125 protein-coding genes, 3 tRNA genes, 4 rRNA genes and 1 pseudogene (2 of these 133 only partly in view) are annotated in these 111,328 nt (G+C 52.3%); 88 read left to right on the plus strand and 45 right to left on the minus strand.

Annotated features, from left to right (window positions below):
- From cysG to tsgA, 5 genes are all read right to left on the minus strand, one after another.
- On the minus strand, nt 1-266 hold the 5' portion of the coding sequence (gene cysG, locus IB214_RS01615; RefSeq protein ID WP_096759290.1) for a siroheme synthase CysG. The gene continues 1,108 nt to the left of window position 1, outside the view; the window shows 266 of its 1,374 coding nt (coding positions 1-266); the start codon lies at nt 264-266; its stop codon lies beyond the left edge, outside the window.
- A gap of 11 nt (nt 267-277) precedes the next feature.
- Entirely contained in the window at nt 278-1,087 is an 810-nt protein-coding gene (gene nirC / locus IB214_RS01620; RefSeq protein ID WP_115257313.1) for a nitrite transporter NirC, read from the minus strand.
- A gap of 173 nt (nt 1,088-1,260) precedes the next feature.
- Nucleotides 1,261-1,587, minus strand: a complete 327-nt coding sequence (nirD, locus tag IB214_RS01625) for a nitrite reductase small subunit NirD (RefSeq protein WP_115257314.1) — start codon at nt 1,585-1,587, stop codon at nt 1,261-1,263.
- Nucleotides 1,584-4,127, minus strand: a complete 2,544-nt coding sequence (gene nirB / locus IB214_RS01630) for an NADPH-nitrite reductase large subunit (protein ID WP_096759293.1) — start codon at nt 4,125-4,127, stop codon at nt 1,584-1,586. The genes nirD and nirB overlap by 4 nt, the downstream gene beginning before the upstream one ends.
- Nucleotides 4,128-4,398: 271 nt before the next feature.
- Nucleotides 4,399-5,580, minus strand: coding sequence for an MFS transporter TsgA (tsgA, locus tag IB214_RS01635; protein WP_115257316.1), 1,182 nt, complete (start codon nt 5,578-5,580; stop codon nt 4,399-4,401).
- A 264-nt stretch (nt 5,581-5,844) separates the two neighbouring features.
- Between tsgA and ppiA the strand changes: the two genes are divergently transcribed.
- From ppiA to IB214_RS01660, 5 genes are all read left to right on the plus strand, one after another.
- Nucleotides 5,845-6,417: a peptidylprolyl isomerase A gene (ppiA, locus tag IB214_RS01640; RefSeq protein WP_096759295.1), complete on the plus strand. Its 573-nt coding sequence runs from the start codon at nt 5,845-5,847 to the stop codon at nt 6,415-6,417.
- 107 nt (nt 6,418-6,524) lie between these two features.
- The gene (locus tag IB214_RS01645) at nt 6,525-6,692 is read left to right on the plus strand and encodes a YhfG family protein (RefSeq protein ID WP_115257317.1); all 168 of its coding nucleotides are present in this window, start codon (nt 6,525-6,527) and stop codon (nt 6,690-6,692) included.
- Entirely contained in the window at nt 6,682-7,284 is a 603-nt protein-coding gene (locus IB214_RS01650; protein ID WP_117342456.1) for a putative adenosine monophosphate-protein transferase Fic, read from the plus strand. Before IB214_RS01645 ends, IB214_RS01650 begins: the two co-directional genes overlap by 11 nt.
- Nucleotides 7,285-7,315: 31 nt before the next feature.
- A complete protein-coding gene (gene pabA / locus IB214_RS01655; RefSeq protein WP_117342455.1) occupies nt 7,316-7,879 on the plus strand; it encodes an aminodeoxychorismate synthase component 2 in 564 nt (187 codons plus the stop codon).
- Nucleotides 7,880-7,964: 85 nt separating this feature from the next.
- Nucleotides 7,965-9,182 (plus strand): aspartate aminotransferase family protein, encoded by a 1,218-nt coding sequence (locus tag IB214_RS01660; RefSeq protein WP_117342454.1) that lies wholly within the window; start codon nt 7,965-7,967, stop codon nt 9,180-9,182.
- A gap of 99 nt (nt 9,183-9,281) precedes the next feature.
- Here the strand turns inward: IB214_RS01660 and IB214_RS01665 are convergent, their stop codons facing one another.
- Both IB214_RS01665 and crp read right to left on the minus strand, forming a co-directional pair.
- Nucleotides 9,282-11,369: a YccS/YhfK family putative transporter gene (locus IB214_RS01665; RefSeq protein ID WP_115257320.1), complete on the minus strand. Its 2,088-nt coding sequence runs from the start codon at nt 11,367-11,369 to the stop codon at nt 9,282-9,284.
- Nucleotides 11,370-11,420: 51 nt separating this feature from the next.
- Entirely contained in the window at nt 11,421-12,053 is a 633-nt protein-coding gene (crp, locus tag IB214_RS01670; protein ID WP_000242758.1) for a cAMP-activated global transcriptional regulator CRP, read from the minus strand.
- A gap of 309 nt (nt 12,054-12,362) precedes the next feature.
- Between crp and IB214_RS01675 the strand changes: the two genes are divergently transcribed.
- On the plus strand, nt 12,363-12,767 hold the full coding sequence (locus IB214_RS01675; RefSeq protein WP_096759301.1) for an OsmC family protein: 405 nt from the start codon (nt 12,363-12,365) through the stop codon (nt 12,765-12,767).
- 72 nt (nt 12,768-12,839) lie between these two features.
- On the opposite strand, the gene IB214_RS01680 is transcribed toward IB214_RS01675, so the two are convergent.
- The 4 genes from IB214_RS01680 to IB214_RS01695 form a co-directional block, all read right to left on the minus strand.
- Nucleotides 12,840-13,709 carry a phosphoribulokinase gene (locus tag IB214_RS01680; RefSeq protein WP_096759302.1) on the minus strand — a complete coding sequence of 290 codons (870 nt, stop codon included), beginning with the start codon at nt 13,707-13,709 and terminating at the stop codon, nt 12,840-12,842.
- Between the two features lie 52 nt (nt 13,710-13,761).
- On the minus strand, nt 13,762-13,980 hold the full coding sequence (locus IB214_RS01685; protein WP_096759303.1) for a YheU family protein: 219 nt from the start codon (nt 13,978-13,980) through the stop codon (nt 13,762-13,764).
- A gap of 2 nt (nt 13,981-13,982) precedes the next feature.
- The gene (locus tag IB214_RS01690; RefSeq protein ID WP_117342453.1) at nt 13,983-14,999 is read right to left on the minus strand and encodes a hydrolase; all 1,017 of its coding nucleotides are present in this window, start codon (nt 14,997-14,999) and stop codon (nt 13,983-13,985) included.
- A gap of 81 nt (nt 15,000-15,080) precedes the next feature.
- Nucleotides 15,081-15,800 carry an NUDIX domain-containing protein gene (locus tag IB214_RS01695; RefSeq protein ID WP_117342452.1) on the minus strand — a complete coding sequence of 240 codons (720 nt, stop codon included), beginning with the start codon at nt 15,798-15,800 and terminating at the stop codon, nt 15,081-15,083.
- 192 nt (nt 15,801-15,992) lie between these two features.
- Between IB214_RS01695 and prs the strand changes: the two genes are divergently transcribed.
- The 10 genes from prs (at nt 15,993) to mdcH (ending at nt 25,601) form a co-directional block, all read left to right on the plus strand.
- Nucleotides 15,993-16,853 carry a ribose-phosphate diphosphokinase gene (prs, locus tag IB214_RS01700; protein ID WP_117342451.1) on the plus strand — a complete coding sequence of 287 codons (861 nt, stop codon included), beginning with the start codon at nt 15,993-15,995 and terminating at the stop codon, nt 16,851-16,853.
- Between the two features lie 14 nt (nt 16,854-16,867).
- Nucleotides 16,868-18,358 (plus strand): nicotinate phosphoribosyltransferase, encoded by a 1,491-nt coding sequence (locus tag IB214_RS01705; RefSeq protein ID WP_117342450.1) that lies wholly within the window; start codon nt 16,868-16,870, stop codon nt 18,356-18,358.
- Between the two features lie 194 nt (nt 18,359-18,552).
- Nucleotides 18,553-20,208 carry a malonate decarboxylase subunit alpha gene (gene mdcA / locus IB214_RS01710; protein WP_062775702.1) on the plus strand — a complete coding sequence of 552 codons (1,656 nt, stop codon included), beginning with the start codon at nt 18,553-18,555 and terminating at the stop codon, nt 20,206-20,208.
- Nucleotides 20,208-21,095 carry a triphosphoribosyl-dephospho-CoA synthase gene (locus IB214_RS01715; RefSeq protein WP_117342449.1) on the plus strand — a complete coding sequence of 296 codons (888 nt, stop codon included), beginning with the start codon at nt 20,208-20,210 and terminating at the stop codon, nt 21,093-21,095. The genes mdcA and IB214_RS01715 overlap by 1 nt, the downstream gene beginning before the upstream one ends.
- Nucleotides 21,077-21,376, plus strand: a complete 300-nt coding sequence (gene mdcC / locus IB214_RS01720) for a malonate decarboxylase acyl carrier protein (RefSeq protein WP_062775705.1) — start codon at nt 21,077-21,079, stop codon at nt 21,374-21,376. Before IB214_RS01715 ends, mdcC begins: the two co-directional genes overlap by 19 nt.
- Entirely contained in the window at nt 21,369-22,202 is an 834-nt protein-coding gene (locus IB214_RS01725; protein WP_115257326.1) for a biotin-independent malonate decarboxylase subunit beta, read from the plus strand. Before mdcC ends, IB214_RS01725 begins: the two co-directional genes overlap by 8 nt.
- Complete coding sequence (gene mdcE / locus IB214_RS01730; RefSeq protein WP_117342448.1) at nt 22,202-23,002, plus strand: biotin-independent malonate decarboxylase subunit gamma; 801 nt, start codon at nt 22,202-22,204, stop codon at nt 23,000-23,002. The genes IB214_RS01725 and mdcE overlap by 1 nt, the downstream gene beginning before the upstream one ends.
- A gap of 121 nt (nt 23,003-23,123) precedes the next feature.
- The gene (locus tag IB214_RS01735) at nt 23,124-24,083 is read left to right on the plus strand and encodes an AEC family transporter (RefSeq protein ID WP_115257328.1); all 960 of its coding nucleotides are present in this window, start codon (nt 23,124-23,126) and stop codon (nt 24,081-24,083) included.
- Nucleotides 24,084-24,086: 3 nt separating this feature from the next.
- On the plus strand, nt 24,087-24,704 hold the full coding sequence (locus IB214_RS01740; RefSeq protein ID WP_117342447.1) for a malonate decarboxylase holo-ACP synthase: 618 nt from the start codon (nt 24,087-24,089) through the stop codon (nt 24,702-24,704).
- Nucleotides 24,705-25,601: a malonate decarboxylase subunit epsilon gene (gene mdcH / locus IB214_RS01745; protein ID WP_115257330.1), complete on the plus strand. Its 897-nt coding sequence runs from the start codon at nt 24,705-24,707 to the stop codon at nt 25,599-25,601.
- Nucleotides 25,602-25,684: 83 nt separating this feature from the next.
- On the opposite strand, the gene IB214_RS01750 is transcribed toward mdcH, so the two are convergent.
- The gene (locus IB214_RS01750) at nt 25,685-26,617 is read right to left on the minus strand and encodes a LysR family transcriptional regulator (protein ID WP_117342446.1); all 933 of its coding nucleotides are present in this window, start codon (nt 26,615-26,617) and stop codon (nt 25,685-25,687) included.
- A 16-nt stretch (nt 26,618-26,633) separates the two neighbouring features.
- A complete protein-coding gene (locus IB214_RS01755) occupies nt 26,634-28,538 on the minus strand; it encodes an ABC transporter ATP-binding protein (protein ID WP_115257332.1) in 1,905 nt (634 codons plus the stop codon).
- Between the two features lie 131 nt (nt 28,539-28,669).
- On the opposite strand from IB214_RS01755, the gene kefG reads away from it, so the two are divergent.
- The 4 genes from kefG to slyD all read left to right on the plus strand — a co-directional run bounded on the left by kefG (nt 28,670) and on the right by slyD (nt 31,948).
- Nucleotides 28,670-29,221 carry a glutathione-regulated potassium-efflux system ancillary protein KefG gene (gene kefG, locus IB214_RS01760; RefSeq protein WP_135912833.1) on the plus strand — a complete coding sequence of 184 codons (552 nt, stop codon included), beginning with the start codon at nt 28,670-28,672 and terminating at the stop codon, nt 29,219-29,221.
- On the plus strand, nt 29,221-31,026 hold the full coding sequence (kefB, locus tag IB214_RS01765; protein ID WP_117342445.1) for a glutathione-regulated potassium-efflux system protein KefB: 1,806 nt from the start codon (nt 29,221-29,223) through the stop codon (nt 31,024-31,026). The genes kefG and kefB overlap by 1 nt, the downstream gene beginning before the upstream one ends.
- 9 nt (nt 31,027-31,035) lie before the next feature.
- Nucleotides 31,036-31,236 (plus strand): YheV family putative zinc ribbon protein, encoded by a 201-nt coding sequence (locus IB214_RS01770; RefSeq protein WP_005121675.1) that lies wholly within the window; start codon nt 31,036-31,038, stop codon nt 31,234-31,236.
- A 94-nt stretch (nt 31,237-31,330) separates the two neighbouring features.
- Nucleotides 31,331-31,948, plus strand: a complete 618-nt coding sequence (gene slyD, locus IB214_RS01775; RefSeq protein ID WP_115257335.1) for a peptidylprolyl isomerase — start codon at nt 31,331-31,333, stop codon at nt 31,946-31,948.
- Nucleotides 31,949-32,061: 113 nt separating this feature from the next.
- On the opposite strand, the gene IB214_RS01780 is transcribed toward slyD, so the two are convergent.
- The gene (locus tag IB214_RS01780; protein ID WP_003023639.1) at nt 32,062-32,280 is read right to left on the minus strand and encodes a protein SlyX; all 219 of its coding nucleotides are present in this window, start codon (nt 32,278-32,280) and stop codon (nt 32,062-32,064) included.
- Nucleotides 32,281-32,511: 231 nt separating this feature from the next.
- Here IB214_RS01780 and fkpA point away from each other — a divergent pair, with 231 nt between their 5' ends.
- From fkpA to bfr, 11 genes are all read left to right on the plus strand, one after another.
- Nucleotides 32,512-33,330 carry an FKBP-type peptidyl-prolyl cis-trans isomerase gene (fkpA, locus tag IB214_RS01785; RefSeq protein ID WP_115257336.1) on the plus strand — a complete coding sequence of 273 codons (819 nt, stop codon included), beginning with the start codon at nt 32,512-32,514 and terminating at the stop codon, nt 33,328-33,330.
- Nucleotides 33,331-33,495: 165 nt separating this feature from the next.
- The gene (locus tag IB214_RS01790) at nt 33,496-34,218 is read left to right on the plus strand and encodes a transcriptional regulator (RefSeq protein ID WP_003023643.1); all 723 of its coding nucleotides are present in this window, start codon (nt 33,496-33,498) and stop codon (nt 34,216-34,218) included.
- The gene (gene tusD / locus IB214_RS01795; RefSeq protein ID WP_115257337.1) at nt 34,218-34,604 is read left to right on the plus strand and encodes a sulfurtransferase complex subunit TusD; all 387 of its coding nucleotides are present in this window, start codon (nt 34,218-34,220) and stop codon (nt 34,602-34,604) included. The genes IB214_RS01790 and tusD overlap by 1 nt, the downstream gene beginning before the upstream one ends.
- Nucleotides 34,604-34,963, plus strand: a complete 360-nt coding sequence (tusC, locus tag IB214_RS01800; RefSeq protein WP_096759313.1) for a sulfurtransferase complex subunit TusC — start codon at nt 34,604-34,606, stop codon at nt 34,961-34,963. The genes tusD and tusC overlap by 1 nt, the downstream gene beginning before the upstream one ends.
- A 6-nt stretch (nt 34,964-34,969) precedes the next feature.
- A complete protein-coding gene (gene tusB, locus IB214_RS01805; protein ID WP_117342444.1) occupies nt 34,970-35,257 on the plus strand; it encodes a sulfurtransferase complex subunit TusB in 288 nt (95 codons plus the stop codon).
- 125 nt (nt 35,258-35,382) lie between these two features.
- Nucleotides 35,383-35,757, plus strand: a complete 375-nt coding sequence (rpsL, locus tag IB214_RS01810) for a 30S ribosomal protein S12 (RefSeq protein ID WP_003023654.1) — start codon at nt 35,383-35,385, stop codon at nt 35,755-35,757.
- A 95-nt stretch (nt 35,758-35,852) separates the two neighbouring features.
- Nucleotides 35,853-36,323: a 30S ribosomal protein S7 gene (gene rpsG, locus IB214_RS01815; RefSeq protein ID WP_016154763.1), complete on the plus strand. Its 471-nt coding sequence runs from the start codon at nt 35,853-35,855 to the stop codon at nt 36,321-36,323.
- Between the two features lie 96 nt (nt 36,324-36,419).
- Nucleotides 36,420-38,534: an elongation factor G gene (gene fusA, locus IB214_RS01820; protein ID WP_096759315.1), complete on the plus strand. Its 2,115-nt coding sequence runs from the start codon at nt 36,420-36,422 to the stop codon at nt 38,532-38,534.
- A gap of 70 nt (nt 38,535-38,604) precedes the next feature.
- Nucleotides 38,605-39,789: an elongation factor Tu gene (gene tuf, locus IB214_RS01825; RefSeq protein WP_096759316.1), complete on the plus strand. Its 1,185-nt coding sequence runs from the start codon at nt 38,605-38,607 to the stop codon at nt 39,787-39,789.
- Between the two features lie 184 nt (nt 39,790-39,973).
- A complete protein-coding gene (gene bfd / locus IB214_RS01830) occupies nt 39,974-40,168 on the plus strand; it encodes a bacterioferritin-associated ferredoxin (protein ID WP_003031111.1) in 195 nt (64 codons plus the stop codon).
- 71 nt (nt 40,169-40,239) lie between these two features.
- Nucleotides 40,240-40,716: a bacterioferritin gene (bfr, locus tag IB214_RS01835; RefSeq protein ID WP_115257340.1), complete on the plus strand. Its 477-nt coding sequence runs from the start codon at nt 40,240-40,242 to the stop codon at nt 40,714-40,716.
- Here bfr and IB214_RS01840 read toward each other — a convergent pair.
- Nucleotides 40,713-41,180, minus strand: a complete 468-nt coding sequence (locus IB214_RS01840; protein ID WP_117344031.1) for an A24 family peptidase — start codon at nt 41,178-41,180, stop codon at nt 40,713-40,715. The two genes, bfr and IB214_RS01840, sit on opposite strands and share 4 nt — an antisense overlap.
- Before the next feature lie 380 nt (nt 41,181-41,560).
- Here IB214_RS01840 and rpsJ point away from each other — a divergent pair, with 380 nt between their 5' ends.
- The 31 genes from rpsJ (at nt 41,561) to arfA (ending at nt 56,396) form a co-directional block, all read left to right on the plus strand.
- Nucleotides 41,561-41,872, plus strand: coding sequence for a 30S ribosomal protein S10 (gene rpsJ, locus IB214_RS01845; protein ID WP_001181005.1), 312 nt, complete (start codon nt 41,561-41,563; stop codon nt 41,870-41,872).
- A 32-nt stretch (nt 41,873-41,904) separates the two neighbouring features.
- On the plus strand, nt 41,905-42,534 hold the full coding sequence (gene rplC, locus IB214_RS01850; RefSeq protein WP_096759318.1) for a 50S ribosomal protein L3: 630 nt from the start codon (nt 41,905-41,907) through the stop codon (nt 42,532-42,534).
- Between the two features lie 10 nt (nt 42,535-42,544).
- On the plus strand, nt 42,545-43,150 hold the full coding sequence (gene rplD, locus IB214_RS01855; RefSeq protein ID WP_003031119.1) for a 50S ribosomal protein L4: 606 nt from the start codon (nt 42,545-42,547) through the stop codon (nt 43,148-43,150).
- Entirely contained in the window at nt 43,147-43,449 is a 303-nt protein-coding gene (rplW, locus tag IB214_RS01860; RefSeq protein ID WP_004868363.1) for a 50S ribosomal protein L23, read from the plus strand. Before rplD ends, rplW begins: the two co-directional genes overlap by 4 nt.
- Nucleotides 43,450-43,466: 17 nt before the next feature.
- Nucleotides 43,467-44,288: a 50S ribosomal protein L2 gene (rplB, locus tag IB214_RS01865; protein WP_038634702.1), complete on the plus strand. Its 822-nt coding sequence runs from the start codon at nt 43,467-43,469 to the stop codon at nt 44,286-44,288.
- Nucleotides 44,289-44,304: 16 nt separating this feature from the next.
- Nucleotides 44,305-44,583, plus strand: a complete 279-nt coding sequence (rpsS, locus tag IB214_RS01870; protein WP_001138115.1) for a 30S ribosomal protein S19 — start codon at nt 44,305-44,307, stop codon at nt 44,581-44,583.
- A gap of 14 nt (nt 44,584-44,597) precedes the next feature.
- Complete coding sequence (gene rplV / locus IB214_RS01875) at nt 44,598-44,930, plus strand: 50S ribosomal protein L22 (protein WP_000448832.1); 333 nt, start codon at nt 44,598-44,600, stop codon at nt 44,928-44,930.
- A gap of 17 nt (nt 44,931-44,947) precedes the next feature.
- Entirely contained in the window at nt 44,948-45,646 is a 699-nt protein-coding gene (rpsC, locus tag IB214_RS01880; RefSeq protein ID WP_006817277.1) for a 30S ribosomal protein S3, read from the plus strand.
- Between the two features lie 12 nt (nt 45,647-45,658).
- On the plus strand, nt 45,659-46,069 hold the full coding sequence (gene rplP / locus IB214_RS01885; protein ID WP_000941212.1) for a 50S ribosomal protein L16: 411 nt from the start codon (nt 45,659-45,661) through the stop codon (nt 46,067-46,069).
- Entirely contained in the window at nt 46,069-46,260 is a 192-nt protein-coding gene (gene rpmC / locus IB214_RS01890; protein WP_000644742.1) for a 50S ribosomal protein L29, read from the plus strand. The genes rplP and rpmC overlap by 1 nt, the downstream gene beginning before the upstream one ends.
- Nucleotides 46,260-46,514, plus strand: a complete 255-nt coding sequence (gene rpsQ, locus IB214_RS01895) for a 30S ribosomal protein S17 (protein WP_017460070.1) — start codon at nt 46,260-46,262, stop codon at nt 46,512-46,514. The genes rpmC and rpsQ overlap by 1 nt, the downstream gene beginning before the upstream one ends.
- A 162-nt stretch (nt 46,515-46,676) precedes the next feature.
- Nucleotides 46,677-47,048 (plus strand): 50S ribosomal protein L14, encoded by a 372-nt coding sequence (gene rplN / locus IB214_RS01900; protein WP_000613954.1) that lies wholly within the window; start codon nt 46,677-46,679, stop codon nt 47,046-47,048.
- 10 nt (nt 47,049-47,058) lie between these two features.
- Complete coding sequence (rplX, locus tag IB214_RS01905) at nt 47,059-47,373, plus strand: 50S ribosomal protein L24 (RefSeq protein WP_003031122.1); 315 nt, start codon at nt 47,059-47,061, stop codon at nt 47,371-47,373.
- Between the two features lie 14 nt (nt 47,374-47,387).
- Nucleotides 47,388-47,927, plus strand: coding sequence for a 50S ribosomal protein L5 (gene rplE / locus IB214_RS01910; protein WP_003031123.1), 540 nt, complete (start codon nt 47,388-47,390; stop codon nt 47,925-47,927).
- Between the two features lie 14 nt (nt 47,928-47,941).
- Complete coding sequence (rpsN, locus tag IB214_RS01915; RefSeq protein WP_003031125.1) at nt 47,942-48,247, plus strand: 30S ribosomal protein S14; 306 nt, start codon at nt 47,942-47,944, stop codon at nt 48,245-48,247.
- A gap of 30 nt (nt 48,248-48,277) precedes the next feature.
- Nucleotides 48,278-48,670 (plus strand): 30S ribosomal protein S8, encoded by a 393-nt coding sequence (rpsH, locus tag IB214_RS01920; protein ID WP_003031127.1) that lies wholly within the window; start codon nt 48,278-48,280, stop codon nt 48,668-48,670.
- 12 nt (nt 48,671-48,682) lie between these two features.
- Nucleotides 48,683-49,216, plus strand: a complete 534-nt coding sequence (gene rplF / locus IB214_RS01925) for a 50S ribosomal protein L6 (protein WP_096759319.1) — start codon at nt 48,683-48,685, stop codon at nt 49,214-49,216.
- Between the two features lie 9 nt (nt 49,217-49,225).
- Nucleotides 49,226-49,579 (plus strand): 50S ribosomal protein L18, encoded by a 354-nt coding sequence (rplR, locus tag IB214_RS01930; RefSeq protein WP_000358960.1) that lies wholly within the window; start codon nt 49,226-49,228, stop codon nt 49,577-49,579.
- Between the two features lie 14 nt (nt 49,580-49,593).
- Entirely contained in the window at nt 49,594-50,097 is a 504-nt protein-coding gene (rpsE, locus tag IB214_RS01935) for a 30S ribosomal protein S5 (RefSeq protein WP_003031131.1), read from the plus strand.
- A 3-nt stretch (nt 50,098-50,100) separates the two neighbouring features.
- Nucleotides 50,101-50,280, plus strand: coding sequence for a 50S ribosomal protein L30 (rpmD, locus tag IB214_RS01940; RefSeq protein ID WP_001140434.1), 180 nt, complete (start codon nt 50,101-50,103; stop codon nt 50,278-50,280).
- A gap of 3 nt (nt 50,281-50,283) precedes the next feature.
- Nucleotides 50,284-50,718 (plus strand): 50S ribosomal protein L15, encoded by a 435-nt coding sequence (gene rplO / locus IB214_RS01945; RefSeq protein ID WP_096759320.1) that lies wholly within the window; start codon nt 50,284-50,286, stop codon nt 50,716-50,718.
- Between the two features lie 7 nt (nt 50,719-50,725).
- A complete protein-coding gene (gene secY, locus IB214_RS01950) occupies nt 50,726-52,057 on the plus strand; it encodes a preprotein translocase subunit SecY (protein WP_001118864.1) in 1,332 nt (443 codons plus the stop codon).
- Between the two features lie 30 nt (nt 52,058-52,087).
- The gene (gene rpmJ / locus IB214_RS01955) at nt 52,088-52,204 is read left to right on the plus strand and encodes a 50S ribosomal protein L36 (RefSeq protein ID WP_000868187.1); all 117 of its coding nucleotides are present in this window, start codon (nt 52,088-52,090) and stop codon (nt 52,202-52,204) included.
- Between the two features lie 146 nt (nt 52,205-52,350).
- Nucleotides 52,351-52,707, plus strand: coding sequence for a 30S ribosomal protein S13 (gene rpsM / locus IB214_RS01960; protein ID WP_003031135.1), 357 nt, complete (start codon nt 52,351-52,353; stop codon nt 52,705-52,707).
- 16 nt (nt 52,708-52,723) lie between these two features.
- Entirely contained in the window at nt 52,724-53,113 is a 390-nt protein-coding gene (gene rpsK / locus IB214_RS01965; RefSeq protein ID WP_003031137.1) for a 30S ribosomal protein S11, read from the plus strand.
- Between the two features lie 32 nt (nt 53,114-53,145).
- Nucleotides 53,146-53,766: a 30S ribosomal protein S4 gene (rpsD, locus tag IB214_RS01970; protein ID WP_003031138.1), complete on the plus strand. Its 621-nt coding sequence runs from the start codon at nt 53,146-53,148 to the stop codon at nt 53,764-53,766.
- A gap of 25 nt (nt 53,767-53,791) precedes the next feature.
- Entirely contained in the window at nt 53,792-54,781 is a 990-nt protein-coding gene (gene rpoA, locus IB214_RS01975) for a DNA-directed RNA polymerase subunit alpha (protein WP_096755434.1), read from the plus strand.
- 40 nt (nt 54,782-54,821) lie between these two features.
- On the plus strand, nt 54,822-55,208 hold the full coding sequence (rplQ, locus tag IB214_RS01980) for a 50S ribosomal protein L17 (RefSeq protein ID WP_042395993.1): 387 nt from the start codon (nt 54,822-54,824) through the stop codon (nt 55,206-55,208).
- 107 nt (nt 55,209-55,315) lie between these two features.
- Nucleotides 55,316-55,684 (plus strand): DUF1992 domain-containing protein, encoded by a 369-nt coding sequence (locus IB214_RS01985; RefSeq protein WP_117344029.1) that lies wholly within the window; start codon nt 55,316-55,318, stop codon nt 55,682-55,684.
- A 10-nt stretch (nt 55,685-55,694) separates the two neighbouring features.
- Complete coding sequence (zntR, locus tag IB214_RS01990; RefSeq protein ID WP_045448272.1) at nt 55,695-56,120, plus strand: Zn(2+)-responsive transcriptional regulator; 426 nt, start codon at nt 55,695-55,697, stop codon at nt 56,118-56,120.
- 57 nt (nt 56,121-56,177) lie between these two features.
- Entirely contained in the window at nt 56,178-56,396 is a 219-nt protein-coding gene (gene arfA, locus IB214_RS01995) for an alternative ribosome-rescue factor ArfA (protein WP_117344028.1), read from the plus strand.
- Here arfA and mscL read toward each other — a convergent pair.
- The 5 genes from mscL to def all read right to left on the minus strand — a co-directional run bounded on the left by mscL (nt 56,393) and on the right by def (nt 61,158).
- Nucleotides 56,393-56,806, minus strand: coding sequence for a large-conductance mechanosensitive channel protein MscL (gene mscL, locus IB214_RS02000; RefSeq protein WP_096755437.1), 414 nt, complete (start codon nt 56,804-56,806; stop codon nt 56,393-56,395). The genes arfA and mscL overlap by 4 nt on opposite strands.
- Before the next feature lie 141 nt (nt 56,807-56,947).
- On the minus strand, nt 56,948-58,324 hold the full coding sequence (trkA, locus tag IB214_RS02005; RefSeq protein ID WP_096755438.1) for a Trk system potassium transporter TrkA: 1,377 nt from the start codon (nt 58,322-58,324) through the stop codon (nt 56,948-56,950).
- 21 nt (nt 58,325-58,345) lie between these two features.
- Nucleotides 58,346-59,635, minus strand: a complete 1,290-nt coding sequence (rsmB, locus tag IB214_RS02010; RefSeq protein WP_096755439.1) for a 16S rRNA (cytosine(967)-C(5))-methyltransferase RsmB — start codon at nt 59,633-59,635, stop codon at nt 58,346-58,348.
- Between the two features lie 51 nt (nt 59,636-59,686).
- Nucleotides 59,687-60,634: a methionyl-tRNA formyltransferase gene (gene fmt / locus IB214_RS02015; protein WP_117344026.1), complete on the minus strand. Its 948-nt coding sequence runs from the start codon at nt 60,632-60,634 to the stop codon at nt 59,687-59,689.
- A 14-nt stretch (nt 60,635-60,648) separates the two neighbouring features.
- Nucleotides 60,649-61,158: a peptide deformylase gene (gene def / locus IB214_RS02020; RefSeq protein ID WP_096755441.1), complete on the minus strand. Its 510-nt coding sequence runs from the start codon at nt 61,156-61,158 to the stop codon at nt 60,649-60,651.
- 130 nt (nt 61,159-61,288) lie between these two features.
- On the opposite strand from def, the gene dprA reads away from it, so the two are divergent.
- The 6 genes from dprA to IB214_RS02050 are packed head-to-tail and all read left to right on the plus strand — an operon-like array spanning nt 61,289 to nt 65,081.
- Nucleotides 61,289-62,413, plus strand: coding sequence for a DNA-protecting protein DprA (dprA, locus tag IB214_RS02025; RefSeq protein ID WP_117344025.1), 1,125 nt, complete (start codon nt 61,289-61,291; stop codon nt 62,411-62,413).
- Complete coding sequence (gene smg, locus IB214_RS02030) at nt 62,385-62,858, plus strand: DUF494 family protein Smg (RefSeq protein ID WP_003031162.1); 474 nt, start codon at nt 62,385-62,387, stop codon at nt 62,856-62,858. Before dprA ends, smg begins: the two co-directional genes overlap by 29 nt.
- A 26-nt stretch (nt 62,859-62,884) precedes the next feature.
- On the plus strand, nt 62,885-63,427 hold the full coding sequence (locus IB214_RS02035) for a type I DNA topoisomerase (protein WP_096755443.1): 543 nt from the start codon (nt 62,885-62,887) through the stop codon (nt 63,425-63,427).
- Between the two features lie 4 nt (nt 63,428-63,431).
- A complete protein-coding gene (gene tsaC, locus IB214_RS02040; RefSeq protein ID WP_096755444.1) occupies nt 63,432-64,004 on the plus strand; it encodes an L-threonylcarbamoyladenylate synthase type 1 TsaC in 573 nt (190 codons plus the stop codon).
- Between the two features lies 1 nt (nt 64,005).
- On the plus strand, nt 64,006-64,827 hold the full coding sequence (gene aroE / locus IB214_RS02045; protein WP_117344023.1) for a shikimate dehydrogenase: 822 nt from the start codon (nt 64,006-64,008) through the stop codon (nt 64,825-64,827).
- Nucleotides 64,824-65,081 carry a DUF1488 domain-containing protein gene (locus IB214_RS02050; protein WP_117344022.1) on the plus strand — a complete coding sequence of 86 codons (258 nt, stop codon included), beginning with the start codon at nt 64,824-64,826 and terminating at the stop codon, nt 65,079-65,081. The genes aroE and IB214_RS02050 overlap by 4 nt, the downstream gene beginning before the upstream one ends.
- Here IB214_RS02050 and IB214_RS02055 read toward each other — a convergent pair.
- Nucleotides 65,057-65,611 carry a gamma carbonic anhydrase family protein gene (locus tag IB214_RS02055; protein ID WP_115257345.1) on the minus strand — a complete coding sequence of 185 codons (555 nt, stop codon included), beginning with the start codon at nt 65,609-65,611 and terminating at the stop codon, nt 65,057-65,059. The genes IB214_RS02050 and IB214_RS02055 overlap by 25 nt on opposite strands.
- A 471-nt stretch (nt 65,612-66,082) precedes the next feature.
- On the opposite strand from IB214_RS02055, the gene IB214_RS02060 reads away from it, so the two are divergent.
- The 7 genes from IB214_RS02060 (at nt 66,083) to rrf (IB214_RS02090) (ending at nt 71,526) form a co-directional block, all read left to right on the plus strand.
- Nucleotides 66,083-67,624: ribosomal RNA gene (locus IB214_RS02060) — 16S ribosomal RNA — on the plus strand.
- A gap of 70 nt (nt 67,625-67,694) precedes the next feature.
- A tRNA-Ile gene (locus IB214_RS02065) sits at nt 67,695-67,771 on the plus strand.
- Nucleotides 67,772-67,880: 109 nt separating this feature from the next.
- Nucleotides 67,881-67,956, plus strand: a tRNA-Ala gene (locus IB214_RS02070).
- A 206-nt stretch (nt 67,957-68,162) separates the two neighbouring features.
- Nucleotides 68,163-71,072: ribosomal RNA gene (locus tag IB214_RS02075) — 23S ribosomal RNA — on the plus strand.
- 94 nt (nt 71,073-71,166) lie between these two features.
- A 5S ribosomal RNA gene (gene rrf / locus IB214_RS02080) occupies nt 71,167-71,282 on the plus strand.
- Nucleotides 71,283-71,296: 14 nt separating this feature from the next.
- Nucleotides 71,297-71,372: transfer RNA gene (locus IB214_RS02085), tRNA-Thr, on the plus strand.
- Nucleotides 71,373-71,410: 38 nt separating this feature from the next.
- A 5S ribosomal RNA gene (gene rrf / locus IB214_RS02090) occupies nt 71,411-71,526 on the plus strand.
- The 16S, 23S and 5S rRNA genes sit together here with 3 tRNA genes alongside, the layout of an rRNA operon.
- A 160-nt stretch (nt 71,527-71,686) precedes the next feature.
- On the opposite strand, the gene IB214_RS02095 is transcribed toward rrf (IB214_RS02090), so the two are convergent.
- The 7 genes from IB214_RS02095 to IB214_RS02125 form a co-directional block, all read right to left on the minus strand.
- Nucleotides 71,687-72,445 carry an amino acid ABC transporter ATP-binding protein gene (locus IB214_RS02095; protein WP_096755448.1) on the minus strand — a complete coding sequence of 253 codons (759 nt, stop codon included), beginning with the start codon at nt 72,443-72,445 and terminating at the stop codon, nt 71,687-71,689.
- A 7-nt stretch (nt 72,446-72,452) separates the two neighbouring features.
- Nucleotides 72,453-73,556 carry an amino acid ABC transporter permease gene (locus tag IB214_RS02100; protein WP_117342761.1) on the minus strand — a complete coding sequence of 368 codons (1,104 nt, stop codon included), beginning with the start codon at nt 73,554-73,556 and terminating at the stop codon, nt 72,453-72,455.
- A 9-nt stretch (nt 73,557-73,565) separates the two neighbouring features.
- The gene (locus tag IB214_RS02105; protein ID WP_115257346.1) at nt 73,566-74,747 is read right to left on the minus strand and encodes an amino acid ABC transporter permease; all 1,182 of its coding nucleotides are present in this window, start codon (nt 74,745-74,747) and stop codon (nt 73,566-73,568) included.
- A gap of 69 nt (nt 74,748-74,816) precedes the next feature.
- On the minus strand, nt 74,817-75,842 hold the full coding sequence (locus IB214_RS02110; RefSeq protein WP_096755451.1) for an amino acid ABC transporter substrate-binding protein: 1,026 nt from the start codon (nt 75,840-75,842) through the stop codon (nt 74,817-74,819).
- A gap of 458 nt (nt 75,843-76,300) precedes the next feature.
- A complete protein-coding gene (locus tag IB214_RS02115; RefSeq protein ID WP_096755452.1) occupies nt 76,301-76,522 on the minus strand; it encodes a lipoprotein in 222 nt (73 codons plus the stop codon).
- A gap of 269 nt (nt 76,523-76,791) precedes the next feature.
- Nucleotides 76,792-79,905 (minus strand): efflux RND transporter permease subunit, encoded by a 3,114-nt coding sequence (locus IB214_RS02120; RefSeq protein WP_117342760.1) that lies wholly within the window; start codon nt 79,903-79,905, stop codon nt 76,792-76,794.
- Nucleotides 79,906-79,916: 11 nt separating this feature from the next.
- Nucleotides 79,917-81,074: an efflux RND transporter periplasmic adaptor subunit gene (locus tag IB214_RS02125; RefSeq protein ID WP_115257348.1), complete on the minus strand. Its 1,158-nt coding sequence runs from the start codon at nt 81,072-81,074 to the stop codon at nt 79,917-79,919.
- 413 nt (nt 81,075-81,487) lie between these two features.
- Here IB214_RS02125 and envR point away from each other — a divergent pair, with 413 nt between their 5' ends.
- A complete protein-coding gene (envR, locus tag IB214_RS02130) occupies nt 81,488-82,144 on the plus strand; it encodes an acrEF/envCD operon transcriptional regulator (protein ID WP_117342759.1) in 657 nt (218 codons plus the stop codon).
- A gap of 62 nt (nt 82,145-82,206) precedes the next feature.
- Here the strand turns inward: envR and IB214_RS02135 are convergent, their stop codons facing one another.
- The 14 genes and pseudogenes from IB214_RS02135 to IB214_RS02200 form a co-directional block, all read right to left on the minus strand.
- Nucleotides 82,207-82,371 (minus strand): DUF2556 family protein, encoded by a 165-nt coding sequence (locus tag IB214_RS02135; protein WP_003025279.1) that lies wholly within the window; start codon nt 82,369-82,371, stop codon nt 82,207-82,209.
- Nucleotides 82,372-82,453: 82 nt separating this feature from the next.
- Nucleotides 82,454-83,338 (minus strand): adenine-specific DNA-methyltransferase, encoded by an 885-nt coding sequence (gene yhdJ, locus IB214_RS02140; RefSeq protein WP_117342758.1) that lies wholly within the window; start codon nt 83,336-83,338, stop codon nt 82,454-82,456.
- Nucleotides 83,339-83,425: 87 nt separating this feature from the next.
- Entirely contained in the window at nt 83,426-83,722 is a 297-nt protein-coding gene (gene fis / locus IB214_RS02145) for a DNA-binding transcriptional regulator Fis (RefSeq protein ID WP_000462905.1), read from the minus strand.
- A 25-nt stretch (nt 83,723-83,747) separates the two neighbouring features.
- Nucleotides 83,748-84,713: a tRNA dihydrouridine synthase DusB gene (gene dusB / locus IB214_RS02150; protein WP_096755457.1), complete on the minus strand. Its 966-nt coding sequence runs from the start codon at nt 84,711-84,713 to the stop codon at nt 83,748-83,750.
- 298 nt (nt 84,714-85,011) lie between these two features.
- Nucleotides 85,012-85,791, minus strand: a complete 780-nt coding sequence (locus IB214_RS02155) for a carbonic anhydrase family protein (protein ID WP_117342757.1) — start codon at nt 85,789-85,791, stop codon at nt 85,012-85,014.
- 138 nt (nt 85,792-85,929) lie between these two features.
- Nucleotides 85,930-86,037: pseudogene (gene prmA, locus IB214_RS02160) on the minus strand (50S ribosomal protein L11 methyltransferase); the annotation flags it as partial.
- 200 nt (nt 86,038-86,237) lie between these two features.
- On the minus strand, nt 86,238-87,119 hold the full coding sequence (gene prmA / locus IB214_RS02165; RefSeq protein ID WP_096755458.1) for a 50S ribosomal protein L11 methyltransferase: 882 nt from the start codon (nt 87,117-87,119) through the stop codon (nt 86,238-86,240).
- An 11-nt stretch (nt 87,120-87,130) separates the two neighbouring features.
- Nucleotides 87,131-88,582 carry a sodium/pantothenate symporter gene (gene panF / locus IB214_RS02170; RefSeq protein WP_096755459.1) on the minus strand — a complete coding sequence of 484 codons (1,452 nt, stop codon included), beginning with the start codon at nt 88,580-88,582 and terminating at the stop codon, nt 87,131-87,133.
- Nucleotides 88,572-88,814 carry a YhdT family protein gene (locus IB214_RS02175; protein ID WP_096755460.1) on the minus strand — a complete coding sequence of 81 codons (243 nt, stop codon included), beginning with the start codon at nt 88,812-88,814 and terminating at the stop codon, nt 88,572-88,574. The genes panF and IB214_RS02175 overlap by 11 nt, the downstream gene beginning before the upstream one ends.
- A 107-nt stretch (nt 88,815-88,921) precedes the next feature.
- On the minus strand, nt 88,922-90,271 hold the full coding sequence (accC, locus tag IB214_RS02180) for an acetyl-CoA carboxylase biotin carboxylase subunit (RefSeq protein WP_096755461.1): 1,350 nt from the start codon (nt 90,269-90,271) through the stop codon (nt 88,922-88,924).
- Between the two features lie 10 nt (nt 90,272-90,281).
- Nucleotides 90,282-90,752 carry an acetyl-CoA carboxylase biotin carboxyl carrier protein gene (accB, locus tag IB214_RS02185; RefSeq protein ID WP_096755462.1) on the minus strand — a complete coding sequence of 157 codons (471 nt, stop codon included), beginning with the start codon at nt 90,750-90,752 and terminating at the stop codon, nt 90,282-90,284.
- 392 nt (nt 90,753-91,144) lie between these two features.
- Nucleotides 91,145-91,744 (minus strand): protein-methionine-sulfoxide reductase heme-binding subunit MsrQ, encoded by a 600-nt coding sequence (gene msrQ / locus IB214_RS02190; RefSeq protein WP_117342756.1) that lies wholly within the window; start codon nt 91,742-91,744, stop codon nt 91,145-91,147.
- Nucleotides 91,745-92,746, minus strand: coding sequence for a protein-methionine-sulfoxide reductase catalytic subunit MsrP (gene msrP / locus IB214_RS02195; protein ID WP_117342755.1), 1,002 nt, complete (start codon nt 92,744-92,746; stop codon nt 91,745-91,747).
- A gap of 77 nt (nt 92,747-92,823) precedes the next feature.
- The gene (locus IB214_RS02200) at nt 92,824-93,798 is read right to left on the minus strand and encodes an MDR family oxidoreductase (RefSeq protein ID WP_117342754.1); all 975 of its coding nucleotides are present in this window, start codon (nt 93,796-93,798) and stop codon (nt 92,824-92,826) included.
- Nucleotides 93,799-94,023: 225 nt separating this feature from the next.
- Between IB214_RS02200 and csrD the strand changes: the two genes are divergently transcribed.
- Nucleotides 94,024-95,964, plus strand: coding sequence for an RNase E specificity factor CsrD (csrD, locus tag IB214_RS02205; protein WP_117342753.1), 1,941 nt, complete (start codon nt 94,024-94,026; stop codon nt 95,962-95,964).
- Nucleotides 95,965-95,972: 8 nt separating this feature from the next.
- Here csrD and IB214_RS02210 read toward each other — a convergent pair whose 3' ends face one another.
- Complete coding sequence (locus IB214_RS02210; RefSeq protein ID WP_153880057.1) at nt 95,973-96,293, minus strand: hypothetical protein; 321 nt, start codon at nt 96,291-96,293, stop codon at nt 95,973-95,975.
- Here IB214_RS02210 and mreB point away from each other — a divergent pair.
- The 7 genes from mreB (at nt 96,271) to tldD (ending at nt 106,390) form a co-directional block, all read left to right on the plus strand.
- Complete coding sequence (gene mreB, locus IB214_RS02215; protein ID WP_034498906.1) at nt 96,271-97,314, plus strand: rod shape-determining protein MreB; 1,044 nt, start codon at nt 96,271-96,273, stop codon at nt 97,312-97,314. The genes IB214_RS02210 and mreB overlap by 23 nt on opposite strands.
- Before the next feature lie 64 nt (nt 97,315-97,378).
- Nucleotides 97,379-98,401, plus strand: coding sequence for a rod shape-determining protein MreC (mreC, locus tag IB214_RS02220; RefSeq protein WP_096755467.1), 1,023 nt, complete (start codon nt 97,379-97,381; stop codon nt 98,399-98,401).
- Entirely contained in the window at nt 98,402-98,890 is a 489-nt protein-coding gene (gene mreD, locus IB214_RS02225; RefSeq protein ID WP_103928680.1) for a rod shape-determining protein MreD, read from the plus strand. It abuts the gene before it with no gap.
- A 7-nt stretch (nt 98,891-98,897) separates the two neighbouring features.
- Nucleotides 98,898-99,491 carry a nucleoside triphosphate pyrophosphatase gene (locus IB214_RS02230; RefSeq protein WP_115257357.1) on the plus strand — a complete coding sequence of 198 codons (594 nt, stop codon included), beginning with the start codon at nt 98,898-98,900 and terminating at the stop codon, nt 99,489-99,491.
- Nucleotides 99,481-100,950 (plus strand): ribonuclease G, encoded by a 1,470-nt coding sequence (gene rng, locus IB214_RS02235; protein WP_096755470.1) that lies wholly within the window; start codon nt 99,481-99,483, stop codon nt 100,948-100,950. Before IB214_RS02230 ends, rng begins: the two co-directional genes overlap by 11 nt.
- A gap of 105 nt (nt 100,951-101,055) precedes the next feature.
- Nucleotides 101,056-104,856, plus strand: a complete 3,801-nt coding sequence (gene yhdP, locus IB214_RS02240; protein WP_117342752.1) for an AsmA2 domain-containing protein YhdP — start codon at nt 101,056-101,058, stop codon at nt 104,854-104,856.
- Between the two features lie 88 nt (nt 104,857-104,944).
- The gene (tldD, locus tag IB214_RS02245; RefSeq protein WP_096759323.1) at nt 104,945-106,390 is read left to right on the plus strand and encodes a metalloprotease TldD; all 1,446 of its coding nucleotides are present in this window, start codon (nt 104,945-104,947) and stop codon (nt 106,388-106,390) included.
- A 93-nt stretch (nt 106,391-106,483) separates the two neighbouring features.
- On the opposite strand, the gene aaeR is transcribed toward tldD, so the two are convergent.
- Nucleotides 106,484-107,413 carry an HTH-type transcriptional activator AaeR gene (gene aaeR / locus IB214_RS02250; RefSeq protein ID WP_117342751.1) on the minus strand — a complete coding sequence of 310 codons (930 nt, stop codon included), beginning with the start codon at nt 107,411-107,413 and terminating at the stop codon, nt 106,484-106,486.
- A 184-nt stretch (nt 107,414-107,597) separates the two neighbouring features.
- Here aaeR and aaeX point away from each other — a divergent pair, with 184 nt between their 5' ends.
- The 4 genes from aaeX to IB214_RS02270 all read left to right on the plus strand — a co-directional run bounded on the left by aaeX (nt 107,598) and on the right by IB214_RS02270 (nt 111,110).
- Nucleotides 107,598-107,801, plus strand: coding sequence for a p-hydroxybenzoic acid efflux pump operon protein AaeX (gene aaeX, locus IB214_RS02255; protein WP_003025177.1), 204 nt, complete (start codon nt 107,598-107,600; stop codon nt 107,799-107,801).
- A 7-nt stretch (nt 107,802-107,808) separates the two neighbouring features.
- Nucleotides 107,809-108,741 (plus strand): p-hydroxybenzoic acid efflux pump subunit AaeA, encoded by a 933-nt coding sequence (aaeA, locus tag IB214_RS02260; RefSeq protein WP_096755473.1) that lies wholly within the window; start codon nt 107,809-107,811, stop codon nt 108,739-108,741.
- A gap of 5 nt (nt 108,742-108,746) precedes the next feature.
- Nucleotides 108,747-110,714: a p-hydroxybenzoic acid efflux pump subunit AaeB gene (aaeB, locus tag IB214_RS02265; RefSeq protein ID WP_117342750.1), complete on the plus strand. Its 1,968-nt coding sequence runs from the start codon at nt 108,747-108,749 to the stop codon at nt 110,712-110,714.
- Between the two features lie 117 nt (nt 110,715-110,831).
- Nucleotides 110,832-111,110, plus strand: a complete 279-nt coding sequence (locus tag IB214_RS02270) for a hypothetical protein (protein ID WP_096755475.1) — start codon at nt 110,832-110,834, stop codon at nt 111,108-111,110.
- 58 nt (nt 111,111-111,168) lie between these two features.
- On the opposite strand, the gene yhcN-B is transcribed toward IB214_RS02270, so the two are convergent.
- Nucleotides 111,169-111,328 carry the 3' portion of a DUF1471 family stress response protein YhcN-B gene (gene yhcN-B, locus IB214_RS02275; RefSeq protein WP_096755476.1) on the minus strand. Its footprint extends 107 nt past the window's final position, so 160 of the gene's 267 nt are visible here — the last part of the coding sequence; the start codon falls outside the window, past its right edge; the stop codon is at nt 111,169-111,171.

Raw genomic sequence — 111,328 nt, forward strand, 5'->3', positions numbered from 1 at the left:
ACGCGAAGGTTGACGGCATCGTCATCGGTGGCGGCGATCGCCAGCCAGCAGGAGTCGAGCAGGGCTTCGTCAAACGGCCCCTCAACCAGCGTCAGCATGCCTTCATTTGCCCATACGGTGAACTGTGGAATAAACGCTAGCGCATTAACCGTTAAACGGGCGCCTGCTTCCAGCAGTAACCGCGCTTTGCGTTCTGCGACATCACCACCGCCGACGATCAAGCAGTCGCGGTCACGTAGTTGACAAAATATAGGCAAATGATCCACGACATTACCCCTTAATTATTGGCAGCAGCCTCAGTTTGGTTGATTTTTGCCGGAACGGGACGCTCCGATTTTGGCGTAGCATACCAATAACCCAACCCCATGAATACGACACCGGACAAAGTATTACCGAGTGTCACCCACAGCAGGTTATGGCCAATTCCGGACAAGGTATAGGCATCGCTGTGATGACCGAACCAGGAGAGCGCAAATAGCGTCATGTTGGCAACGGAGTGTTCATAGCCGGAAGCGATAAACGCCAGCAGGCACCACCAGATGGCGAGGAACTTCGCCGCACCTTCAGTACGGATCGCCATCCAGATTGCCAGGCAAACCAACCAGTTACACAACGCACCTTTAAAGAACAGTACGCTGGCAGGGGCTGTAGTTTTCGCCAGGGCAACGCTATGTACGATGCTGGTATCGACCGGCAGCAGGCTACCGCCACCCCAGCTGTACAGCAGGGCGACGAACACGGAACCGAGCAGATTTCCCAGCCAGGTTTGCGGCAGAATGGCCCACATCTGACCGTGGCTGATGGTGCCCGCTTTGACGCCAAGCGTCAGGAACATGGTGTGCCCGGTAAACAGCTCTGAACCGGCAATAATCACCAGCGTTAAGGCAATACCAAAGGTTGCACCCATCACCAGAGGGCGTACGGATGGATCAAGCAGATTGCCGAGAGTGAAAATAAGAATGATGCCGAGACCGACATAAGCGCCCGCCATGGCGGAACTGACCCAGAAACCGATTGGGTTGTTGGCCGACAGGCGTGCAATGCGCGCAGCGTTAGCCGCACACTTATTGATAGTGTCTGTAAACATGTGTTTGATTATCCTTGAAGAACAAAAAGTAAAATAAAATCGTAACCGTAGGCCGGATAAGGCAGTTATGCCGCCATCCGGCAATGTGCCTGATGGCGCTACGCTTATCAGGCCTACTAAAAAGGCCTACCAATACGTCTAAAAAGGGAGGCATTGCGCCTCCCAATAATTTACTAACCGCGCAACTGCACCATGCCGTCTTTCACCCGGGCTTCGTAGTGCGCCACGGAATGACTTTCGTCCTCCATGCACAGACCGTCGCTGAGGCGGAAGCGCTGTTTTTTCAGCGGGCTGGCAACCCATAGCTCGCCCTGGTGCTCAGCAATAATCCCGCGTGAAAGTACGCTGGACTGGAAGAACGGGTCGATGTTGCTGATCGCAAACACCTGGTCGCTGTGATAAGGACGGAAAATCGCGACTTGCTCTTTACCTAACAGGGCGCAGACGCCTGTTGCAGGCAGAATGTCATCGATTTTGCAGATGTTTTTCCACTGGCTCATGCGTTTTCCTCCACCAGAGTGACCGGGATACGCTCATACGGCGTGGCCGGGCGATGTTGTTCACGTTCAGGCACAACCTGGACATTCGGATCGCGTTTATCGCTGTTAATAAAGTGCTTGAAGCGAACCTGCGCGGACGGCGTGTTGACGGTTTCTGTCCACTCGCATACGACGGCTTCACGCAGACGCGCCATCTCTTCTTCCAGATGCTCGTTCAGGCCCAGTTTGTCGTCAATGATGACAGACTTCAGATACTCGATGCCGCCTTCCAGGTTATCTAACCACGGTGCAGTACGGGTCAGTTTGTCCGCAGTACGGATGTAGAACATCATGAAGCGGTCAAGGTATTTCATCAGCGTTTCACGGTCGAGATCCGCTGCCAGTAGATCCGCATGACGTGGTTTCATCCCGCCGTTACCACAGACGTACAGGTTCCAGCCTTTTTCAGTGGCGATGATACCCACGTCTTTACCTTGGGCTTCTGCGCACTCACGGGTACAGCCAGAGACGCCAAACTTCATTTTGTGCGGGGTACGAATGCCCTTGTAGCGGTTTTCAAGCTCAACGCCGAAGCCTACGCTATCGCCGACACCATAACGGCACCAGGTGCTACCCACGCAGGTTTTCGCCATACGCAGCGCTTTAGCATACGCATGACCGGTTTCGAAGCCCGCTTCAATCAACTGACGCCAGATTTCCGGCAGGTCATCTTTTTGCGCGCCGAACAGACCAATACGCTGAGAACCGGTGATCTTGGTGTACAGATTGAACTCACGAGCGATACGGCCCACGGCAACCAGACCTTCCGGGGTAATTTCGCCACCGGCAGAGCGTGGGATAACGGAGTAGGTACCGTCTTTCTGGATGTTGGCCAGGAAGTTGTCGTTGGTATCCTGCAGCGGCGTGTGCTGCGGCTTGAGGATGTATTCATTCCAGCAGGAGGCCAGCAGGGAACCGACGGTTGGTTTACATACTTCGCAGCCGTAACCTTTACCGTGTTTCGCCAGCAATTCCTCGAAGGTTTTAATGCCTTCCACGCGGATGAGATGGAACAGTTCCTGACGTGAGTACGGGAAGTGATCGCACAGGTTGTTGTTGACTTCGATGCCCTGTTTCGCCAGTTCGGCATTCAGCACCTGGGTAACCAGCGGAATACAACCACCGCAGCCAGTACCGGCTTTAGTTTCGGCTTTCAGCGCTGCAACGGTGTGGCAGCCTTTGTTAATGGCGGCAACCAGCATGCCTTTGGTGACGTCGAAGCAGGAACAAATCTGCGCGCTGTCCGGCAGTTTATCCACGCCGATGGACGGCTTACCGCTGCCTGAGTGTGCTGGCAGGATCAGTGAGTCCGGGTTTTCCGGCAGTTCGATGGCGTTCAGCACCAGCTGCAGCAGGTTGCCGTAATCGCTGGTGTCACCCACCAGAACCGCGCCCAGCAGCGTTTTGTTATCTTCGCTGACGATCAGGCGTTTGTAGACTTCTTTACTTTCGTCGAGGTAAACGTAGCTACGGGCGCCCGGTGTACGCGCATGTGCGTCGCCGATACCGCCGACATCTACGCCCAGCAGTTTCAGCTTGGCGCTCAGGTCTGCGCCTTCGAACGCGTTTTTGCTACCGAGAATATGGTCAACGGCGACCTGCGCCATTTTGTACCCCGGTGCGACCAGGCCATAAACGCGGTCGTTCCAGCTGGCGCATTCGCCGATAGCGTAGATATCCGGGTCAGAGGTCTGGCAGGCGTCGTTGATCACGATACCACCACGCTGTGCGACATCAAGGCCGCACTGGGTTGCCAGTTTGTCGCGCGGGCGAATACCGGTGGAGAAGACAATGAAGTCGACTTCCAGTTCGCTGCCGTCGGCAAAGCGCATAGTTTTACGCGCTTCAGTGCCTTGCTGGACGATCTCTTTGGTATTTTTGCTGGTGTGCACACGCACGCCCATGCTTTCAATTTTGCGACGTAACTGCTCGCCACCCATCTGATCCAGCTGTTCAGCCATCAGCATCGGGGCAAATTCAATCACGTGGGTTTCAACGCCTAAGCTTTTCAGGGCACCTGCGGCTTCCAGACCCAGCAGGCCACCACCGACAACGGCGCCGCGTTTACTGCGACGAGCGCAAGACTCAATGGCGTTGAGGTCTTCAATGGTACGGTAAACGAAACAGTCCTGCGTTTCCGAACCTTTAATTGGCGGGATCCACGGGTAGGAGCCGGTTGCCATGATCAGTTTATCGTAATAAACCGTACGACCAGCGCTGGAGTGGATCACCTTCTCCTGGCGGTTGATGGTAATCGCGCGTTCGCCGACTAATACCTTCACGCCGTGCTTCTCGTAGAAGCCTTCACGCACCAGAGACAGCTCTTCAGCAGTGTGGTGAGAGAAGTAAGAAGACAGGTGTACGCGGTCGTATGCTTTGCGGGGTTCTTCACAGAAGACGGTAATATCAAACTTGTCCGCATCGGATTTATCAAGAAGATCCTCAATAAAGCGATGGCCGACCATACCATTACCGATAATAGCGAGTCTGACTTTGCTCATTTTTGCCTCGATTTCTTTTCTATTACTGCCTACCTTAACGATTCAGCAACCCCGCTTATTGATACAAATCAATTTCGCCCTTATATACTCCTTAAGAGGTATATAACTGATTTGTCAGCGTTTTTATAAGTCACGGAATTGACAGGCTTTTCATGTTTGTATGATTAGCGTACAAATTAAGGGGTTTTAGTGTGAATAGGTCAGGATCCTAAGGGTTAGAAAGGGGAGTGATAAATGCCGGATAATCAGAGCCGCTATCCGGCATTCAGGTTTACTGCACAGCCGGTGCGTTATGCTGGCGATGACGCGTGACAAACCCAAGGATAAAGCACATCACGAATACCACAGCATACAGGCCATTCGCGGTTTGTAGTGCGGCCAGAGGACCGCTGTGGGCAACGATCGGACCGGTCACCACGAAGGTTAACATGGTCCCAATGGTGCCGCAGGTCAGGACGAAGTTAACCAGCTTCGGTGAGGCCACTTTAGTCTGCTGGGAGCCGAGGGTGATAATGGTGGTATAAATGGCGCTGGAGAAGAAGCCCAGCGTCAGGATGAACCACGGCATGTGCTCTGGCGTACCGGTGATGAAGAGATACATCAATACGGTTGCCAGTCCTGCCAGCACGGTCAGGATACGCTGCAAATCAAAGAAGCGCAGGATAAAGCTAAACGCCCACATACCCACCATGTAGGACATCCAGAAATCGCTGACCAGTTTACCTGCATCGTTCAGGCTCATGCCGAGGCTTTTGGCGTATTCCGGTACCCAGGAGATAAAACCTAACTGACCGAGGATGTAGCACAGCGCGGCGATGGACAAAAACAGCACACCAATGCCCCACTTCTCTTTCGCCACCGGTGTTTCCGGTTGCTGCGCATGTTTACCCAGCGCCGGGAACTCACAGCCAAAGGTCAGCAGGAAAATGGCGACGTACACCAGGCCGATACAGGCGTAGACCCAGTACCATTCGATGCTACGCGCCAGCAGGTACGCGGCAACCATCGGGAAAATCATGCCCGCCATGCTGAAGAAGGAATCTGTAAACAGCAGGCGAGATCCACGCTGGCGACCTTCATACATCTGGGTGACCAGGAAAGTACCAATCGACATGGTGATCCCGCTGACGACCCCCAGCACAAACATGGCGGCGGAGAACAGCGCCAGGCTATGCGTGAGCATCAGTCCGGCGACAGCCAGCAGCATCAGAATAAAGCCAAAACGTAGCTGCGTTTTCAACGGGACAATTTCCATCAGCCACGCATTCAGAAAAATAGAGATCAGAATACCGGCATTCAGAAAGGTGAAGGTGTTACTCATACTGGAAACGGGCAAATGGAAATAGTCTGCGATGTTTCCCATCACCATCCCGGTGACAATAACCAACGCGCCTGTCAGGGCGTAGGAGAGAAAGCTGATCCATGTGAGCTTGATACGATTGCTGTTAGTCATGACTGGCCTGTATAGAAGTGTAAGGCGCATTGAAGGCGCCGTGAGCGGGCGGATTTTAGGCGTTTTGTTGATGTATTTAAATATTTTTTAGCAACAGCTGTTTCTATTACATATTTCAATGTGATCATGATCACATTGATGCGCGTTGCAAAGCATTTACATTTGTTTCAGATTCGTAAAATTAAGTAAAGGGATGGCCTTGTCATGGAAGGCTCTTTAGAATCAATTCACTTGCTTCATTTCTGCTCTTGTAAAGGAATTCTCATGCTCAAATCGACTCTGGCGGCTGTTGCAGCTGTTCTCGCTCTTTCTGCCCTCTCTCCCGCAGCACTGGCAGCGAAAGGTGACCCACGTGTACTGCTGACGACCTCTGCTGGTAACATTGAGCTGGAGCTGAACAGTCAAAAGGCCCCGGTTTCAGTGCAAAACTTTGTCGATTATGTAAATAGTGGTTTCTATAACAACACCACGTTTCACCGGGTGATCCCTGGGTTTATGGTACAGGGCGGCGGTTTTACCGAGCAGATGCAGCAGAAGAAACCTAACCCGCCAATCAAAAATGAAGCCGATAACGGGCTGCGCAATACCCGTGGCACCATTGCCATGGCGCGGACCGCAGACAAAGACAGCGCGACCAGCCAGTTCTTTATCAACATTGCGGACAACGCTTTCCTCGATCACGGCCAGCGTGACTTCGGCTATGCCGTTTTTGGTAAAGTGGTGAAGGGGATGGATGTCGCGGATAAGATAGCTCAAGTGCCGACTCACGATGTCGGCCCTTACCAGAACGTTCCGTCCAAACCGATTGTTATCCTGTCTGCGAAAGTTCTGCCGTAATTGTATTTTTGCGCGGGCGGTTCCTGCCCGCGTTCTCTCCCTTCTCTGCGTAACCCGAAATTGCTGCTTATACTTGTGGCAAGTGCCGGCACATTCAGGGAGGTCACGTGAAAAAACTCACCGATAAACAAAAGTCCTGTCTTTGGGAGCAGCTGCGAAACGGCAATTTCCAGGCTAGTCGACGTCTGGAAGGCGTGGAGATTCCACGGGTTACGCTGAGCGCTGAAGATGCCCTGGCGCGCCTTGAAGAATTGAGGAGGCACTATGAGCGATAAATTCGGTGATGGGCGCGATCCCTATTTGTATCCGGGCCTGAACGTGATGCGTAATCGTCTCGGAGTCCATCAGGCCCAGCGTCTGGCGCAGGCGGCCTACGAATTGACGGCGCTACGGGCGGCGACGATTGGGCTGGGCCCGCTAAAACGCGGTCTGCCGCATCTGTGCGCTATTCATCGCCAGCTCTATCAGGATATTTTTGACTGGGCGGGCCATCTGCGCGAGGTCGATATTTACCAGGGCGATACCCGCTTCTGCCACTTTGCTTATATCGAGAAAGAGGGCAACGCGCTGATGCAGGACCTGGAAGACGAGTCCTGGCTGGTGGGGCTGTCGGCGGATAAGTTTATCGACCGACTTGCGCATTATTATTGCGAAATTAATGTGCTACACCCATTTCGTATTGGCAGCGGTCTGGCCCAGCGTATTTTCTTCGAACAGTTAGCGGTTCATGCCGGGTATATGCTCAGTTGGGAGGGTATCCCGGTCGAAGAGTGGAATCAGGCCAACCAGAGTGGTGCGATGGGCGACCTGTCGGCGCTGCGGGCGATATTTCGTAAAGTGGTAAGCGAAGCCCGAGAAACTGGGTAGAATAGCGCGGTTTTTCTGTACCGGAGCCGCCATGATCCTGCTTATCGATAACTACGATTCTTTTACCTGGAACCTGTATCAATATTTCTGCGAACTGGGCGCAGAGGTCCTTGTCAGGCGCAACGACGAGCTGACGCTGGCGCAAATTGATGCGTTAAGTCCGCAAAAAATCGTTATTTCCCCCGGTCCCTGCACGCCGGATGATGCCGGGATTTCGCTGGATGTCATCCGTCACTATGCGGGAAAAACCCCGATGCTGGGCGTCTGTCTGGGCCACCAGGCGATGGCGCAGGCGTTTGGTGCCAGCGTCGTGCGGGCGGCGAAAGTCATGCACGGTAAGACCTCCCCGATTACGCATACCGGGCAGGGCGTTTTTCAGGGGCTGGCGAACCCGCTAACGGTGACGCGCTACCACTCTCTGGTGGTTGCACCTGAGACGCTGCCGGCCTGCTTTGAGGTAACGGCCTGGAGTGAAACGCAGGAGATTATGGGCATTCGCCACCGCGAGTGGGATTTGGAAGGCGTGCAGTTTCACCCGGAGAGTATCCTCAGTGAGCAGGGGCATCAGCTGCTGGCTAATTTCCTCAATCGGTGATTTGTAGTTGCTATTCAGTGACTTTTTATTCATATTTTGTGATTATAATTTCACTAGCATTTCTGCTTAACTGGGTGGTAATGACATGGCAACTGAACAAACTGCAATTACGCGCGCGACATTCGATGAAGTGATTCTGCCGATTTATGCACCGGCAGAGTTTATTCCGGTCAAAGGGAAAGGAAGTCGAGTCTGGGATCAACAGGGTAAAGAGTATGTTGATTTCGCGGGTGGTATTGCAGTTACCGCGTTAGGGCATTGCCATCCGGCCCTGGTCGAAACGTTAAAAACGCAGGGCGAAACCCTGTGGCACACCAGTAACGTTTTCACCAATGAGCCTGCACTGCGCTTAGGCCGCAAAATCATTGATGCGACCTTTGCCGAACGCGTGCTGTTCATGAACTCTGGCACTGAAGCCAACGAAACCGCCTTTAAGCTGGCACGCCACTATGCCTGCGTCCGCCATAGTCCGTTCAAAACCAAAATTATCGCCTTCCATAATGCGTTTCATGGCCGCTCGCTGTTTACCGTTTCCGTCGGTGGGCAGCCAAAATATTCTGACGGCTTTGGGCCAAAACCGGCGGACATTATCCATGTACCGTTTAACGACCTGCATGCGGTAAAAGCGGTGATAGACGATCACACCTGCGCGGTGGTGGTCGAGCCAATTCAGGGCGAAGGGGGTGTTATGGCCGCCACGCCGGAATTCCTGCAGGGCCTGCGCGAACTGTGCGATCAGCATCAGGCATTGCTGGTGTTTGATGAAGTGCAGTGTGGTATGGGGCGTACCGGCGACCTGTTTGCCTATATGCACTACGGCGTGACGCCGGATATCCTGACCAGCGCCAAAGCCCTCGGCGGCGGTTTCCCGGTGAGCGCGATGTTGACCACTCAGGAAATCGCTTCTGCGTTCCATGTCGGTTCGCACGGTTCAACCTACGGCGGTAACCCGCTGGCCTGTGCGGTTGCAGAGACGGCGTTCGATATTATCAACACGCCGGACGTGCTGGACGGTGTTCAGGTCAAACGTCAGGCATTTGTTGCGCATTTACAGAAAATAGATGCTCAGTATGACATTTTTAGCGATATTCGCGGTATGGGGCTGCTGATTGGCGCGGAGCTGAAGCCGCAGTTCAAAGGTCGGGCGCGTGATTTCCTCTACGCCGCTGCTCATGAAGGCGTTATGGTGCTGAACGCGGGACCGGATGTGATGCGTTTTGCGCCATCGCTGGTGGTGGAAGAGGCGGATATCGATGAAGGGATGCAGCGCTTTGCGCAGGCGGTAGCGAAGGTGGTGGGCTGATTGGTTGATTGCCGGATGGCGGCGTAAACGCCTTATCCGGCCTACAGGGTAAGGTGTGATTCGTAGGCCGGATAAGCGTAGCGCATCCGGCAGTCGATCTTAACCTTTCATATCCCGCAACCGGCGGCTCAGCCAGATACCGTGGTGCGGGCGTTGACGCCATGCCACCGACGAAATGGTGTGCATGGTATTCAGATGCCCCAGTATACGTTGCAGATGCTGCTCCAGGGTACTTAATGGACCGTGGGACAGCATCTCCGACGACTCGAGAATGTTCACATCACCGGAGCTCCCCGGCCCGTCATATTCCAGCCGCTGCTGACAACGCTGAATCGCAATTTCACAGGACTGCAGATACCGCTGCGCCAAATCCGGCGTCAACATGGTGTGTTCCCGGGCCAGCGTGGTCATCGCATTAATATGTTCGACGATGAACTGGCTGTGCGTGACCCACAGTTTCATATCGGCCAGGTAATGTGAGTTAAAACCTGGCTCCTGCATCGCCTGGTTCAGTGAGTTAAACAGCGTGTTATGCGCCTGGTTGACCCGCATACGCTGATACGCCAGCGGTGTGGCCTGTGGATCGTTGCTGAGGATCAGGCGAATGGCTTCCTGGTCGGCTTCCAGCGCATCGTGGGCGTTTTTGCGCAGCAGGCCGCTTTGCCACTGTGGCCACAGCCAGAGCGTGCCGCCAAAGGCAATCAAACAGCCCAGCACCGTATCGACAAAGCGCGGCACAATAAACTGTTCTCCGTTCAGCGTCAGCAACTGCAGGGTATACACTGCCGTAACCGTAAACCCGACGGTGGCCCAGCCGTAGTTTTTGCGCATGATCAGATAGCTGACGAGGGTGATGACCAGCATGGCCGCCAGCGTAAACCCTTCCGGAATATGAAAGTGCAGCGTGACGCCGGCAATCACCAGCCCGACAAGCGTACCCAGCGAACGATGCAGAATGCGTACCCGCGTGGCACCGTAGCCATTTTGCGTGACGAACAGGACCGTCATCAGGATCCAATAAGGTTTGGGCAGGTGTAAGGCGCTGCCCATCAGGCTGGCGATGCTCAGCATGACGCTGATACGCCCGGCATTACGCAACGCGGGAGATTTCAGCGACAGATAGTTTTTCAGGGCCGGGAGTAACGGCAGGCGGCGCTGTTTGTCGGCCATTAAATCTCGGGCATACAGCGGACGCTGGGTGCGTAGCACGCGGGCAATGCGGCTAAAGTGCCAGTAGCAAAACTGCCCGACCGGGTTTTCCGGGTGCTGGTTGGCAATTTTCTCCAGCGTGCCAATCTGTTTTTCCATCGAAAAGCGTGTTGGTAAGCGGTGATACAGAATGTCATCTGCCAGTACGCGTAACCGGTCGGCGACGGTGCGCGCATTCCAGCGAATCACCTGTTCTGCATGACTGCGTTCGACCAGCTTCTGCACCTCTTCTGGTTGATGTAGGCTGACGGAAATATGCTCCTGCAAATCCAGCGCCTCCTGAAAGGCCCGCAGCAGGCGTTTGTACTCGTTGTTGTGATGCGCCGACAGCATATGCATTTGCTGATAGCACTGGGTGATCAGATCCACCGCTTTTTGCTGGCGAACCAGCAGCGGGGGCAGCGCTTTTTCGGGATCGACGTGCTGGGTTAGCAGGCTGTATTTCGCTTCACAGTAATCGGCCAGTTCGCGATATAACAGGCTGAGCGATTCGCGCAGCGGCTGCTCACGCCACAACCAGAACCAGAACCAGTTGAACGCGCCGTACCACAATGTTCCCAGCGCATAGATCAGTAGCGGTTCCCAGACCGGCATGTTGCCAGCCAGGCTTAGCGTGAAAATTGCCGCAATCAGTGAGGCGGGCAGCAGTCGTGCATGCAGCGGGCTTAACTCGGCGGTCACGCCGAGAATCAGCGTCAGGCCGGTAAGGATCAGCGGGAGCGCAATGCTTTCTGCCAGCAATAGCTGCATGATCAGGCTACATCCGGCAAACAGTGACGCGCCAATAACTAAGCGTTTAAAAAATCGCTTATGCGGGGTATCAAGACCGGCAATGTTGCAGCAGGCGGGGACGAGGGAGAACAGCAGCCCCAGATGAAGCTGACCGATGATAAGACCGACAGCCACGGGTAAACACAGCACCAGCGTTTGTCGTAGTGCGTAGTTGATCTCTGGGTGATAAATCAGTCTTCGCCACATCGGTGCAAACAAAAATGGCGCATTACCAGGTAACGCGCCATTTCGACGAGGTTAACGCGTGCCGTAGACGACGATGGTCTTACCGTGCGCGGAGATCAAGTTCTGATCTTCCAGCATTTTCAGGATACGACCAACGGTTTCACGGGAGCAGCCAACGATCTGGCCAATTTCCTGACGGGTGATTTTGATCTGCATGCCGTCCGGGTGGGTCATCGCGTCAGGTTGTTTCGCCAGGTTCAACAGGGTCTGGGCGATACGACCGGTGACATCCAGGAAGGCCAGGTTGCCCACTTTTTCGGACGTTACCTGCAGGCGACGAGCCATCTGAGAAGACAGGCGCATCAGAATATCCGGGTTAACCTGGATTAATTGACGAAATTTTTTGTATGAAATTTCAGCAACTTCACATGCGGTTTTGGCACGTACCCAGGCGCTACGTTCCTGGCCTTCTTCAAACAGGCCTAATTCACCAATGAAATCGCCCTGATTCAGATAAGAGAGGATCATTTCTTTCCCTTCTTCATCTTTGATCAGCACTGCCACTGAGCCTTTAACGATGTAATACAACGTTTCCGCTTTTTCACCCTGGTGAATCAGCGTGCTCTTCGATGGGTACTTATGAATATGGCAATGAGACAAGAACCATTCGAGAGTCGGGTCTGTTTGCGGTTTGCCAAGCACCATGCGCGGTTATCCTCTGTTATAAGCTGTCTCCAGAGTCAGAACACGACGCTGCCTCTGGGGTTGCAAAAATATGCTTCCCGCTACCTGGGAAAGGGGCTGCTAAAAAGTGAACTGCAGCCTGTAATGTGATGTCCTCTGCATACATGCAGTACGTCAATGTATTACTGTAGCATCCTGACTGTTTTAGCATAGCTTTCGCCGTGTGTCTCCTGGTGTCTCGCTTCAGCATGACTCAGGTCGCCTTCCGTTGCGAGAATTGTTATGTACGCGTAATCTGTCAGGAAAATTGAAACATTGGAGTTACGAAATATGCAAGCGCGTGTAAAGTGGGTTGAGGGGTTAACCTTCCTCGGTGAGTCCGCCTCAGGCCACCAAATCTTGATGGACGGTAACTCCGGTGATAAAGCGCCGAGCCCGATGGAAATGGTACTCATGGCTGCGGGTGGCTGTAGCGCCATTGATGTGGTGTCGATCCTGCAAAAGGGTCGTCAGGATGTGACCAACTGCGAAGTGAAGCTCACTTCCGAGCGTCGTGAAGAAGCGCCGCGTCTGTTTACCCATATTAATCTGCATTTCATCGTTACTGGCAACGATCTGAAAGACGCTTCGGTGTCTCGCGCCGTCGATCTCTCCGCGGAAAAATACTGCTCCGTGGCGCTGATGCTGGAAAAAGCGGTGAATATTACCCATTCCTATGAAGTGATTGCCGCGTAATCCCTGATGCCGGATGGATGATGTTGATTTGTAGGCCCGATAAGCGTAACGCCATCGGGCACTTCCCACGCTTCACTCGATTTTTTTGCCTTCCATCAGTCGCTGGACCAGCGGCAGCATAATCAATTCCATCGCCAGCCCCATCTTGCCGCCCGGCACCACTAATGTATTGATATGGGAAATGAATGAGCCCTGCAGCATCGCCAGCAGCCACGGGAAGTCGATGCCTTCCAGATTACGAAAATGAATCACTACAAAGCTTTCATCCAGTGACGGAATGCTTTTGGCGGCAAAAGGATTGGAGGTGTCGACGGTCGGTACACGCTGGAAGTTAATATGCGTACGGGAAAACTGCGGGGTGATGTAATTAATGTAGTCGTCCATTGAACGTACCACCGAATCCATTACCGCCTCGCGGGAGTGACCGCGCTCGCTGGTGTCGCGGGTCAGCTTCTGGATCCACTCCAGATTGACGATCGGTACCACGCCGACCAGCAGATCAACATGCCGCGCCACGTTTTGCTGCGGCGTCACCACGCCACCGTGCAGGCCTTCATAGAATAAGACGTCTGTGGGTTCAGGCAGCGGCTGCCACGGGGTAAACGTTCCCGGAACCTGATTCCACGGAACGGCTTCATCGTAGGTGTGCAGATATTTTCGTGACTGGCCTTTGCCGGTCTGGCCGTACTCGCTGAAGGTTTGTTCCAGCAGGCCGAAGTCGTTGGCTTCGGGGCCGAAGTAACTGATGTGTCGCCCGGCGTCGCGCGCTTTGCGGATCGCCATGTCCATCTCCGGACGGGTATAGCGGTGAAAACTGTCGCCTTCCACCTCGGCGGCGCGCAGATTTAACTGGGCGAAAATTTTACGAAACGCGAGGCTGGTGGTGGTGGTCCCCGCGCCGCTGGATCCTGTTACCGCAATCACCGGATGTTTGGCAGACATAATAACTCCATGGATAGGTTAGTTTTTATTATAGTCAGCCGCCGGCTGCGGGTTATTCGCGAAACTGTTTTCGCGGCATAATGTTGACCGTTTCATGCAGTTCTGACCATACCAGTACAGCTTCGCCAGATTGTAACTGGCGTCGGACGTCGGCGACTTTTTGTTCGAGCGAACGTTCATGTTCACCATAATCGGTGCCTTCGCGCAAGACAAAGCTTTCAATCAGATTGTCCAGCGCTTCAGGGGATAAGTCCTGCCAGGGGATCTGCATGATTATGCCTCCAGATACGTTGTCAGCCAGTCGGGGATACGGGATTCCAGCCACATCTCAGGATGGCGCAGCGTGCCGCTAATAAACCCGACGTGTCCACCGTGCTCGGTTAACTGATATTCCACCTGTGAGGGCAGATTTTCCGGTTTGGGGATCACGTGGTGATCCATAAAAGGATCGTCCTTGGCGTGAATAATCAGCGTCGGTTTGGCGATCAGGTTGAGTAGTGGCATAGCGCTACACTGACGATAATAGTCTATCGCATCGGCAAAACCGTGGATTTTGGCGGTGATCAGATCGTCAAAGTCACGAATGCGGCGCAGGGACTTCAGCTGTGCCAGGCTTACCGGCAGCGAGCCAGGATAAGCTTCGAGCTTACGCGAGGCATTGGCTTTTAACAGATTAAGCAGATAGCGCTGGTAGACGCGGGAGAACCCTTTTTCCATGTGATAGCTACAGGCTTCCAGCACAAAGGGGGCGGAGACAATAACCGCGGCATCAATCGGGATAGCGTTCCCTTCTTTGGCCAACAGGCAGGCCAGCATGTTGCCACCGAGCGAGTAGCCGACCGCTGCGGTTGGCACGCGGCCGAACTCGCGCTCCAGCCAGCGTAAAAACCAGGTACCGTCCTCGGTCTCGCCGGAGTGATAAATGCGGTTCAGGCGATTCGGCTCGCCGCTGCAGCCGCGAAAATGCATCACCACGCCTAACCAGCCGCGCTTTTGCGCCGCCTCAATCAGACCGTGGGCGTACGGACTGTTCAGGCTACCTTCCAGACCGTGAAAAACCACCAGACGCGGTTTGTGCTTCGCCTGATGCGGATCTTCACTCCATGCCAGATCGACAAAGTCGCCGTCGGGTAATTCCAGACGCTGCCAGTGGGCGTCGAACTTCACCTTACGGCGAATTAAACGCGGCAACATGGTTTGCAGATGGCGATTACTGATCCCGCGCATCGGGCGGAATTCTCGCGAATCATCGGCAGGGAGATTCATTTCTGTTGGAGTGATTTCAACCATAACACCAGAGCAATTAATCATCGAAAACAGCAACTATACCGCGCACAGAGCCTGCGGGTTAGCCAATATGTGATTTTGTACTTATTCAGCCAGCAGGTTACGTGAGAAAAGATGAAAATCCACACCCGGTTTACGTCGCCACAGGCGGGCTTTCCGCGTGCCGGTGGCCATGCTTTCACCGGTATCTTCAAACATATCTGAGGCCTCAAAGCGGCGGATCAGGCTTTTGCGCTGAATCGGCTGGCCGAGGATAACCTCTGTGGCTTCCTGTAGCTGACCATGGGTAAAGGTATCCGGCAAACAATAAACGGGCAGTAAAGAATACTTCGTTTTTTGCCGCAGCCGGTTCAGGGCGGCATCAATGATCGCCTGGTGGTCGAAGGCCAGCGGATAGTCGGCAAGCTTATCAACCGGGACCCAGCGGGCATCGCTGACGCTGGCAATATGCGGTTCGCAGTCCACCCAGGCGATAAGCGCAAACCAGGTGACCGTCAGGCTCCAGCCACGCGGGTCACGATCTGGCCCGGAAAATGTGTCCAGCTGTTCCAGCCACGAAGGCGAAACGCCAGTTTTTTCAGTGAGTTTACGCAGCGCTGTGGCGCGAGTGGAATCATCGTGTGCCATATCAATAAAGCCGCCGGGTAATCCCCAACGTCCTTTCTGCGGCTGGTTTGCCCGTTCGACCAGCAGCACGCACAGCGCCTGTTGATGCACGGTAAACAACACGCTATCCACCGTTACCAGCGGGGAGGGAAAGCGGCGGGCATCGTACTGATTCAGGTAGTCGGCTTCGGTGGTCATAAGGTACTCACGATGATGTGCAACGCTGCCAAGTGTACCAGCCCGGTATCGGTGGGCAAGGTGCGTTTTTTTTCCATTGATTATCAGTTGATTAGCGCACGTTCAAAAATACTTTATTTTATGCTTGCTTAATAATTGTCTTAGAGACATTATTAGTTGTGTCGAAGGGACACAATTTAAAGGGGAAGCGAGATGAGCGTAAAATTAACCTTAACGCTGGATGACCAGGCTTACGCTATTGCCAGCGGCATTTTTCCTGATGGGGCCGTCTGGTTGAAAGTCACCGACGCATTACCATCCTTCGCTCACCACATGCGCATTCGTGCCACGGCGATGCGCGATATGAACGACTTTATGCTATTGGCGCAGTTGGTCGACGCGGTGCGCCATCAGACCGATGTACGGGTCAGCCATCTTGAACTTCCCTGGCTGCCGTGGGCGCGCCAGGACCGACATATGGTTGCGGGCGACAGCTTTGCGCTGAAGGTTTTTGCCCGTCAGCTCAATACGTTGCAGTTCGACAAGGTGAAGGTACTTGATCCACACAGCGACGCGGCGGCAGCGGCTATCGATAATTTCATCACTCTTCCCCAGGAGGTCTGTCTGCTGCAAAGCGCGACCTTGCAGCGCCAGTTCCAGCAAAATGAGCTGATGCTGGTGGCTCCTGATGCCGGAGCATTAAAGAAAATTGATGCTGTCGCCAGAGCCGCAGGGACTGCTGAGTACGCCATTTTGAGCAAAAAACGCGATGTCGCCAGCGGCAACCTGACGGGTTTCGCGTTGGTTGCCGGGGATGTTAAAGGCCGGGATGTGCTGATTGTCGACGACCTGTGCGACGCTGGCGGCACCTTCATTGGCTCTGCCCAGGTTTTACGCGATGCCGGCGCGCGCAGCGTCAGCCTGTACGTCACCCACGGGATCTTTTCTAAGGGCGTTGAGCACCTGTTTGCCAACGGCATTGACGCCGTTTACACCACCACATCGTTAGCGTCCTCTACGCTGGCCCATCCGCAGCTTGAACTTATCGACATTGACGCGATTTACCGCGCCTGAGGGAGACACCTGTTATGAAAATGAATCCAATCTTGGCTATTGATGGCTACAAAGTGTCTCACCGCGTGCAGTATCCGCAGGGCACCAGCCGGGTCTATTCCAACTTTACCCCGCGCAGCGATCGCTTTTTCTCGTCGCCGTTGCCGGATGGCAAGCTGGTGTTCTTCGGTCTGCAGGGCTTTTTGCAGTGGTTTTTGGTTGATTTGTTTAACGAGGCGTTCTTTGCCCGACCGCAGGAAGAGGTGGTCAGTGAATACAAACAGGTGATGGACGGGTATCTGGGAAAAGATGTCGTGGCGGTTGATCACATCCGTGCGCTGCATCAGCTGGGCTATCTGCCGTTGCACATTAAAGCACTGGATGAAGGCAGCAAAGTCCCGATGGCGGTGCCGGTATTAACCATCATCAATACTCAACCTGAGTTTTTCTGGCTGGTGAATTACCTCGAGACGGTACTGTCGGCTGAGCTGTGGAAAGCGTCAACCAATGCCACCATCGCGCATCACTACCGCAAAATCTGTGCGCATTGGGCAGAAAAAACCTGTAGCGATATGACGCACCTTGACTTCCAGTGCCATGACTTTTCGTTTCGCGGTATGTCAGGATTGCAGGACACCATGCAGGCGGGCGGCGGGCATCTGCTGAGTTTTAAAGGCACTGACAGTATTCCGTCACTGCTGTACGCCCGTGATTACTACACCGACGGCGAGGCGTATTTCATCGGTGCCAGCATTCCAGCCACCGAGCACAGCGTGATGTGCATGGGCGAGCGTGAACACGAGATCGAAACCTTCCGTCGTCTGATTGCCGATCTGTACCCGCAGGGATTTGTGTCGATAGTCTCCGATACCTGGGACTACTGGCAGGTGCTGACGGAGTATACCCGGGAACTGAAGCACATCATTCTGGCGCGTGAGGGGCGGGTGGTGTTCCGCCCGGACAGCGGTAACCCGGTCGATATTCTGTGTGGCACTGGGTTAGATGACGATAACCGTGCCGAACGTACGCCAGAGGAAAAAGGTTCCGTGGAGGTGCTGTGGGAGATTTTTGGCGGTACGGTAAACGCCAAAGGGTATAAGGTGCTCGACCCGCATGTAGGGCTGATTTATGGCGACTCCATTACGCTGGAGCGGGCGAATGAAATCTTGCGTCGCCTCGAGGCTAAAGGCTTTGCCAGCTCAAACGTGGTGTTCGGGGTGGGATCGTTTACCTATCAGTACAACACGCGAGATACCTTTGGCTTTGCGATGAAAGCGACGTGGGGAGAAGTGAACGGTAAAGGCCGGACCATCTTTAAGGAGCCGAAAACCGACAATGGTCTGAAACGCTCTGCCCGCGGGCTGCTGCGCGTTGCACGTGATGAGCAGGGCGAGTTACGACTGCATGATGAACAACGTTGGCAACAGGAGCAGGAAGGCGAGCTGAAAACCCGCTTCCTCGACGGTAAGCTATATCACCGTCAACATTTCGACGATATCCGCCAGCGCCTGGCGGCGCAAAAATAATTTCCTGCAAGCGGGTAGCGATACCCGCTTTACTTACCCCGCTTAAATTGATCCTCATCACAAATCGTTACTTCAATTATTACTCTCAAGCTAATGATTCACGCCTACGCTTAATTGATGACTTTCTCACCAGAGCGCACACTCTTTCCAGTGTTAAGCAATCAAAAATGATTCGCTGAATCAGGAGGTTAATAATGTTATCTGGGCAAACGCCAGCTCGAGTCTGGAACACCCGCCGCACAGAAAAACAGCGGCGTCTGGCTTCCGTTCCGGTGCAGGGCAAGGTTCTGCCGACCGCAGACCTGACCGCGATGCTGGAATTACTTATCGCGCCGGGTGACCGCGTGGTATTAGAAGGGAATAACCAAAAGCAGGCAGATTTCTTATCTCGCATGCTGGCTGAAGTTAACCCGCAAAAAGTGCACGACCTGCACATGATTATGCCCAGCGTCGGACGCAGCGAGCATCTGGATATCTTCGAAAAAGGTATCGCTCGCAAGCTGGACTTCTCTTTCTCCGGTACCCAAAGCCTGCGTATTTCGCAGCTACTGGAAGATGGTCAGCTGGAAATTGGCGCCATCCACACCTACATCGAACTTTACTCCCGTCTGTATGTTGACCTGTCACCAAACGTGGCGCTGATTGCCGGTTTCAAAGCCGACCGCAAAGGTAACCTCTACACCGGGGCGAGTACCGAAGATACCCCGGCGCTGGTTGAAGCCGCCGCATTCCATGACGGTATCGTCATCGCGCAGGTTAACGAACTGGTCGACGATGAATGCGACCTGCCGCGCGTTGATATTCCGGGCTCATGGATTGATTACGTGGTCGTCGCCGATAAGCCGTTCTTCATTGAACCGCTGTTCACCCGTGACCCGCGCCTGATCAAACAAGAACATATCCTGATGGCGATGATGGCCATTAAAGGTATCTACGCAGAACACCAGGTCCAGTCCCTCAACCACGGTATCGGCTTTAACACTGCGGCAATCGAGCTGCTGTTGCCGACCTACGGCGAACAGCTGGGTCTGAAAGGCAAAATCTGTAAACACTGGACGCTGAACCCGCATCCAACGCTGATTCCTGCTATCGAAAGCGGCTGGGTTGAAAGCGTGCACTGCTTCGGCGGTGAATTAGGGATGGAAGAGTACATCCGTGCCCGCCCAGACGTGTTCTTCACCGGTGCCGATGGTTCAATGCGTTCTAACCGTGCTTTCTGTCAGTTGGCGGGTCAGTACGCGGTCGATATGTTTATCGGTTCCACTTTGCAGGTTGATGGCTATGCCAACTCCTCAACGGTGACCCGTGGACGCCTGTCTGGTTTCGGCGGCGCACCAAACATGGGCCATGACCCGCACGGCCGTCGTCATGCAACTCCTGCCTGGCTGAACATGATTACCGAACCTGACCCAATGCAGCGCGGTAAAAAACTGGTTGTTCAGATGGTTGAAACCTTCCAGGCCGGCGTGAAACCGACCTTCGTCGAGAAACTTGATGCGGTTGAAGTCGCCAAAACCTCCGGGATGCCGCTGGCACCGGTGATGATTTATGGCGATGACGTTACCCACGTCCTGACCGAAGAAGGGATCGCTTACCTCTACCGGGCAAAAGATCTTGAAGAGCGCCGGGCGATGGTGGCTGCGGTTGCAGGGATCACCGACATCGGTCTGGGCGTTGATGCGAAACGCGTCGCTGAGCTGCGTCAGAGTGGCAAGGTGGTGTATCCAGAAGATATGGGCATTCGTCGTACCGACGCGACCCGTTCTCTGCTGGCTGCCGGTAGCGTGTCCGATCTCGTTGAATGGTCTGGCGGTCTTTACAACCCACCTGCGAAATTCCGGAGCTGGTAATGAAATTTCTGTCCCCGATTCAGGTTGAAGACGGTGCCGAATGGCTGGCGCATACTGCCACGCAGTGTCTGATTGACGAAGCGCGACTCAGCCCGAAACCCGGTCTGGTGGACAGTCGGGGGAATGGCGCGCATCACGACTTGTCGCTTGCGTTAATGGAGCGTTCTGCGCACAGCCTGACCTCTACATTTCAGTCGTTGGCGCAACAAAGCTGGCAGCGTCCAGCGGATATTGCGCTCAGACAAACCATAGGGCGACTCGGTCGCGAAGGCGAGCAACAGATGATGGCGGCCACGGACGGTGTGAACACCCACCGTGGCGCGATTTGGGCACTGGGATTGTTGGTGAGCGCGGTGGCAATGCACGGTGGCACCGCGAGTGCACAGCAGGTCGCGGCGACTGCCGCCGAGCTGGCAAAACTGCCGGATGCCGCCGCACCCAAAGTGTTCAGCAAAGGGCTGCGTGCGACGCACCGTTATCAGGTGCCGGGTGCACGTGAAGAGGCACAGCAGGCTTTTCCGCATGTGATGCAACGTGCGCTGCCGCAACTGCGTTTAAGCCGGTTTAACGGCAGCAGTGAAACGCACGCCAGACTCGACGCGCTGATGGCGATCATGACCTCGCTGACCGATACCTGCGTGCTGTCTCGCGCAGGCATGGAAGGGCTGGATGCCATGCAGGACGGCGCCCGTGCGGTGCTGAATGCTGGCGGCAGCGCTCATCCAGCAGGTCAGGCGGCATTGGCCGCACTCGATAGCCATATGCTGGCGCTGAACGCCTCGCCGGGCGGGGCAGCAGATTTACTCGCCGCCACCTTGTTCATCGACCGCATCGATTCGCCCTATACACGAAGTATTAAGAGGATGTTATGGAACACATTACGTTAACCGTACCGGCCAGCCGCACCTTAAGCGGTAAAGCGCTGGCAGGCGTCGTGGGCTCCGGGGATATGGAGGTGTTATTCACCGCCGACCAGAGCCAGACGTTAACCATTGATATCACCACTTCTGTCGATAACAGCCGTAGTCGCTGGGAAGCGTTGTTGAACCGTCTGCAAACGGTCAGCAGCCTGCCTGCAGGAAAACTGACGATCCACGACTTTGGCGCAACCCCAGGTGTTGCACGTATTCGTATCGAACAGGTATTTGAAGAGGTGAGCCATGCGTGATGACAGCAGTTTTATCGAATTAAAAGCACGTCAGCGTGCCCACGCGCTGCTTGATGAAGGCAGCTACCGCGAACTGCTCGACCCGTTTGATGGCGTGATGTCGCCTTGGCTTGGCGCGCAGGGCATCGTTCCGCAGTCGGATGACGGCATGGTCGTTGCTAAAGGCACCATCAACGGCAAACCGGCAGTGGTGGTGGCGATTGAAGGCGCATTCCAGGGTGGCAGCATGGGTGAAGTGTCCGGTGCCAAAATGGCAGCGGCGCTGGAGCTGGCGGCGGAAGATAACCGCAACGGCATCCCAACTCAGGCTGTTTTAAGCCTGGAAACCGGCGGCGTGCGTTTGCAGGAGGCCAACCTTGGCCTGGCGGCGATTGCCGATATTCATGCGGCGATTGTTGACCTGCGTCGTTACACCCCGGTAGTCGGCATTGTCGCCGGTACCGTGGGCTGCTTTGGCGGGATGTCTATCGCTGCGGCACTGTGTAGCTACCTGATTGTGACCCGTGAAGCGCGTCTGGGGCTAAATGGCCCGCAGGTTATCGAGCAGGAAGCGGGGATTGAAGAGTATGACTCCCGTGACCGTCCGTTTATCTGGAGCATGACCGGTGGTGAAATTCGCTACCAAAGCGGGCTGGTGGAAGCGCTGGTCGGCGATGGCGTGAACGCCGTGAAAGCGGCAATGAACGACGCGCTGGCAAAAGGCGTACCGGCAAAACACCGCACCGATAACTACGACTGGTATCTCGACCGTTTAACGAATTTCGACACCCGTAAACAGGCCGATACCGAACAGATTCATGCGCTTTTCGCCCGGGAGGTGAAATGATGAGTAACTCAATAAGCCGTGGCGAATTATGGCTGGAAACCCTCGTACCGAACGCTAAACGTATTGCCGGGCTGTGCCCGTCCGTACAGGCCGCTGATGGTGAACTGAACGGTGAAACGGTGCGCTTTATTGCCGTTGTCCCGGATGCCAATAACCATTACCCACGCGCCGCTGGCGGTGAAGTCGGTCTGCTGGAAGGCTGGACACTGGCGAAAGTGGTGAGCGAAACCATCGCAGCCGACGCCAATAACGCGGTAAAACGTCCGATTGTGGCGGTGATTGATGTGCCAAGCCAGGCATACGGTCGTCGTGAAGAAGGCTTCGGTATTCACCAGGCGCTGGCCGGTGCGGCGGCGGCGTATGCCAATGCGCGTCTGGCGGGCCACCCGGTCATTGGCCTGATTGTCGGTAAAGCCATGTCCGGTGCCTTCCTGGCACACGGTTACCAGGCAAACCGTCTGATTGCGTTCAACGACAAAGGTGTGCTGATTCATGCGATGGGTAAAGAATCTGCCGCGCGTATCACGCTGCGTTCCGTTGAGGCGCTGGAAAAACTGGCGGCAACCATTCCGCCAATGGCGTACGACATCAGCAACTACGCCACGCTGGGGCTGCTGGAAAATCTGCTGGATATCAGCAACCCAGATGCGCCATCTGCAAACGATCTGACGCAGGTTAAAAACACCCTGCAGCAGGCCATCAATGACGCTCGTCAGGATCCAACGCTGAAAAGCCGTCTGGGCGCTGACAATCGCCGCAGCTCTGCCCTCGTACGCGAACGTATGCGAGCAAGCTGGTAAGTAAAAAGAGACCTGCCAGATATAAGGCTCCGTGGGCGCTTTCGTGCGCTCATGCGGGCCGCTGCATCTGAAAAATTATAATCATCGCGACAGTGCTAACTTTTTAAATTACAGGTGAAATATGACTTACGTAATTGTTCATGCTCTTGCTCCGATTTTCGTCATCATGCTACTAGGATTCTGGGCCGGGAAGGCCAAAATGGTGGACAACAAAAACGTCTCCCTGCTCAATATCTTCGTGATGGACTTTGCATTACCCGCTGCGCTGTTTAGCGCGACGGTACAAACCCCATGGGCCGGTATTGTTGCGCAGTCGCCGCTGATTGTGGTGCTGACGTTGGCAATGTGGATTACCTATGCTGTCATCTACTTTATGGCGACCAAAGTCTTCAAAAAATCTCCGCAGGATGCCGCCGTGCTGACGTTGACCGTCGCGCTGCCAAACTACGCGGCGCTTGGCTTGCCGATTCTTGGTAGCGTCCTCGGTGAAGCGTCATCAACGTCACTTTCGGTTGCCGTGTCTATTGCCTGCGGTTCCGTGCTGATGACGCCGTTCTGCCTGCTGATTCTGGAGCGTGAAAAAGCGCTGGCAGCAGGTGGAAATACCGGCTCCACACTGTCAATGCTGCCGGTATTGATGTGGCGATCTATCAAGAAACCTATCGTGATGGGCCCGCTGTTGGGGGTTATTCTCTCGGCGATCGGCATCAAAATGCCGGAACTGGTACTGGCGGCCATTAAACCGCTGGGCCTGTCTGCAACCGCCGCCGCGCTGTTCCTGACCGGGGTTATCTTGTCTGCCCGTAAACTGCAGATCAATACCGTGGTCATTACGTCGACTATTACCAAGCTGCTGATTCAGCCTGCAATTGCCTGGGGCATCGTGCTTATCTTCGGTCTGCATGGCTCCGTAGCCATTACCGCTATTCTGATGATTGCGCTGTCTGCCGGTTTCTTCGGTGTGGTGTTCGGTAACCGCTTTGGCGTGCAGTCGCCGGATGCAGAAGCCGTGCTGCTGTTGAGCTCAGTCCTGTGTATCCTGTCGCTGCCGCTGTTTATCTCGCTGACTTCAGGAATGTAAATCATGACCTCAACATTACGCCCACACGATCTTATCTGGCTGAATGCGCGTGACGCGCTGGAAGAGACCACGGAATCCTGGGTGGATGACGTTTGGCATACCGGCCTGCCGGTGGTTGTGCGGCGTGATGTTGACGAGGCGGGGCGTATCCCCGTCGGTGTGCGCGGCATGAAGCGCTGTCAGCGGGCGGCGGGTTGGGTGAATCCTGATGCCGTCACCCGCGTCTGTACCCCGGAGTCGCTGGTTGACCCGCAGGCGATGCTGCGTTCACCGTTTATCTCTCAGCCACCGGTTCAGGTGGCTTTGTTGCTGTCACAGCAAGCGTGGCCGTGGATATGGGGTATTACCGGTAGCACCGGTTATGCGCTGGCGACCGGGATCCCGGTGATTCATGCCAGTAGCGATTTGGATTTGCTGATCCGTGCCCCGCAGGCGCTATCACGCGAGGTGCTGGAAAAATGGCAGCAACAGCTCACGGACGGCCTGTGCCGCGCGGACACTCAGGTAGAAACGCCGTATGGCGCGTTTGCCCTAAACGAATGGCTGCGCGACGGCAGGGCACTGTTAAAAACATCGCAGGGGCCGCGGTTGGTGAGCGACCCGTGGAGCAGGGAGGAGTAAATGAAAATTCTGTTCACCTTTCCGGGACAGGGAACCCAGCATCCAGAGATGCTGCATAACCTGCCGGGAACGGAATTGGCGCTGGCACGTGAAGTGCTGGGTGCAGAAGCGGATACGCTGGATTCCCCTGACGCATTGCAACACACCCGGGCGGTACAGTTAGCGCTGTTGATTGCCGGGGTTGCCTGGGCGCGCGAGCTGGAACGCCGCGGCGTTTCACCAGACATTGTGAGCGGGCTGTCGATTGGTGCATATCCGGCAGCGGTGGTGGCCGGGGCGCTCAACTTTACCGACGCGCTTAAACTGGTGGCGTTGCGCGGTGATTTGATGGAGCAGGCCTATCCACATGGCTACGGCCTGACGGCGATCATGGGGCTGACGTTATCGCAGGTGGAATCGCTGGTGGCGGGTAGCGGAACGTATATCGCCAACCTCAATGCCGAAACGCAGATTGTGATTGCCGGGACTGATGAGGCAATGGCTGGAGTGGCAAAACGGGCGTTGGAGAAAGGGGCGAGCAAAGCACATCGTCTGGCGGTTAGCGTACCGTCACACTGCGAACTCCTGGCAGAACCTGCGCAAAAATTGGCAGAGGCGTTTAGCCTGGTGACACTTTCTCGTCCTCGCTACGCTTATCTCAGCGGCAGCACTGGACGCGTGCTGTGGCAGCCGGAGCGCATTGCTGACGATTTGGCGATGAATATGGCGCGCACCGTGCGCTGGCAGGAGGCGGTTGTCTCCGCCAATGAGCGTGAAGCCCGGCTGGCGATTGAAATGCCACCCGGCGGTGTGCTGACCTGCCTGACGCGTCAGGCGGCGTGGGAAGGGGAGTCTATTTCGCTGGAACGCAGCGGCGTGGATGTTGCTGTACATTTGGCGAAACGGCTGCGTGCGTAGTGGTATTGCCTGATGGTGCTGCGCTTATCGGGCCTACAAAATCGGTAGGCCGGATAAAACGCGTTAGCGTTGCCATCCGGCAATCAGGCACCGCTCTTCAAACTCCGCGCATACATCCGCCCTTCGGCAGCTAACGCCAGCAAACTCGGGTCGCGCTCGCGGTTGCGGGCAAAGACAATCGCGATAAGCTGCTGCATTTGATAGGGCTCGGACAGCTTTTGCAGCTTCACGGTATTCTCATACATCTTCTTCATTCGCCCTGGCATCAAACAGAATCCAACCCCTGCCTGCACCAGACTGAGCATCGAGAAAATATCGTTCACGCGAGTGACGATTGAAGGCTCAAACCCGGCGACATGAAACGCTTCCTGGAAGCCCGCATAGGTGGCAAAGCCTTCCGCCAACGAGACGAACTTCTCATTGCGATAATTGCGAAGATCCGCTGTTTTGCTGGGATCCAGCGCTGCCGTGATCGGTGCAGCAAGGTAGATGTCATCGTGGAACAGCGGCAACACTTCCAGACTGTTACGGTCGATCTCGCTTTCAGAGATCGAGATCAGAATCGCATCCAGGGTACCGCTCTCCAGCATATTCAGCAGGGCTTCGTTTGATCCCATCGTCAGATCCATTTCCAGATCCGGACGACGTAGCTTCATACCCATAATCAGGCGTGGTACCGTTTCCAGCGTTAACGAGTAGAGCGTGCCGACACGCAGACGGCCCTGACCGACGCCCGCCGTTTTGCGAGTCTCTTCCAGCCCACGTTCCATCAGCTGGGTCACTTCCTGACAGTACTCCAGCAGCGTCCACGCCGCCGGTTGCGCAATCAGGTTACGCCCTTTGTGTACAAACAGCGGACAACGAACGTTCTCTTCCAGCGTATGCAGCGCCCGATGCACGCTCACGCCGCTGATATCCAGCGCCTCGGCGGTACGGGCGATGTTGCCCTTCTCCATAAAGGTCATGAAGATGGTCAGTTTGCGGAAGGTAATATCGTCGGTGATTGATAAGTTCATCGTCCGCCTTTCGTGGTTAGTCGTTCTGCAGCATCTGCTCAAGTTGCTCTTGCGCGTCCAGCCAGGCCATTTCACACTCTTCCAGCCCTGATTTAGCGCTGGCTTGCTGTTGTAAACATGCGGTCAGTTCGGCCTTGCGGCTTTGGTCGTACAGCTCGCTGTCACCGAGTTTTTCTTCCGCTTGTGCCAGCTGTGCCTGCAGCTTCTCCATCTCTTTTTCAAGACGGGTAATCTCTTTACGCAGCGGCTGGGTTAGGGTGCGCAGTTCGGCTTCACGGCGCTTCTGGTCTTTACGCGCCTGGGCGCTGTTGACGCTCTCTTTTGCCGGTTCATCGCTCTGACTTTCCTGCTTTTGTACGTCGCTCAGCCACTGTTGATAATCTTCCAGATCACCGTCGAACGGCTCAACTTTTTTATCATGAACCAGATAGAGATCGTCGGTGGTGGAGCGAATCAGATGACGGTCGTGCGACACCACCACCAGTGCGCCTTCAAAATCGATCAACGCCTCAGTCAGTGCCTGGCGCATGTCGAGATCCAGGTGGTTAGTCGGTTCATCGAGCAGCAGCAGGTTCGGACGCTGCCAAACGATAAGCGCCAGTACCAGTCGTGCCTTTTCCCCCCCCGAGAAGCGAGCGGTCTGTTCGGTGACTTTATCGCCCTGGAAGCCGAAGCCGCCGAGGTAATCACGCAGCTTCTGTTCTAACTCCTGTGGCGCCATGCGGGCCAGATGCTGAATGGGCGATTCATCCGCGCGTAAAAACTCCAGCTGATGCTGGGCGAAGTAACCGAGCTTAATACCTTTCGCCAGACCGATTTCACCGCTAATAGGTGCCAGTTCTCCTGCCAGCAGTTTAATCAGTGTGGATTTACCCGCGCCGTTACGGCCTAACAGGCCGATGCGTGACCCTGGCACCAGGTTCAGCTTGATGGAGTCGAGAATAATGTTCTCGCCATAACCTGCGCTGACCTTCTCCATTTTCAGCAGTGGGTTAGGCAGGCTTTCGGGTATGCGGAAGCTGAAGTGGAACGGGTTATCAACATGGGCCGGGGCAATCAGCTCCATGCGTTCCAGCATCTTGATACGGCTCTGCGCCTGTTTGGCTTTGGTGGCCTGCGCCCGGAAGCGGTCGATATAGCTTTGCAGATGCGCCACGCGCTCTTGCTGGCTTTCGTACATCGCCTGTTGCTGCGCGAGGCGAGTGGAACGCTGCACTTCAAACGCGCTGTAGTTCCCGGTGTACTCGAACAGGGTTTGCTGTTCGATATGAATTATCTTATCCACCACCGGATCGAGGAAGTCACGGTCGTGGGAGATCAGGATCAGCGTACCCTGATAGCTTTTCAGCCATCTTTCCAGCCAGATTACGGCGTCGAGATCGAGGTGGTTGGTCGGTTCATCAAGCAGCAGCAAGTCAGAACGGCAAATCAGCGCCTGAGCCAGGTTAAGACGCATACGCCAGCCACCGGAGAAATCGCTGACCGGGCGTTCAAGTTGTTCGTTAGAAAAACCGAGGCCGTGCAGCAGGCTGGCGGCACGCGAGCGCACGGTCCAGGCGTCGATGGCGTCCAGTTTGCCGTGCACGGTGGCAATCGCATGCCCGTCGTTACGTTCGTTGGCCTCGTTCAACTGTGCTTCCAGTTGACGATACTCGCGGTCGCCGTCAATGACGTATTCCAGCGCAGGCTGAGCAAGCGCGGGCGTTTCCTGATTTACCCAGGCGAGCTGCCAGTTACCTGGGTATGTAAACCCGCCAGCGTCGGCGCTGATTTCATTTTTCAGCAATGCCAGCAGGGTAGATTTACCGCAGCCATTCTTACCTACCAGGCCCACTTTCTGACCTGGATTAATGGTGGCCGTGGCATTTTCCAGCAGGACGCGCACGCCGCGACGAATTTGTAACGAGGAGAAAACAATCATAAGGCGCCGTATGTTCAGACTATGTTAATTTATCATTATGATAATGTAATGTGTGGGCGGTTTGCCGCACCGAGGCGCAATGGTAGCCCAAAACGCCGAAAATAGACAAAGACATAACCGGGAGGGGGATGATGTTCCAGCCAGCGAAAGTTTTGCTGCTGTATGCCCATCCGGAATCTCAGGACTCGGTCGCGAACCGGGTGCTGCTTAAACCGGCCATGCAGCTCAGTAACGTTACCGTGCACGATCTTTATGCGCACTATCCTGATTTTTTTATCGACATCCCGCATGAGCAGGCGCTGCTGCGTGACCATGATGTGATTGTTTTTCAGCATCCGCTGTATACCTATAGCTGTCCAGCGCTGCTCAAAGAGTGGTTTGACCGTGTGCTGAGTCGTGGGTTTGCCAGTGGGCTGGGAGGAAATCAGCTGGCGGGAAAGTACTGGCGGAGCGTCATCACCACTGGTGAACCCGAAAGTGCGTACCGTTATGACGCGCTGAACCGCTATCCAATGAGCGATGTGCTGCGCCCCTTTGAGCTGACAGCCGGTATGTGTCGAATGCACTGGATGAGCCCCATCATCGTTTACTGGGCCAGACGGCAAACGAAGCAGGAACTGGACAGCCATGCCAAAGCGTATGGTGAATGGCTGGCAAATCCAATCCCTGCGGGAGGCCGCTGATGGAAGGTTCTGATTTATTGACTGCGGGAGTGCTGTTCCTCTTCGCGGCGGTAGCGGCGGTGCCGCTGGCGTCAAAACTGGGTATCGGCCCGGTGTTAGGGTATTTGCTGGCAGGGATGGCGATTGGGCCGTGGGGATTAGGATTCATCAGCGATGTGGATGAAATTCTCCATTTCTCCGAGCTGGGTGTGGTCTTTCTGATGTTCATTATTGGGCTGGAGCTTAACCCGGCCAAACTGTGGCAACTGCGGCGCTCTATTTTTGGCGTCGGAGCCGCGCAGGTGATGCTCAGCGCGGTGATTTTGGCCGGGCTGCTGATGCTGACCCACTTCTCCTGGCAAGCAGCCGTGGTGGGAGGGATTGGTCTGGCGATGTCGTCCACTGCGATGGCGCTCCAGTTGATGCGGGAAAAGGGGATGAACCGCAGCGAATCCGGACAGCTGGGCTTTTCGGTACTGCTGTTTCAGGATCTGGCGGTGATCCCGGCATTGGCGCTGGTGCCGTTATTGGCGGGCTCTGCCGATGAGCATTTTGACTGGATCAAAGTGGGCATGAAGGTGCTGGCTTTTGCTGGCATGTTGATTGGTGGACGCTATTTGCTGCGCCCCGTTTTCCGCTTTATTGCGGATTCCGGCGTGCGGGAAGTGTTTACTGCCGCCACGCTGTTGTTGGTGCTCGGTTCTGCTTTATTCATGGACGCGCTGGGGCTGTCGATGGCGCTGGGGACGTTTATCGCCGGCGTGTTGCTGGCGGAAAGCGAATACCGACACGAGCTGGAAACGGCTATCGATCCCTTCAAGGGGCTGCTGTTGGGGCTGTTCTTTATTTCTGTGGGGATGTCGCTCAATCTTGGCGTGCTGTATACCCATATCCTGTGGGTGGCGGTAAGCGTTATTGTGCTGGTGGTGGTTAAAGCGCTGGTACTGTATGTGCTGGCGCGCCTGAATGGCATGAGAAGTTCGGAACGGATGCAGTTTGCCGGGGTATTAAGCCAGGGGGGCGAGTTCGCGTTCGTACTGTTTTCAACCGCGTCCTCGCAACGACTGTTTCAGGGCGATCAAATGGCGCTGCTGCTGGTGGCCGTCACGCTATCGATGATGACCACGCCGCTATTGATGAAGCTGATTGATAAATGGCTCTCCCGCCAGATTAACGGCCCGGATGAAGAAGATGAAAAACCCTGGGTGGAAGACGATAAGCCGCAGGTGATTGTGGTGGGATTTGGCCGCTTTGGTCAGGTAATTGGGCGTTTGCTGATGGCGAACAAAATGCGTATTACCGTGCTGGAGCGGGATATCAGCGCGGTGAACCTGATGCGTAAATACGGTTATAAGGTGTATTACGGCGATGCCACGCAGGTGGAACTGTTACGTTCTGCCGGTGCAGAAGCGGCACAATCGATCGTCATTACCTGTAACGAACCCGAAGATACGATGAAGTTAGTGGAATTGTGCCAACAGCATTTTCCACATTTGCATATTCTTGCGCGCGCGCGCGGACGAGTAGAGGCGCATGAGTTAATACAGGCTGGTGTGACACAGTTTTCCCGCGAAACCTTCTCCAGCGCACTGGAGTTGGGGCGAAAAACGCTGGTGTCATTGGGGATGCACCCGCATCAGGCGCAGCGTGCCCAGCTGCATTTTCGTCGGCTGGACATGAGCATGTTGCGGGAGCTGATCCCTATCCACACAGATACGGTACAAATCTCTCGAGCCCGAGAAGCCAGGCGCGAACTGGAAGAGATTTTCCAGCGTGAAATGCAGCGAGAGCGACGTCAGCCGGACGGCTGGGATGAATTTGAGTAGAGGATAACCATGGCAATTCGTAAACGTTTTATTGCAGGTGCAAAATGCCCATCCTGCCAGGCGCAGGATTCACTGGCGATGTGGCGCGAAAATAATATCGATATTGTTGAGTGTGTTAAGTGTGGTCACCAGATGCGGGAAGCGGATAAAGAAGCCCGCGAGCACGTTCGCAAAGAAGAGCAAGTAATAGGGATTTTTCATCCGGACTAGCGATATGCCGCAGCTTTTTTTAAGCTAGAGGGTACACAGGTGCAGAATTCCGCTACAATCTGCGCCACTATTCTTTCCATGCTCAGGAGATATCATGAAAGTAGCAAAGGACCTGGTGGTCAGCCTGGCCTATCAGGTACGTACAGAAGACGGTGTGTTGGTTGATGAGTCTCCGGTGAGTGCACCGCTGGACTACCTGCATGGTCACGGTTCCCTGATTTCTGGCCTGGAAACAGCGCTGGACGGTCACGAAGTTGGCGATAAATTCGATGTTGCTGTTGGCGCAAACGACGCTTACGGTCAGTATGATGAAAACCTGGTGCAGCGCGTGCCGAAAGACGTCTTCATGGGCGTTGACGAACTGCAGGTTGGCATGCGTTTCCTGGCGGAAACCGACCAGGGTCCAGTACCGGTAGAAATTACCGAAGTGGAAGATGACCACGTCGTGGTTGACGGTAACCACATGCTGGCTGGCCAGAATCTGAAATTCAACGTAGAAGTTATCGCTATCCGTGAAGCAACCGAAGAAGAACTGGCTCACGGCCACGTTCACGGTGCAAACGGCCATGACCACGATCACGAACATGGTCACGATGGTTGCTGCGGCGGTCACGGCCATGACCACGATCATGGTCATGAACACGGCGGCGAAGGCTGCTGCGGTGGCGGCGGTAAAGGCAAAGGTAACGGCGGCGGCTGCGGTTGCCACTAATCGGTATGATTGCCTGATGGCGCTACGCTTATCAGGCCTACCGTAGGACGGATAAGACGTTTACGTCGTCATCCGGCACAAAAAAAGCGGGGAAACCCCGCTTTTTTTACGTCTTAATAATGCGGTGGTGGCGTCTCTTCAGACTGCGACGCAATATGGGATGGCTGCGTTGCTTTAAGCTTCTCCGTCAATAGACGCAGATGATCGCGCAGTTTAGCCATTTCCAGTTCGTGAGCGGTGACCGTCACGTTGAGTTCTTCAATGGTGATTTCCTGAAATGCCAGGCGACTTTCCAGCTCAGCCAGGCGGGTTTCCATCGTTGTATCCTGCATGATTCACCTCTTCTGTTATTTCCGGCAGATCGCGGACTGCGGCGAATTTTACTCAACTTTGCCTGTTTGCACAGCACTCATTCCTTCGCAACGAAACTAATTTAAACAAAAAGAGTCTGAAAAGTGGTGATAATAGGGCGTGCCCGTATGTTGATTTGTTCTGCAACGCTTTATAGTACATTTTTGTGTTAGTTAACCCTGGGGTGAGATGCCCCGGCCCTGGAGAGATGGATGAAATCACTGTTTAAAGTAACGCTGCTGGCGACCACGATGGCCGTAGCTCTACATGCCCCGATCACCTTCGCCGCCGATGCTGCGAAACCAGCCGCTACTGCTGACAGCAAAGCCGCATTCAAAAATGACGACCAAAAATCTGCTTACGCGCTGGGCGCGTCTCTGGGTCGTTACATGGAAAATTCCCTGAAAGAACAGGAAAAACTGGGCATCAAACTGGATAAAGACCAGCTGATCGCTGGTGTTCAGGACGCGTTTGCTGATAAGAGCAAGCTGTCCGACCAGGAAATCGAGCAAACCCTGCAGGCGTTCGAAGCGCGCGTGAAGTCTTCCGCTCAGGCGAAAATGGAAAAAGACGCGGCTGATAACGAAGCCAAAGGTAAAGTGTACCGCGAGAAGTTTGCTAAAGAGAAAGGCGTTAAAACCTCTTCAACTGGCCTGGTCTACAAAGTAGAGAAAGCAGGTACTGGCGAAGCACCGAAAGACAGCGATACCGTTGTAGTGAACTACAAAGGCACACTGATCGATGGTAAAGAGTTTGATAACTCTTACACGCGTGGTGAGCCGCTCTCTTTCCGTCTTGACGGTGTTATCCCAGGCTGGACCGAAGGTCTGAAAAACATCAAGAAAGGCGGTAAAATCCAGCTGGTTATTCCACCGGATCTGGCATATGGCAAAACCGGCGTTCCGGGTATCCCGGCAAACTCCACGTTGGTGTTTGATGTTGAGCTGCTGGACATCAAACCGGCCCCGAAAGCCGACGCTAAACCAGATGCTGCCCCGGCTGAAAAAGCTGCAGACAGCAGCAAAAAATAAGTTACCTAAAACCGCCGCCCACAGGGCGGCGGTTTTTTATTATCGACAGGATATAATTAATACTGGAAAGCGCCTCGTGCGCTGTATTACTTTAGATGCCCCTAATAGTGATGAGCCTGCCCTGACAACATAACGACAGGCTCCTGAAAAGGAGTGCTTTTTTTCATGTCCAGGTCGCTTTTAACCAACGAAACCAGTGAGCTAGATTTGCTGGATCAACGTCCTTTCGATCAAACCGACTTCGATATCCTTAAATCCTACGAAGCGGTAGTGGACGGGTTGGCGATGCTCATTGGTTCCCATTGTGAAATCGTATTGCACTCTTTGCAGGATTTGAAATGCTCGGCTATTCGCATTGCTAACGGTGAACATACGGGTCGTAAAATTGGCTCACCGATTACCGATCTGGCGTTGCGCATGCTGCATGATATGACGGGTGCGGATAGCAGCGTGTCGAAGTGTTACTTCACACGTGCGAAAAGCGGTGTCTTGATGAAGTCGGTGACGATTGCCATTCGCAACCGTGAGCATCGCGTAATTGGTCTGCTGTGTATCAATATGAACCTTGATGTTCCTTTCTCGCAGATAATGAATACCTTTATTCCACCGGAAACCCCAGAAGTGGGTTCTGCCGTGAACTTCGCCTCATCAGTGGAAGATCTGGTTACCCAGACGCTGGAGTTCACGATTGAAGAAGTGAATGCCGATCGTAACGTCTCCAACAATGCGAAGAATCGTCAGATTGTCCTGAACTTGTATGAGAAAGGTATCTTCGATATCAAAGATGCTATTAACCAAGTTGCTGACCGCCTGAACATCTCCAAGCACACGGTTTATCTTTATATTCGCCAGTTCAAGAGCGGTGATTTCCAGGGGCAAGACAAGTAATGCGCTTTGCTATCGTCGTGACTGGACCTGCTTATGGTACGCAGCAGGCGAGCAGCGCATTGCAATTTGCTCACGCATTGATTGAAGAAGGTCATGAGTTAAGCCGTGTCTTTTTCTATCGTGAAGGCGTGTATAACGCCAATCTGCTGACGTCGCCCGCCAGTGATGAATTTGATCTGGTTCGCGCCTGGCAACAGCTTAATCAACAGCATGGCGTAGAGCTAAATATCTGCGTGGCAGCGGCGCTACGCCGCGGCGTTGTTGATGAAACTGAAGCAGAGAGGTTGGCGTTGGCTGGGGCTAATTTACAAGCGGGTTTTAACCTTAGTGGGCTGGGTTCGCTCGCTGAGGCATCCCTGACGTGCGATCGCGTGGTGCAGTTCTAATGAATCGAATCGCTTTTGTATTTTCCACCGTGCCTCACGGGAGCGCATCGGGCCGTGAAGGTCTGGATGCACTACTGGCGACATCAGCACTAACAGAAGATCTCGGCGTCTTTTTTATCGGGGACGGCGTCTTCCAAATCCTGCCAGAGCAAAAACCTGATCTCATTCTGGCACGGGACTATATTGCGACCTTCAAATTGTTGGGGCTGTACGATATAGAACAATGTTGGCTGTGCGCTGCCTCATTGCGCGAACGTGGCCTTGATACGGACATGAAATTCGTTGTCGATGCGACGGTACTTGAACCTGAAGAACTGCGCCGTGAACTGGGCAACTATGACGTCATTATGAGGTTCTAAACGCGCATGCTGCATACTCTACATCGCTCAGCGTGGCTGACTGACTTCTCCTCCCTGCTGCGTCTTGTTGGCGCAGACGATGAGCTTTTATTGCTTCAGGACGGCGTGACTGCAGCCATAGAAGGCAGCCGTTTCCTTGAAACGCTGCAAAATGCCTCCATTAAGGTTTATGTACTGGAAGAAGACATTAAGGCTCGCGGGTTGGGTGGTCAAATTTCAGACAGTGTCGTCAGGGTTAGCTATACTGACTTCGTCAGACTTACGGTGAAGCATCCCAACCAGATTGCCTGGTAATTGCGGGATCGTTGTATATTTCTTGACACCTTTTCGACACCGACCTAAAATTCTGCGTCCTCATATTGTATGAGGTCGTTTTATTACGTGTTTACGAAGCAAAAGCTAAAACCAGGAGCTATTTAATGGCAACAGTTAACCAGCTGGTACGCAAACCACGCGCACGCAAAGTTGCAAAGAGCAACGTGCCTGCGCTGGAAGCCTGCCCGCAGAAACGTGGTGTATGTACCCGTGTATATACCACCACTCCTAAAAAACCAAACTCCGCACTGCGTAAAGTATGCCGTGTGCGTTTGACTAACGGTTTTGAAGTGACTTCCTACATCGGTGGTGAAGGTCACAACCTGCAGGAACACTCCGTGATCCTGATCCGTGGCGGTCGTGTAAAAGACCTTCCGGGTGTTCGTTACCACACCGTTCGTGGTGCGCTTGACTGCTCCGGCGTTAAAGACCGTAAGCAATCACGTTCCAAGTATGGCGTGAAACGTCCTAAGGCTTAATGGTTCTCCGTTAAGTAAGGCCAAACGTTTTATATTAATGTCAAACTAAACTCTTAGAGTTTTGGACAATCCTGAATTAACAACGGAGTATTCCCATGCCACGTCGTCGCGTCATTGGTCAGCGTAAAATTCTGCCGGATCCTAAGTTCGGATCAGAGCTGCTGGCTAAATTTGTAAACATCCTGATGGTAGATGGTAAAAAATCTACTGCAGAAACCATCGTATACAGCGCCCTGGAGACCCTGGCTCAGCGCTCTGGTAAAGATGGCCTGGAAGCCTTTGAAGTAGCCCTCGAAAACGTGCGCCCGACTGTCGAAGTTAAGTCTCGCCGCGTTGGTGGTTCTACTTATCAGGTACCAGTTGAAGTCCGTCCGGTTCGTCGTAATGCTCTGGCAATGCGTTGGATCGTTGAAGCTGCTCGTAAACGCGGTGATAAATCCATGGCTCTGCGCCTGGCGAACGAACTTTCTGATGCTGCAGAAAACAAAGGTACTGCAGTTAAGAAACGTGAAGACGTTCACCGTATGGCAGAAGCCAACAAGGCGTTCGCACACTACCGTTGGTAATCCCTTCGGAGTAATAGTCACCAGGCGGGCGCTTCCTGTAAGCAGCCCGCTTTGGGCTACTTAAATTGAACGCCTAAAAGATAAACGAGGAATCAAATGGCTCGTACAACACCCATCGCGCGCTACCGTAACATCGGTATCAGTGCGCACATCGACGCCGGTAAAACCACTACTACCGAACGTATTCTGTTCTACACCGGTGTAAACCATAAAATCGGTGAAGTTCATGACGGCGCAGCCACCATGGACTGGATGGAACAGGAGCAGGAGCGTGGTATTACTATCACCTCCGCAGCGACTACTGCATTCTGGTCTGGTATGGCCAAGCAGTATGAACCGCATCGCGTAAACATCATCGACACCCCGGGGCACGTTGACTTCACAATCGAAGTAGAACGTTCCATGCGTGTGCTTGATGGTGCAGTAATGGTTTACTGCGCAGTTGGTGGTGTTCAGCCGCAGTCTGAAACCGTATGGCGTCAGGCTAACAAATATAAAGTTCCACGCATTGCGTTCGTTAACAAAATGGACCGTATGGGTGCGAACTTCCTGAAAGTTGTTGGTCAGATCAAAACCCGTCTGGGCGCGAACCCTGTTCCGCTGCAGCTGGCTATTGGTGCTGAAGAACATTTCACCGGTGTTGTTGACCTGGTGAAAATGAAAGCCATCAACTGGAACGAAGAAGACGCAGGCGTAACCTTCACTTATGAAGATATTCCGGCAGACATGCAGGAACTGGCTGAAGAATGGCACCAGAACCTGATCGAGTCCGCTGCAGAAGCTTCAGAAGAGCTGATGGAGAAATACCTCGGTGGTGAAGAACTGACTGAAGAAGAGATCAAGACTGCTCTGCGTCAGCGCGTTCTGAACAACGAAATCATCCTGGTAACCTGTGGTTCTGCGTTCAAGAACAAAGGTGTTCAGGCGATGCTGGATGCGGTAATTGATTACCTGCCATCCCCAATCGACGTACCTGCGATCAACGGTATTCTGGACGACGGTAAAGATACTCCGGCTGAGCGTCACGCTAGCGATGAAGAGCCGTTTGCTGCTCTGGCATTCAAAATCGCTACCGACCCGTTCGTGGGTAACCTGACCTTCTTCCGCGTGTACTCTGGCGTGGTTAACTCCGGTGATACTGTTTACAACCCAGTGAAATCGGCTCGTGAACGTTTTGGTCGTATCGTACAGATGCACGCCAACAAGCGTGAAGAGATCAAAGAAGTTCGCGCGGGCGATATCGCGGCTGCGATCGGTCTGAAAGATGTGACAACTGGTGACACCATTTGTGATCCAGACCACGTGATCATTCTGGAGCGTATGGAATTCCCTGAGCCGGTAATCTCCATCGCGGTAGAACCGAAAACCAAAGCTGACCAGGAAAAAATGGGTCTGGCTCTGGGCCGTCTGGCTAAAGAAGACCCGTCTTTCCGCGTATGGACTGACGAAGAATCTAACCAGACCATTATCGCCGGTATGGGTGAGCTGCACCTCGACATCATCGTTGACCGCATGAAGCGTGAATTCAACGTTGAAGCGAACGTCGGTAAACCTCAGGTTGCTTACCGTGAAGCGATTCGCGCGAAAGTTACCGATATCGAAGGTAAACACGCTAAGCAGTCTGGTGGTCGCGGTCAGTACGGTCATGTTGTTATCGACATGTACCCGCTGGAGCCGGGTTCAAACCCGAAAGGCTACGAGTTCATCAACGACATCAAAGGTGGTGTAATTCCTGGCGAATACATCCCGGCCGTTGATAAAGGCATCCAGGAACAGCTGAAATCTGGCCCGCTGGCTGGCTATCCGGTTGTTGATCTGGGCGTGCGTCTGCACTTCGGTTCTTACCATGACGTTGACTCCTCTGAGCTGGCGTTTAAACTGGCTGCTTCTATCGCCTTCAAAGATGGCTTTAAGAAAGCGAAACCTGTTCTGCTTGAGCCGATCATGAAGGTTGAAGTAGAAACGCCGGAAGAGAACACTGGTGACGTCATCGGTGACCTTAGCCGTCGTCGTGGTCAGTTGAAAGGTCAGGAATCTAACGCTACTGGTGTTCAGATTCATGCTGAAGTTCCGCTGTCTGAAATGTTCGGATATGCAACTCAGCTGCGTTCTCTGACCAAAGGTCGTGCATCTTACTCTATGGAATTCCTGAAGTATGATGATGCGCCGAACAACGTTGCTCAGGCCGTAATCGAAGCCCGCGGTAAATAAGCCGCAGGTTAAAAACCAAAATCCCGTGCTCTCTCTATAAGGGGAGAGCACTATAGTAAGGAATATAGCCGTGTCTAAAGAAAAATTTGAACGTACAAAACCGCACGTTAACGTCGGCACCATCGGCCACGTTGACCACGGTAAAACTACACTGACCGCTGCAATCACCACCGTACTGGCTAAAACCTACGGCGGTTCTGCTCGTGCATTCGATCAGATCGATAACGCACCGGAAGAAAAAGCACGTGGTATCACCATCAACACTTCTCACGTTGAATATGACACCCCGTCTCGCCACTACGCACACGTAGACTGCCCGGGCCACGCCGACTATGTTAAAAACATGATCACCGGTGCTGCGCAGATGGACGGCGCGATCCTGGTTGTTGCTGCGACTGACGGCCCGATGCCGCAGACTCGTGAGCACATCCTGCTGGGTCGTCAGGTTGGCGTTCCGTACATCATCGTGTTCCTGAACAAATGCGACATGGTTGATGACGAAGAGCTGCTGGAACTGGTAGAAATGGAAGTTCGTGAACTTCTGTCTCAGTACGATTTCCCGGGCGACGATACTCCGATCGTTCGTGGTTCTGCTCTGAAAGCGCTGGAAGGCGAAGCTGAGTGGGAAGCTAAAATCGTTGAACTGGCTGGCTACCTGGATTCTTACATCCCGGAACCAGAGCGTGCGATTGACAAGCCGTTCCTGCTGCCTATCGAAGACGTATTCTCCATCTCCGGCCGTGGTACTGTTGTTACCGGTCGTGTAGAGCGCGGTATCGTTAAAGTTGGCGAAGAAGTTGAAATCGTTGGTATCAAAGAGACTGCTAAGTCTACCTGTACTGGCGTTGAAATGTTCCGCAAACTGCTGGACGAAGGCCGTGCTGGTGAGAACGTTGGTGTTCTGCTGCGTGGTATCAAACGTGAAGAAATCGAACGTGGTCAGGTACTGGCTAAGCCGGGCTCTATCAAGCCGCACACCAAGTTCGAATCTGAAGTTTATATCCTGTCCAAAGACGAAGGCGGCCGTCATACTCCGTTCTTCAAAGGCTACCGTCCGCAGTTCTACTTCCGTACTACTGACGTGACTGGTACCATCGAACTGCCGGAAGGCGTAGAGATGGTAATGCCGGGCGACAACATCAAAATGGTTGTTACCCTGATCCACCCGATCGCGATGGACGACGGTCTGCGTTTCGCAATCCGTGAAGGCGGCCGTACTGTTGGTGCGGGCGTTGTTGCTAAAGTTCTGAGCTAATTACTCGTTAATTAGTTTTGAATTGAAAAGGGCGCTTAGGCGCCCTTTTTGCTGCCTGATATTTGACACCTGTAATATTTATTCGCATTTTTCGCAAGCCGCGTCGGCATACAAACAGTATTGTGCTATTGTAATCATAACTATTCTCATTTACACTTTGCGCATAAATTGAACGGGAGCGATCATGTACGTTTGTTTGTGTAATGCGATAAGTGATAAAAAAATTCGTCAGGCTGTTCGCCAGTTTCATCCGCAATCTTTTCAACAATTACGAAAATTTATTCCTGTTGGAAATCAATGTGGTAAATGCATTCGCGCTGCGCGTGAAGTGATGCAAGATGAATTAACACAAATGCCAGAATTTAAAGAGATCGCCTAAGTCACACTCTTTTTTTTGACATCCCTGTAGCCCCATCTACGCTCTAAGAGTGGAAGCGGAGGGACTATAAAATGAAAGGTGATGTTAAAATCATAAGTTATCTCAATAAACTATTGGGAAATGAGCTTGTCGCGATCAACCAGTATTTTCTTCATGCCCGAATGTTTAAAAACTGGGGGCTGACTCGGCTCAATGATGTTGAGTACCATGAATCTATTGATGAGATGAAACACGCCGATAAATACATTGAGCGTATTTTGTTTTTAGAAGGGCTCCCAAATTTACAGGACTTGGGTAAGTTGGGGATTGGCGAAGACGTTGAGGAGATGCTTCAGTCAGATCTTCGACTTGAGCTGGATGGCGCAAAAGATTTACGTGAAGCCATTGCCTATGCCGATAGCGTTCATGACTATGTCAGTCGGGATATGATGATAGAGATCCTCACCGACGAAGAAGGGCATATCGACTGGCTCGAAACGGAGCTGGATCTGATTGGAAAACTGGGATTGCAAAATTACCTGCAGTCGCAAATTAAAGTCAGTGACTAAAAGCCCCGTACCAGATTTACCCCGCCAATAATAAAACCCGCAGCCGCCAGATAGGGTCCAAAAGGCAGCGGGTTTTTTAGTCCTTTTTTTCCGTGTCTTACATAATCAGCTCCCATCATGCAGCACGCTAAACAAGCCGCAAGGAAGACCAATAGTGGTAATGACTCCCACCGATGCCAGGCACCCAAGGCGGCGAGGAATTTTACATCACCATAGCCTAATCCCTCATACCGCCGCACCAGGCGGTAACTCCAGTAGAGCAGCGAAAATGCGCTATAGCCTGCTATGGCTCCCCAAAGTGCGTTGGATAACAGTGCCGGTTTACAGCACTGGTAGTAAATAAGACCGCACCAGAGCAGAGGGCAGGTCAACTTGTCGGGTAATAACCCGGTACGTAAATCCTGGGCCCAAAGTAGCCCGCATAATGAAATGTAGAAAAACAGAAAGGGGAGGTCGGCGTACATGCGCGAATCCTTTGTGGAAATAGATGCCACCTTCAAGAAATCGTGCTGACCATACAAGGCTTGATTGCTCATTCTGTTGGCTTCCTTCCGGAGAAATTACGATGAACAAAAACCTCTGCATTCAGAGCGGAATCGGGCTCGCATTACTGGTTGAGTGATTAATATCTACACGGCACTTGCGTAAGGCTGAGATTTACGTATAATGCGCGGGCTTGTCTAATATTGACAGCGGTTCGATATGAGCCACCGGTACTGCGAAAGCGATACCAGACAATGTTCCCAATCGGGGAACTCTGTAAGAACGGTTACACTCTCCCATCAATCGTAATGGGTTTGAGGAGTAACTATTTCGTCTATAAAATAATTGGAGCTCTGGTCTCATGCAGAACCAAAGAATCCGTATCCGTTTGAAAGCGTTTGATCATCGTCTGATCGATCAATCAACCGCGGAAATCGTCGAGACTGCCAAGCGCACTGGTGCGCAGGTTCGTGGTCCGATCCCGCTGCCGACCCGCAAAGAGCGCTTTACCGTTCTGATCTCTCCGCACGTTAACAAAGACGCGCGTGATCAGTACGAAATTCGCACTCACAAGCGTCTGGTTGACATCGTTGAGCCAACTGAAAAAACCGTTGATGCTCTGATGCGTCTGGACCTGGCTGCCGGTGTAGACGTGCAGATCAGCCTGGGTTAATCAGGTCATCGAGCGATTGAGAGGTTGATACAATGATTGGTTTAGTCGGTAAAAAAGTGGGTATGACCCGCATCTTCACTGAAGATGGCGTATCTATCCCAGTAACCGTTATCGAAGTTGAAGCAAACCGCGTTACTCAGATCAAAGATCTGGCTAACGATGGCTATCGCGCTGTTCAGGTTACCACTGGTGCTAAAAAAGCTAACCGTGTAACCAAGCCGGAAGCTGGTCACTTTGCTAAAGCTGGCGTAGAAGCTGGCCGCGGCCTGTGGGAGTTCCGTCTGGCAGATGGTGAAGAATACACCGTTGGTCAGAACATTAGCGTTGAACTGTTTGCTGACGTTAAAAAAGTTGACGTAACCGGTACCTCTAAAGGTAAAGGTTTCGCTGGTACCGTTAAGCGCTGGAACTTCCGTACCCAGGACGCGACTCACGGTAACTCCTTGTCTCACCGCGTTCCGGGTTCTATCGGTCAGAACCAGACTCCGGGCAAAGTGTTCAAAGGCAAGAAAATGGCAGGTCAGATGGGTAACGAGCGTGTCACCGTTCAGAGCCTTGACGTAGTACGCGTTGACGCTGAGCGCAACCTGCTGCTGGTTAAAGGTGGTGTTCCGGGTGCGACCGGTTGCGACCTGATCGTTAAACCAGCTGTGAAGGCGTAAGGGGATAGCAATGGAATTAGTATTGAAAGACGCGCAGAGCGCGCTGACTGTTTCCGAAACTACCTTCGGTCGTGATTTCAACGAAGCGCTGGTTCACCAGGTTGTTGTTGCTTATGCAGCTGGTGCTCGTCAGGGTACTCGTGCTCAGAAGACTCGTGCTGAAGTAACTGGTTCAGGCAAAAAGCCGTGGCGCCAGAAAGGTACCGGCCGTGCGCGTTCAGGTTCTATCAAGAGCCCGATCTGGCGTTCCGGTGGCGTAACCTTCGCTGCTCGCCCGCAGGACCACAGTCAAAAAGTTAACAAAAAGATGTACCGCGGCGCGCTGAAAAGCATTCTGTCCGAACTGGTACGTCAGGATCGTCTGATCGTTGTCGAATCATTCTCTGTAGAAGCGCCTAAAACTAAGCTGCTGGCACAGAAACTGAAAGACATGGCTCTGGAAGATGTGCTGATCATCACCGGTGAGCTGGACGAAAACCTGTTCCTGGCTGCGCGCAACCTGCACAAGGTTGACGTACGCGATGCAACTGGTATCGACCCGGTTAGCCTGATCGCCTTCGACAAAGTCGTAATGACTGCTGATGCTGTTAAGCAAGTTGAGGAGATGCTGGCATGATTCGTGAAGAACGTTTGCTGAAGGTGCTGCGCGCACCGCACGTTTCTGAAAAAGCGTCTGCTGCGATGGAAAAAACCAATACCATCGTTCTCAAAGTTGCTAAAGACGCGACCAAAGCAGAAATCAAAGCTGCTGTGCAGAAACTGTTTGAAGTCGAAGTCGAAGTCGTTAACACCCTGGTTGTTAAAGGGAAAGTTAAACGTCACGGACAGCGTATCGGTCGTCGTAGCGACTGGAAAAAAGCTTACGTCACCCTGAAGGAAGGCCAGAATCTGGACTTCGTCGGCGGCGCTGAGTAAGTCGGAGGAGTAATACAATGGCAGTTGTTAAATGTAAACCGACATCTCCGGGTCGTCGCCACGTTGTTAAAGTGGTCAACCCAGAGCTGCACAAGGGCAAACCTTTTGCTCCGCTGGTTGAAAAAAACAGCAAATCCGGTGGTCGTAACAACAATGGCCGTATCACCACTCGTCACATCGGTGGTGGTCACAAGCAGGCTTATCGTATCGTTGACTTCAAACGCAACAAAGACGGTATCCCGGCAATTGTTGAACGTCTTGAGTACGATCCGAACCGTTCCGCGAACATCGCGCTGGTTCTGTACAAAGACGGCGAACGTCGTTACATCCTGGCCCCTAAAGGCCTGAAAGCTGGCGACCAGGTTCAATCTGGCGTTGATGCTGCAATCAAAGCAGGTAACACCCTGCCGATGCGCAATATCCCGGTTGGTTCTACCGTTCATAACGTAGAAATGAAACCAGGTAAAGGCGGTCAGCTGGCACGTTCCGCTGGTACTTACGTTCAGATCGTTGCTCGTGATGGTGCTTATGTCACCCTGCGTCTGCGTTCTGGTGAAATGCGTAAAGTCGAAGCAGACTGCCGTGCAACTCTGGGCGAAGTTGGCAATGCTGAGCATATGCTGCGCGTTCTGGGTAAAGCAGGTGCTGCACGCTGGCGTGGTGTTCGTCCTACCGTTCGCGGTACTGCGATGAACCCAGTCGATCACCCACATGGTGGTGGTGAAGGTCGTAACTTTGGTAAGCACCCGGTAACTCCGTGGGGCGTTCAGACCAAAGGTAAGAAGACCCGCAGCAACAAGCGTACTGATAAATTCATCGTACGTCGCCGTAGCAAATAATTTTAGAGGATAAGCCATGCCACGTTCTCTCAAGAAAGGTCCTTTTATTGACCTGCACTTGCTGAAGAAGGTAGAGAAAGCGGTGGAAAGCGGAGACAAGAAGCCCCTGCGCACTTGGTCCCGTCGTTCAACGATCTTTCCTAACATGATCGGTTTGACCATCGCTGTCCATAATGGTCGTCAGCACGTTCCGGTATTTGTTTCCGACGAAATGGTCGGTCACAAACTGGGTGAATTCGCACCGACTCGTACTTATCGCGGCCATGCTGCTGATAAAAAAGCGAAGAAGAAATAAGGTAGGAGGAAGAGATGGAAACTTTAGCTCAACATCGCCATGCTCGTTCTTCTGCTCAGAAGGTTCGCCTTGTTGCAGACCTGATTCGCGGTAAGAAAGTGTCGCAGGCTCTGGATATTCTGACCTACACCAATAAGAAAGCGGCTGTACTGGTTAAGAAAGTCCTGGAATCTGCCATTGCTAACGCTGAACACAACGATGGCGCTGACATTGACGATCTGAAAGTTACGAAAATTTTCGTAGACGAAGGCCCTAGCATGAAGCGCATTATGCCGCGTGCAAAAGGTCGTGCAGATCGCATCCTGAAGCGCACCAGCCACATTACTGTGGTTGTGTCCGATCGCTGAGACTCTGGAGACTAGCAATGGGTCAGAAAGTACATCCTAATGGTATTCGCCTGGGTATTGTAAAACCATGGAACTCAACCTGGTTTGCGAACACCAAAGAATTCGCTGACAACCTGGACAGCGATTTTAAAGTACGTCAGTACCTGACTAAGGAACTGGCTAAAGCGTCTGTATCTCGTATCGTTATCGAGCGTCCGGCTAAGAGCATCCGTGTGACCATTCACACCGCTCGCCCGGGTATCGTTATCGGTAAGAAAGGCGAAGACGTAGAAAAACTGCGCAAAGTCGTAGCTGATATTGCTGGCGTTCCTGCCCAGATCAATATCGCCGAAGTGCGTAAGCCTGAACTGGACGCAAAATTAGTTGCTGACAGCATCACTTCTCAGCTGGAACGTCGTGTTATGTTCCGTCGTGCTATGAAGCGTGCTGTACAGAACGCAATGCGTCTGGGCGCTAAAGGTATTAAAGTTGAAGTTAGCGGCCGTCTGGGCGGCGCGGAAATCGCACGTACCGAATGGTACCGCGAAGGTCGCGTACCGCTGCACACTCTGCGTGCTGACATCGACTACAACACCTCTGAAGCGCACACCACTTACGGTGTAATCGGCGTTAAGGTATGGATCTTCAAAGGCGAGATCCTGGGTGGTATGGCTGCTGTTGAACAACCGGAACCGGCTGCTCAACCTAAAAAGCAGCAGCGTAAAGGCCGTAAATAAGGAGCGTCGCTGATGTTACAACCAAAGCGTACAAAATTCCGTAAAATGCACAAAGGCCGTAACCGCGGTCTGGCGCAGGGTACGGATGTTAGCTTCGGCAGCTTCGGTCTGAAAGCTGTTGGCCGTGGTCGTCTGACTGCCCGTCAGATCGAAGCAGCACGTCGTGCTATGACCCGTGCAGTTAAGCGTCAAGGTAAGATCTGGATCCGTGTATTCCCGGACAAACCGATCACTGAAAAGCCGCTGGCAGTGCGTATGGGTAAAGGTAAAGGTAACGTGGAGTATTGGGTTGCCTTGATTCAGCCGGGTAAAGTCCTGTATGAAATGGACGGTGTACCGGAAGAGCTGGCCCGTGAAGCATTCAAGCTGGCAGCAGCGAAACTGCCGATTAAAACCACCTTTGTAACTAAGACGGTGATGTAATGAAAGCAAAAGAGCTGCGTGAGAAGAGTGTTGAAGAGCTGAACACCGAGCTGCTGAATCTGCTGCGTGAGCAGTTCAACCTGCGTATGCAGGCTGCAAGTGGCCAGCTGCAACAGTCTCACCTGTTGAAGCAAGTGCGTCGTGATGTCGCACGCGTTAAGACTTTACTGACTGAGAAGGCGGGTGCGTAATGACCGATAAAATCCGTACTCTGCAAGGTCGCGTTGTTAGCGACAAAATGGAGAAATCCATTGTTGTTGCTATCGAACGTTTTGTGAAACACCCGATCTACGGTAAATTCATCAAGCGTACGACCAAACTGCACGTACATGACGAGAACAACGAATGCGGTACTGGTGACGTGGTTGAAATCCGCGAATGCCGTCCGCTGTCCAAGACTAAGTCCTGGACGCTGGTTCGCGTTGTAGAGAAAGCTATTCTGTAATAGAGTATGCATTCTCAACGAATAAACGGCTCAGCGATGAGCCGTTTATTTTTTCTACCCATATCGTTGAAGCGGTGTTATAATGCCGCGCCCCCGATATGGGGCTTTTTAACGACCTGATTTTCGGGTCTCAGTAGTAGTTGACATTAGCGGAGCACTAAAATGATCCAAGAACAGACTATGCTGAACGTCGCCGACAACTCCGGTGCACGTCGCGTAATGTGTATCAAGGTTCTGGGTGGCTCGCACCGTCGCTACGCAGGCGTAGGCGACATCATCAAGATCACCATCAAGGAAGCAATTCCGCGTGGTAAGGTCAAAAAAGGTGATGTGCTGAAGGCGGTAGTGGTGCGCACCAAGAAGGGTGTTCGTCGCCCGGACGGTTCTGTCATTCGCTTCGATGGTAATGCATGCGTTATTTTAAACAATAACAGTGAGCAACCTATCGGTACGCGTATTTTTGGGCCGGTAACTCGTGAACTTCGTAACGAGAAGTTCATGAAAATTATCTCTCTGGCACCAGAAGTACTCTAAGGAGCGAATCATGGCAGCGAAGATCCGTCGTGATGACGAAGTTATCGTGTTAACCGGTAAAGATAAAGGTAAACGCGGTAAAGTAAAAAATGTCCTGTCTTCCGGCAAGGTCATTGTTGAAGGTATCAACCTGGTTAAGAAACATCAGAAGCCGGTTCCGGCCCTGAACCAACCAGGCGGCATTGTAGAGAAAGAAGCAGCTATTCAGATCTCTAACCTTGCTATCTTCAACGCGGCAACCGGCAAGGCTGACCGTGTAGGCTTTAGATTCGAAGATGGCAAAAAAGTCCGTTTCTTCAAGTCTAACAGCGAAACTATCAAGTAATTTGGAGTAGTACGATGGCGAAACTGCATGATTACTACAAAGACGAAGTAGTCGCTAAACTCATGACTGAGTTTAACTACAATTCTGTCATGCAAGTCCCTCGGGTCGAGAAGATCACCCTGAACATGGGTGTTGGTGAAGCGATCGCTGACAAGAAACTGCTGGATAACGCAGCAGCTGATCTGACAGCAATCTCCGGTCAAAAGCCGTTGATCACCAAAGCACGCAAATCTGTTGCAGGCTTCAAAATCCGTCAGGGCTATCCGATCGGCTGTAAAGTAACTCTGCGTGGCGAACGCATGTGGGAGTTCTTTGAGCGCCTGATCACTATTGCTGTTCCACGTATCCGTGACTTCCGTGGCTTGTCCGCTAAGTCTTTCGACGGTCGTGGTAACTACAGCATGGGTGTCCGTGAGCAGATCATCTTCCCAGAAATCGACTACGATAAAGTCGACCGCGTGCGTGGTTTGGATATTACCATTACCACTACTGCGAAATCTGATGAAGAAGGCCGTGCTCTGCTGGCTGCCTTTGACTTCCCGTTCCGCAAGTAAGGTAGGGTTACTGAATGGCTAAGCAATCAATGAAAGCACGCGAAGTAAAGCGCGTAGCTTTAGCTGATAAGTACTTCGCAAAACGCGCTGAACTGAAGGCTATTATCTCTGATGTGAACGCGACCGACGAAGATCGTTGGAACGCAGTTCTGAAGCTGCAGTCTCTGCCGCGTGATTCCAGCCCGTCTCGTCAGCGTAACCGCTGCCGTCAAACAGGTCGTCCGCATGGCTATGTGGGCAAGTTCGGGTTGAGCCGTATTAAGCTTCGTGAAGCCGCTATGCGCGGTGAAGTACCGGGCTTGAAAAAGGCTAGCTGGTAATTACCAATTGAATCACGGGAGTAAAGACAGATGAGCATGCAAGATCCGATCGCGGATATGCTGACCCGTATCCGTAACGGTCAGGCCGCGAATAAAGCTGCGGTCACCATGCCTTCCTCCAAGCTGAAAGTGGCAATTGCCAACGTGCTGAAGGAAGAAGGTTTTATTGAAGATTTTAAAGTTGAAGGCGACACCAAGCCGGAACTGGAACTTACTCTTAAGTATTTCCAGGGTAAAGCTGTTGTAGAAAGCATTCAGCGTGTCAGTCGCCCAGGTCTGCGCATTTATAAGCGTAAAGACGAGCTGCCAAAAGTTATGGCTGGCATGGGTATCGCAGTTGTTTCTACCTCTAAAGGTGTTATGACTGATCGTGCAGCGCGCCAAGCTGGTCTTGGTGGCGAAATTATCTGCTACGTAGCCTAATCGGAGGAAAAAATGTCTCGTGTTGCTAAAGCACCGGTCGTTATTCCTGCCGGCGTTGATGTAAAAATCAGCGGTCAGGTTATTACGATCAAAGGTAAGAACGGCGAGCTGACTCGTACTCTCAACGATGCTGTTGAAGTTAATCATGCAGATAATGCACTGACCTTCGGTCCGCGTGATGGTTACGTAGATGGTTGGGCTCAGGCTGGTACCGCGCGTGCCCTGCTGAACTCAATGGTTGTCGGTGTTACCGAAGGCTTCACTAAGAAGCTGCAGCTGGTTGGTGTAGGTTACCGCGCAGCGGTCAAAGGGAATGTAGTAAACCTGGCTTTAGGTTTCTCTCATCCCGTTGATCATGAGCTGCCGGCAGGTATTACTGCAGAATGTCCGACCCAGACTGAAATCGTGCTGAAAGGCGCTGATAAACAGCTGATCGGTCAGGTTGCAGCAGATCTGCGCGCCTACCGTCGTCCTGAGCCATATAAAGGCAAGGGTGTTCGTTACGCCGACGAAGTCGTGCGTACCAAAGAGGCTAAGAAGAAGTAAGGTAACACTATGGATAAGAAATCTGCTCGTATCCGTCGTGCGACCCGCGCACGCCGCAAGCTCCAGGAGCTGGGTGCAACTCGCCTGGTGGTACATCGTACCCCGCGTCATATTTACGCACAGGTAATTGCACCGAACGGTTCTGAAGTTCTGGTAGCTGCTTCTACTGTAGAAAAAGCTATCGCTGAACAATTGAAGTACACCGGTAACAAAGACGCTGCTGCAGCTGTAGGTAAAGCTGTTGCTGAACGCGCTCTGGAAAAAGGCATCAAAGATGTATCCTTTGACCGTTCCGGGTTCCAATATCATGGTCGTGTCCAGGCACTGGCAGATGCTGCCCGTGAAGCTGGCCTTCAGTTCTAAGGTAGAGGTGTAAGATGGCTCACATCGAAAAACAAGCTGGCGAACTGCAGGAAAAGCTGATCGCGGTTAACCGCGTATCTAAAACCGTTAAAGGTGGTCGTATTTTCTCCTTCACAGCTCTGACTGTAGTTGGCGATGGTAACGGTCGCGTTGGTTTTGGTTACGGTAAAGCGCGTGAAGTTCCAGCAGCGATCCAGAAAGCGATGGAAAAAGCCCGTCGCAATATGATTAACGTCGCGCTGAACCACGGCACCCTGCAGCACCCGGTTAAGGGTACTCACACGGGTTCTCGTGTCTTCATGCAGCCGGCTTCCGAAGGTACCGGTATCATCGCCGGTGGTGCAATGCGCGCCGTTCTGGAAGTCGCTGGAGTTCGTAACGTTCTGGCTAAAGCGTATGGTTCCACCAACCCGATTAACGTGGTTCGTGCAACTATCGATGGTTTGGAAAATATGAAATCTCCGGAAATGGTCGCTGCCAAGCGTGGTAAATCCGTTGAAGAAATTCTGGGGAAATAAACCATGGCAAAGACTATTAAAATTACTCAAACCCGCAGTGCAATCGGTCGTCTGCCGAAACACAAGGCAACGCTGCTTGGCCTGGGTCTGCGTCGTATTGGTCACACCGTAGAACGCGAGGATACTCCTGCTGTTCGTGGTATGGTCAACGCGGTTTCCTTCATGGTTAAAGTTGAGGAGTAAGAGATGCGTTTAAATACTCTGTCTCCGGCCGAAGGCTCTAAAAAAGCGGCTCGCCGCCTGGGTCGTGGTATCGGTTCTGGCCTCGGTAAAACCGGTGGTCGTGGTCACAAAGGTCAGAAGTCTCGTTCTGGCGGTGGCGTACGTCGCGGGTTCGAAGGTGGTCAGATGCCTCTGTACCGTCGTCTGCCGAAATTCGGCTTCACTTCACGTAAATCAGCGATCACAGCCGAAGTTCGTCTGTCTGACCTGGCTAAAGTTGAAGGCGGTGTTGTAGACCTGAATACGCTGAAAGCAGCAAACATTATCGGTATCCAGATCGAGTTCGCGAAAGTGATCCTGGCTGGTGAAGTCACTACTCCGGTAACTGTTCGTGGCCTGCGTGTTACTAAAGGCGCTCGTGCTGCTATCGAAGCTGCTGGCGGTAAAATCGAGGAATAAGTAGCAGATGGCTAAACAACCGGGATTAGATTTTCAAAGTGCCAAAGGTGGCTTAGGCGAGCTGAAACGCAGACTGCTGTTTGTTATCGGCGCGCTGATTGTGTTCCGTATTGGCTCTTTCATTCCGATCCCTGGTATTGATGCCGCTGTACTTGCCAAACTGCTTGAGCAACAGCGAGGCACCATCATTGAAATGTTCAACATGTTCTCTGGTGGTGCTCTCAGCCGTGCTTCTATCTTTGCTCTGGGGATCATGCCGTATATTTCGGCGTCGATCATTATCCAGCTGCTGACGGTGGTTCATCCAACGTTGGCGGAAATTAAGAAAGAAGGGGAGTCTGGTCGTCGTAAGATCAGCCAGTACACCCGCTACGGTACTCTGGTGCTGGCGATATTCCAGTCGATCGGTATTGCTACCGGTCTGCCGAATATGCCTGGTATGCAAGGCCTGGTGATGAATCCAGGTTTTGCATTCTATTTCACCGCTGTTGTAAGTCTGGTTACAGGGACAATGTTCCTGATGTGGTTGGGTGAACAGATTACTGAACGTGGTATCGGCAACGGTATCTCAATCATTATCTTCGCCGGTATCGTCGCGGGACTCCCGCCAGCCATTGCCCATACTATCGAGCAAGCGCGTCAAGGCGACCTGCACTTCCTCGTGTTGCTGTTGGTTGCAGTATTAGTATTTGCAGTGACGTTCTTTGTTGTATTTGTTGAACGTGGTCAACGCCGCATTGTGGTAAACTACGCGAAACGTCAGCAAGGTCGTCGTGTCTATGCTGCACAGAGCACACATTTACCGCTGAAAGTGAATATGGCCGGGGTTATCCCAGCAATCTTCGCTTCCAGTATTATTCTGTTCCCGGCGACCATCGCGTCATGGTTCGGGGGCGGTACTGGTTGGAACTGGCTGACAACAATTTCGCTGTATTTGCAGCCTGGGCAACCGCTTTATGTGTTACTCTATGCGTCTGCAATCATCTTCTTCTGTTTCTTTTACACGGCGTTGGTTTTCAACCCGCGTGAAACAGCAGATAACCTGAAGAAGTCCGGTGCATTTGTACCAGGAATTCGTCCGGGAGAGCAAACGGCGAAGTATATCGATAAAGTAATGACCCGCCTGACCTTGGTTGGTGCGCTTTACATTACCTTTATCTGCCTGATCCCGGAGTTCATGCGTGATGCAATGAAAGTACCGTTCTACTTCGGTGGAACCTCACTGCTTATCGTTGTTGTCGTGATTATGGACTTTATGGCTCAAGTGCAAACTCTGATGATGTCAAGTCAGTATGAGTCTGCATTGAAGAAGGCGAATCTGAAAGGCTACGGCCGTTAACAGTCGCCCGAGAAGTTACGGAGAGTAAAAATGAAAGTTCGTGCTTCCGTCAAGAAATTATGCCGTAACTGCAAAATCGTTAAGCGTGATGGTGTCATCCGTGTGATTTGCAGTGCCGAGCCAAAGCATAAACAGCGCCAAGGCTGATTTATTCGCATATTTTTCTTGCAAAGTTGGGTTGAGCTGGCTAGATTAGCCAGCCAATCTTTTGTATGTCTGTGCGTTTCCATTTGAGTATCCTGAAAACGGGCTTTTCAGCATGGTGCGTACATATTAAATAGTAGGAGTGCATAGTGGCCCGTATAGCAGGCATTAACATTCCTGATCAGAAACATGCTGTGATCGCATTAACTTCGATCTACGGCGTCGGCAAGACCCGTTCTAAGGCCATTCTGGCTGCAGCGGGTATCGCTGAAGATGTTAAGATCAGTGAGCTGTCTGAAGAACAAATCGACACGCTGCGTGACGAAGTTGCCAAATTTGTCGTTGAAGGTGATCTGCGCCGTGAAGTTAGCATGAGCATCAAGCGCCTTATGGACCTTGGTTGCTATCGCGGTTTGCGTCATCGTCGTGGTCTCCCGGTTCGCGGTCAGCGTACCAAGACCAACGCACGTACCCGTAAGGGTCCGCGCAAACCGATCAAGAAATAATCGGGGTGATTGAATAATGGCAAAGGCACCAATTCGTGCACGTAAACGTGTAAGAAAACAAGTCTCTGACGGCGTGGCTCATATCCATGCTTCTTTTAACAACACCATCGTTACCATTACTGATCGTCAGGGTAACGCGCTGGGTTGGGCAACAGCCGGTGGTTCCGGTTTCCGTGGTTCTCGCAAATCCACTCCGTTTGCAGCTCAGGTTGCAGCAGAGCGTTGCGCTGAAGCCGTAAAAGAATACGGTATCAAGAATCTGGAAGTTATGGTCAAAGGACCGGGTCCAGGTCGCGAATCTACTGTTCGTGCTCTGAACGCCGCTGGTTTCCGCATCACTAATATTACTGATGTGACTCCGATCCCTCATAACGGTTGTCGTCCGCCGAAAAAACGTCGCGTATAACGCCTCGTTTCTAGGATTGTTGGAGAAAGAAAATGGCAAGATATTTGGGTCCTAAGCTCAAGCTGAGCCGTCGTGAGGGCACTGACTTATTCCTTAAGTCTGGCGTTCGCGCGATCGATACCAAGTGTAAAATTGAACAAGCTCCTGGCCAGCACGGTGCGCGTAAACCGCGTCTGTCTGACTATGGTGTGCAGTTGCGTGAAAAGCAAAAAGTTCGCCGTATCTACGGTGTGCTGGAGCGTCAGTTCCGTAACTACTACAAAGAAGCAGCACGTCTGAAAGGCAACACCGGTGAAAACCTGTTGGGTCTGCTGGAAGGTCGTCTGGACAACGTTGTATACCGTATGGGCTTCGGTGCCACTCGTGCAGAAGCACGTCAGCTGGTCAGCCATAAAGCAATTATGGTAAACGGTCGTGTTGTTAACATCGCTTCTTATCAGGTTAGTCCGAATGACGTTGTTAGCATTCGTGAGAAAGCGAAGAAGCAGTCTCGCGTGAAAGCCGCTCTGGAGCTGGCTGAGCAGCGTGAAAAGCCAACCTGGCTGGAAGTTGATGCTGGCAAGATGGAAGGTACGTTCAAGCGTAAGCCGGAGCGTTCTGATCTGTCTGCGGACATTAACGAACACCTGATCGTCGAGCTTTACTCCAAGTAAAGCTTAGTACCAAAGAGAGGACACAATGCAGGGTTCTGTGACAGAGTTTCTAAAACCGCGCCTGGTAGATATCGAGCAACTGAGTTCGACGCACGCCAAGGTGACCCTTGAGCCTTTAGAGCGTGGCTTTGGCCATACTTTGGGTAACGCACTGCGCCGTATTCTGCTCTCATCGATGCCGGGTTGTGCGGTGACCGAGGTTGAGATTGATGGTGTACTACATGAGTACAGCACCAAAGAAGGCGTTCAGGAAGATATCCTGGAAATCCTGCTCAACCTGAAAGGGCTGGCGGTGAGAGTTCAGGGTAAAGATGACGTTATTCTTACCTTGAATAAATCTGGCATTGGCCCTGTGACTGCAGCCGATATCACCCATGATGGTGATGTCGAAATCGTCAAGCCACAGCACGTGATCTGCCACCTGACCGATGAGAACGCATCTATTAGCATGCGCATCAAAGTTCAGCGCGGTCGTGGTTATGTGCCGGCTTCTACCCGAATTCATTCGGAAGAAGATGAGCGCCCAATCGGCCGTCTGCTGGTCGACGCCTGCTACAGCCCTGTAGAGCGTATTGCCTACAATGTTGAAGCTGCGCGTGTAGAACAGCGTACCGACCTGGACAAGCTGGTCATCGAAATGGAAACCAACGGCACAATCGATCCTGAAGAGGCGATTCGTCGTGCGGCAACCATTCTGGCAGAACAACTTGAAGCTTTCGTTGATTTACGTGATGTACGTCAGCCGGAAGTTAAAGAAGAGAAACCAGAGTTCGATCCGATCCTGCTGCGCCCTGTTGACGATCTGGAATTGACTGTCCGCTCTGCTAACTGCCTCAAAGCAGAAGCTATCCACTATATCGGTGATCTGGTACAGCGTACTGAGGTTGAGCTTCTTAAGACGCCTAACCTTGGTAAAAAATCTCTTACTGAGATTAAAGACGTGCTGGCTTCCCGTGGACTGTCTCTGGGCATGCGCCTGGAAAACTGGCCACCGGCAAGCATCGCTGACGAGTAACCGGATCACAGGTTAAGGTTTTACTGAGAAGGATAAGGTCATGCGCCATCGTAAGAGTGGTCGTCAACTGAACCGCAACAGCAGCCATCGCCAGGCTATGTTCCGCAATATGGCAGGTTCACTGGTTCGTCATGAGATCATCAAGACGACCCTGCCTAAAGCGAAAGAGCTGCGCCGCGTAGTTGAGCCGCTGATTACTCTTGCCAAGACTGATAGCGTAGCTAATCGTCGTCTGGCATTCGCCCGTACTCGTGATAACGAGATCGTGGCAAAACTGTTTAACGAGCTGGGCCCGCGTTTCGCGAGCCGCGCCGGTGGTTACACTCGCATTCTGAAGTGTGGCTTCCGTGCAGGCGACAATGCGCCGATGGCATACATCGAGCTGGTTGATCGCTCTGAATCGCAAGCAGAAGCTGCTGCAGAGTAATCTGTAGTAACGTAAAAAAACCCGCCCCGGCGGGTTTTTTTATATCCGAAGCACCCCAACCTATCTATACGAACTGTACTTTTTTTGTTCACCCCCTGGAGCACTGTATGTGGTTACTGGACCAGTGGGCAGAGCGCCATATTAATAACGCGCAGGCCAAAGGCGAGTTTGATGATTTACCGGGTTCCGGTGAGCCGCTTGCTCTGGATGATGATTCTCATATTCCACCGGAACTGCGAGCCGGCTACAGGTTATTAAAAAATTCGGGTTGCCTTCCTCCCGAACTTGAGCTGCGCAGAGAAGCAATTCGTCTGCTTGATATCCTTGCAGGAATTCGTAAAGATGAGGTTCAGTATGAGGAGGTAAGTCGACGTCTTTCGCTCCTTGAACTTAAACTTCGACAGGCTGGACTCAGCACCGAGTTTTTGCGTGGGGAATATGCAGAAAAACTTCTGCATCGGATTAGTGATGATTAGCGGAGGTACCATGTATCGTATTGGCGAATTAGCTAAACTGGCTGAAGTCACGCCAGATACCATCCGCTACTATGAAAAGCAGCAAATGATGGAGCATGAAGTACGCACTGAAGGTGGATTTCGACTCTATACCGAAAGCGATCTTCAACGTCTTAAATTTATTCGTTATGCCCGACAGCTTGGTTTTACTCTGGAGTCGATCCGCGAGTTACTCTCGATCCGTATCGATCCTGAGCACCATACTTGCCAGGAGTCTAAGGGAATTGTTCAGGAAAGATTAAAAGAGGTTGAAGCCCGAATTGCTGAGCTTCAGACAATGCAGCGCTCGCTACAGCGATTGAACGATGCATGCTGCGGCATGGCGCATAGCAGCGTTTACTGCTCTATTCTCGAGGCACTTGAGCAAGGCGCTAGCGGAACAAAATCAGGCTGTTGATTTATTGAACGGTCAGGTCTACACTCGCGGCGTAAATTATTACACACTGGAGAGATTATGAGTCATTATCAGCACACCAAAGGGCAGATAAAGGACAACGCCATTGAAGCACTATTGCATGACCCGCTATTCAGACAGCGAGTTGAGAAAAATAAGAAAGGAAAAGGAAGTTATCAGCGTAAAGGTAAACAAGGAAATCGGGGTAACTGGGAGGCCAGTGGCAAGAAAGTGAATCACTTTTTTACCACTGGCCTTCTTGTTTCAGTGAGTGCTTAAGAACGGTTATTTTGTTCTTTCAGCAGGTCACGTATTTCACTCAGCAACACCTCTTCTTTTGATGGGGCTGGCGGTGCTGTTGGCTCTTCAGCCTTTTTGCGATTCAGTCTGTTGATTAGCTTGATGGCCATAAAGATAGCAAAGGCAACAATAATGAAATCAAACACATTCTGAATAAACACACCGTAGTGCATCACGACCGCCGGGATATCTCCCTGCGCGTCGCGTAACGTTAAGGCAAACTGTTTAAAATCAATCCCACCAATTAACAAGCCCAGTGGTGGCATGATGATGTCGGCAACCAGTGACGAAACAATCTTACCGAATGCCGCACCAATAATGACACCCACTGCTAAATCTACAACATTCCCGCGCATCGCGAATTCGCGAAATTCTTTAATAATGCTCATTTTATTCTCCCTATGCAGCTGACGTTTATAAGTCTAACAAATGTTAAGACAATTTCCATTTATGTATTGCTGACTGGGGAATTTATTAGACCATGAAAAATAAGGGGAAATAAAAAGGGTGCTGTACTAGCACCCTCATAATTACAGAAAGAAGGGACTTGGCTGGAATAAACGTTCGACATCGGTAATAAATTTTTTATCGGTCAGGAACATAATGACGTGATCACCCTGCTCAATACGCAAGTTGTCATTAGCGATCATTACGTCATTACCCCGAACAACGGCGCCAATGATTGTTCCTGGCGGCAGCTTAATCTCGTCAATTGCACGGCCGACAACCCGGGATGTTGTTTCATCTCCGTGCGCGACAGCTTCGATGGCTTCTGCCACACCACGGCGCAACGAAGAAACGCCGACGATATCTGCTTTACGGACGTGGCTGAGCAATGCAGAGATCGTTGCTTGCTGTGGTGAAATGGCAATATCAATCACGCTGCCCTGCACCAGATCAACGTACGCCTTACGTTGAATCAGCACCATTACTTTCTTGGCGCCCATACGTTTAGCCAGCATTGCCGACATGATGTTAGCTTCGTCATCGTTAGTGACGGCAATAAACAGATCAACCTGATCAATATGCTCTTCGGCGAGCAGTTCTTGATCCGAAGCATCGCCAAAAAAGACGATCGTATTTTGTAACTTTTCAGCAAGCTCTGAAGCTCGTTGCTGATCGCGCTCGATCAACTTAACGCTGTAATCCTTTTCCAGCCGCCGAGCGAGTCCGGCACCGATATTACCGCCGCCCACAAGCATGATGCGCTTGTAGGGTTTTTCCAGACGCTGCAGTTCGCTCATCACTGCGCGAATATGTTGTGACGCTGCAATAAAGAATACTTCGTCACCTGCTTCCACGATGGTAGAGCCCTGCGGGCGAATAGGTCTGTCATGGCGGAAAATTGCCGCAACGCGGGTATCGATATGCGGCATATGCTCGCGCATAGTCGACAGTGCGTTACCGATCAGTGGACCGCCATAATAGGCTTTAACCACTGCGAGACTGACTTTACCTTCGGCAAAATTTACCACCTGTAGGGCACCAGGATATTCAATCAGCCGGTAGATGCTGTCGATAACCAGTTGCTCTGGGGCAATGAGGTGATCGATAGGTACCGCTTCGGAGTGGAAGAGTTTATCGGCATCGCGCACATAATCCGGTGACCGAATACGTGCGATACGATTAGGCGTATTGAAGAGCGAATAAGCGACCTGACAGGCGACCATATTGGTCTCATCAGAGCTGGTCACGGCGACCAGCATATCAGCGTCGTCGGCGCCAGCTTCGCGCAGTACGCGGGGATGAGAGCCATGCCCCTGCACAACGCGGAGGTCGAACTTGTCCTGCAGGCTGCGCAAGCGTTCACCGTTGGTATCGACTACCGTGATATCGTTGTTCTCGCCGACCAGGTTTTCAGCCAACGTACCACCAACTTGCCCTGCGCCCAGAATGATAATTTTCATCAGTCGCGACCCGTTATCTCATCACTTTTTGATTAGCTTAGCGTAAAAGAAGCCATCACCTTCTTCTGCACTCGGTAAATTCTGGCGGCCTGGTTGCTCAGGTGTGCCGGTTTCGCTTAATACCGCGTTTGGCGTACGCGTCAGGAAGGCCGCAATCTGCTGCTGGTTCTCTTCAGGCAGAATAGAACAGGTTGCATAAACCAGCGTGCCGCCCGGCTTCAGATGCGCCCAAGTCGCATTCAGGATCTCTGCCTGTAGTTGGGCAAGCTCGGTGATATCCCGGTCACGGCGCAGCCATTTAATATCCGGATGGCGACGAATGACCCCAGTGGCTGAGCATGGAGCATCCAGCAGAATACGATCGAACTGCTGTTCGCCACACCATTGTTGTGGAAAACGACCATCGCCCTGCTTGACGGTGGCCTTCATGCCCAAACGCTTCAGGTTGTCGTAGACGCGTGACAGACGTTTTTCGTCTACGTCGACCGCCATTACATTTGCATTCGGAGCAACTTCCAGAATATGTGTCGTCTTTCCACCTGGCGCTGCACATAAATCGAGGATCTGTTCACCGTTCTTCGGCTGCAGATAGCTTACGCATCCTTGAGCGGAAGCGTCCTGGACGGTTACCCATCCCTGCTCGAAGCCGGGCAATGCCAGAACTGACACTGGGGTTTCCAGACGCACAGCATCCGGGTAATCCGGGTGTGGGAAGCCGGTAAGACCACTTTCCGCCAGCAATGCTAGCCACGCGTCGCGCGAGTGGTGGTTACGGTTAACGCGTAGCCACATTGGCGGACGCTGGTTATTAGCCGCAAGAATGGTTTCCCACTGCTGTGGATAAGCATTCTTAATGCGTTTTACTAACCAGGATGGGTGTAAGAAGCGCAGTTCGCTTTGTGCAAACTCGGTTAACAGTTCGTCCTGGCGGCGCTGAAACTGGCGTAGTACGCCGTTAATCAGGCCTTTCAACTGCTGGCGTTTGATCACGACCGCGCCTTCCACTGTTTCAGCTAATGCAGCATGAGGAGGGATACGGGTATGCAGTAGTTGGTAGAAACCGACCATGATCAGGTAGTGGACCGTGCGCTGTTTACCCGTCATCGGGCGTTCCATCAGCTGTTTGATCATCCACTCAAGTTGGGAGAGGGTGCGCAATACGCCGAAGCAAAGTTCCTGTAACAGCGCCTTATCTTTATCGGCAACTTTCTGCTGCATGGCAGGTAGCACATTGCTTAGCGACTGCCCCTTTTCGACAACCTGTTCGACGGCCTGCGCCGCCATACTGCGTAAATTTAGATTTTTTTTCATAACCGCAAAAATAAAAATGCCCGGAGATGCCGGGCTTTAAGAGATGAACCGTCAGAGCAGACGGTTTCCAGGAACGAACCATTCCCGGCGTGAATTCAACAGGTCCTGCGCGCTCATGGCTTTTTTACCGGCTGGCTGCAAAGAGATGAGATTCAGGATGCCATCGCCTGTCGCAATCTGAATACCCTGGCGGGTTGCTTCCAGAATCGTTCCTGGTTCGGCACCTGCAGGTTTATCAATCACCGTGGCCTGCCAGATTTTGACCGGCTGCTCATCAATGACGATGTAACTCATCGGCCATGGATTAAAGGCGCGAATGCAGCGCTCCAGCTGAACGGCACTAAGCGTCCAGTCCATGCGGGCTTCTTCTTTACTTAGCTTCTCGGCATAGCTCACCAGCGATTCATCCTGGACTTCAGGTTTCGCGGTGCCCGTTGCCAACAGGTGCAGTGTGTGCAGCAGTCCCTGTGGGCCGAGTTCGGCTAACTTATTGTAGAGGCTGGCGCTGGTGTCTTCAGTGGTGATTGGGCAAGAGAGTTTGTGTAGCATATCGCCGGTATCCAGACCGACATCCATCTGCATGATGGTGACGCCGGTTTCGGTATCGCCAGCCCACAGTGAACGTTGGATGGGTGCCGCGCCGCGCCAGCGAGGAAGCAGGGAACCATGGACGTTGATGCATCCCAAGCGCGGCATGTCCAGCACGGCTTTTGGCAGAATAAGGCCATATGCCACTACCACCATTACATCTGCGTGCAGGTCAGCAACTAACTGCTGGTTTTCCTGAGGACGAAGAGAGACGGGCTGAAAAACCGGTAACCCTTTTTTTTCGGCCAGCACTTTTACCGGGCTGGGCATCAGCTTTTTACCACGTCCTGCTGGGCGATCCGGTTGGGTAAATACGCCGACGACGTTATGTCCAGAAGACAGCAGCGCGTCGAGATGACGCGCTGCAAAGTCAGGTGTACCCGCAAAAATAATACGTAGTGAGTCTGACACGTTGATTCTTGTCCTTAAGGTCGGGCGTTCAGGCGGTCGAGTTTTTCAACTTTCTGACGAATGCGTTGTTGTTTCAACGGCGACAGATAATCAATAAACAATTTACCGACCAGGTGATCCATTTCGTGTTGAATGCAGATCGCTAACAGGCCATCGGCTTCCAGTTCAAAGGGGTTACCCTCACGATCGAGTGCGCGAATTTTTACTTTCTCAGCGCGCGGTACTAATGCTCGCTGTTCGGGAATAGACAGGCAACCTTCTTCAATGCCGGTTTCACCGTCTTTTTCCAGTAGCTCAGGGTTGATCAACACCAGGCGCTCATCGCGATTTTCAGAGATATCAATAACAATGATGCGCTGATGAATATCAACCTGCGTTGCCGCCAGGCCAATACCTTCTTCGGCGTACATCGTCTCGAACATATCATCGACGATACGCTGAATTTCTGCATTCACTTCTTCAACCGGTTTTGCGATTTTGCGAAGACGCTCGTCCGGGATATGTAACACTTGCAAAACTGACATAGTTATCCAGAGTTGTGTTCAGGAGTTGGAAAGATTATTACCTCTATTCTAGACAAAACCCCTTCTGATTGACAGCATCAGTGACCAATCGCAAAGATTGCTATGACTGCTTGTGGCAGGGGGAAAAGGGATGACCCACACCGAAATTTGGTTACGTTTAGCACGAGTATGTGAACTTTATGGTGATGAGATGGTGCGCATTGCTCACTGGCTTATTGCTCAACCGTGTATTAACAAAACGATACTCCAGTATGCAGGATTCTCTCCCCGCCAGGCCGCACGTTTTTTAAGCTTTTCCGACATTGAATTGGAAAAAACGCTGCGCTGGCTGGAGTTACCGCATCACCATGTCGTTTTTGCCGATAGCGAACGTTATCCGCCGCAGCTTCGCGCCACTGAAGATTACCCGGGACTCCTCTTTATTGTTGGCGATCCCGATTGTTTACACTCTTTTCAGGTCGCTGTTGTGGGGAGCCGGCAACATTCCTGGTATGGAGAGCGCTGGGGGCGATTATTCTGTGAGAAGCTTGCCGCTTGCGGTGTGACAATCACCAGCGGGCTGGCACGGGGGATCGATGGCGTCGCGCACAACGCGGCGGTAAATATGAATAGAACCAGTATCGCCGTGCTGGGGAACGGCCTGGAAACCATTCATCCACGGCGGCACGCGCATCTTGCCGAACGTCTGATTGAGGCCGGAGGCGCGCTGGTGTCCGAGTTCCCTTTGGATATGCTTCCTCTACCGCGCAATTTTCCGCGACGAAATCGTATTATCAGTGGCTTAAGCAAAGGCGTACTGGTGATTGAGGCCGCTCAGCGTAGCGGTTCGCTGGTGACTGCGCGTTGTGCCCTGGAGCAAGGACGGGACGTTTTTGCGTTACCAGGGGCAATAGGGAACCCAGGTTGTGAGGGGCCACATTGGCTCATTAAGCAAGGAGCGACGTTGGTTACGGCTCCAGAAGATATTCTGGAGAATTTGCAATACGGTTTACATTGGGTGCCAGATGAACCTGAAAATTCAATTTATTCACCAGATCACGAAGAGGTGGCATTGCCATTTCCTGAGCTCCTGGCTAACGTAGGAGATGAGGTAACACCTGTTGACGTCGTCGCTGAACGTGCCGGCCAACCTGTGCCAGAGGTAGTGGCTCAGCTACTCGAACTGGAGTTAGCAGGATGGATCGCAGCTGTACCCGGCGGCTATGTCCGATTGAGGAGGGCATGCCATGTTCGACGTACTAATGTATTTGTTTGAGACATATATCCATAACGAAGCGGAGCTGCGTGTGGATCAGGACAAACTGGAACGGGATCTTACCGACGCTGGTTTTGATCGTGAAGACATCTACAACGCGTTACTGTGGCTGGAAAAACTGGCTGATTATCAGGATGGCCTTGCCGAACCTATGCAGCTTGCATCTGACCCTCTGTCTATTCGTATTTATACGGCGGAAGAGTGCGATCGCCTGGATGCGAGTTGTCGGGGGTTCTTATTATTCCTGGAGCAGATCCAGGTGCTAAACCTCGAAACGCGAGAAATGGTGATTGAGCGTGTACTCGCGCTGGATACAGCAGAATTCGATCTGGAAGACCTGAAGTGGGTGATCCTGATGGTTTTATTCAACATTCCCGGTTGTGAAAATGCGTATCAGCAAATGGAAGAATTACTCTTTGAAGTGAATGAAGGTATGCTGCATTAATCAATCTTCATTCAGTATGAGTTGTTATGGCTAAATCAGCACTGTTTGCGGTGCGTAAAAACGAGCCCTGCCCACAATGCGGGGCTGAACTGGTTATTCGCTCTGGGAAACATGGCCCGTTTCTCGGTTGTTCACAGTATCCGGAATGCGACTATGTCCGTCCGCTAAAATCCTCTGCGGACGGACATATTGTCAAAGTTCTGGAGGGTAAGTTTTGTCCTGAGTGCGGTGCTGAGCTGGTGCTGAGGCAGGGACGATTCGGTATGTTTATTGGGTGTAGTGATTACCCGGCATGTGACCATACTGAACTTATCGACAAACCAGATGAAACGGCGATTGTTTGCCCCCAATGCCGGACAGGCCAGTTGGTCCAGCGGCGTTCCCGTTATGGCAAAACTTTTTACTCCTGCGATCGCTATCCTGAGTGTCAGTTTGTCATCAACTTCAAACCTCTGGCTGGAGAGTGTCCTGAGTGTCACTATCCGCTTCTCATCGAAAAGAAAACCGCACAGGGTGTGAAACACTTTTGTGCCAGTAAACAATGTGGAAAGCCGGTCTCGGCGGAATAAAAAAGTGAATAATAACCTGCCCACAGATCCCATCGCTGCTGCGATAGCGGTTCTGAAACAAGATAAAGTCATCGCTTATCCAACAGAAGCTGTTTTCGGCGTCGGCTGTGACCCAGATAGCGAAACGGCTGTTACTCGTCTGTTGGAACTAAAACAACGACCAATTGATAAAGGCTTGATTTTAATTGCGGCAAATTTTGACCAACTCAAGCCGTATATTGATGACAGCATGCTCACTGATGCCCAACGTGATGCTATTTTCGCGTGCTGGCCAGGTCCCGTTACCTTTGTATTTCCGGCAGCGATAACGACACCACGTTGGTTAACCGGCCGTTTTGATTCGCTGGCCGTGCGCGTCACGGATCATCCGCTGGTGGTTGCGTTGTGCCAGGCTTATGGCAAACCGTTAGTTTCTACCAGTGCTAATTTGAGTGGTCTACCCCCTTGCAGGACGGTAGAGGAAGTACGCGTGCAGTTTGGTATAGATTTCCCCGTTGTCGAAGGTGATACCGGGGGGCGTTTAAATCCTTCGGAAATACGTGATGCCTTGACGGGTGAACAATTTCGACAGGGGTAATATGAAAGAAGCCTATGCTGTTTTTGGCAATCCAATCGCGCACAGCAAATCGCCTTTTATTCATCAGCAATTTGCAGAGCAGCTGAATATCGATCACACCTATGGACGGGTGCTGGCGCCAATCAATAATTTTGTGAATACGCTGAACACCTTCTTTGCAGAGGGCGGTAAAGGGGCGAATATTACGGTTCCTTTTAAAGAAGAGGCATTTGCGCGGGCTGATGAATTAACAGAACGGGCATCGCTTGCCGGGGCGGTTAACACGCTTAAGCGTTTGGAAGATGGACGCTTACTTGGGGATAACACTGATGGTATTGGTTTATTAAGCGATCTTGAACGTTTAGCTTTTATTCGTCCCGGATCGCGTATTTTACTTATTGGGGCTGGTGGGGCATCCCGCGGGGTATTACTCCCTCTTCTTTCTATGGATTGTGCGGTGGCCATCGTAAACCGTACCGCTTCGCGTGCAGAAGAACTGGCTCAGATCTTTTCCCATACCGGTAGCGTTCAGGCCGTGGGATTTGATGAGCTTGAGAATAACACCTTCGATCTCATTATTAATGCGACCTCCAGTGGGATTAGTGGGGATGTTCCGGCTATCCCTGCATCACTGATCAACGCTTCTGTTTATTGCTACGACATGTTTTATCAGAAAGGGAATACGCCGTTCTTGTCCTGGTGCGCATTACAGGGAGCAAAACATTGTGCTGATGGGTTGGGAATGTTGGTAGGGCAGGCGGCGCATGCCGTTTTACTCTGGCATGGCGTATTGCCGAAGACGGAACCCGTCATTAAACAGCTGCAACAGGAACTGTCCGTGTGAACCAGGCTATCCAGTTTCCCGATAGAGAAGAATGGAAGTCAGATATAGATGCTGTCGTTTTCCCGGCGATGGTTCAGGGTATGCAGCTAACATGCGCCATCAACGGAGAGGTATTGGCGCGTCGCTTTGGCGGCAACACGCCTGAACAGTGGATGGAAATTTTTCGGGAGCATCGCTGGGATCTGGAAGATGAAGCCGAAGCATTGATCCAGGCTCAGCAAGAAGATGCTCATGGTTGGGTTTGGTTATCCTGACTCAAATACTCGTCTTTCCATTTCACATAGTTGTTAGCTGAATACTGCAGGCCCGCTTTTTCTTCATCGCTGAGTGGGCGGATCTGTTTAACCGGGCTGCCCAGGTACAGATACCCGCTCTCCAGGCGTTTGTTTTGCGGAACCAAACTTCCCGCGCCAATCATTACGTCATCTTCTACTACGACACCGTCCAGCAGGATCGATCCCATACCGACCAAAACGCGGTTGCCAATGACGCAGCCGTGCAGCATGACTTTATGGCCCACGGTGACATCCTCACCCACGATCAGTGGATTGCCTTGCGGGTTAGATGCTGATTTATGCGTGACATGTAACACGCTACCGTCCTGAATGTTTGTGCGGGCGCCGATTTGTACGTAGTTCACGTCACCACGGATCGCGACCAGAGGCCAGATCCCAACATTATCAGCCAGACGAACATCACCAATGATGACGCTGCTGGTGTCGATCATCACGCGTTTCCCGATCTGCGGGAAAAGATCCTTATAAGGGCGCAGTACATCAGACATGTTTACCTCAATAAAATAGAGCAGTAATGAAGACTTTGGTTTGATTATCGAGACTGTGCAAGCGATTTAGTTATCAAAAATCAGGCATATTGTGCAGGAATGTAGCGAAAGGGGTAAAAAACAGCCACTCAGCAAAAAAGATCTAAAAAACACTTGTGCTAAAAAATGGGATCCCTATAATGCGCCTCCATCGACACGGCGGATGTGAATCACTTCACACAAACAGCCGGTTCGGTTGAAGAGAAAAACCTGAAAATAAACGGTTGACTCTGAAAGAGGAAAGCGTAATATACGCCACCTCGCAACAGTGAGCGAAAGCCGTGTTGCACTGCTCTTTAACAATTTATCAGACAATCTGTGTGGGCACTCGAAGATACGGATTCTTAACGTCGCAAGACGAAAAATGAATACCAAGTCTCTGAGTGAACATACGTAATTCATTACGAAGTTTAATTCACGAGCATCAAACTTAAATTGAAGAGTTTGATCATGGCTCAGATTGAACGCTGGCGGCAGGCCTAACACATGCAAGTCGAACGGTAGCACAGAGGAGCTTGCTCCTTGGGTGACGAGTGGCGGACGGGTGAGTAATGTCTGGGAAACTGCCCGATGGAGGGGGATAACTACTGGAAACGGTAGCTAATACCGCATAATGTCGCAAGACCAAAGAGGGGGACCTTCGGGCCTCTTGCCATCGGATGTGCCCAGATGGGATTAGCTAGTAGGTGGGGTAACGGCTCACCTAGGCGACGATCCCTAGCTGGTCTGAGAGGATGACCAGCCACACTGGAACTGAGACACGGTCCAGACTCCTACGGGAGGCAGCAGTGGGGAATATTGCACAATGGGCGCAAGCCTGATGCAGCCATGCCGCGTGTATGAAGAAGGCCTTCGGGTTGTAAAGTACTTTCAGCGAGGAGGAAGGGGATGTGGTTAATAACCGCATTCATTGACGTTACTCGCAGAAGAAGCACCGGCTAACTCCGTGCCAGCAGCCGCGGTAATACGGAGGGTGCAAGCGTTAATCGGAATTACTGGGCGTAAAGCGCACGCAGGCGGTCTGTCAAGTCGGATGTGAAATCCCCGGGCTCAACCTGGGAACTGCATCCGAAACTGGCAGGCTAGAGTCTTGTAGAGGGGGGTAGAATTCCAGGTGTAGCGGTGAAATGCGTAGAGATCTGGAGGAATACCGGTGGCGAAGGCGGCCCCCTGGACAAAGACTGACGCTCAGGTGCGAAAGCGTGGGGAGCAAACAGGATTAGATACCCTGGTAGTCCACGCCGTAAACGATGTCGACTTGGAGGTTGTTCCCTTGAGGAGTGGCTTCCGGAGCTAACGCGTTAAGTCGACCGCCTGGGGAGTACGGCCGCAAGGTTAAAACTCAAATGAATTGACGGGGGCCCGCACAAGCGGTGGAGCATGTGGTTTAATTCGATGCAACGCGAAGAACCTTACCTACTCTTGACATCCAGAGAACTTAGCAGAGATGCTTTGGTGCCTTCGGGAACTCTGAGACAGGTGCTGCATGGCTGTCGTCAGCTCGTGTTGTGAAATGTTGGGTTAAGTCCCGCAACGAGCGCAACCCTTATCCTTTGTTGCCAGCGGTTCGGCCGGGAACTCAAAGGAGACTGCCAGTGATAAACTGGAGGAAGGTGGGGATGACGTCAAGTCATCATGGCCCTTACGAGTAGGGCTACACACGTGCTACAATGGCATATACAAAGAGAAGCGACCTCGCGAGAGCAAGCGGACCTCATAAAGTATGTCGTAGTCCGGATTGGAGTCTGCAACTCGACTCCATGAAGTCGGAATCGCTAGTAATCGTAGATCAGAATGCTACGGTGAATACGTTCCCGGGCCTTGTACACACCGCCCGTCACACCATGGGAGTGGGTTGCAAAAGAAGTAGGTAGCTTAACCTTCGGGAGGGCGCTTACCACTTTGTGATTCATGACTGGGGTGAAGTCGTAACAAGGTAACCGTAGGGGAACCTGCGGTTGGATCACCTCCTTACCTTAAAGAAACGTTCTTTGTAGTGTCCACACAGATTGTCTGATGAAAAATTAGCAGTAAAAATCTCTGCAGGCTTGTAGCTCAGGTGGTTAGAGCGCACCCCTGATAAGGGTGAGGTCGGTGGTTCAAGTCCACTCAGGCCTACCAAATTTGCCCTGATACTGTGTTGTGAAACGACTCGCATACTTCAGTATGCTTCGTCATTCCACGCCTTGTCTCAGGACAAATTATCGGTACAGAGATGAAGTATTACGATGGGGTTATAGCTCAGCTGGGAGAGCGCCTGCCTTGCACGCAGGAGGTCTGCGGTTCGATCCCGCATAGCTCCACCATCCTTTACTGCAAAAAAACAAGAAAACTTCAGAGTGTACCTGAAAAGGTTCACTGCGAAGTTTTGCTCTTTAAAAATCTGGATCAAGCTGAAAATTGAAACGACACACTGTGTCTGTTCTCCGTAATAAGAACAGATAAATGGTGTGTTCGAGTCTCTCAAATTTTCGCAACACGATGTGTTTTACGAAACATCTTCGGGTTGTGAGGTTAAGCGACTAAGCGTACACGGTGGATGCCCTGGCAGTCAGAGGCGATGAAGGACGTGCTAATCTGCGATAAGCGTCGGTAAGGTGATATGAACCGTTATAGCCGGCGATTTCCGAATGGGGAAACCCAGTGTGTTTCGACACACTATCATTACGTGAATACATAGCGTAATGAAGCGAACCGGGGGAACTGAAACATCTAAGTACCCCGAGGAAAAGAAATCAACCGAGATTCCCCCAGTAGCGGCGAGCGAACGGGGAGCAGCCCAGAGTCTGAATCAGCATGTGTGGTAGTGGAACGGTCTGGAAAGTCCGACGGTACAGGGTGATAGTCCCGTACACAAAATCGCATGTGTTGTGAACTCGAAGAGTAGGGCGGGACACGTGGTATCCTGTCTGAATATGGGGGGACCATCCTCCAAGGCTAAATACTCCTGACTGACCGATAGTGAACCAGTACCGTGAGGGAAAGGCGAAAAGAACCCCGGCGAGGGGAGTGAAAAAGAACCTGAAACCGTGTACGTACAAGCAGTGGGAGCCTTGATTTATCAGGGTGACTGCGTACCTTTTGTATAATGGGTCAGCGACTTATATTCTGTAGCAAGGTTAACCGTATAGGGGAGCCGAAGGGAAACCGAGTCTTAACTGGGCGTTAAGTTGCAGGGTATAGACCCGAAACCCGGTGATCTAGCCATGGGCAGGTTGAAGGTTGGGTAACACTAACTGGAGGACCGAACCGACTAATGTTGAAAAATTAGCGGATGACTTGTGGCTGGGGGTGAAAGGCCAATCAAACCGGGAGATAGCTGGTTCTCCCCGAAAGCTATTTAGGTAGCGCCTCGTGAACTCATCTTCGGGGGTAGAGCACTGTTTCGGCTAGGGGGTCATCCCGACTTACCAACCCGATGCAAACTACGAATACCGAAGAATGTTATCACGGGAGACACACGGCGGGTGCTAACGTCCGTCGTGAAGAGGGAAACAACCCAGACCGCCAGCTAAGGTCCCAAAGTCACAGTTAAGTGGGAAACGATGTGGGAAGGCACAGACAGCCAGGATGTTGGCTTAGAAGCAGCCATCATTTAAAGAAAGCGTAATAGCTCACTGGTCGAGTCGGCCTGCGCGGAAGATGTAACGGGGCTAAACTGTGCACCGAAGCTGCGGCAGCGACACTATGTGTTGTTGGGTAGGGGAGCGTTCTGTAAGCCGTTGAAGGTGTCCTGTGAGGGGTGCTGGAGGTATCAGAAGTGCGAATGCTGACATAAGTAACGATAATGCGGGTGAAAAACCCGCACGCCGGAAGACCAAGGGTTCCTGTCCAACGTTAATCGGGGCAGGGTGAGTCGACCCCTAAGGCGAGGCCGAAAGGCGTAGTCGATGGGAAACAGGTTAATATTCCTGTACTTGGTGTTACTGCGAAGGGGGGACGGAGAAGGCTATGTTAGCCGGGCGACGGTTGTCCCGGTTTAAGCATGTAGGCGGGAAGTTTAGGTAAATCCGGACTTCTGTATAACGCTGAGGTGTGATGACGAGGCACTACGGTGCTGAAGTAACAAATGCCCTGCTTCCAGGAAAAGCCTCTAAGCATCAGGTAACACGAAATCGTACCCCAAACCGACACAGGTGGTCAGGTAGAGAATACCAAGGCGCTTGAGAGAACTCGGGTGAAGGAACTAGGCAAAATGGTGCCGTAACTTCGGGAGAAGGCACGCTGATGGTAGGTGAAGCGACTTGCTCGTGGAGCTGAAATCAGTCGAAGATACCAGCTGGCTGCAACTGTTTATTAAAAACACAGCACTGTGCAAACACGAAAGTGGACGTATACGGTGTGACGCCTGCCCGGTGCCGGAAGGTTAATTGATGGGGTTATCCGTAAGGAGAAGCTCTTGATCGAAGCCCCGGTAAACGGCGGCCGTAACTATAACGGTCCTAAGGTAGCGAAATTCCTTGTCGGGTAAGTTCCGACCTGCACGAATGGCGTAATGATGGCCAGGCTGTCTCCACCCGAGACTCAGTGAAATTGAACTCGCTGTGAAGATGCAGTGTACCCGCGGCAAGACGGAAAGACCCCGTGAACCTTTACTATAGCTTGACACTGAACACTGGTCCTTGATGTGTAGGATAGGTGGGAGGCTTTGAAGTGTGGACGCCAGTCTGCATGGAGCCAACCTTGAAATACCACCCTTTAATGGCTGGTGTTCTAACGTAGACCCGTGATCCGGGTTGCGGACAGTGTCTGGTGGGTAGTTTGACTGGGGCGGTCTCCTCCTAAAGAGTAACGGAGGAGCACGAAGGTTAGCTAATCCTGGTCGGACATCAGGAGGTTAGTGCAAAGGCATAAGCTAGCTTGACTGCGAGAGTGACGGCTCGAGCAGGTGCGAAAGCAGGTCTTAGTGATCCGGTGGTTCTGAATGGAAGGGCCATCGCTCAACGGATAAAAGGTACTCCGGGGATAACAGGCTGATACCGCCCAAGAGTTCATATCGACGGCGGTGTTTGGCACCTCGATGTCGGCTCATCACATCCTGGGGCTGAAGTAGGTCCCAAGGGTATGGCTGTTCGCCATTTAAAGTGGTACGCGAGCTGGGTTTAGAACGTCGTGAGACAGTTCGGTCCCTATCTGCCGTGGGCGCTGGAGAATTGAGGGGGGCTGCTCCTAGTACGAGAGGACCGGAGTGGACGCATCACTGGTGTTCGGGTTGTCATGCCAATGGCATTGCCCGGTAGCTAAATGCGGAAGAGATAAGTGCTGAAAGCATCTAAGCACGAAACTTGCCCCGAGATGAGTTCTCCCTGACTCCTTGAGAGTCCTGAAGGAACGTTGAAGACTACGACGTTGATAGGTCGGGTGTGTAAGTGTAGCGATACATTGAGCTAACCGATACTAATGAACCGTGAGGCTTAACCTTACAACGCCAAAGATGTTTTGGCGAAAGAAAGACATCAAATTCAGCTTGATACAGATAAAATCAGAACGCAAAAGCGGTCTGATAACAGAATTTGCCTGGCGGCTGTAGCGCGGTGGTCCCACCTGACCCCATGCCGAACTCAGAAGTGAAACGCCGTAGCGCCGATGGTAGTGTGGGGTCTCCCCATGCGAGAGTAGGGAACTGCCAGGCATCAAATTTAGTGTGCTGATATGGCTCAGTTGGTAGAGCGCACCCTTGGTAAGGGTGAGGTCCCCAGTTCGACTCTGGGTATCAGCACCAGTTTTTAGGTTAATGTTCGGCACGTAGAAAAGAATTTGTCTGGCGGCTGTAGCGCGGTGGTCCCACCTGACCCCATGCCGAACTCAGAAGTGAAACGCCGTAGCGCCGATGGTAGTGTGGGGTCTCCCCATGCGAGAGTAGGGAACTGCCAGACATCAAATAAGTGAAAAGGCCATCCGAGAGGATGGCCTTTTTGCGTTATGTGTACTCAGAAAAGGCCAGATGACGGTGTCAACGCCCTATCCGACCTTTAGAATTGGTACCGTTATTGGTCTGGTAAATGTAGTGCCGTTATATGCAATTGGATGATAATGTTAATGTATTACCTGCGATAAAAACGCTCGCGTACGTTCAGAACGTGGATTGGCAAAAAACTCATCCGGGGGGGCCTGTTCCACTATTTCACCTAGATCCATAAAAATCACTCTGTCGGCTACCGTGCGTGCAAAGCCCATTTCATGGGTGACACACAACATCGTCATTCCTGATTGCGCCAGGCCAATCATAGTATCCAGTACTTCTTTCACCATTTCAGGATCCAGCGCCGAGGTGGGTTCGTCAAACAACATAATTTTGGGTTTCATACACAGCGAGCGCGCAATAGCCACACGCTGCTGCTGTCCTCCGGAGATTTGTCCCGGGAATTTATGCGCATGTTCCGCAATACGAACCCGTTCAAGATAGTGCATGGCCAGAACCTCAGCCTCTTTCTTTGGCATCTTGTGGACCCAAATAGGGGCCAATGTGCAGTTTTGCAAGACCGTCAAATGCGGAAAGAGATTAAAGTGCTGAAAGACCATACCGACTTCTTGCCTGACACGCTCAATATTGCGGATGTCTTCGTTGAGTTCAATCCCATCCACCACAATGCGTCCTTGCTGATGCTCTTCCAGATGATTAATACAGCGGATGGTTGTCGATTTACCAGAGCCAGAAGGCCCACATAATACGATGCGCTCCCCCTGTTTTACCTTCAGGTTAATATTCTTAAGAACATGAAACTGCCCATACCACTTGTTGACGTTTTCCAGCGTAATCATCGCGTCGGTAGACGGCATTAATAATTGGCTCATAAATTCCTCAGTGCGGTGTACGCCCGGTGTTAAAACGTTTTTCCAGATGCTGGCTGTAACGAGACATGCTGAAACAGAAAATCCAGTAAATCAGTGCGGCAAAAACGTAGCCTTCTGTCGACATCCCCAGCCAGGCGGGATCGACGGTTGCTTGTTGTACGCTACTAAAAAGATCAAACAGACCTATGATGATGACCAGGCTGGTATCTTTGAACAGCGCGATAATCGTGTTGACCAGGCCGGGAATAACCAACTTAAGCGCTTGGGGAAGAATAACCAGTCCCTGCGTCTTCCAGTATCCTAGTGCCAGTGACTCGGCGGCTTCATACTGCCCCTTTGGTAAGGCTTGTAATCCTCCGCGCACCACCTCCGCGACATAGGCAGACTGGAAAAGGATCACCCCAACCAGCGCGCGAATTAGTTTGTCGATGCTGGTACCTTCCGACATAAACAATGGCAGCATCACTGAGGACATAAACAGCACGGTGATCAACGGTACTCCACGCCAGAACTCAATGAAAATAACGGATAAAATCCGCACGACGGGCATATGAGAACGACGACCTAATGCCAGTAAAATTCCCCATGGAAGTGCACCGGCAATACCGACGGAGGCGATAATCAAGGTTAGCGTTAATCCTCCCCACTGCCGGGTTTCGACACGTTCGAGACCGAAAAAACCACCGTACATCAGCCACCAGACCACAATGGGGTAAACCACTGCCCAGACGGCGATATAGCGACCACGGTGGGACATGGCTTTCCAGAACATCGGGGCGATAGAAAGCAGACCGATAACCAGGGCCAGATTTACTCGCCAACGCTGATCGTGTGGATAGAGTCCATACATAAATTGGCCAAAGCGTTCATGGATGAACACCCAGCAGGCTCCTGCTTTCGTACAATCTGTCCGGGTAGATCCTACCCAGTTCGCCTGTAGAAATGCCCAGTTCAATAGAGGGGGAATAAACGCCCACATTAACCACACGCACAACAGCGTGAGCAGGCTATTTGACCAACTAGAGAACAGGTTCTTGCGTACCCACAAAATAACGCGTCCTGCGTGATTACTGTTCTGGCGCGTGGGGTGAGACAGCAGTGCTTTTGTCATCATGGCTCCTTAGCGCTCAATCAGTGCGATCCGACGGTTATAAATATTCATCAACAGAGAAATGCTCAGGCTGATGATCAGATACACCGACATGGTAATGGCAATGGTTTCAATGGCCTGTCCTGTTTGGTTAAGTACGGTCCCAGCAAACAGTGAAACCATATCCGGGTAGCCGATGGCTGCAGCCAGGGAGGAGTTTTTTACGATATTCAGGTACTGGCTGGTCAGCGGGGGAATGATGACGCGCAGCGCCTGCGGGATAATAACCTGGCGAAGGGTTACCGGATTTGGCAGCCCCAGTGAGCGTGCTGCCTCGTGCTGACCATAAGGCACGGCCTGAATACCTGCGCGAATAATTTCTGCAATAAATGCGGAGGTATACACCGAAAGTGCCAGCGTCAGCGCAGCCAGTTCTGGTATAAGCACCATGCCGCCACGGAAGTTAAAGCCGCGTAGTTCAGGCACATCCCAGTGTAGCGCTGCGCCAAAAATCCACTGTGAAAGCATCGGTAAAAAAGCGAACAGCGCCAGGGCCGTAGGCCAGGTCCGTCGTAACTGACCTGTTTTAGTCTGATGCATTTTATTAAAGCGAAATAACCCAATGGAGATGATGGCAGCAATCAGGGCGGCAGCGCAAAAGGCAACAAGACCCTCTGCCATTTGTGGTGCCGGAATATAGAGCCCGCGGTTGCTCAGGAATGCGATATCCAATGCGTTAACAGCCTGGCGTGGGCCAGGTAAATTACGTAACACAGCAAAATACCAGAAGAAGATTTGAAGCAGCGGGGGAATATTGCGGAACGTTTCGATATAAATCGTTGAGAGCTTGCGCAGTAACCAGTTATCCGACAACCGCGCCAGTCCGAGAAAAAAACCGAGAAATGACGCGAAAACAATGCACAGCGCTGAGACTAACAGTGTATTAAGCAGACCGACCAGAAAGACGCGGCCATAGGTATCGCCCTGCTCGTAATCAATCAGATGCTGAACAATGCCAAATCCGGCACTGCGATCGAGAAAAGAAAACCCCGAGGTAATACCGCGGCTGCTCAGGTTATTAATCGTGTTATGAATGAGGTAGACCGCAATGCTGACGACCGCAATGACGGCGAGTATTTGAAATAACCAGGCGCGGACCGCAGGGTTAGAAAAGGAGAATGATCCTTTTACGCTTGAGCGGCGATGGGGCATAAGAAAACCTCGGTAACTGTGACTCTGGGCTGAGCGCCGCAGCTGCGGCGCCCGTTACATCGCTACGGATTAACGCACCGGCGGTGCGTATTGGATGCCGCCGTTATTCCAGAGGTTGTTCTGTCCGCGTTTGATCTTCAGCGGGCTTTCCGATCCCACGTTACGTTCAAAGATCTCCGCGTAATTTCCTACCTGCTTAATAATATGGTAAGCCCATTTGTTATCGAGCTTCAGATCTTTGCCGTAGTCACCTTCTTTGCCTAGCAGGTGAGCCATATCCGGTGTTGCCGGGTTAGCTGCTTTTTCATCAACGTTTTTCGAGTTAACACCCATCTCTTCAGCGTTCAGCATGGCGAACAGGGTCCAGCGAACAATGGAAAACCACTCGTCATCTCCACGGCGGACGACAGGTCCCAGCGGCTCTTTGGAGATAACTTCAGGCAGGACGATCCATTCTGCAGGATTGCTTAGCTTGATTCGCAGGGCATACAGCTGAGACTGGTCGGAGGCAAGCGTATCGCAGCGACCAGATTCCAGTGCCTTGGCGGATTCGTCCGATCGGTCAAAGGTGACGGGGGTGTACTTCATGTTGTTGGCCTTAAAGTAATCGGCCACGTTCAGTTCGGTATCTGTACCTGCCTGAATACACACCGTTGCGCCATCCAGTTCTTTAGCGCTCTTCAGACCAGCTTTATTGTGGGTGAGAAAACCAATGCCATCGTAATACGTTACACCAGTAAAGGACATGCCCATACCAGCATCACGAGAAGAGGTCCAGGTGGTGTTACGTGAGAGAAGATCGACTTCGCCGGACTGTAACGCTGTGAAGCGTTCTTTGGCGGTGAGTGGGGTATATTTTACTTTTGTATCATCACCGAATACGGCAGAGGCAACACCGCGGCAAACATCGACATCAATACCCGAAAATTTACCGTTCGCATCGGCGTAAGAAAAACCAGGCAAACCATCACTGATACCACATTGTACAAATCCTTTTTTCTTTACGGCATCAAGCGTTGCGCCGGCATGTGCCTGATTTGCGATCGCAAGCATCACGCCGGCCGCAGCCAGGCTGGCTATTATCATCTTTTTCATAGAGCATCCTGTGTGGAGGAATTATTGTTATGGAGACGTTTTGAAAACGTCTTTTACCTGTCTGTGGCTTTGGCCATACTCTTCTAAGCAAAGGTAGTGCCAGTTTTTTGCGACCGAATATTCGACGCAATATGCAGAGTGTAGACAGGAAAAAATAAATGCAGCGCCCTGAAGTGGTGCAAAATTGAAACGTAAGCCACATTTCGGCGCAAAAAATTTAAAATTCAGACAGGACGCAGGATAACGATTTCGGGCGGTAATATTGATGACGTGAGAATAACGATAGGAGGACATGTTGTTACGAAGAATACAAAAAATGCTAATTTCACATCGCGGATATGTGAGTGGAATCTATAATAATCTTATTCTATGATTGATGTCTTACACCAACCTTTTGTCTTATATGATAATTATCATTCTGATTAAAAGCGCGGCAGGTACCGCGCTTTTAAGAGGATTCATTTGGTTAGGGCAACGATCCCAAGTGTTAGGCCGGCAATGGCAGCAGCACCACCGGCGATTGCACCTGCTGTTTCCCAGTTATCCTGCGTGGTGCCTTTCATACAGGTATTGGTATGAACCAGGCGGCCCTGATCGTCATAGACAGGTACGCAAGGAGAATCGTGTGCACAGCCTGCCAGTAATGCTGTCAGCAATGCAACGGAAATTAATCTTTTCATGGTGTTACCTCTAAAATAAACGTTTCGCTAATAAAGCAAAGACAAACGCAAAGCCATCTGCGAAATCGAAAGCTATTTTACCACCTCTTAAAAAAAGACTGACATGAGGAATAATCTCAATTCGTGTGGTTTGTAAACATAATGAATAAAGCAGATAGCAATAAATGCTTTTTTCTGAGGGGTGAGAAAAAATAAATGGCTATCTTATTAATAAATAAAGATCTCAATATCCGGTAAAAAGGCGTCCGTAGACGCCTTTATTTTACAAATTAATCATTGTGTCGACTAAAACGTCGTCTAACGACAACAAAGAAGACAGGAACGAAGAAGATAGCGAGCAATGTGGCGGTGAGCATTCCCCCCATCACACCGGTACCAACCGCATTTTGTGCGCCACTACCTGCGCCGCGACTGATTACCAACGGCATAACCCCCAGAATAAAGGCCAGCGAAGTCATCAGGATTGGGCGAAGACGCATGCGGGAGGCTTCCAGCGTCGCTTCAATCAAGCCTTTACCCTCTTTATCCATCAGGTCTTTGGCAAATTCCACAATCAGTATGGCGTTTTTGGCAGAGAGACCGATGGTGGTAAGCAGGCCGACCTGGAAGTACACATCGTTATTCATTCCACGCAGCGACGCGGCCAGTAGCGCACCCACAACACCCAGTGGAACCACGAGCATGACGGAGAAGGGAATCGACCAACTCTCATACAATGCGGCAAGGCAAAGGAAGACAACGATTAACGAGATGGCATACAACGCAGGTGCCTGGTTACCTGACAGGCGTTCCTGGTAAGACATACCGGTCCAGTCATGACCGATACCGGTTGGCAGTTTTTCTGCCAGGCTTTCCATCATCGCCATGGCTTCACCGGTACTTCTACCCGGTGCGGCTTCTCCCAGTAGCTCCATTGATGGCATACCGTTGTAACGTTCCAGCCGCGGTGAACCATAGACCCATTGAGAAGAGCTAAATGTTGAGAATGGCACCATTTCGCCATTGGCGCTGCGGACATAGAGATTATTGATGTCTTCCGGCAACATACGGAATTTTGCATCAGCCTGGACGTACACTTTTTTCACGCGGCCGCGGTCAATGAAGTCATTGACGTAGTAGCCGCCCAGTGCAGCGGAAATGGTTTCGTTAATATCAGATAGCGAAACACCCAGCGCCTGCGCTTTTTCCTGATCGACATCCAGCTTGAACTGTGCGGTATCTTCCAGGCCATTAGGGCGTACACGAACCAGCAGGTCCGGGTGTTGGGCGACCATCCCCATCAACTGATTACGTGCCTGGGTTAACGCCGTGTGTCCCAGTCCTCCCTGGTCAATCAGCTCAAAGTCAAAGCCAGTTGCCGTGCCCAATTCAACAATGGCGGGCATGTTGAAGGGGAATACCAGGCCATCACGAATCTGGCTAAAGGCGCGGGTTGCACGGGCAATAATCGATTCAACGTTATTTTCCGTTCCGCTACGCTCTTCCCAGGGCTTGAGGCTGACAAACGCCATCCCTGAGTTTTGCCCTTGTCCGCTGAAGCTAAAGCCGTTAACCGTAAAGACGCTTTCAACGTTGGCTTTCTCCGTGTTCAGGTAGTAGTGGGTGACCTGATCCAGCACCTTTTGGGTACGTTCTTGTGTTGCGCCAGCCGGAAGTTGAATCATGGTCAGGAATACGCCCTGATCTTCTTCCGGTAGGAAGGAGGTGGGTAGGCGCATAAACAGCACCGCCATTCCCACAACGATGATCAGATAGACGACCAGATAACGTCCGGTTTTACGAATAATGCCACTGACGCTATTGGTATAGTGGTTGACGCTGTGATCGAATTTGGCATTAAACCAGCCGAAGAAGCCGCTCTTTTTCTCGTGGTGCTCTGCTGACACCGGTTTGAGCAATGTGGCACAGAGCGCAGGGGTCAAAATCAATGCGACCAGTACCGAAAGTGCCATGGCAGAAACGATGGTGATTGAGAACTGGCGGTAAATTGCCCCGGTGGAACCACCAAAGAAGGCCATCGGGATAAACACCGCAGACAGCACCATGGCGATACCCACCAACGCCCCCTGAATCTGCGACATGGATTTCTCCGTCGCCTCTTTGGGGGGGAGATTTTCTTCTATCATCACGCGTTCAACGTTCTCGACCACCACTATCGCATCATCGACCAACAGGCCGATGGCGAGTACCATCCCGAACATCGTCAGGGTGTTTATCGAGTAGCCAAACGCTGCCAGTACGGCAAAGGTACCCAGTAATACGACGGGCACGGCGATGGTTGGAATGAGCGTGGCGCGGATGTTTTGCAGAAACAGGTACATCACGAGGAACACCAACACGATCGCTTCGAACAGTGTTTTCACTACCTCATGAATAGAGATGGTGACGAACGGCGTGGTGTCATATGGGTAAACAACCTTCATTCCCTGCGGGAAGAACGGTTGCAGTTCGACCAGTTTAGCTTTAATTGCGTTGGCGGTATCCAGCGCGTTAGCACCGGTAGCCAGCTTGATACCAAGGCCGGATGCCGGTTTACCGTTAATACGGGCAACGACGTTGTAGTTTTCTCCACCTAACTCAATGCGCGCCACATCCTTCAAGTGAACAACAGAGCCATCACTGTTCACGCGTAATGTCACTTTGCCGAACTCTTGTGGATCTTTCAGGCGTGTTTGCGCAATTATCGAAGCGTTAAGCTGCTGATTAGGCAATGCAGGTGTCCCGCCTAACTGGCCTGCGGCTATCTGATCGTTTTGCACCTTCAACTGGTTAATGACATCAACCGGTGTGAGCTGGTATTTGTTCAATAAATTCGCATCCAGCCAGATACGCATGGCGTACTGTGCACCAAACAGCTGCACGTCGCCCACGCCGTTTAAACGACTGATGGAGTCTTTAATGTTTGAGGCGACATAGTCCGAGATGTCATCTTGCGTGGTCTGTGGATTGTCAGAAACAAAGCCCGCGACCATCAAAAAGCTGCTGCTTGATTTCTCAACGCCGATACCCTGCTGCTGGACTTCCTGTGGCAGTAATGGGGTCGCGAGCTGCAGTTTGTTTTGTACCTGTACCTGAGCAATATCAGGATCGGTGCCGGACTGGAACGTCAGCGTGATAGTCACGCTGCCAGCTGAGTCGCTGGTGGATGACATATACATCAGGTTATCGATACCGTTCATGTTTTGTTCGATAACCTGTGTGACCGTGTCCTGCACGGTTTGCGCATCCGCACCTGGGTAGGTTGCGGAAATCGCAACGGCAGGAGGGGCAATAGTAGGATACTGCGCCACGGGCAGCTGCATGATTGCCAGCGCACCCGCCATCATCAAAATGATGGCCAGTACCCAGGCAAAGATAGGACGCCTAATAAAAAAGTTTGCCATGTCCTGTTACCTTATTGCGCCGCAGTCGCTGCAGGGACATCGGTGGTGGCTTTAACCTGCACGCCAGGGCGCGCTTTCTGTAAACCACTTACGATGACTTTGTCACCCGACTGTAAGCCTTCGCTAATCAACCACTTGTCGCCAATAGCTTGCACGGCGACGACTGGGCGAGTTTCAGCCTGGCTCTTGTCGTTAACGACCATCACGGTGGCATCGCCGCGCGGCGTACGCGTCACGCCCTGCTGTGGAACGAGGATGGCATTGGGTTGAACGCCTTCATCAACGCGTGCGCGCACAAACATACCGGGTAGTAGAGTGTGCTGCGGGTTAGGGAATACGGCTCGGAGAGTGATTGACCCAGTGCTTTCATCAACCGTCACGTCAGAAAATTGCAACGTGCCTTTCAGCGGGTATGACTGGCCATTTTCCATCACCAGTTCGACGGTGCTGCTGGTGTTGTCTTTATGCAGACTGCCTTGTGCAATAGACTGTTTGAGGCGCATAAAGTCGTTACTGGACTGCGTCACATCGACGTAAATCGGATCGAGCTGTTGCACGGTAGCGAGCGCTGTAGCCTGACCATTAGTGACCAGCGCGCCCTCGGTGACGCTAGATTTACCGATGCGTCCGCTAATCGGTGATGTCACTTTGGTGTAGGCAAGGTTAATACGCGCGCTTTCGACAGCCGCTTTGGCGGCAATAACGGAGGCATCGGCCTGACGTGCGTCAGCAATGGCCTGATCGTATTCTTGCTGGCTGATATATTTTGTTCCGACCAGTGGAACATAGCGTTTTACCGTTAAGTGCGCGATTGCTGCCGCGGCTTCGCTTTTTGCCAGTTCACCTTTAGCGCTGTCATAGTCAGCCTGATAGGTCGCGGGATCGATCTGGTAAAGCGACTGGCCAGCTTCAACATCACTGCCTTCGGTGAAATTCCGTTTAAGTACAATCCCGCTGACCTGAGGGCGTACTTCTGCAATGCGAAATGCGCTTGTACGCCCCGGTAATTCGGTCGTCACGGCTAAGGGGGCTGACTCAACAACATGGACTGTCACCTGTGGCTCGGTGGGATGTGCCTGTGTTTCTCCTTGATCGTTACAGCCGGCGAGTAATGCAGCGGAGATGATGATGAATGAGGGCAGGAGCGAGAACCTGGCAGTTTTCGTCATTTCTATTCCTTAAAGAACCGAAGGCTCGTTATTTACCGGAGTAATGGCAGGTGATAACGCGCACAAATAAAAAATAATAGTTAGCTATCCTACAAATAATTAGCTTGCGATGTAAGCAATACTTATTTTGCGGCGTAATCCACGGCACATAAAAACAAAAAAAGAAGAAACAACTGCCCTTTCATTAAGCGAAGATTAGTCATGTTATGACTTGCATTAACACATATAGAAATAGGTATTGCATTGGTGAATGTATTTTTTCATTTTATTCACATTGTTTATTTGTGCTGAGTGTATGTAATGAAATATTTTAGAACTCGTCTAAATAAAGGCTAAGTGATACATTAATTCCGTACAGTAAATATTAGATAAGAAAGTTTATCATTCCCTACTCTGTCTCAGGCATTCGAACCATGGCGAGAAAAACGAAAGCTGATGCCCTCAAAACGCGCCAGCACCTGATTGAAACGGCGATTGTACAGTTTGCGGCACGGGGTGTCGGCAATACAACGCTTAATGACATAGCGGATGCCGCTAACGTGACGCGAGGTGCAATCTATTGGCATTTCGACAATAAGAGTCAACTGTTTAATGAGCTTTGGCTGCAGCAACCTCCCTTGCGCGATCTTATTCAGGACCAACTCATCGGACGTTGGGGTGACAATCCGCTACAGAGGCTACGGGAGAAATTAGTCGTGGGTTTGCAATATATTGCAAAAATCCCTCGCCAGCAGGCATTAATGCAAATTTTATATCATAAATGTGAATTCCATAACGATATGATATCGGAACAGGATATTCGCGATAAAATAGGCCTTTGCCATCAAAGAATACGTGATTCATTACAGAAATGTATGGATGAAAATCTTATCGCCACCAGTCTGGATTTAGACGTTATCCTGATTATTTTACACGGGAGCTTTAGTGGGATAATAAAAAACTGGTTAATGAATCCAGTCAGTTATGATCTTTATGAACAGGCGCCAGTATTAGTCGATAACGTATTAAAAATGCTAAGTCCCGATGGCTGTGTGATGCAATTTGTTGAGTGTGAAAATCAGGTAGGGTAGTTTCGGCTGATCGCAGTCAGCCGCCATGGCATGACGGCTGGAAACGCGCGTTAGCGGATGGGTTATTCAAGGTCGACGCAGTTGACCAGCTTGAGGGGATTCACCGAGTTCATATTCCGGCACTTATCATGCTCTGTTGTCATTAACTCAATCCACTGTATGAGTAGGGCATCAAAAAGAAAAACAAAGACAGCAAAAACAACCAGCCACCAATACTTGCGAATCATTACCAAATCCTGTGTATTCATACCCAAGCGTGCAGGGAATATACACGAAATCTCTATGCTGAAAAGCAGACTTACAATGCTTTTACTTTGTTGAAATTACGTTGTTCTTTTCAGCTAATCGGCTCTTTTTAGACAGGTTTTTTGTCTTTCGCTTTTTGACCTTTGCAAGGTCATTTTCTGAAAAGTGGGAGCTAATGCTCAGTCTTCTAAGCCCCATTTTTACGTATTCATCATTGACTTCGATACCGATAAATCTGCGATTCAACGCCACTGCCGTCGCGCCCGTGGTGAAGCTTCCTGCGAACGGATCTAACACTATCTCACCCGGGTTGGAGGACGCGAGAATAACGCGTTCTAACAGCGCCTGAGGTTTTTGGGTCGGGTGGTTTTCGTACTCATCCATCAGATAGCGTACGCGGGGAAAATCCCAGACGTTACCGGGCACCTTTTGATGATTGTACGGCTGAGGTGGGTTCTTTCGGTAATCGATTAGCGCGCGCTTGGCGCCCGTTTTAGCCTCAACCAGAACGTCATCACGATTAAAGGTATAGCTTTTCGAGTCTTTGACCATCATCAAGATAGGCTCATACATTGAGCCAAAGAAGTTTTTGGCCTGGACTCCCGAGCTATCATAGGACCACACGATGCGGCTTTTGATGGTGAAAAGCTGGCGACATTTGAGGTCGATATACGGCATGTTCTCCGTACTGTTCATGATGTACATGGTACCCTGCGGCGTGAGTATTCGATGGCATTCATCAATACACTCAAACAACCATGCCAGAAAGGTCTCTTCGTCCCAGGATTCTACGAGCCCGTCAAAATCTTTGCCGATGTTATAAGGTGGGTCAGCAAAAATGAGGTCGACGCTTGTAGACGGCAGTTTTTTCAGTTCGGTCAGCGCATCACCGTGGATTATCTTTTTCGATTCATCGCCAAAATAGACGGGTTCACATCCTGCGTTCATCGTCAAAGCCTCCTTATGATGCTTATAAAAAAGGCGCTTCCCCATGCCGAGTAGCGCCTTTTAAAACAAACATTTAACTGATTAGTATCAGTTCATGCCGTATTTTTTCAGTTTTTTACGCAGCGTACCACGGTTGATGCCCATCATCAGGGCAGCACGGGTCTGGTTACCGCGGGTGTATTGCATCACCATGTCCAACAGGGGCTGTTCTACTTCAGCCAGTACCAGCTCATAGAGATCATTAACATCCTGACCATTCAGTTGAGCAAAATAGTTCTTCAGTGCCTGTTTAACCGAGTCACGCAGGGGTTTTTGAGTTACCTGATCCTGAGAGTTAACGGTAGAAACGGTCAGTACGTCAGAATTTACGCGTTGTTCGAACATAGTTCTGTCAGCTCTTTATTTCTGTTTACGCAAAATTTTCGAAGTATGCCTCCAACGCCGCCAGCTGTTCGCTGGAATCTTCAATGGCGTTGAATGTGCGCCGAAACTGGTCATTTGGAGCGTGTTCCTGGAGATACCAGGATACGTGTTTACGCGCAATTCGGTACCCTTTTGCCTGACCATAAAAGTCGTGCAGTTCCCGAACGTGCGCACAAAGCAAGCGCTTCACCTCTGCCAGAGGCAGGGGGGGTAGCAGCTCCCCAGTGTCCAGATAATGCTGGATTTCCCGAAAGATCCAGGGTCTTCCCTGAGCTGCACGGCCTATCATCAGGGCATCAGCCCCCGTATAGTCGAACACAGCTCTGGCTTTATGCGGGTCAGTAATGTCGCCATTCGCGATAATCGGAATGGAAACTTTCTGCTTAACTGCCCGAATACTGTCGTACTCAGCATCTCCATTGAACAAACAGGCGCGGGTGCGTCCATGAATGGTCAGAGCCTGAATGCCACAGTCTTCAGCCAGTTGGGCAATCTCTACGCAGTTACGGTGTTCCGGAGCCCAGCCGGTGCGAATCTTGAGAGTGACAGGAACGTCCACTGCATTGACGACCTCGGTTAGTATCGATTTCACTAAATCCGGGTACTGCAAGAGGGCTGAACCTGCAAGCTTGCGATTCACTTTTTTAGCCGGACACCCCATATTGATATCAATAATTTGGGCGCCGCTTTCCACGTTAATACGTGCGGCATCGGCCATTTCAACAGGGTCGCTACCGGCAATTTGCACCGTGCGAATTCCTGGTTCATCAACGTGCACCATCCGTAAACGAGACTTATCACTTTCCCAAACCTGCGGGTTAGAAGACATCATCTCGGATACCGTCAATCCTGCTCCCATCTCGTAGCACAGAGTCCTGAATGGTCTGTCAGTGATGCCAGCCATAGGTGCTGCGATCAGGCGATTTCTGAGCTGATATTGTCCGATACGCATGAGTTAAGAAATGACCATACTGTGACTGCAAGGCGGCGTATATTACGCATTTTTTGCACGAGATGAAAGGCCAAACTTTGACCAATCCACTGAGGTGGATCAATGAATTGCCGTAAATGTGAACGGATGAAAATAATTAATTATATAAATCATTGGATTATAAAAATGTGTCTGTTTTATATACGCATATAATTTTGCGTAACTTCTCATTTTTTCTTCATCGCCTGGAGATACTGGCAAGATAATCTGCTGAATTAATCAGCAAATTATCGGGACATTGTGTGATCGTCACCTCATTTTAGTACAGGATCTCGGTGTTGCCTGATTGGCTGTCCTCAACCTCGCGACCATTCAGTGGTTGCAGTGGACGGTTGTTCATATGTCCTACGATGTACCTGAAATTTTCAAGCTGTTCGGTTGAGAGGGACATTGGCGTTTTCAGGACAATCCAGATAACGTTTTCACTACATGGCGGAATCGTCAATGAGCCGCTGTAGCGCCAGTAGACTTTATTGTCGGGCAAAAGTTGGTTGATGTTGACCGGTGAGAAGATGGGCATGTTGCTACCTTCCATGGTTGGAAAGGATTCCCACAAGTTTTTAATGGCTTGATTCGGTTCGTCAACATCAAACATGACAGCCACAATAACGGTATCACCTTGCTGATTTTTGTGGAGCAGCTGGAGCTCCATCGCGTAGTTTTTCCCCTCGATGGTGTGTTCACTCGGTGCGTGAAAATCCAATTGCTTTAAATAGTAAAGCTGATTGTCAATGTTGAGGGTATCAGGGGTATAGCTGTTCATCGTCGCCTGAAGCGTATGATTGATGCTCTGGAACCTTACTGGGCTATCGGTGTACTGCATGGTGAGTATAGGGAGCCCAAGTTTGCTGGTATCGCTGGGCTGAATATTGATAGGGGATTGATTTACCCCGGTCTGGCAACTTTTATACTCGTTGTTGATTTCCCCCCAATGTTCAGGGGAGGTATCTCCGATGCTATATCCCCATGACGATGCCTGCACTGAAAAGGACATGATGCATGCCAGCAGCAGCGTTGTTCTAACACGGATTAGATACATATATTCACCCGGTAAATGTCTGTGTTTAAAAACAAATAAAATCAAATGACTATGTTGAGTATTTTAGCGTTGGGGTGGGGGATTATTGGCTGGTGTATTGTCTGAAAATGGCGCAGCCAGAGAACTACGCCGTAAAGATTTTTTTTGACCGGTAATGCGGCACCACTCTTCTTTTTCGAGCACCAGATCGAGTGTAAAGAGATCGGCGTAGTCTTCGCAGACGCCTTCTGAGCTGGTTCTGAGGATTACTCCACGATCACGCGGCCATTGAGCGGTTGTTCTGGCCGGTTGTTGATGAGCGTGGCCGGTCCATCGGTATAGTGAATGGTTAGTATTTATTTGTTTTTAACTTCAATGAGTTAAGCAAATATTCTAGCGCAGGGACGTTGTGCGGGATGTACAAAAAACGGGAAAGACGTGGCCTGCGAAGAGGCCACGAGGGGAGTTTATTTTTTCCTGCCAGTAATGCGGCACCACTCTTCTTTCTCGATCACTGGATCGAGCGTAAAGAGATCGGCGTAGGCTTCGCAGACGCTGTCCGCCTGGCTGGCAAGAATACCGGAAAGGCCCAGTAAGCCGCCCTCAACCGGCAACACGCTGATTAACGGTGCCAGTTCACGCAATGGGCCAGCAAGGATGTTGGCAACCACCACGTCGGCTTTCATGGCTTCTGGCTGATCCTGTGGTAGGTACAGTTCCAGGCGGTCAGAAACGCCATTACGCTGCGCATTATCGCGACTTGCCTGAATGGCTTGCGGATCGATGTCTACACCAATGGCTTTGGCTGCACCTAATTTGAGTGCTGCAATAGCCAGAATGCCGGAACCGCAACCAAAGTCGATCACCGTCTTTCCGTTCAGATCGAGGCCATCCAGCCATTGCAGACACAAAGAGGTGGTTGGGTGAGTGCCGGTACCAAACGCCAGACCTGGGTCCAGCATCACGTTGACGGCGTTCTCATCCGGCACATCGCGCCAGCTTGGGCAAATCCACAGACGTTCGCCAAAGCGCATTGGGTGGAAGTTATCCATCCATTCACGCTCCCAGTCTTTATCTTCAAGCTGTTCAATTTTATGCACAAACCCCGCACCGAGCAGCGGATGCTGTTCCAGAAGGGCAACCACTTCTTTCATGTCGGTTTCTGCATCGAACAGACCCGTTACATCGGTGTCACCCCAAAGACGGGTTTCGCCCGGCAGTGGTTCAAACACCGGCGTATCATGCGTGTCCTGGAAGGTGATAGAAACGGCACCCGCTTCCATCAGCGCATCGCTCAACTCTTCTGCATTAGCACCGGTGGTGTTCAGTTTCAGTTGGATCCATGGCATGGCAAAACTCTTTATTTATCAGTAGTCAATATGGCGGCTTGCGGGGCGGCAGAACCAAAACGGTTTCCGACCAGGAAAGCCAGCAAACTTAGCAGCAACGAGGGCACAATTGGATGGAAGCCCAGGTACTGAATGTTAAAGGTAGCGAGTATGGCATACAGCACACCGCCGACAATCATGGCGCTCAGTGCGCCCGCTGCGTTCGCTCGCTCCCAGTACAGGCCCAGCACCAGCGGCCACAGGAATACCGCTTCCAGCCCGCCAAACGCCAGCAGGTTGAGCCAGATGATCATCTCTGGTGGTTTCCACGCGGCCAGCAACAACAACGCCCCCAATAACAGGGTGATCACCGCCGACATGCGCTTCAGGCGGGTTTCATTTTTCAGCTGTTCCGGGCGCAGATTCAGGTAGAGATCTTTAATGATCGTAGCGGAACTTTGCAGCAATTGGGCGTTGATCGTCGACATGATCGCCGCCATCGGTGCGGCAAGGAAGATCCCCGCAGCAATCGGTGGCAGGACTTTTACCATCAAAGTGGGGATAACCAGATCCGGTACCGTCAGGTCAGGGAGCACCGCGCGTCCTAATGCACCCGCCAGGTGCATACCAAACATCAGGATCGCCACCACAATCGTGCCGATAATCATCCCACGATGGACCGCTTTACTGTCCTTATAAGAGATACAGCGCACGGCGGTATGCGGCAGGCCAATCACGCCAAAGCACACCAGAACCCAGAACGAAGTCATAAAGGTTGGGGACAGCATGTCATCAGCGCCTTGTGGGGTCACCAATTTCGGATCGATCGTTTGCAGCGTCTCCACCGCGTTGCTGAGGCCGCCCGCTGCGTGGACCACACCCACAAGCAGAACAATGGTCCCAACTAGCATCACCATGCCTTGCATGGTGTCATTGAGCACGCTGGCACGAAATCCACCGAATGCGGTGTATAACGCAATACTGATACCAAAGATCAGCAGACCTGTTTCGTATGGAATACCCGCAGCGGTTTCCAGCAAACGTGCGCCGCCGATGAATTGCACTGTCATCGCGCCAACGAAAGCTACCAACAGGCTGAGGCTCGCCAGCCAGACCAGCAAACGGCTCTGATAGCGGGCAAACAGCATATCGTTAAGGGTGACGGCGTTGTAGCGTCGGGCCAGAATCGCAAATTTCTTGCCAAGAATACCCAGCGACAACCAGACGGCCGGCAGTTGTATCATCGCCAACAGCACCCATCCCAGCCCGTATTTATACGCGGCCCCCGGGCCACCAATAAATGAGCTTGCGCTGATGTACGTCGCGGTCAGCGTCATGGCTAAAACGACCCCGCCCATTGAGCGGCTGCCGAGGAAATATTCATTCAGGAACGTGCCGGTTGTTCTCTTTCTCATCGCGTACACAGAGAGACCAAACACCACTACCAGATAGGCGACAAGCGGCAAAATCACTTCAAGCTGCATCGTCATCCTCCAGAGGAATATCGCGATAGATAAATTTCACCATCGCCCAACACAGAACAATGAAAACCAGCGGGGTTAGCAAGCAGGCCATTTCGAACCAGTGTGGTAAGCCAGTAAAGCCCAGCGTGGAGTCTGGTAAGTAAGCGGCTACTAACCATGTAGCAAGATAGAAAAGGGTCAGCCACAGCGCCCAGCGCGCCTCTTTATGGGCCTGAACAAAACGAGCGTCCATTTTTTGTCCCTTGTGGATAAAGAAAGCGGGGATTGTACCTTATGGGACGTGCCGGAGGGGAGAAAAACAAAAGGCCGGAGGATCCGGCCTTTGCAGTTAATGCGTACTTACTTTTCCTGAAGTCCGAGTTTCTTCTCCAGGTAGTGGATATTGGAACCACCACGCTGGAAGTGCTCGTCATTCATGATGCGGATCTGCAGATCGACGTTGGTTTTGATCCCGTCGATGATCAGTTCCTGCAAGGCGTTTTTCATGCGGGCAATCGCCACGTCACGGTTTTCGCCATAACAAATAAGTTTGCCGATCATGGAGTCATAGTAAGGCGGTACGGTGTAACCCGCGTAAATATGAGACTCCCAGCGCACACCAAAACCACCCGGCGCGTGGAAACGCGTGATTTTACCCGGGCTTGGCAGGAAGGTGTTCGGGTCTTCGGCGTTGATACGGCATTCTACCGCATGGCCTTTAACCACAACTTCATCCTGCGTAATGGACAGCGGCTGACCCGCAGCGATACGCAGCTGCTCTTTGATCAGATCAACGCCGGTGATCATTTCGGTAACTGGATGCTCTACCTGGATACGGGTGTTCATTTCAATGAAATAGAACTCGCCGTTTTCGAACAGGAACTCGAAAGTACCCGCTCCACGGTAGCCGATATCCACACAGGCTTTGGAGCAACGCTCGCCGATGTAACGACGCAGTTCCGGGGTAATGCCCGGTGCTGGTGCTTCTTCGACCACTTTCTGGTGACGGCGCTGCATGGAGCAGTCACGTTCTGCCAGATAGATTGCGTTACCCTGACCGTCAGCCAACACCTGAATTTCGATGTGGCGTGGGTTCTCCAGGTATTTTTCCATGTAAACCATGTCATTGTTGAAAGCGGCTTTCGCTTCAGCTTTGGTCATGGAAATGGATTGAGCCAGTTCAGCGTCGCCACGTACAACACGCATACCGCGACCGCCGCCACCGCCGGAGGCTTTGATGATGACCGGATAGCCGATGCGCTTGGCATGGGCGCGGTTTGCGTCCATATCGTCGCCCAGCGGGCCGTCAGAACCTGGAACGGTCGGTACACCTGCTTTCTTCATGGCAGTAATTGCAGACACTTTGTCGCCCATCAGGCGGATGGTGTCGGCTTTCGGGCCGATGAAGATAAAGCCAGAGCGTTCTACCTGCTCAGCAAAGTTGGCGTTTTCAGACAGGAAGCCGTAGCCCGGGTGAATAGCGACCGCGCCAGTGATTTCAGCGGCGCTGATGATTGCCGGGATATTCAGATAGCTTTTAACAGACGGAGCCGGGCCAATACAGACCGTTTCATCTGCCAGTAATACGTGTTTTAGATCGCGATCCGCGCTTGAGTGTACAGCGACGGTCTTGATGCCCAGTTCTTTACAGGCACGAAGAATACGCAGGGCAATCTCGCCACGGTTGGCGATAACGATTTTATCCAACATGTTCGCCTCGTTACTCGATGACGACCAGCGGCTCGTCAAATTCTACCGGTTGACCACTTTCTACCAGAATCGCTTTTACCACGCCGGATTTATCGGCTTCGATCTGGTTCATCATTTTCATGGCTTCAACGATGCAAAGGGTATCGCCCGCATTCACTTTCTGGCCCACTTCGATAAACGGTTTAGCGTCAGGGCCCGGGGTGCGGTAGAAAGTACCAACCATCGGGGAACGTACGATGTGACCACTGATTTCCGCTGCAGCAGGGGCTTCCATGCTTGGCGCTGCAGTTTGCGCGACAGCGTTATACGGAGCAGGTTGTTGCATCATTGGTGCAGCATAAGCCTGTTGCATCATCGGGAAACCTGCATTTGGCGCTGCGCGGCTGATGCGTACAGACTCTTCGCCTTCAGAAATTTCCAGTTCGGAGATGCCTGATTCTTCAACCAGCTCGATCAGTTTTTTAATCTTACGAATATCCATGAGTGGGTTCCGTACTCTTTGTTTAGTGAAATTGTGACAGGCGTTTTATCGCCGTCTGTATAGCATTTGAATAACTGTTGGTGACAAGATGTCACCCCTCTCTGGCGTTGCACTGCGTGCTGCAGCCATTAAACGAGATATCAAAACTTACCAGTCATTGTGTGGCTATCTTCTGCCATTTTCGGGTAAAAGACAAAATATACCTTCAATACCCGATTGTCACCCTTTCCGCGCTGTAAAAACGCCTCCAGGGAAAGCAAGGTCGCACATTATAACCATTTCGTAGCAATTGGCAGCTAAATACTGGTCTTATCAGGGAAGATAATCAACCGCCTGCATGTAAAGAACGTGGGTTCGTCTGTGTTTTGCAACGCACTGCACATATCCCGAAACTACCGCCACCACTGGCGGAACTTCTTATAACGGCAGGCTAAAAGCACGACGGCGAGCGCGGCGTAAATGATTGGTTGCGGGGATAAAATCTTCACCGACCACAGGTAATGCACGGGGGCCAGGATCGCCACAAGATAGACGAAGTTGTGTAAAAGTTGCCAGCGTTTTCCCAGTTTCCGCTGCGCAGCCTGGGTGGAGGTGAGTGTGAGGGCAAATAACAGAGTCCAACTGATAATTCCCAGCATCAGATAAGGCCGTGTCGTTAGCTCTCGACCCAACAGACTCAGGTTGTTAATGCCCAGCTCCAGCAGCGCATAACTGGTTAAATGCAAGGTGGCCCAGGCAAAACACCAGAGTCCTAACAGGCGGCGAGTGCGTATTAAGAGTGGCTGCTTAGCGTAGCGCGCCAGCGGCGAGACCAGCAAGGTTGCCAACAAGAATTTCAGAGCCGTCCTACCGGTAAAGTGTTGAATGTCCTTGACCGGATCGGCGCTTAATTCGCCATTATTAATGGCCCAAAAGAGCCAGACAAAAGGTAAGAAGCCGGCAAGATGCAGGCAAACTTTCAGCCAGGTGATGTGTTTTGCCGTCAGACGCACTTAAAAATTCTCCCTCAAGTTAAGGCCGTGATACAGCGAAGCGACCTCATCGGCATAGCCGTTAAACAGCAGCGTAGGTTGACGCTGTACGTCGAGGATACCGCCTGCGCCAATAAAACGTTCTGTGGCTTGTGACCAGCGGGGGTGATCGACGCCGGGGTTAACATTGGCATAAAACCCATATTCATTAGGCGCCGCCATATTCCAGGTGGTCGGCGGGCGATCGCGCGTCAGCTTAATGCTGACTATCGACTTAATTCCTTTAAAACCGTATTTCCACGGTACGGTTAATCGGATAGGGGCGCCATTCTGCGGGGGAAGCGCTTTGCCATAAACGCCCACGGTGAGCAGCGTGAGCGGGTGCATGGCTTCATCAAGGCGTAAACCTTCAACGTAGGGGTATTTCAGCCCTCCGCCAATAAAGCGATCTTTCTGTCCCGGCATATCATCCGGTGCGTAGAGCGTTTCGAACGCCACATATTTCGCATTGCTGGTGGGTTCAACCAGTGCCAGCAGCTTATGTAAAGGAAAGCCAATCCACGGCACGACCATGGACCAGGCTTCTACACAGCGCATGCGATAAATGCGTTCCTCCAGCGGGAAGCGGGTGGTCAACGCATCGTGATCGAGGGTTAATGGCTTTGCCACTTCGCCACTGATTTTCAGCGTCCACGGATCGGTTTTTAAACTGCCCGCGTTGGCCGCCGGGTCTGCTTTATCGAGACCGAACTCATAGAAGTTGTTGTAGCCGGTGACTTTATCTTCCGGCGTTAACGGCAATGTATTTTGCCAGGCGGCAGGTTTCGTGAAATCAAGCGGTTTTCCGGCGGGTGCGGGCGGTCGGTCATTGCCTTTAAACCAACTTAGCAGATCGGCCTGGGCGTTGGGAGATAGGGAAAGGGCTGTCGCACTGATGCCCAGCGCTTTCAATACCTGGCGACGTTGCAGCATAAAAACAGATTCTGCCGTTACGTCGGTTTCCGTCAGTTTTTTGGATTTCATATCATCCTCCGTCATGCGTTTTGCTAAGCATGACGGAGGCACAGGCTTATCGCGAATTTATCACGAAAAATTGCAGATTAGGCGATTTTCACCAGCGTGCGGCCCTGCACCTGATTATTAATGATGGCGTCAGCAAGCTTCGGCGCGTCGGCGAGCGTAATTTCAGTTGCGGCCTGAGCGTAGAAAGATTCCGGCAGGTCAGTGACCAGACGTTGCCAGGCCTGAGCACGACGCGCTGCTGGCGTCATAACGGAATCAACACCTTGTAGGCGCACATTGCGCAAAATGAATGGCATCACCGTGGTGGGCAGTGCAAAACCACCTGCCAGACCACAGGCAGCAACGCAGCCACCATAGTTCATCTGCGCGAGGACTTTTGCCAGTACTTTGTCGCCAACGGTATCAATGGCGCCAGCCCACAGCTGTTTTTCCAGCGGGCGAGTTTCAGCAAATTCATCACGACCGAGGATTCGGTTGGCGCCCAGACTACGCAGATAGTCGTGCGTGCTTTCGCGACCCGATACCGCTGCAACCTGATACCCCAGCTTGTGCAGTAACGCAACGGCAGTGCTACCCACGCCGCCGCTGGCACCGGTGACAACAATCTCACCGTCTTGCGGGCGAATACCGGCATCTTCAAGCGCCATCACGCACAGCATGGCGGTAAAACCGGCAGTGCCGATGATCATCGCGTTGCGGCTACTCAGTCCATTTGGTAGCGCAACCAGCCAGTCACCTTTTACACGAGCCCGTTCGGACAGTCCGCCCCAATGGTTTTCGCCCACGCCCCAACCGGTCAGCAACACCTCCTGACCAGCGTGAAAACGGGGATCTTCACTGTGGCGAACGGTACCGGCGAAATCGATACCAGGAATCATCGGAAAATTACGGATAATTTTTCCCTTGCCGGTGATGGCCAGGGCATCTTTATAGTTCAGGCTCGACCAGTGAACATCCACCGTCACATCGCCTTCCGGTAGCTGATTTTCGTCGAGGGGTTGAACGGATGCGAGGGTTTTACCGTCCTGCTGTTCTAAGATCAAAGCCTGCATAACCTGTCCTCAATTCATATAGTGGATTGGAAAATGAATGATGAAGACTATACTCGTTAATCAAAACATGATGCCGATTCTGCGCAATAAATTGCCAGATATACCTGATTTGGTAGTATGCCCACACTATTTATGTAAATTGACGGATTTCGCGTTCATTTTTGCATTTTCGTGTCGCTTTTCCATTTTCATGCCTAATTCATAACTGTCGGAGTTAACACAAGGATGCGATTAACGACGAAATTTTCAGCTTTTGTGACTTTGCTCACAGGGTTAACGATCTTCGTGACGCTGATCGGCTGCTCGCTGAGTTTCTACAATGCGATCCAATATAAGTTCACTAGTCGTGTCCATGCCGTCGCGACGGCGATCGACACGCACCTGGTCTCTAAAGATTTTGTCACCTTAACGCCGCAAATAGACGAGCTGATGGTGTCGGTTGATATCGTTCGCGTTGAGCTGCTGCAGGGGGAAAGCAAGGTTTATAGCCATTCCCGCACCAGCAGTTATCGCCCGGCGGGAACAAACAATCTGTACCGTGAGATCACCGTCCCTTTGCTCAAGCATCCGGGGATGTCGCTGCGCCTGGTGTATCAGGATCCGATGGGCAATTATTTCCATTCGCTGATGACCACCGCACCGCTCACGCTATCGATTGGTTTTATTATCCTGATGTTATTTTTGTCGGTGCGCTGGTTACAGCGCCAGCTTTCCGGGCAGGAACTGTTGGAGATTCGTTCCACGCGGATCCTTAACGGTGAACGTGGGCCGAACGTGCGGGGAACCGTGTATGAATGGCCGGCGCGCACCAGCAGTGCGCTCGATATGCTGCTCACCGAAATTCAAAGCGCTCGCGAGCAGCGCAGCAGGCTGGATACGCTTATCCGATCGTATGTGGCGCAGGATACAAAAACCGGACTCAGCAATCGTCTGTTTTTTGACAATCAACTGGCGACGCTGCTGGAAGATCAGGAGAAAGTGGGCGCCCACGGCGTGGTAATGATGGTGCGTTTGCCGGACTTTACGCTTTTGCGCGACAGTTGGGGGGGGGATCTTGCGGAAGAACAAATCTCGGCGCTGGTCAATTTATTATCGACCTTTATTGCGCGTTATCCTGGGGCGCTGTTGGCGCGCTACCACCGTAGCGATTTTGCCATCCTGCTGCCGCACCGCACCTTGAAAGAGGCGGAAAGCATCGCTGGGCAGTTATTAAAAGCGGTCGATGCCCTTCCGACTAACAAAAAAATTGATCGTGCCGATATGATTCATATTGGCATTTGCGTCTGTCGCAGCGGCCAGTCCGCTGAACAGGTGATGGAGCACGCTGAAGCGGCAACCCGGAACTCGGTATTACAGGGCGGGAACAGTTGGTCAGTTTATGATGACTCGCTGCCGGAAAAAGGTCGGGGTAATGTACGCTGGCGCACGCTCATTGAGCAGATGCTCAGTCGGGGCGGTCCAAGGCTCTATCAGAAACCCGCGGTCACCCATGAAGGACGAGTACACCATCGGGAATTAATGTGCCGCATTTTTGATGGCAGTGAAGAGGTTATCTCGGCGGAATATATGCCGATGGTGCTGCAATTTGGCCTGGCGGAAGAATATGACCGTTTGCAGATTAGCCGTCTGATCTTGTTATTGGGATATTGGCCGCAGGAAAGTCTGGCGATCCAGACGACGGTTGAGTCACTTATTCGACCGCGTTTTCAGCGTTGGCTGCGTGATACCTTGATGCAGTGCGAAAAATCGCTGCGAAAACGCATAATTATTGAACTTGCTGAGGCAGATGTTTGTCAACACATCAGCCGGTTACAGCCCGTTATTCGTTTGATGGATGCGCTGGGTGTTCGCATTGCCGTGACGCAGGCGGGGTTGACGCTGGTGAGTACCAGTTGGATTAAAGAACTCAATGTCGAGCTCTTGAAGCTTCATCCAAGTCTGGTGAGAAACATTGATAAACGTACGGAGAACCAGCTGTTGGTTCAGAGCCTGGTGGAGGCCTGCTCAGGCACGCCAACGCAGGTGTATGCCACTGGCGTTCGTTCGCGTAGTGAGTGGCGTACGCTGACAGAACGTGGAGTCGCGGGTGGGCAAGGGGATTTTTTTGCCGCATCACAGCCACTTGACACAAACGTGAAAAAATATTCGCAAAGATACTCGGTTTAACCTGCCGTTTAATTTGTTTTCACGTAGAATAACGCGCGTTGTGCCTTCTGGGGGTGTGCTTGTCTGCTCGCCAGAATGTAACAGCAAACATGCAGGTGAATGACCTTTGACAGGTTGCAAACAAAAGCGAGGAGTGCTGCTGATTTTTTCAGCCCTGATGGACTCAGGCCGGTTTTGTAACAAAGGAAACGAACTGCACTAATTTTCACCGTAGCAGATGATTTTTCCGCCTTGTCGCTGCTGCGTGTGGTTGGTAAAGTAAGCGGATTTTGTTTTCCGCCCCAGCTTTCAGGATTATCCCTTAGTATGTTGAAAAAATTTCGTGGCATGTTTTCCAATGACCTGTCCATTGACCTGGGTACCGCGAATACCCTTATTTATGTAAAAGGACAAGGCATCGTATTGAATGAGCCTTCTGTTGTGGCCATTCGACAGGATCGTGCCGGTTCGCCGAAAAGCGTGGCAGCAGTAGGTCATGATGCGAAGCAGATGCTGGGTCGTACGCCGGGCAACATTGCTGCAATTCGCCCAATGAAAGACGGCGTTATCGCTGACTTCTTCGTGACTGAAAAAATGCTTCAGCACTTTATCAAACAAGTGCACAGCAACAGCTTTATGCGCCCAAGCCCGCGCGTGCTGGTGTGTGTTCCGGTTGGCGCAACTCAGGTTGAACGTCGTGCCATTCGTGAGTCTGCTCAGGGTGCCGGTGCGCGTGAAGTATTCCTGATTGAAGAGCCGATGGCGGCAGCGATCGGTGCAGGTCTGCCTGTTTCCGAAGCAACCGGTTCTATGGTTGTGGATATCGGTGGTGGTACCACTGAAGTTGCCGTTATCTCCCTGAACGGCGTCGTTTACTCCTCCTCCGTACGTATCGGTGGTGACCGTTTCGATGAAGCCATCATTAATTATGTGCGTCGTAACTATGGTTCCCTGATCGGCGAAGCGACCGCTGAACGTATCAAACACGAAATCGGATCGGCTTATCCGGGCGACGAAGTGCTTGAGATCGAAGTTCGCGGCCGTAACCTGGCTGAAGGCGTTCCACGTGGCTTTACCCTGAACTCTAACGAGATTCTGGAAGCGCTGCAGGAACCGCTGACCGGTATCGTCAGCGCGGTCATGGTTGCCCTGGAACAATGTCCGCCAGAACTGGCGTCTGACATCTCCGAGCGCGGTATGGTGTTAACCGGCGGTGGTGCACTGCTGCGTAACCTTGACCGTCTGTTAATGGAAGAGACCGGTATTCCAGTCGTTGTTGCTGAAGATCCGCTGACCTGTGTGGCGCGCGGCGGCGGCAAGGCGCTGGAAATGATCGATATGCACGGCGGCGACCTGTTCAGCGAAGAGTAATCGGATACCGGCAGGGTTAACATCCGATTGCCCTGCCGAATCTGATACGAGAATACGCAAACTTATGAAGCCAATTTTTAGCCGTGGCCCGTCGCTACAGATTCGCCTTATTCTGGCGGTGCTGGTGGCGCTCGGCGTTATTATTGCCGACAGCCGCCTGGGTATGTTTAGTCAAATCCGAACATACATGGATACCGCCGTCAGTCCTTTCTACTTTATTTCTAATGGTCCCCGTGAATTACTCGATGGCGTGTCGCAAACGCTGGCCTCGCGTGACCAACTTGAACTTGAAAACCGGGCGCTGCGTCAGGAACTGCTGCTGAAAAACAGTGAACTGCTGATGCTGGGGCAATATAAACAGGAGAACGCGCGCTTGCGCGAGCTGCTGGGATCGCCGCTGCGCCAGGATGAACAAAAGATGGTGACTCAGGTCATCTCAACGGTTAATGACCCTTACAGCGATCAGGTAGTTATCGACAAGGGTAGCGTGAACGGTGTCTATGAAGGGCAGCCGGTCATCAGCGACAAAGGCGTTGTGGGCCAGGTTGTTGCCGTGGCGAAACTGACCAGTCGCGTGCTGCTGATTTGTGATGCCACCCATGCGCTACCAATCCAGGTATTGCGTAACGATATCCGCGTGATTGCTGCCGGTAACGGTTGTACGGACGATCTGCAGCTCGAGCATCTGCCGGCTAATACCGACATTCGCGTTGGCGACGTGCTGGTAACCTCCGGTCTGGGCGGCCGCTTCCCTGAAGGCTATCCGGTTGCCGTGGTCTCTTCCGTTAAACTGGACACTCAGCGTGCTTACACCGTGATTCAGGCGCGTCCGACGGCAGGGTTACAGCGTCTGCGTTACCTGCTGCTGTTGTGGGGGGCGGATCGTAATGGCGCCAATCCGATGACGCCGGAAGAAGTGCATCGCGTAGCCAATGAGCGTCTGATGCAAATGATGCCGCAGGTTCTGCCTGCACCGGACGCGATGGGCCCGCCTGCGCCTGTTCCTGCACCAGCGACTGGCGTGACGCCGACGCCAGCAACGACAACGCCGCCAGCACCTTCTCCGCGTAAGCCGGGAGGGCAGTAAGTGGCAAGCTATCGTAGTCAGGGGCGTTGGGTTATTTGGCTCTCGTTCCTTATCGCACTTTTACTGCAAGTCATGCCCTGGCCGGACGACATTCTTGTTTACCGGCCAAACTGGGTGCTGCTCATCTTGTTGTATTGGATCCTGGCACTGCCGCATCGCGTAAATGTGGGCACAGGATTTGTGGTGGGTGCCATACTGGATCTCATTAGCGGCTCCACACTTGGCGTGCGGGCTTTGTCGATGAGTATCATTGCCTACCTGGTTGCGCTGAAATTCCAGCTATTCCGTAACCTGGCGCTCTGGCAACAGGCGCTGGTGGTTATGTTGTTATCACTGGTCGTGGACATTATTGTTTTCTGGGCCGAGTTTTTAGTGATCAACGTCTCTTTCAGACCTGAAGTGTTCTGGAGTAGTGTAGTAAATGGTGTGCTTTGGCCATGGCTATTTTTACTGATGCGTAAAGTCCGCCAGCAGTTTGCGGTGCAATAAGGTTGATATGAATACTCTGTATCTGGCTTCAGGTTCCCCACGCCGTCAGGAATTATTGACCCAACTTGGCGTCACCTTTGAACGGCTGGTTCCAGGGATTGAGGAACAGCGTCATCCGCAAGAGAGCGCGCAGCAGTATGTTGTTCGCCTGGCGCGTGAGAAGGCGCAGGCTGGTGTTGCGCTGGCTGCGCGAGATTTACCGGTGCTGGGGGCTGATACCATTGTCATCCTGAATGGCGAAGTGCTGGAAAAACCGCACGACGCCGCGCATGCGGCCGCAATGCTGCATAAGCTGTCAGGCAAAACACATCAGGTGATGACGGCGGTGGCATTAGCCGATCGTCAGCACAGTCTGGACTGCCTGGTGGTTACGGACGTCACGTTCAGAGCACTAACAGATGAGGACATCGCGGGCTATGTTGCCAGCGGTGAACCGATGGATAAAGCAGGTGCATACGGTATTCAAGGGTTGGGTGGTTGTTTTGTCAGGAAGATAAATGGCAGCTATCACGCCGTGGTCGGCTTACCGCTGGTAGAAACGTATGAGTTGCTGAGCAATTTTAACGCACTGCGTGAAAAAAGGGATAAACATGACGGCTGAATTGTTGGTAAACGTAACGCCCTCGGAAACACGCGTGGCGTACATTGATGGCGGTATTCTGCAGGAAATTCATATTGAACGTGAGGCGCGACGCGGAATCGTAGGCAATATCTACAAAGGTCGTGTAAGTCGTGTACTTCCGGGTATGCAGGCGGCTTTTGTAGATATTGGGCTGGATAAAGCCGCTTTTCTTCACGCTTCAGACATCATGCCGCACACCGAATGCGTGGCGGGTGAAGAACAGAAGCAGTTCACCGTGCGCGACATCTCCGAACTGGTTCGTCAGGGCCAGGACCTGATGGTACAGGTGGTCAAAGATCCGCTGGGCACCAAGGGCGCTCGCCTGACGACAGACATCACGCTGCCTTCCCGTTACCTGGTCTTTATGCCTGGTGCTTCGCACGTTGGGGTTTCCCAGCGTATCGAAAGCGAAACCGAGCGTGAACGCCTGAAAAAAGTGGTGGCGGATTACTGCGATGAGCAGGGCGGATTTATTATTCGTACGGCTGCAGAAGGCGTGTGCGAGGACGATCTGGCCTCAGATGCGGCGTATCTCAAGCGTGTCTGGACCAAAGTCATGGAGCGCAAAAAACGCCCGCAAACCCGTTACCAGATGTACGGCGAGCTGGCGCTGGCGCAACGCGTGTTGCGTGATTTTGCTGATGCTCAGCTCGACAGGATCCGCGTGGACTCCCGTCTGACCTACGAAGCGTTACTGGAGTTTACAGCAGAATACATCCCTGAGATGACCAGCAAGCTGGAACATTACAGTGGACGACAGCCCATTTTCGATCTCTTTGATGTGGAAAATGAAATTCAGCGTGCGCTGGAACGCAAGGTTGAGCTGAAATCCGGTGGCTATTTGATTATCGATCAAACCGAAGCCATGACCACCGTGGATATCAATACCGGTGCGTTCGTTGGGCATCGTAATCTCGATGACACCATCTTTAATACCAATATTGAAGCTACGCAGGCGATTGCGCGTCAGCTGCGTCTGCGTAACCTGGGCGGCATTATCATTATCGATTTTATCGACATGAGTAATGAAGATCACCGCCGCCGGGTGCTGCACTCTCTGGAGCAGGCGCTGAGTAAAGATCGCGTTAAAACCAGTATTAACGGCTTTTCACAGCTGGGGCTGGTGGAGATGACGCGTAAGCGCACGCGTGAAAGCGTGGAGCATGTGCTATGCAACGAGTGCCCGACCTGCCACGGACGCGGTACGGTCAAAACGGTCGAAACCGTATGCTATGAAATTATGCGGGAGATCGTGCGTGTCCATCATGCTTACGACTCCGATCGTTTCCTGGTCTATGCTTCTCCGGCCGTGGCGGAAGCCCTGAAAGGTGAAGAGTCACACGCGCTGGCGGAAGTGGAAATTTTTGTCGGTAAGCAGGTTAAAGTACAAATCGAACCGCTCTATAACCAGGAGCAGTTCGACGTCGTTATGATGTAGTTAACCACCTGATGGCGATACCTTGTAGGCCGGATAAGGCGTTCACGCCGCCATCCGGCAAAACGATTTTGTGAGTCACATTTTTTGGCAGACAAGGAGAGATGCGTGAGGCGATTGCCGGGGATTTTACTGCTCACTGGAGCCGCGCTCGTCGTCATCGCAGCGCTACTGGTCAGTGGCCTGCGCCTTGCGTTGCCGCATCTCGATAGCTGGCGGCCTGCGATCCTCAGTAAAATTGAGTCGGCCACCGGTATGACCGTTTCTGCCAGCCAGCTCACCGCCAACTGGCAGAATTTTGGCCCCACCCTTGAAGCCCGCGATATCCACACTCAGCTTAGCGACGGCGGAGAATTCTCGGTCAAACGCGTCACGCTGGCGCTGGATGTCTGGCAAAGCTTGCTGCACATGCGCTGGCAGTTTCGCGACCTCACCTTCTGGCAACTGCATTTACGCACTAATACGCCTATCCAGCGCAGCAACAATGACGATGGAGTCGAACCCGGCCGCGTTAGCGATCTGTTTTTACGCCAGTTCGATCACTTCGATCTCCGCGACAGCCAAATCAGTTTCTTGACCCTCTCTGGTCAGCGTGCAGAACTGGCGATCCCGCAGCTTACCTGGCTGAACGGAAAAAACAGACACCGCGCCGAAGGCCAGGTCAGCCTCTCCAGCCTGACCGGGCAGCACGGTATCATGCAGGTACGGATGGATCTGCGTGATGATGAAGGGCTGCTGAACAATGGCCGGGTCTGGCTACAGGCCGATGACATCGACGTCAAACCGTGGCTGGGGAAATGGATGCAGGATAACGTCGCGCTGCAAACGGCACGCTTTAGCCTGGAAGGGTGGATGACGCTCAGCAAAGGCGAAATTTCCAGTGGCGATGTCTGGCTGAAGAAAGGCGGGGCAAGCTGGAAAGGTGACAACAACACGCACACGCTGTCCGTTGATAACCTGACCGCGCATATTAGCCGCGAGCAGCCCGGCTGGGTGTTCGCGATCCCGGATACGCGCATTACGATGGATAACAAGCCCTGGCCGAGTGGCGCGCTCACCCTGGCCTGGATCCCCGAGCAGGAAGTGGGGGGCGAGAATAACAAACGCAGCGATGAGCTGCGCATTCGAGCCAGTAACCTCGAGCTGGCTGGCCTGGAAGGACTTCGCCCCATGGCGGCAAAGCTCTCTTCGGCGTTAGGTGACATCTGGCGGGCCACGCAGCCGAGCGGCAAGATAGATACGCTGGCGCTGGATATCCCATTACAGGCGACAGAAAAAACGCGCTTCCAGTCCTCGTGGACCGATCTGGCCTGGAAGCAGTGGAAGCTGTTACCGGGCGCCGAGCATTTCTCCGGTACGCTTGCCGGTAGCGTAGAAAATGGTGCGCTCACCGTTTCGATGAAGCAGGCGAAAATGCCGTATGAAACCGTCTTCCGCGCGCCGCTGGAAATCGAAGACGGGGTGGCGACGCTAAGTTGGCTGAAGAATGACAAAGGTTTTCAGCTGGATGGGCGAAATATTGATGTTAAAGCGAAAGCCGTCCATGCGCGCGGCGGCTTTCGCTATCTGCAGCCGACAGGTGATGAGCCGTGGCTGGGCATTCTGGCGGGTATCAGCACCGACGACGGTTCTCAGGCCTGGCGTTATTTCCCGGAAAACCTGATGGGTAAAGACCTGGTCGACTACCTGAGCGGTGCGATTCAGGGCGGTGAGGCGGATAACGCCACGTTGGTGTACGGCGGCAACCCGCGCCTGTTCCCGTATCCACATAACGAAGGTCAGTTTCAGGTACTGGTGCCGCTGCGCAATGCTAAGTTTGCTTTCCAGCCTGACTGGCCAGCGCTTACCAATCTCAACATTGAGCTGAACTTCATGAATAACGGTCTGTGGATGAAGACCGACGGCGTCAATTTAGGTGGGGTGAGAGCCAGCAACCTGACAGCTGATATTCCCGACTACGCGAAAGAAAAGCTGCTGATTGATGCCGACATTAATGGTCCGGGCAAGGCAGTTGGACCGTATTTTGATGAGACGCCGTTGAAGGATTCACTGGGCGCCACGCTGGAGCAGCTCCAGATTGACGGCGATGTGAATGCTCGCTTACATCTGGATATCCCCTTTGATGGCTCGCTGGTGACGGCCAAAGGTGATGTTAACCTGCGTAATAACAGCCTGTTTATTAAGCCACTCGACAGTACATTAAAGAACCTGAACGGCAAATTTAGCTTTATCAACGGCTCACTTCAAAGCGAGCCGATGACGGCCAACTGGTTTAATCAGCCGCTGAACGTCGACTTTTCCACCACCGAGGGTGCTAAAGCCTATCAGGTTGCGGTAAACCTGAACGGGGACTGGCAGCCAACCCGCATGGGTATCCTGCCAACGCAGGTGAACGAGGCCTTAGGCGGCAGCGTAGCGTGGAATGGCAAAGTGGGTATCGATCTTCCGTACCATGCCGGGGCGACCTACAGCATTGAGCTTAAAGGTGACCTGAAGAATGTAAGCAGTCACTTACCTGCGCCGCTGAATAAAGCGGCCGGCGAGTCTCTGCCATTGAACGTGAAGGCCGACGGCAACCTGCGCAGCTTCGATTTGACGGGCAACGCGGGGCCTAAAAATCACTTTAACAGCCACTGGCTGTTGAATCAGAAACTGACCCTTGATCGTGCTATTTGGGCTTCTGAAAGCCGCACTGTGCCTGACCTGCCCGAGCAGCAAGGTATTGAGCTCAATTTGCCGCCAATGGATGGTGCGCAATGGTTGGCACTGTTTAACAAAGGCGCGGCGGACAGCGTGGGCACCAATGCGGACTTCCCGCAGCGTATAACGGTGCGCACGCCGTCGCTATCGTTGGGCGGTCAGCAGTGGAATAATCTCAGTATTGTATCTGAGCGTTCACTGAACGGCAGTAAAGTGCAGGCGCAGGGGCGTGAGATCAACGCGACGTTGGCGATGCGCAATAACGCACCGTGGCTGGCAAACGTGAAGTATCTCTATTACAACCCGAGCGCCGCGAAACCCGCACCGAACGCCACTCCGGCCTCACCGTTTTCCGCGATCAATAACGTCAGCTTCCGTGGCTGGCCTGACGTTCAACTGCGCTGCGAAGAGTGCTGGATGTGGGGGCAGAAATACGGGCGCATCGATGCTGACGTCGCGATTAAGGGTGATACGTTGACCCTGGATAACGGACTGCTGGATACGGGCTTTGCCAGACTGACCCTCGACGGTGAATGGGTTAACGCGCCGGGTAATGTGCGTACGTCGCTTAAAGGAAAACTGAACGGTAATAAAATTGATTCTGCGGCCGGTTTCTTTGGTGTATCGACCCCGATCCGCAACTCCTCATTCAACGTCGAGTACGATTTGCACTGGCGTAACCCGCCCTGGGATCCGGATGAAGCGTCGCTGAATGGTATTTTGCGGACCCGTCTGGGCAAAGGTGAGATTACTGAACTCAGCACCGGGCATGCGGGGCAGTTGCTGCGCCTACTGAGCTTTGATGCGTTGCTGCGTAAACTGCGTTTCGATTTTAGCGATACGTTTAACGAAGGCTTTTATTTTGACTCCATTCGCAGTACGGCGTGGATAAAAGATGGCGTGATGCATACCGACGATACGCTGGTGGATGGTCTGGAAGCCGATATCGCCATGAAAGGCTCGGTCAATCTGGTGCGCCGTGAGCTGAATATGGAAGCCGTGGTCGCGCCGGAAATTTCTGCCACCGTGGGGGTTGCCGCCGCATTTGCCGTTAACCCGATTGTCGGCGCGGCGGTGTTTGCCGCCAGTAAAGTTCTGGGGCCGCTGTGGAGCAAAGTCTCGATTCTGCGCTATCGCATTACTGGTCCGGTCGATAAACCGCAGATTAACGAAGTTCTGCGCCAGCCGCGTAAAGAAAGCCAGCAATGATTTGACGGGGGCGAGTAATTGCCCCAATCTCAGTAAATATGATCTTCTTACCGCTGTTTTACGGCGGCAACTAATGAGTAGCAAAACGATGAGTCTGAACCTGGTAAGTGAACAATTGCTAGCGGCGAATGGCCTGAAACATCAGGACCTGTTTGCCATTCTGGGCCAACTGGCCGAACGCCGTCTTGATTACGGCGATCTCTATTTTCAGTCGAGCTATCACGAATCCTGGGTTTTAGAAGACCGCATCATTAAAGATGGTTCTTACAATATCGATCAGGGCGTTGGTGTACGTGCCATCAGCGGCGAAAAAACCGGGTTTGCCTATGCGGACCAGATAAGTCTGCTGGCGCTGGAGCAAAGTGCTCTTGCTGCCCGTACTATTGTGCGCGACAACGGTGATGGCAAAGTGAAAACGCTGGGTGCAGTAGAGCATCAGGCGCTTTATACCTCACTTGATCCGTTGCAGAGCATGAGCCGTGAAGAGAAGCTGGATATTCTGCGTCGCGTTGATAAGGTCGCGCGTGCCGCCGACAAACGTGTGCAGGAAGTGACCGCTAGCTTGACCGGCGTTTATGAGCTGATTCTGGTTGCGGCGACTGACGGTACGTTGGCGGCTGATGTTCGTCCTCTGGTGCGCCTGTCCGTTAGCGTGCAGGTTGAAGATGACGGTAAGCGTGAACGTGGCGCTAGCGGCGGTGGTGGTCGTTTTGGCTATGACTATTTCCTCGCCTCCCTTGACGGCGAAGTCCGTGCCGATGCATGGGCGAAAGAAGCCGTGCGCATGGCGCTGGTGAATCTCTCCGCGGTAGCCGCGCCAGCAGGCGCACTGCCGGTCGTGCTGGGTGCAGGCTGGCCGGGCGTGCTGCTGCACGAAGCGGTCGGTCATGGCCTTGAAGGTGACTTCAATCGTCGTGGGACATCAGTCTTTAGCGGCCACATGGGTGAGCTGGTGGCATCTGAGCTGTGCACCATCGTGGATGACGGCACGATGGCGGATCGCCGTGGTTCAGTGGCTATTGATGATGAAGGTACGCCAGGCCAGTACAATGTCCTGATTGAAAACGGTATTCTGAAAGGCTATATGCAGGACAAGCTGAACGCGCGTCTGATGGGTGTAGCGCCGACCGGTAACGGACGTCGTGAATCTTACGCTCATTTGCCAATGCCGCGCATGACCAATACCTATATGCTGCCGGGTAAATCTACGCCGCAGGAAATTATTGAGTCCGTTGAATACGGTATTTATGCTCCGAACTTCGGCGGCGGTCAGGTGGACATCACGTCCGGGAAGTTTGTGTTCTCAACGTCTGAAGCGTATCTGATTGAAAACGGTAAAGTGACCAAGCCGGTGAAAGGTGCGACGCTGATCGGCTCCGGCATCGAAGCGATGCAGCAGGTTTCGATGGTGGGTAATGACCTTAAACTGGATAACGGCGTCGGCGTTTGCGGTAAAGAAGGGCAGAGTCTGCCAGTGGGCGTGGGTCAGCCGACGTTGAAGGTAGATAGCCTTACCGTAGGCGGTACCGCGTAACTGTACATGCCGGATGGCAACGCTTCGCGTTTTATCCGGCCTACATATCTGCACCGACCGTAGGCCCGGTAAGCGAAGCGCCACCGGGCATTTTTATTTATCTTTACCCCTGCCGTACATCCCCTGAAACAACTGCGCCACATCGACAAAATAATCTGTGAGAGAGTTAATCACGACCTGCACCTTGAGCGGCAGCTTGTCTTTTTCCGTATACAGCGCGTAAACCGGACGCGGATCTGACTGGTAGCGGGGCAGCAGGATCTCCAATTCACCACGATTGATCTCATTGATCACCCACATCAGTGGGACATAGGCAATCCCCGCGCCTGCGGCCAGCCAACGCACCAGCGTCATGGGATCGTTGGTTACGAAGCGTCCCTGCGGGATCAGTCGGGTTGAAATCCCTTCCGGGGCAATAAGCTCAAATTCATTATCTGGACGCACGCTGTATTCCAGCCATGAATGGTTGCTGAGATCGGCGGGTTTTTCCGGGATGCCAAACTGGGCGAGATAGCTTTTAGCGGCACAGACCACCATTGGCATCGTCCCCAGACGACGTGAAAAAAGACTGGAGTCCTGGAGAGCGCCCACACGGATAACCACGTCCAGACCGTCAGCAATTAAGTCCGGGGCCGGGATGCCGGTGACCAGATTGACCGCCAGTCCGGGGTACTCTTTCAGCATTTTCGCGGTCAGTCCGGCGAGGACATTTTGTGCCATGGTTGAAGAACAGCCGATCCGCAGTGTACCGATCGGCGTGTTGTTAAACGCATAGAGCTGCTCATGAACGTCCTGCACTTCGTGCAGCATGCGACGGCAGCCCTGATAATAAATTTTTCCGGCCTCGGTCAACCCAATGCTGCGTGTACTGCGGTTTAGCAGCTTAACCTGCAGTTCATCTTCCAGTTTTGATACCGTCTGGCTTATTGATGAAACGCTCATTTGCAGTTGTCTGGCAGCGGCGGTGAAGGAGCCAAACTCGACGACTTTGGCGAACACCGACATACGTTTTAATCGTTCCATTGTTCACTCTGGCTTAAAAGTGATTTAGATCACATAATATAGATAACAGCATAACAGTTACGTTAATATATTATTATTCAAATAACAGCTATGTCGCTCTCGCCTGGCTCATCCTTGCCCTTCTCTGCGGTGACATACGCTCAATAAACGATCGCCTGCACTCTCTTAAGCTACCAAGGTCAACATGAGTCTGTTTCCCGTTATCGTGGTGTTTGGTCTTTCCTTCCCACCGATTTTTTTCGAGTTACTTTTGTCACTGGCGATTTTCTGGCTGGTGCGCCGGGTGCTGGTTCCAACTGGCATCTATGATTTTGTCTGGCATCCGGCCCTGTTTAACACCGCGCTGTATTGCTGTCTGTTCTATCTAATAACGCGCCTGTTCGTTTGAGGTTGAAGTGAAAACACTAACAAGAAAACTCTCCCGTACGGCCATGACTCTCGTACTGGTCATTCTGGCTTTTATCGCTATTTTCCGCGCATGGGTCTATTACACCGAGTCGCCGTGGACGCGTGATGCGCGTTTTAGTGCTGAGGTTGTTGCTATCGCCCCGGACGTCGCGGGCCTGATTACTCACGTTAACGTGCATGATAACCAGCTGGTGAAAAAGGATCAGGTCCTGTTCACCATCGACCAACCGCGCTATAAAAAAGCCCTCGAACAAGCCGAAGCGGACGTCGCCTATTATCAGGTCCTGGCGCAGGAAAAACGCCAGGAAGCGGGGCGTCGTAACCGTCTTGGCGTTCAGGCCATGTCCCGCGAAGAGATTGACCAGTCGAATAACGTGCTGCAAACCGTATTACATCAGCTGGCGAAGGCGCAGGCGACCCGCGATCTGGCAAAACTCGATCTTGAACGTACGGTTATCCGTGCGCCAGCCGACGGCTGGGTGACGAACCTTAACGTCTATTCCGGTGAGTTTATTACCCGTGGTTCGACGGCGGTGGCGCTGGTCAAACAGCACTCTTTCTACGTGCTGGCGTATATGGAAGAGACCAAGCTGGAAGGTGTGCGTCCGGGTTACCGCGCTGAAATTACGCCGCTTGGCAGCAACAAGGTTTTGAAAGGTACCGTTGATAGCGTGGCGGCGGGCGTGACGAATGCCAGCAGTACGCAGGATGCGAAAGGCATGGCGACCATTGACTCCAACCTTGAATGGGTGCGACTGGCTCAGCGTGTGCCAGTGCGCGTCCGTCTTGATGACCAGCAGGGAACGCTGTGGCCAGCCGGGACCACGGCGACGGTGGTCATTACCGGGAAGCAGGATCGCGATGCCAGCCAGGAGTCCTTCTTCCGTAAAATGGCGCACCGTCTGCGCGAGTTTGGTTAATTGCGATGGGCATTTTCTCCATTGCCAATCAGCATATCCGCTTTGCGTTAAAACTGGCATGCGCCATTGTGCTGGCGCTGTTCGTTGGCTTTCATTTTCAGCTTGAGACCCCGCGCTGGGCGGTGTTGACCGCAGCGATTGTGGCAGCAGGCCCCGCTTTTGCGGCGGGCGGAGAACCTTATTCGGGTGCGATCCGCTATCGTGGGATGCTGCGTATTATCGGGACGTTTATCGGCTGTATTGCGGCACTGGTAATTATCATCAGCATGATCCGTGCGCCGCTGCTGATGATCCTCGTGTGCTGTGTCTGGGCCGGTTTTTGTACCTGGATCTCTTCGCTGGTGAAGATCGAGAACTCCTATGCCTGGGGGCTTTCGGGTTATACGGCGCTGATTATCGTCATTACTATCCAGGCTGAGCCTCTGCTGACACCGCAATTTGCCCTCGAGCGCTGCAGCGAGATTGTGATCGGTATTGTCTGCGCAATTGTTGCTGATCTGCTCTTTTCTCCCCGCTCGGTGAAACAAGAAATTGACGTTGAACTGGACAGCCTTCTGGTGGCGCAGTATCGGCTTATGCAACTGTGTATTAAGCATGGTGACAGTGAAGAAGTGGACAAAGCCTGGGGCGATTTAGTTCGTCGGACTGCGGCGCTGGAAGGCATGCGCAGTGACCTGAATATGGAGTCCTCACGCTGGGGGCGCGCCAACCGCAGGCTCAAAGCGCTGAATACGCTGTCACTGACGTTGATTACCCAATCCTGTGAAACCTATCTTATCCAGAACACGCGTCCGGAACTGATTACGGATACCTTCCGTGAGCTGTTCGATACGCCGGTGGAAACCGTGCAGGATGTGCATAAACAACTGAAGCGCATGCGCCGGGTGATGGTCTGGACCGGCGAGCGCGAAACGCCGGTGACCCTTTATAGTTGGGCCAGTGCGGCAACCCGTTACCTGCTGCTGAAACGTGGGGTGGTTAGCAACACGAAAATCAGCGCTACGGAAGAAGAGATCCTGCAGGGTGAGCCGGTGGTGAAAGTGGAATCCGCCGAACGCCACCATGCGATGGTCAACTTCTGGCGCACCACGCTGTCCTGCGTGCTGGGCACCTTGTTCTGGCTGTGGACTGGCTGGACGTCAGGTAGCGGCGCAATGGTGATGATTGCGGTGGTGACCTCACTGGCGATGCGTTTACCCAACCCGCGGATGGTGGCAATCGACTTTATTTACGGCACGCTGGCGGCGTTACCGCTGGGTGCGCTCTACTTTCTGGTTATCATCCCCAATACGCAGCAAAGTATGTTGTTACTGTGCCTGAGCCTGGCAGTGCTGGGGTTCTTTCTGGGCATCGAGGTTCAGAAGCGACGTCTGGGCTCAATGGGCGCGCTGGCCAGTACCATTAACATCATCGTGCTGGATAACCCGATGACCTTCCACTTTAGTCAGTTCCTCGACAGTGCGCTTGGGCAGATTGTCGGATGCGTGTTGGCGTTTCTGGTGATCTTACTGGTGCGTGATAACTCGCGTGACAGAACCGGTCGTGTGCTGCTTAATCAGTTCGTGTCGGCGGCGGTTTCAGCGATGACCACCAATGTGGTTCGCCGCAAAGAAAACCATCTCCCGGCGCTTTACCAGCAGCTCTTTTTGCTGATGAACAAATTCCCCGGTGACCTGGCGAAGTTTCGTCTGGCGCTGACGATGATCATCGCACACCAGCGTCTGCGCGATGCACCAGTACCGGTAAATGAGGATTTATCCGCCTTTCACCGTCAGCTGCGACGTACTGCCGATCACATCATATCCGCAGGGAACGACGACAAACGCCGACGCTACTTTAGCCAATTGCTGGAGGAGCTGGATGTCTATCAGGAGAAGTTAACCCTCTGGCAAGCGCCGCCTCAGGTGACGGAGCCGGTGAAGCGACTCACCGGTATGCTCCACAAATACCAGCATGCACTGACCAGCAGTTAAGACTGATAAACCGACGCCAGAAGCGTCGGTTTTTTTATGGCTATACTTACCTGATGTGTGGGAATCCCTGCATAGAGAGAGCCTGTAGAGCGACTGGCGTTGGGATGGTAGCTATAGATGAACATCTATACATTTGATTTTGACGAGATTGAAGAACAGGGTGATTTCTACCGCGAGTTTACGCGGGCATTCGGCCTTGCTCGGGAAAAGGTAAGCGATCTCGATTCGCTGTGGGAGGTGGTGATGGGCGACGTTCTACCTCTGCCGCTGGAGATTGAGTTTGTCCATTTACCGGACAAACAACGCCGACGCTACGGAGCGCTGATTTTGCTGTTTGATGAAGCAGAAGAAGAGCTGGAAGGGCAATTACGCTTTAACGTCCGTCATTCAATGTAAGGCATAAAAAAGCCCCCGACAGGCGGGGGCAAGTCGTCTCGGACCAGACGACGAGGGTTTATTTGTACAGTTCAGCGGTTGCGTGCCAATGCGCGCCTTCACGCAGTTCGGTCACGCGGTAGCTGCTGGCGCCTGCTTTTTCAGCTTTGGCGACGATTTCCTGACGCATATCCATCGGTGAGCTGCCAATCTGAGAAACAGAGATGGTACCCATGGAT

This window comes from Citrobacter sp. C1 (genome assembly GCF_014596895.2).
Lineage (GTDB): Bacteria > Pseudomonadota > Gammaproteobacteria > Enterobacterales > Enterobacteriaceae > Citrobacter > Citrobacter gillenii.

Excerpts from the sequence above, each read along its gene's own strand:
- envR (WP_117342759.1), top strand. The coding sequence starts at position 81,488 with ATGGCGAGAAAAACGAAAGCTGATGCCCTCAAAACGCGCCAGCACCTG.
- nirB (WP_096759293.1), bottom strand. The coding sequence starts at position 4,127 with ATGAGCAAAGTCAGACTCGCTATTATCGGTAATGGTATGGTCGGCCAT.
- rplE (WP_003031123.1), top strand. The coding sequence starts at position 47,388 with ATGGCGAAACTGCATGATTACTACAAAGACGAAGTAGTCGCTAAACTC.
- rplQ (WP_042395993.1), top strand. The coding sequence starts at position 54,822 with ATGCGCCATCGTAAGAGTGGTCGTCAACTGAACCGCAACAGCAGCCAT.
- bfd (WP_003031111.1), top strand. The coding sequence starts at position 39,974 with ATGTACGTTTGTTTGTGTAATGCGATAAGTGATAAAAAAATTCGTCAG.
- IB214_RS02175 (WP_096755460.1), bottom strand. The coding sequence starts at position 88,814 with ATGGACGCTCGTTTTGTTCAGGCCCATAAAGAGGCGCGCTGGGCGCTG.
- IB214_RS01685 (WP_096759303.1), bottom strand. The coding sequence starts at position 13,980 with ATGCAGATCCCCTGGCAGGACTTATCCCCTGAAGCGCTGGACAATCTG.
- rpmC (WP_000644742.1), top strand. The coding sequence starts at position 46,069 with ATGAAAGCAAAAGAGCTGCGTGAGAAGAGTGTTGAAGAGCTGAACACC.
- yhdJ (WP_117342758.1), bottom strand. The coding sequence starts at position 83,338 with ATGAACGCAGGATGTGAACCCGTCTATTTTGGCGATGAATCGAAAAAG.
- zntR (WP_045448272.1), top strand. The coding sequence starts at position 55,695 with ATGTATCGTATTGGCGAATTAGCTAAACTGGCTGAAGTCACGCCAGAT.
- IB214_RS02230 (WP_115257357.1), top strand. The coding sequence starts at position 98,898 with ATGAATACTCTGTATCTGGCTTCAGGTTCCCCACGCCGTCAGGAATTA.
- rplD (WP_003031119.1), top strand. The coding sequence starts at position 42,545 with ATGGAATTAGTATTGAAAGACGCGCAGAGCGCGCTGACTGTTTCCGAA.
- rpsG (WP_016154763.1), top strand. The coding sequence starts at position 35,853 with ATGCCACGTCGTCGCGTCATTGGTCAGCGTAAAATTCTGCCGGATCCT.
- IB214_RS02035 (WP_096755443.1), top strand. The coding sequence starts at position 62,885 with ATGGCTAAATCAGCACTGTTTGCGGTGCGTAAAAACGAGCCCTGCCCA.
- IB214_RS01750 (WP_117342446.1), bottom strand. The coding sequence starts at position 26,617 with ATGAACTTATCAATCACCGACGATATTACCTTCCGCAAACTGACCATC.
- dprA (WP_117344025.1), top strand. The coding sequence starts at position 61,289 with ATGACCCACACCGAAATTTGGTTACGTTTAGCACGAGTATGTGAACTT.
- rplR (WP_000358960.1), top strand. The coding sequence starts at position 49,226 with ATGGATAAGAAATCTGCTCGTATCCGTCGTGCGACCCGCGCACGCCGC.
- rpoA (WP_096755434.1), top strand. The coding sequence starts at position 53,792 with ATGCAGGGTTCTGTGACAGAGTTTCTAAAACCGCGCCTGGTAGATATC.
- rplP (WP_000941212.1), top strand. The coding sequence starts at position 45,659 with ATGTTACAACCAAAGCGTACAAAATTCCGTAAAATGCACAAAGGCCGT.
- mdcH (WP_115257330.1), top strand. The coding sequence starts at position 24,705 with ATGAAAATTCTGTTCACCTTTCCGGGACAGGGAACCCAGCATCCAGAG.
- mreC (WP_096755467.1), top strand. The coding sequence starts at position 97,379 with ATGAAGCCAATTTTTAGCCGTGGCCCGTCGCTACAGATTCGCCTTATT.
- mscL (WP_096755437.1), bottom strand. The coding sequence starts at position 56,806 with ATGAGCATTATTAAAGAATTTCGCGAATTCGCGATGCGCGGGAATGTT.
- IB214_RS02270 (WP_096755475.1), top strand. The coding sequence starts at position 110,832 with ATGAACATCTATACATTTGATTTTGACGAGATTGAAGAACAGGGTGAT.
- nirC (WP_115257313.1), bottom strand. The coding sequence starts at position 1,087 with ATGTTTACAGACACTATCAATAAGTGTGCGGCTAACGCTGCGCGCATT.
- IB214_RS02055 (WP_115257345.1), bottom strand. The coding sequence starts at position 65,611 with ATGTCTGATGTACTGCGCCCTTATAAGGATCTTTTCCCGCAGATCGGG.
- aroE (WP_117344023.1), top strand. The coding sequence starts at position 64,006 with ATGAAAGAAGCCTATGCTGTTTTTGGCAATCCAATCGCGCACAGCAAA.
- IB214_RS01790 (WP_003023643.1), top strand. The coding sequence starts at position 33,496 with ATGTCCAGGTCGCTTTTAACCAACGAAACCAGTGAGCTAGATTTGCTG.
- aaeX (WP_003025177.1), top strand. The coding sequence starts at position 107,598 with ATGAGTCTGTTTCCCGTTATCGTGGTGTTTGGTCTTTCCTTCCCACCG.
- IB214_RS01715 (WP_117342449.1), top strand. The coding sequence starts at position 20,208 with ATGAAATTTCTGTCCCCGATTCAGGTTGAAGACGGTGCCGAATGGCTG.
- IB214_RS02105 (WP_115257346.1), bottom strand. The coding sequence starts at position 74,747 with ATGCCCCATCGCCGCTCAAGCGTAAAAGGATCATTCTCCTTTTCTAAC.
- IB214_RS01770 (WP_005121675.1), top strand. The coding sequence starts at position 31,036 with ATGGCAATTCGTAAACGTTTTATTGCAGGTGCAAAATGCCCATCCTGC.
- IB214_RS01675 (WP_096759301.1), top strand. The coding sequence starts at position 12,363 with ATGCAAGCGCGTGTAAAGTGGGTTGAGGGGTTAACCTTCCTCGGTGAG.
- panF (WP_096755459.1), bottom strand. The coding sequence starts at position 88,582 with ATGCAGCTTGAAGTGATTTTGCCGCTTGTCGCCTATCTGGTAGTGGTG.
- IB214_RS02120 (WP_117342760.1), bottom strand. The coding sequence starts at position 79,905 with ATGGCAAACTTTTTTATTAGGCGTCCTATCTTTGCCTGGGTACTGGCC.
- kefB (WP_117342445.1), top strand. The coding sequence starts at position 29,221 with ATGGAAGGTTCTGATTTATTGACTGCGGGAGTGCTGTTCCTCTTCGCG.
- nirD (WP_115257314.1), bottom strand. The coding sequence starts at position 1,587 with ATGAGCCAGTGGAAAAACATCTGCAAAATCGATGACATTCTGCCTGCA.
- IB214_RS02135 (WP_003025279.1), bottom strand. The coding sequence starts at position 82,371 with ATGATTCGCAAGTATTGGTGGCTGGTTGTTTTTGCTGTCTTTGTTTTT.
- fkpA (WP_115257336.1), top strand. The coding sequence starts at position 32,512 with ATGAAATCACTGTTTAAAGTAACGCTGCTGGCGACCACGATGGCCGTA.
- IB214_RS02095 (WP_096755448.1), bottom strand. The coding sequence starts at position 72,445 with ATGAGCCAATTATTAATGCCGTCTACCGACGCGATGATTACGCTGGAA.
- rplF (WP_096759319.1), top strand. The coding sequence starts at position 48,683 with ATGTCTCGTGTTGCTAAAGCACCGGTCGTTATTCCTGCCGGCGTTGAT.
- tusC (WP_096759313.1), top strand. The coding sequence starts at position 34,604 with ATGAATCGAATCGCTTTTGTATTTTCCACCGTGCCTCACGGGAGCGCA.
- rpsS (WP_001138115.1), top strand. The coding sequence starts at position 44,305 with ATGCCACGTTCTCTCAAGAAAGGTCCTTTTATTGACCTGCACTTGCTG.
- msrP (WP_117342755.1), bottom strand. The coding sequence starts at position 92,746 with ATGAAATCCAAAAAACTGACGGAAACCGACGTAACGGCAGAATCTGTT.
- rplB (WP_038634702.1), top strand. The coding sequence starts at position 43,467 with ATGGCAGTTGTTAAATGTAAACCGACATCTCCGGGTCGTCGCCACGTT.
- smg (WP_003031162.1), top strand. The coding sequence starts at position 62,385 with ATGTTCGACGTACTAATGTATTTGTTTGAGACATATATCCATAACGAA.
- IB214_RS01985 (WP_117344029.1), top strand. The coding sequence starts at position 55,316 with ATGTGGTTACTGGACCAGTGGGCAGAGCGCCATATTAATAACGCGCAG.
- rsmB (WP_096755439.1), bottom strand. The coding sequence starts at position 59,635 with ATGAAAAAAAATCTAAATTTACGCAGTATGGCGGCGCAGGCCGTCGAA.
- rpsN (WP_003031125.1), top strand. The coding sequence starts at position 47,942 with ATGGCTAAGCAATCAATGAAAGCACGCGAAGTAAAGCGCGTAGCTTTA.
- rpmJ (WP_000868187.1), top strand. The coding sequence starts at position 52,088 with ATGAAAGTTCGTGCTTCCGTCAAGAAATTATGCCGTAACTGCAAAATC.
- tsgA (WP_115257316.1), bottom strand. The coding sequence starts at position 5,580 with ATGACTAACAGCAATCGTATCAAGCTCACATGGATCAGCTTTCTCTCC.
- fis (WP_000462905.1), bottom strand. The coding sequence starts at position 83,722 with ATGTTCGAACAACGCGTAAATTCTGACGTACTGACCGTTTCTACCGTT.
- IB214_RS01690 (WP_117342453.1), bottom strand. The coding sequence starts at position 14,999 with ATGGTTGAAATCACTCCAACAGAAATGAATCTCCCTGCCGATGATTCG.
- IB214_RS01725 (WP_115257326.1), top strand. The coding sequence starts at position 21,369 with ATGCGTGATGACAGCAGTTTTATCGAATTAAAAGCACGTCAGCGTGCC.
- tusD (WP_115257337.1), top strand. The coding sequence starts at position 34,218 with ATGCGCTTTGCTATCGTCGTGACTGGACCTGCTTATGGTACGCAGCAG.
- rpsJ (WP_001181005.1), top strand. The coding sequence starts at position 41,561 with ATGCAGAACCAAAGAATCCGTATCCGTTTGAAAGCGTTTGATCATCGT.
- rpmD (WP_001140434.1), top strand. The coding sequence starts at position 50,101 with ATGGCAAAGACTATTAAAATTACTCAAACCCGCAGTGCAATCGGTCGT.
- IB214_RS02110 (WP_096755451.1), bottom strand. The coding sequence starts at position 75,842 with ATGAAAAAGATGATAATAGCCAGCCTGGCTGCGGCCGGCGTGATGCTT.
- IB214_RS02100 (WP_117342761.1), bottom strand. The coding sequence starts at position 73,556 with ATGACAAAAGCACTGCTGTCTCACCCCACGCGCCAGAACAGTAATCAC.
- rplC (WP_096759318.1), top strand. The coding sequence starts at position 41,905 with ATGATTGGTTTAGTCGGTAAAAAAGTGGGTATGACCCGCATCTTCACT.
- IB214_RS02125 (WP_115257348.1), bottom strand. The coding sequence starts at position 81,074 with ATGACGAAAACTGCCAGGTTCTCGCTCCTGCCCTCATTCATCATCATC.
- mreB (WP_034498906.1), top strand. The coding sequence starts at position 96,271 with ATGTTGAAAAAATTTCGTGGCATGTTTTCCAATGACCTGTCCATTGAC.
- rpsK (WP_003031137.1), top strand. The coding sequence starts at position 52,724 with ATGGCAAAGGCACCAATTCGTGCACGTAAACGTGTAAGAAAACAAGTC.
- pabA (WP_117342455.1), top strand. The coding sequence starts at position 7,316 with ATGATCCTGCTTATCGATAACTACGATTCTTTTACCTGGAACCTGTAT.
- rng (WP_096755470.1), top strand. The coding sequence starts at position 99,481 with ATGACGGCTGAATTGTTGGTAAACGTAACGCCCTCGGAAACACGCGTG.
- slyD (WP_115257335.1), top strand. The coding sequence starts at position 31,331 with ATGAAAGTAGCAAAGGACCTGGTGGTCAGCCTGGCCTATCAGGTACGT.
- rpsD (WP_003031138.1), top strand. The coding sequence starts at position 53,146 with ATGGCAAGATATTTGGGTCCTAAGCTCAAGCTGAGCCGTCGTGAGGGC.
- csrD (WP_117342753.1), top strand. The coding sequence starts at position 94,024 with ATGCGATTAACGACGAAATTTTCAGCTTTTGTGACTTTGCTCACAGGG.
- mdcE (WP_117342448.1), top strand. The coding sequence starts at position 22,202 with ATGAGTAACTCAATAAGCCGTGGCGAATTATGGCTGGAAACCCTCGTA.
- secY (WP_001118864.1), top strand. The coding sequence starts at position 50,726 with ATGGCTAAACAACCGGGATTAGATTTTCAAAGTGCCAAAGGTGGCTTA.
- tldD (WP_096759323.1), top strand. The coding sequence starts at position 104,945 with ATGAGTCTGAACCTGGTAAGTGAACAATTGCTAGCGGCGAATGGCCTG.
- prmA (WP_096755458.1), bottom strand. The coding sequence starts at position 87,119 with ATGCCATGGATCCAACTGAAACTGAACACCACCGGTGCTAATGCAGAA.
- rpsE (WP_003031131.1), top strand. The coding sequence starts at position 49,594 with ATGGCTCACATCGAAAAACAAGCTGGCGAACTGCAGGAAAAGCTGATC.
- rplO (WP_096759320.1), top strand. The coding sequence starts at position 50,284 with ATGCGTTTAAATACTCTGTCTCCGGCCGAAGGCTCTAAAAAAGCGGCT.
- ppiA (WP_096759295.1), top strand. The coding sequence starts at position 5,845 with ATGCTCAAATCGACTCTGGCGGCTGTTGCAGCTGTTCTCGCTCTTTCT.
- IB214_RS02115 (WP_096755452.1), bottom strand. The coding sequence starts at position 76,522 with ATGAAAAGATTAATTTCCGTTGCATTGCTGACAGCATTACTGGCAGGC.
- IB214_RS02200 (WP_117342754.1), bottom strand. The coding sequence starts at position 93,798 with ATGCAGGCTTTGATCTTAGAACAGCAGGACGGTAAAACCCTCGCATCC.
- accB (WP_096755462.1), bottom strand. The coding sequence starts at position 90,752 with ATGGATATTCGTAAGATTAAAAAACTGATCGAGCTGGTTGAAGAATCA.
- tusB (WP_117342444.1), top strand. The coding sequence starts at position 34,970 with ATGCTGCATACTCTACATCGCTCAGCGTGGCTGACTGACTTCTCCTCC.
- rplW (WP_004868363.1), top strand. The coding sequence starts at position 43,147 with ATGATTCGTGAAGAACGTTTGCTGAAGGTGCTGCGCGCACCGCACGTT.
- rpsQ (WP_017460070.1), top strand. The coding sequence starts at position 46,260 with ATGACCGATAAAATCCGTACTCTGCAAGGTCGCGTTGTTAGCGACAAA.
- bfr (WP_115257340.1), top strand. The coding sequence starts at position 40,240 with ATGAAAGGTGATGTTAAAATCATAAGTTATCTCAATAAACTATTGGGA.
- mdcA (WP_062775702.1), top strand. The coding sequence starts at position 18,553 with ATGTTATCTGGGCAAACGCCAGCTCGAGTCTGGAACACCCGCCGCACA.
- IB214_RS01650 (WP_117342456.1), top strand. The coding sequence starts at position 6,682 with ATGAGCGATAAATTCGGTGATGGGCGCGATCCCTATTTGTATCCGGGC.
- IB214_RS01695 (WP_117342452.1), bottom strand. The coding sequence starts at position 15,800 with ATGACCACCGAAGCCGACTACCTGAATCAGTACGATGCCCGCCGCTTT.
- fusA (WP_096759315.1), top strand. The coding sequence starts at position 36,420 with ATGGCTCGTACAACACCCATCGCGCGCTACCGTAACATCGGTATCAGT.
- rpsH (WP_003031127.1), top strand. The coding sequence starts at position 48,278 with ATGAGCATGCAAGATCCGATCGCGGATATGCTGACCCGTATCCGTAAC.
- accC (WP_096755461.1), bottom strand. The coding sequence starts at position 90,271 with ATGTTGGATAAAATCGTTATCGCCAACCGTGGCGAGATTGCCCTGCGT.
- IB214_RS01780 (WP_003023639.1), bottom strand. The coding sequence starts at position 32,280 with ATGCAGGATACAACGATGGAAACCCGCCTGGCTGAGCTGGAAAGTCGC.
- IB214_RS02210 (WP_153880057.1), bottom strand. The coding sequence starts at position 96,293 with ATGCCACGAAATTTTTTCAACATACTAAGGGATAATCCTGAAAGCTGG.
- IB214_RS01660 (WP_117342454.1), top strand. The coding sequence starts at position 7,965 with ATGGCAACTGAACAAACTGCAATTACGCGCGCGACATTCGATGAAGTG.
- IB214_RS01680 (WP_096759302.1), bottom strand. The coding sequence starts at position 13,709 with ATGTCTGCCAAACATCCGGTGATTGCGGTAACAGGATCCAGCGGCGCG.
- rplV (WP_000448832.1), top strand. The coding sequence starts at position 44,598 with ATGGAAACTTTAGCTCAACATCGCCATGCTCGTTCTTCTGCTCAGAAG.
- IB214_RS01755 (WP_115257332.1), bottom strand. The coding sequence starts at position 28,538 with ATGATTGTTTTCTCCTCGTTACAAATTCGTCGCGGCGTGCGCGTCCTG.
- aaeB (WP_117342750.1), top strand. The coding sequence starts at position 108,747 with ATGGGCATTTTCTCCATTGCCAATCAGCATATCCGCTTTGCGTTAAAA.
- dusB (WP_096755457.1), bottom strand. The coding sequence starts at position 84,713 with ATGCGTATCGGACAATATCAGCTCAGAAATCGCCTGATCGCAGCACCT.
- def (WP_096755441.1), bottom strand. The coding sequence starts at position 61,158 with ATGTCAGTTTTGCAAGTGTTACATATCCCGGACGAGCGTCTTCGCAAA.
- IB214_RS01735 (WP_115257328.1), top strand. The coding sequence starts at position 23,124 with ATGACTTACGTAATTGTTCATGCTCTTGCTCCGATTTTCGTCATCATG.
- arfA (WP_117344028.1), top strand. The coding sequence starts at position 56,178 with ATGAGTCATTATCAGCACACCAAAGGGCAGATAAAGGACAACGCCATT.
- crp (WP_000242758.1), bottom strand. The coding sequence starts at position 12,053 with ATGGTGCTTGGCAAACCGCAAACAGACCCGACTCTCGAATGGTTCTTG.
- IB214_RS01705 (WP_117342450.1), top strand. The coding sequence starts at position 16,868 with ATGAAAATGAATCCAATCTTGGCTATTGATGGCTACAAAGTGTCTCAC.
- IB214_RS01740 (WP_117342447.1), top strand. The coding sequence starts at position 24,087 with ATGACCTCAACATTACGCCCACACGATCTTATCTGGCTGAATGCGCGT.
- rpsC (WP_006817277.1), top strand. The coding sequence starts at position 44,948 with ATGGGTCAGAAAGTACATCCTAATGGTATTCGCCTGGGTATTGTAAAA.
- IB214_RS02155 (WP_117342757.1), bottom strand. The coding sequence starts at position 85,791 with ATGTATCTAATCCGTGTTAGAACAACGCTGCTGCTGGCATGCATCATG.
- aaeR (WP_117342751.1), bottom strand. The coding sequence starts at position 107,413 with ATGGAACGATTAAAACGTATGTCGGTGTTCGCCAAAGTCGTCGAGTTT.
- kefG (WP_135912833.1), top strand. The coding sequence starts at position 28,670 with ATGTTCCAGCCAGCGAAAGTTTTGCTGCTGTATGCCCATCCGGAATCT.
- rpsL (WP_003023654.1), top strand. The coding sequence starts at position 35,383 with ATGGCAACAGTTAACCAGCTGGTACGCAAACCACGCGCACGCAAAGTT.
- mdcC (WP_062775705.1), top strand. The coding sequence starts at position 21,077 with ATGGAACACATTACGTTAACCGTACCGGCCAGCCGCACCTTAAGCGGT.
- IB214_RS01665 (WP_115257320.1), bottom strand. The coding sequence starts at position 11,369 with ATGTGGCGAAGACTGATTTATCACCCAGAGATCAACTACGCACTACGA.
- rplN (WP_000613954.1), top strand. The coding sequence starts at position 46,677 with ATGATCCAAGAACAGACTATGCTGAACGTCGCCGACAACTCCGGTGCA.
- IB214_RS01840 (WP_117344031.1), bottom strand. The coding sequence starts at position 41,180 with ATGTACGCCGACCTCCCCTTTCTGTTTTTCTACATTTCATTATGCGGG.
- prs (WP_117342451.1), top strand. The coding sequence starts at position 15,993 with ATGAGCGTAAAATTAACCTTAACGCTGGATGACCAGGCTTACGCTATT.
- rplX (WP_003031122.1), top strand. The coding sequence starts at position 47,059 with ATGGCAGCGAAGATCCGTCGTGATGACGAAGTTATCGTGTTAACCGGT.
- trkA (WP_096755438.1), bottom strand. The coding sequence starts at position 58,324 with ATGAAAATTATCATTCTGGGCGCAGGGCAAGTTGGTGGTACGTTGGCT.